Raw genomic sequence first — 112,400 nt, 5'->3', positions numbered from 1 at the left:
CGCGACGGCGGCGGCGGGGCCGCCGCGCAGGCCGCGTTCTGGAGCCTGATCGGGCTCAGCGCCTTCGTGACGCCCTGGGCCTGGCGCGGCGTGCTGGCGCTCGACCGCGGCGGGCTCGCCACCGCCATCATCCTCGGCACCAACGGCCTCGGTGCCGCCCTGCCGATGCTCGGACATTCGCCGGCGTGGCTTGCGGTCTCCGCCGTGGTGTTCGGCGTCGCGTTCTTCGCGGTGGTCGGCTCGACCACCGCCTTCGTCCGCTTCAACTATCCGCCCGAGGTGTGGCCGACCGCGATTGCGGCGATGACGATCTCGTTCGGCGTCGGCCAGACGCTGGGTCCGATCGTGGTCGGTGCGATCACGGATGCGCTGGGCAGCTTGAGTTACGCGTTGAATGTGTCGGCGGCGCTGCTGGCGCTCGGGGCGGTGGCGGCGCTGTGCCAGCGCAAGGTGGGGCCGGCCAGACAATCGGTGCCGTAAGGTGGCAAAGCGAAGCGTGCCCACCAACCCTTTATCCGCCGTGACAATCACGGTGGGCACGGCGCTCTTGCGCCTTTGCCCACCCTACGGCAGCGGGCCTAACTCCCACTAAACGAATTATACCCCTGGTCTTCCCAATAGCCGCCCTTGTAGTCGTTGGTGACTTCCATCGAGACCACGTATTTCGGGTTCTTGAAGCCGAGCTTTGTCGGCACGCGGATCTTCATCGGGAAGCCGTAGGCGCGCGGCAGGATCTCGTTCGCGTATTTGAACGTCATCTGGGTCTGCGGATGCAGTGCGCTGCGCATGTCGAGCGGCGAGTTGTAGCCGTCCTTGTCGGCGCACTGGAACCAGACATATTTCGCGCGCGTGTCGGCGCCGACCAGCTTGAGGAAGTCGCGTAAAGGCGTGCCGGTCCAGCTGCCGATCGCGCTCCAGCCCTCGACGCAGATGAGGCGGGTGATTTGCGTGACCTGAGGAAGTTTGTAGAGCTCGTCCAGCGTCCAGGACTTCTTGTTATCGACGAGACCGCGCACTTCGAGCTTCCAGTCGTTGCCATCGACATCAGGCGCGTCGTCGAGATCGTAATAGGCATTGAACGGGAACGGTTTTGTGATCGCGCTCTCGGAGAAGGTCGGCGCCAGCGCATCGGGATTGAAGATGAAGGCCTGCACCGCGTCGTTGAATTTCGAGACCTGCTTCAGCATCTCCTCGGCCGAGGAGGAATCGACGACGTCGCAGCCGGTGAGCAGCGTCAGCGCACCGAAGCTGGCGCCGCCTGCGATGAAGCGGCGGCGGGTGACGTCAGGCATCGTCTTGATGGAGTCCTTGATCAAGAGCCGCTTGTCGACGCCGGGGATCAGGAATGAACGTTTCGCCATGTTCTCCTCCTCAGCGACCGATGATCATCGCGCGCAGGCTCTTCGGCACCAGCAGCGCGAGCAGAACATGAATGACCAGGAACGCGCAGATCGCGGCCATGCAGAAGAAGTGCACGTAGCGCGCGGTCGGATAGTCGCCGAACAGCATCACTAGGTAATAGAGCTGCACCGGCTTCCACATCGCGAGGCCCGACAGCACGATCAGCACGCCGACCACGATGATGCCGGCATAGAGCAGGCGCTGCACGTAATTGTAGACGGTGAGATCGTCATGGCCGAGCTTGAAGGTCAGCGCCGCCCTGACGTCGTGAAGCACGCCGGACGCCGTGATCGGCGCAGCTTCTTAGCGAAGCGGCCGGTGGCGAAACCGGTGATGAGATAGGCGAGGCCGTTGATCATCAACAGCCACATCGCCGCAAAATGCCAGAGCAGGCCGCCCGCGAGCCAGCCGCCGAGCGTGTACTCGCGCGGGAAGCTGAAGCCGAACAGCGGCGAGGCGTTGTAGATCTGCCAGCCCGACAGAATCATCAGGATCATGGCGAGGGCGTTGACCCAATGCATGATCCGGACCCAGGCCGGCTGGATCACTTTGGCCGGAGTGGCCCTGACCTGCTCGTCGGTGACTGTGAGGCTCGCCATGATGGTTCCGTCCTGAACGTCGTTTGACAGCAATTATACGCCGATGCTTCCGCTTTCGTTACGCCCCGTCCGGCATCAAATCGATACTGGCGGGCTATCACGGTCACAAGAAAGCGAGCCGGGCACCCCCGGCTCGCCGTCTCGAGACCTCCTGTTCGGGGGATGAAACAGGGGTGGGCGGTGTTACGTCGCCGGCATCAGCACGGTGTCGACCACATGGATGACGCCGTTCGACTGGTTGACGTTGGAGATCGTCACCATCGAGGTGCCGCCCTTGGCATCGACGATCCAGGTCTTGCCGTCCATCTTCTTCACCGTCAGTTCCTCGCCCTCGGCGGTCTTCATCTTCTTGCCGTCGGTGAGGTCGGAGGCCGCGAGCTTGCCGGGTACGACGTGATAGGTGAGGATCTTGGTCAGGGTCGCCTTGTTCTCGGGCTTGACCAGGTTGTCGACGGTGCCGGCCGGCAGCTTGCCGAAGGCGGCATTGGTCGGCGCGAACACCGTGAACGGGCCCTTGCTTTCCAGCGTCGGCACCAGGCCCGCCGCCTTCACCGCCGCGACCAGCGTGGTGTGGTCCTTGGAGTTGACCGCGTTCTGGACGATGTTCTTGGACGGGAACATCGCGGCGCCGCCGACCATGACGGTCTTCTCCTCGGCGCTGACAGGCGCGACGACGGTCGCGGTGATGGCGAGGGCGCTGAAGGCGGCAGCAGCGAGATAGACAATGCGCTTCGACATGGAGAATCTCCCGATTGAATTGAGACCGGCGATAGCCGGCGTTTGAGTTGGCAACAACGGCGGCTGTGTCTCCTTGGCTTGAAGCAGCAGCGCCGTCGTTGGCCGAACTACGGGAGGGTTTGCTGGGCGGTTTCGGAGAAAAATTCTTTGTGATGCGTGAAACTATGGGGGAGGGATTTCGTGTGGTGCATCCACGTCGTCATTGCGAGAAGCCCTTGCGACGAAGCAATCCAGACTGTCTCCGCGGCTACATTTCTGGATTGCTTCGCTTCGCTCGCAATGACGGACTCGCGGCTGCGCCCCACCTCAGTCCCTGCTGTGCGGCGTCTGAATAAAACCGCGATTATGCGTCGGGCTGATCAGCACCTCGTTGATGCAGACCCGCGCCGGCATGCTCGCAATGAACGCGATGGTGCGGCCGAGATCTTCGGATTGCAGCATCCTGGCCTGCTCCTCCTCGCTCGGCACCACCGGGCGCAGCTTCAGGATCGGCGTTGCCACCTCGCCCGGCATCAGGCAGCAGGCGCGCAGGCCGTTCACGCATTCGTCCATGTTGAAGGAATGGGTCAGCGCCAGCACCGCATGCTTGGTCGTGGTATAGGCCGGGCCAGGCATCTTCGAGACATGGCGGCCGGCCCAGGACGAGACGTTGATGATCGCGCCGTCCTGCTGCTTGCGCATCGTCGGCAGCACCGCGCGCATGCAATAAAGCACGCCGTTGAGATTGACCTGGACGAGCTTATCCCAGCCTTCCAGTTCCATGTCCTTCCAGCTGCGCTTGGGAACATTGATGCCGGCATTGTTCACCAGCAGATCGATCCGGCCGTGCCTGGCGACGATTCGATCGGCTGCCTTCTGGGCTTCAGTGGCGTTGGACACGTCAAGCACAATGGCCTCGGCCGTCCCGCCTGCGCCATTGATCTTCGCAACCACCGCATCGAGGGCTGACTGGCGCCGGCCCGACACCACCACCGTCCAGCCGTCGGCAGCTAACGCCTCGGCGCCGGCCTCGCCGATTCCGCTGCCGGCGCCCGTGACCCAGGCCACGCGTTTCCCGTTTTTGGTCATGCAAACTGTCTCCGTTGCTTCTGCGGGGCGGTTTTTGCTAATCCAGCCCTCGGTTTTGACCGGCCTTCGCCGGCGAGGAATGTTGCATGAACCAAGCTGCCAACGCCAATCTGTTTTCCCGCCTGTTCGACGGCCTGGACGATCCCAAACGCCTCGCAATCGAAACGCATGACGGCGCCCGTATCAGCTATGGCGATCTGATCGCGCGCGCGGGGCAGATAGCGAATGTGCTGGTCGCGCGCGGCGTGAAGCCCGGCGATCGCGTCGCGGTGCAGGTGGAGAAATCGGTCGCCAACATCGTGCTGTATCTGGCCACCGTGCGGGCCGGCGCGGTCTATCTGCCGCTGAACACCGCCTATACGCTGAACGAGCTCGACTACTTCATCGGCGATGCCGAGCCGTCGCTGGTGGTTTGCGATCCCTCCAAGGCGGAAGGCCTCGCCCCGATCGCCGCCAAGGTAAAAGCCAAGGTCGAGACGCTCGGGCCTGACGGCAAGGGCTCGCTGACGGACGCCGCCGACAAGGCAAGCGGCGAGTTCGCGACGGTGCCGCGCACAAGCGACGACCTCGCCGCGATCCTCTACACATCTGGCACCACGGGCCGCTCCAAGGGCGCGATGCTCACGCACGACAATCTGGCGTCGAACTCGCTCAGCCTCGTCGGCTACTGGCGCTTCACCGACAGGGACGTCCTGATCCACGCGCTGCCGATCTACCACACCCACGGCCTGTTCGTTGCGACCAACGTGACGCTGTTCGCGCGCGCGTCGATGATCTTCCTGCCGAAGCTCGATCCGGATTTGATCATCAAGCTGATGGCGCGAGCCACCGTGCTGATGGGCGTTCCGACCTTCTACACACGGTTGCTGCAGAACCCCGCGCTGTCGCGCGAGACGACGAAGCACATGCGCCTGTTCATCTCGGGCTCGGCGCCGCTGCTGGCCGAGACCCATCGCGAATGGTCGGCGCGCACGGGCCATGCGGTGCTCGAACGCTATGGCATGACCGAGACCAACATGAACACGTCGAACCCCTATGACGGCGAGCGCGTGCCTGGCGCGGTTGGCTTCCCGCTGCCGGGCGTCTCGTTGCGTGTCACCGACCCGGAGACGGCGAAGGAACTGCCGCGCGAAGAAATCGGCATGATCGAGGTGAAGGGCCCGAACGTCTTCAAGGGCTACTGGCGCATGCCGGAGAAGACCAAGGCTGAATTCCGGCCCGACGGCTTCTTCATCACCGGTGATCTCGGCAAGATCGACGCCAAGGGCTACGTCCACATTCTCGGCCGCGGCAAGGACCTCGTGATCTCCGGCGGCTTCAACGTCTATCCGAAGGAAATCGAGAGCGAGATCGACGCCATGCCGGGCGTAGTCGAATCCGCCGTGATCGGCGTGCCGCATGCCGATTTCGGCGAAGGCGTCACCGCCGTTCTCGTCTGCAACAAGGGCGCCGAGGTCAGCGAAGCCTCGGTGCTGAAGGCACTCGACGGACGGCTCGCCAAATTCAAGATGCCCAAACGCGTCTTCGTCGTCGACGAGCTGCCGCGCAACACCATGGGCAAGGTGCAGAAGAACATTTTGCGCGAGACGTATAAGGATATCTACGCGAAGAAATAGACATGTTGCGGCTTCGCGATCGCCGTCAGCTTCCCACTGTCGTCTTGGCGAAAGCCAGGACCCATTACCCCAAGGAGAAGTTTGGCGCGAAGCTGGTGACCACGAGTCATCGCAGAACCACTCGCTGCGCGAGCTTGTCCAGGACGACGATGGATTTGGCGTTGGCGAGCACTCTCAACGCCGTCATTGGAGCTCTTGCGACGAAGCAATCCAGGCTGCCGCCGCGGAAGGATTCCTGGATTGCTTCGCGGAGCCTGTCATCGGGCCGCGCTTCGCGCGGACCCGTTGGCTCGCAATGACGGAGTGTGCGGCTTATTGCCCGGCGACCAAGCTCATCACAAACCTGCTGCCGACAATAAACAGATAGCACCCGAACGCCACCTCCAGCGTCCGCTTCGACATCGCGTGCGCGGCTCTTACGCCGAGCGGCGCCGTGACGAGGCTCATCGGCATCACCAGCACGGCGCCGATCAGGGAGACGTAGCCGAGCGCGAATGGGATTTGCAGGGCCGTGACGGCCGGATAGTTCGCCGCCGCCGGCCAGCCGGCATAGATGTAGCCGAGCGCGCCGGGGATCGAGATCAAGACCGCGAGCGCCGACGAGGTCGCGACCGCCTGATGAATGGGACGGCTGTAGAACGTCATCAGCAGGTTCGAGAACAGGCCGCCGCCGATGCCCATCAATGTCGAGAGGATGCCGACCACGAAGCCGTAGACGCGCATCAATGGGCCCTTCGGCAGATCATCGCCGAGCTTCCAGGTCTCGCGCGCGAAGATGAGCCGGACCGCGGCTGACCAGGCGACGGCGACGAACACGATCTTGAACAGCCGTTCCGGCGCGTAGCGCGCGACCACGCTGCCGGCGATGACGCCGAGCACGATCGGCAGCCACCACACGCGCAGGATCGCCATGTCGACGGCGCCGCGTTTGTAGTGCGCCTGGAATGAACGGATCGAGGTTGGGATGATCACCGCGAGCGAGGTGCCGACGCAGAGCGGCATGCGCACCTCCAGCGGCACGCCGGCGATGCGAAAGCATTCGTAGAACACGGGCACGAGAATCGCGCCGCCGCCGATGCCGAACACCCCGGCCAAAAATCCCGAGAGTGCGCCGGTTGCGATCAGCAACAGCGCAAGCTCCACGATCTCCTTGATGTCCAGCCCTGCAATCACCTGTGACCTGCCCCGGCGACTGGTCGCTGCAGCTCCGAGATGTCGCTTCGGAACGCCACGTAGGGAGCATTAGGCGATCTGATTCTCGCGGTCGACACACCGAACCTCCCGGCTGGGGTGGAATGCAGGGTGCGCATATCCAAGGGGTCGAACGGAAGCGGAATGGGAAGGACCGTTCGCGTGGTCGCACGAGTTTGCGCCACGACTGGACCCACCTCTGGCCGATTTGGACGGGACGGTCCGTTTAGAGGCGTTCCAATAGCAATTTCAACGCACGTCACCCCCCTCAGAAGAAATGAATAGTTATTCTTTACTTGGTTGGCGGACCGACGCTCTGGTATACCAAGCCACTGATTGGCCTTGTTTCATCAACGCTCTAGAGCTGAACCGTCGTTCGATTTATGGCGATTTGGTGATTGCGCCAGCGAAATCGACTCCGTAAATAGAGCCCACCTTTCCGATCCCCGCGCGCCCTTCTGTTGGGCCGCAATACAACATCAAAGCCATGACCGCACGGATCGAACGACCGCTCTCACCACACATGCAAGTGTACCGTTGGACGTTGACGATGGCGCTGTCCATCATCCACCGCGCCACCGGTATCGCCCTCTATGTCGGAACCCTGCTGCTGGTCTGGTGGCTGATCGCGGCGGCCTCCGGCCCCGCCGCCTACGCGCACGTCCAGGCCTTCGCCGGCAGCATCATCGGACGGCTGATCGTGTTCGGCTACACCTGGGCGCTGATGCATCATATGCTCAGCGGCATCCGGCATTTCGTCTGGGATCTCGGCTACGGCTTCAAGGCCAATGAGCGGGAAGCGCTGACCTGGGGCGCCCTGATAGGGGGCATCGCGCTGACAGTGCTGATCTGGATCATCGCCTATGCGATCGGAGGTGGACGATGAGCGCAACCGATACGCCGAAGCGCAGCATGCGCACCCCGCTTGGCCGCGTCCGCAATCTCGGCGCCGCGCATTCGGGCACGTCCGATTTCTGGCGCCAGCGCATCACCGGCGTCGCCATGACGCTGCTGATGATCCCGGTGCTGGTGATCATCATGATGCTGCTCGGCCGCAACCAGATCGGCGCTGCGCAGATTCTCAGCTCCATTCCCGTCGCGGTGATCCTGCTCCTCTTCATCTTCGCCAGCGCATGGCACATGAAAATCGGCATGCAGGTGGTGATCGAGGACTACGTCCATAACGAGAAGCTGAAGCTCATCTCCATCATGCTCAACAACTTCTTCTCGGTCGCCGTGGCGCTCGCCTCGACCTACGCGATCCTGAAACTGTCATCCGGAGTGTAACCCATGGCCACCACAACGAATGGCTCGGGCAACGGCGCTCCCGCCACCAACGGCAAAGCCTATCCGATCGAAGACCACACCTATGACGTCGTCGTGGTCGGCGCCGGCGGCGCGGGCCTGCGCGCCGTGGTCGGCTGCAGCGAAGCGGGCCTGCGCACCGCCTGCATCACAAAAGTGTTCCCGACCCGCTCGCATACGGTTGCAGCGCAGGGCGGCATCTCGGCCGCGCTCGGCAACATGCACCGGGACGACTGGCGCTGGCACATGTACGACACCGTGAAGGGGTCGGACTGGCTCGGCGACCAGGACGCGATCGAATACATGGTGCGGAACGCGCCGGAAGCCGTCTATGAGCTCGAGCATTGGGGCGTGCCGTTCTCGCGCACCGAGGACGGCAAGATCTATCAGCGCCCGTTCGGCGGCATGACCATGGACTTCGGCAAGGGTCAGGCGCAGCGCACCTGCGCGGCCGCCGACCGTACTGGTCACGCGATGCTGCACACGATGTACGGCCAGTCGCTGCGCCACGCGGCCGAGTTCTTCATCGAGTTCTTCGCCATCGACCTGATCATGGACGACCAGGGCGCCTGCCGCGGCGTGATTGCGCTCAAGCTCGACGATGGCACGCTGCATCGCTTCCGCGCCCAGACCACGATCCTGGCCACCGGCGGCTATGGCCGCGCCTATGCCTCCTGCACCTCGGCGCACACCTGCACCGGCGACGGCGGCGGCATGGTGCTTCGCGCCGGCCTGCCACTGCAGGACATGGAATTCGTCCAATTCCACCCGACCGGCATCTATGGCGCGGGCTGCCTGGTCACCGAGGGCGCGCGCGGCGAAGGCGGCTATCTCGTCAACTCCGAGGGCGAGCGCTTCATGGAGCGCTATGCGCCGTCGGCGAAGGACCTCGCCTCGCGCGACGTCGTCTCGCGCGCGATGACGATCGAGATCCGCGAGGGCCGCGGCGTCGGCAAGAAGAAGGACCACATCTTCCTGCATCTCGACCACCTCGATCCCGCGGTGCTGGCCGAGCGGCTGCCCGGTATCTCCGAATCTGCAAAGATCTTCGCCAATGTCGACGTGACGCGGGAGCCGATCCCGATCGTGCCGACCACGCACTACAACATGGGCGGCATTCCCACCAATTATCACGGCGAAGTGCTGACCAAGAAGGACGGCGACGACAATGCTGTGGTCCCCGGCCTGATGGCGCTCGGCGAAGCCGCCTGCGTTTCCGTGCACGGCGCCAACCGCCTTGGCTCCAACTCGCTGATCGACCTCGTGGTGTTCGGCCGCGCTGCGGCGCTGCGCTGCGCCGAGAAGCTGACGCCCAACGCCGAGCAGCCGGAGCTGCCGGCGAACTCGGCCGAGATGGCGCTCGGCCGCCTCGACCATTACCGCTACGCTTCCGGCGGCACGCCGACGGCGAAGCTCCGCGAGGGCATGCAGCACGTGATGCAGAACAACTGCGCGGTGTTCCGCACCGGTGAGGTTTTGAGCGAAGGTCAGAACCTGATCGCGAAGGTCCACAGCGGCATCACCGACATCGCGGTGTCCGACCGCTCGTTGGTGTGGAATTCGGATCTCGTCGAGACGCTCGAATTCGACAATCTGATCTCGCAGGCGGTGGTGACGATGAACTCGGCCGCCAACCGCACCGAGAGCCGCGGCGCCCATGCGCGCGAGGATTTCTCCGAGCGCGACGACAAGAACTGGATGAAGCACACGCTGGCTTGGCTGGACGATTCCGGCAAGGTCAAGATCGACTACCGCCCGGTTCACGACTACACCATGACCAACGACGTGCAGTACATTCCGCCGAAGGCGCGGGTGTATTGATCGAACAGCGAAGGCCCTATCGAAATGGTTGAATTCGCACTTCCGAAGAACTCCAAGATCAGCGGCGGCAAGACCTGGCCGAAGCCTGCGGGCGCGACCGAGCTCCGCGAGTTCAAGGTCTATCGCTGGAATCCGGACGACGGCAAGAATCCGAGCGTCGACACCTATTACGTCGACACCAATGATTGCGGTCCGATGGTGCTGGACGGCCTGATCTGGATCAAGAACCACATCGACCCGTCGCTGACCTTCCGCCGCTCCTGCCGCGAAGGCGTCTGCGGCTCCTGCGCCATGAACATCGATGGCCAGAACACGCTGGCCTGCACCCGCTCGATGCACGACGTGAAGGACGGCGCGGTGAAGATCAATCCGCTGCCGCATCAGCCCGTCGTGAAGGACCTCGTCCCCGATCTCACCAATTTCTACGCGCAGTACGCCTCGGTCGAGCCGTGGCTGAAGACGACCTCGCCGACGCCGCAGAAGGAATGGCGCCAGAGCCACGAGGACCGCGAAAAGCTCGACGGCCTCTACGAATGCATCCTGTGTGCCTGCTGCTCGACCTCCTGCCCGAGCTATTGGTGGAACAGCGAGCGCTATCTCGGCCCCGCCGCGCTGCTGCAGGCCAACCGCTGGGTGTCCGATTCGCGGGATGAAGCGACTGGCGAACGGCTCGACAATCTCGAGGACCCCTTCCGCCTCTACCGCTGCCACACCATCATGAACTGCGCCAAGGCCTGCCCGAAGGGCCTCAACCCGGCCGAAGCCATCGCCGAGCTCAAGCTCAAGATGGTCGAGCGCCAGATCTGAGACGAATGTTCCCGCCCCGGCCGGGCCGGCCGGGGTATTCTGCGATCGCAGTCAATTTGAGCAGAATTTTCTCCAACCCGCTGCGCGCGCAAGTTCTAGGTCCACAACCAGCGGTTTTCGCATAAGCTGCTTCCTTCCCTGCGCGAGATTCAGTTAAGCTCGCGCCAGGGACCGGAGCGACTGTGCAGAGGGCGCAACGCAACTCGCTGAGGCTGTTGCAGTGGATGATGGCGGCATCCCTGGCGCTGCCGGTTGCGCTATTCGTCATTGCGGCCACGATCTCCTACACATCGACGAATGACATCGCCGACCGCGAGATCGAGCGCACCCTCGACGTCGCGCATGAGCATGCGCTGAAGGTGTTCGAGACCATCGACCGCAGCCTTGCCGAGCTCAACGAGGTCGTGCGAAACCTTTCCGACGATACCATCCGCGCGCGCGAGCCGGCTTTGCACCGTCGCCTGAAGCGGCTGACCGATTCGCTGCCGCAGCTCAAATCGGCCTGGATCTTCGATGCGGACGGAAAAGCGCTGGTCAACAGCCTCGCCTCGCCGCCACCGGCGCTGAGCTTTACGGACCGCGATTACTTCTATTCCCACATCGACCAGAGCATCGGCACGTTCATCGGCATGCCGCTGACGCCACGCCCGCCCTATCAGGGCGCGCGCTTCTTCAGCGTCAGTCGCCGCCGCGATTCCGACGACGGCAACTTCATCGGTGTGATCCAGGCCTCCGTCCTGCCCGAATATTTCGAAAGCTTCTATGCCAGGATCGGCTCAGATCCCGGTAGCTTCTTCGCAATGGGGCGTGCCGACGGCGCCGTGCTCGCGCATTTCCCACGGCTCAACCACGACCTGCGGCTCGACCCGGGCGGCCCGGTTGGCCAGCAGATTGCCGGCCAGCCCGAGCGTGGCCTGATGACCATCGCCTGGCCATCGGACGGGATCGAGCGCCGCATTGGCTACCGGCGCATCGCCGAATATCCGATCTATGTCAGCGCCGGGCTCGAAACCTCGGCGATCCGGGCACGCTGGTTCGCCACCATGGGCCAGCATCTGGTGTTCGGCATTCCCGCCACCGCGCTGCTGTTCCTGCTGCTCGCCTTCGCATTCCGCCGCACCCAGCATCTTCAGGCCGAGGCCGCAGCGCGGCGCGAAGCCGAGGACGCGCTCAAGCACAGCCAGCGCCTGGAGGCGCTCGGGCAGCTCACCGGCGGCGTCGCGCACGACTTCAACAATCTGCTGACGGTGATCCGCGCCTCGGTCGACCTGCTGAATCGCCCGCAACTGACGGAGGAGCGGCGGCAGCGCTACATCACGGCCATCGCGGACGCAGTCGCACGCGCCGCAAAGCTGACCTCGCAGCTGCTCGCCTTTGCGCGGCGCCAGACCCTGAAGCCAGAGGTGTTCGACGTCGGCCAGCGCATGCAGTCGCTGCACGACATGCTGGCAACGCTGCTCGGGCCCGCCATCGAGATCGTCACACGGCTGCCGGCCGAGCCCTGTCTCGTCAATGCCGATGCCGGCCAGTTCGAGACCGCACTGATCAATATGGCGACCAACGCGCGCGATGCGATGCAGGGCAAGGGCAGGGTCATCTTCGAGGTCGAGACCGCGACGACCATTCCGGACACGCCGGCTCCTGTCTCCGGCAACCACGGCTTCGTCCGCGTCACTGTCCGCGATACCGGGATCGGCATTCCCGCGGCGCGACTCGGGCGCATCTTCGAGCCGTTCTTCACCACCAAGCAAGTCGGCCACGGCACCGGTCTCGGCCTGTCCCAGGTGTTCGGCTTCGCTCGGCAATCCGGCGGCGAGGTGACGGTCACGAGCGAGGTGGGGCAAGGCAGCACCTTCTCGCTCTATCTGCCGCGCGTGCCGCCGGACCTGCGGTCGCAGCGGCTGGCGCCGAACACGGCGCCGGCGGTGGCCGGCAGCGGCATGTCGGTGCTGGTGGTCGAGGACAACATCGAGCTCGCCAATTTTGCCGCCGACGGCCTCACCGAGCTCGGCTACAGCATCACGCTGGTCGACAATGCGACCGATGCACTTGCTGAGCTCATCGTGGACGCCAATCGTTTCGACGTCGTGTTCTCGGACGTGGTAATGCCCGGGATGACCGGGCTCGATCTGGCGCAGGCGGTCCGCGACCGCGGCATCGGCGTGCCGGTGGTGCTGACCACGGGCTACAGCCAGGCCCTGTCGCAGGATGGCGCTGCCGGCTTCGATCTCGTGCAGAAGCCGTATTCGATCGAAGAGCTGTCGCGCGTTCTGCACCGGGCCGCACGGCTGCGACGTGTGCGAGATGGCGCCGCCGAATGATTCGGCTGGAAACCGAAGGGAACCGGTTGATTTCCTTCGCGTTGTCCGCCCATGCACAAGCCCGCCGTGAAGCGCGAACAGGGCGAGAAGCCGCCCATTGTCGAGATCAAAGGCGAGAACGGCGATGAAGTGGCACCGCCGCCGCCTCCCGAGCTGCTCGAACCCGACCCCGAACTATCGCCCGAGGAAGCCGAACAGGTCCGCAAAGATTATCTGCTGACGCGCTTCTGGATCAGCGCGCGCGACTTCTGGGGCCGTAACGGCGATCGTCTCGCCTGGCCGTTCTCGATCGGCCTCGGCGTGCTGATCGTCCTGACCGTCTGCTTCCAATACGGCATCAACGTCTGGAATCGCGCCATCTTCGACGCCATCGAGCAACGCGATGCGACGAGTGTCTTCCATCTCAGCGCAATGTTCTTCCCGCTCGCGATCGGCAGCATCGCGCTCGGCGTCGCCCAGGTGTTCGCGCGCATGAGCATTCAGCGGCGCTGGCGCGCCTGGCTCACGGCAAGCGTGCTGACACGCTGGCTCGCCAACGGCCGCTATTATCAGCTCAACCTCGTCGGCGGCGACCACAATAATCCCGAATACCGCATCGCCGAGGATTTGCGCATTGCGACCGACTCACCGGTCGATTTCCTCGCTGGCGTGACGTCGGCGCTGCTATCGGCCGTGACCTTCATCATCGTGCTCTGGACCATCGGCGGCGCGCTCACCGTCACGCTCGGCGGCTCAAGCATCACCATTCCCGGATTCCTGGTGATCGCCGCGATCCTCTACGCCGCGATCGCCTCCAGCTCGATCGTGGTGATCGGCCGCCGCTTCGTGCAGATCTCCGAAGACAAGAACCAGGCCGAAGCCGATTTCCGCTACACGCTGACGCGCGTGCGCGAGCACGGCGAGAGCATCGCGCTGCTCGGCGGCGAAGAGGAGGAACGCGATGGCATCGACCGCAATTTCACCAGCGTGCTTCGGCAATGGGCGCGCCTGGCCGGACAACACATGCGCACGACGCTTGTCTCGCAGGGCTCCAGCCTCGTTGCGCCCGTGGTCCCTCTCCTGCTCTGTGCGCCAAAATTCCTCGACGGCAGCATGACGCTGGGACAGGTGATGCAGGCGGCCTCCGCCTTCACCATCGTGCAGAGCGCGTTCGGCTGGCTGGTCGACAATTATCCGCGGCTTGCCGACTGGAACGCCTGCGCGCGCCGCATCGCCTCGTTGATGATGTCGCTCGACGGCCTCGAGCGCGCCGAGCAGGGCGATGGCCTTGGCCGCATCCAGCGCGGCGAGACCGGCAATGACGCCATGCTGGAGTTGAAAGACCTTTCCGTCACGCTCGACGACGGCACCGCGGTGGTCGGCGAGACCGAAGTGGTGATCGAATCGGGCGAGCGGCTTCTGGTCGCGGGCGAATCCGGCACCGGCAAGAGCACGCTGGTGCGCGCCATCGCCGGCCTCTGGCCGTGGGGCGGCGGCAGCATCAATTTCCATCCCGACCGGCGGCTGTTCATGCTGCCGCAGCGGCCCTACGTGCCCTCGGGATCGCTGCGCCGCGCGGTCGCCTATCCCGGCGCCGCCGACGACTGGACGATCGAGGAGATCGGCCAGGTCCTGCGCAAGGTCGGTCTCGCTCACCTCAAGGAGAAGATCGAGGAGGAGGCGCCGTGGGACCAGACCCTATCGGGCGGCGAGAAGCAGCGTCTCGCCTTTGCGCGGCTGTTGCTGCACAGCCCCGACATCGTCGTGCTCGACGAGGCCACATCCGCGCTCGACGAGAAGAGCCAGGACAAGATGATGAAGATGATCACCGACGAGCTGCCGAAGGCGACCATCGTCAGCGTCGCGCATCGCGCCGAGCTGGAGGCCTTCCACAGCCGCAAGATCGTGCTGGAGCGCCGCAAGAGCGGCGCCAAGCTCGTCAGCGACGTCGACCTGATCCCGCGCAAAGGCAAGCGCAAGCTGCTCGGCCGCATCCTGCGCCAGCGCATGGCCCCGCCGAAGAAGGCGGCGTGAGGGCCGTAGCCCGGATGGAGCGCAGCGCAATCCGGGACAGGTCCCCCAGACGCGAGAATCCTGGATTACGCTACGCTCCATCCAGGCTACAACCCGCCGTTGGAGACCTCATCAAAACCGGCTATGCATGCGCCGCCTGCAACAAGGACCTTCTGGCTTGACCGACAACGCCCCTTCGTCCGCGCCGTTCGGCGCGTTTGCGCCGAATGCGGCGCAGGCCGCGCTCATTCGCCTCGCCCAACAGTCTGGGCTGAAGCGCGGCGCATTCCGGCCCTGGATGTCGCGACTGGTCAACCTGCTGCGCGGCGGTCCGATCGACGTGCAGTATCAGGGCGCCTCGTTCCGCTTCTATCACCAGGGCAGTGCGACCGAGCGCGGCGCACTGTTCAATCCCGACTACAATCTCGACGAGCTCGATTTCCTGCGTCAGCACACCCCGGCGGGCGGCACGTTCGTCGACGTCGGCGCCAATGTTGGCACGTTTGCGCTGGTGATGGCGCGGCAGGTCGGCACCAAAGGCAAGGTCGTTGCGATCGAACCGCATCCGACGACATTTGCGCGACTCGCGTTCAATCACGCCGCATCGAAAGCGACGCAGGTGCGCCTGGTGCAAGCCGCGGCAGGCGACAGCGACGGCGAGCTGATGATCGAAAGCGGCGGCGGCAATCTCGGTGCCACCCACGTCGTCACCGGCGCCGTGAGCGCCGAGGCCATCAAGGTCCCATCACTGCGGCTGACGCGCATTCTCGACGAAGCCGGGATCACGCAAGTCGATTCGCTCAAGATCGACGTCGAGGGCTTTGAGGACCGCGTGCTGATCGGCTTCTTCCGCGACGCGACGAAATCGCTGTGGCCGCGCGCGGTCGTCATCGAGCACCTGTCACAAAACGAATGGCAGCAGGATTGTATTGCCGACATGGTCGCGCGCGGCTTTGCCATCGCGCGCAAGACGCGGAGCAATACGTTCCTGTCGCGCTGACAGGGACGAACAGCGGAGGTTGCGATGATTGATCACATGGGATTCTCAGTCTCCGACTATGAGCGCGCCAAGGCGTTCTACGCCAAAGCGCTGGCGCCGCTCGGCTACAGCCTGATCATGGAAGTAACGGCAGAGCAGACCGGGCACGCCGCGGCCGCAGGCTTTGGCGCCGATGGCAAGCCCGATTTCTGGATCGGCGGCGAAGGCGCGATGAACAAGCCGGTGCACGTCGCCATTCACGCCAAGGACCGTGCCACGGTGGACGCGTTCTACAAGGCGGCAATCGCGGCGGGCGGACGCGACAACGGCCCGCCCGGCATCCGCCCGCATTATCATGCGAACTATTACGGAGCGTTCGTGCTCGACCCCGACGGGCACAACATCGAGGCCGTCTGTCACGCACCGGAATAAGCCGCGTTCCACACCACGCGAAAAGGGAACATTGGCACGGCATCATCGTTATCGTCCTCCGGACAATTGATTACGAAGATGCCGATGCCAATCGAGCCGCCCGAGATTCCGCCGACAACACCGGGGACTCCGACCGAGCCGCCTCCTGGAATTCCGCCGGGCAATCCGCAACCCGACATCACGCCGCCGATGCACGAGCCTGGCGAAACACCGCGGCCGGATGAATTGCCGCCGCACGTTCCCGAAGAGATTCCACGACGCGGACCGAACGGACCGCTCACGCCCAATCCTGCGACGGACGCACCTTCGCCGCAGGATCGTACATGAGGCGAGCGATCACATGTTGGGCGATTGCAACCTGCGTCTGAATGCGCAATGAACGTCGTCATAGTGAGGTGATTTGCGTGCAGAAATAAATCGGGCCGCGACTGCTTGGCCCGCCACATTCCGGCCTAACGCGTAGCTGTTCATCCCAACACTTCGTCAAAGAACCTTCCCGGGGAAGTTCACCACCATGACCAACCTTCGTTTCGTGCTGCTTGCAACGACGGCTCTGACCGCGATGCAATTCGCAAGCTCCGCATCGCATGCGCAAAGTGCGCCGCCGCTCGTCGTCGCACAGGCCCAGCCACAAGAGACGGGCCCTGACGGAAAACCGAAGCAGCCGCCGAAGGGACCGCCAGCGGCCGCGCCGCCCGCGCGCCCGACCACACCGCCGCCTGCGGCTGCACCGCCGCATCCGCCCGCCGCGCCTCCGCCGGCGGCCGCACCGCCGCGCCCGGCAACGCCGCCACCGCCGTCGCCTCCACCTGCGGCCCGTCCGGCTCCGCCGCCGCCACCTCCGCCGCCTGCCGCACCGAAGCAGCCTTCACCGCCGCCGGCTGCGGCCCCGCAGCAGCATGCGCCGACGCCGCCTCCTCCGGCACCGCCTGCAGCGCGTCCGTCTCCCACGCCGCCACCCCCGCCGCCTGCCGCGAAGCAGCCTTCGCCGCCGCCGGCCGCGGCTCCGCAGCAACACGCGCCCACACCACCGCCGCCTGCGGCTCGCCCGACTCCGACGCCGCCGCCCCCGGCAGCGGGTCCCGCAGGGCGGCCCGCGCCTGCGCCCACGGCGACGCCCCCTGCACCGGCGGCAGCGCCCACGGCTCGTCCGGGCGCTCCTGCCCCGGCGACCACACCGACACCGACTCCCGCGCCGACTGCGACCCCCGCCCCCGGCAGCACGCCCGCGGCTCCGCCGCCGGGCCGCCCGGGCGCGCCGCCGCCCGGCGGACGTCCCGGCACGCCTCCGGCTGCAGGATCACCGTCGCCGGCTCCAACGGCCACGCCGGCACCAGGTGGCGGCACGCCGACGCCGCCGCCCGGACGTCCCGGTGCAGCACCGACGCCTGCTCCCGGCGCAACCCCGGGCGCGACGCCGACCCCTGGCCCTCAGGGTGGGACGCCGCCTGCGGGCGCGCCCGCTGCCGGAACTCCGGCTGTGCCGCCCCAGGCCGGCGGCCTCCCGCCTCGGCCTCCGGCTCCAGCCGGCGCAGCAGCACCGACCGTCGTGCCCGGCACGCCGGCCGCAGCGCCGCCTCCGAACCGGGCGCAGTACGCTCCGCCCACGGTTGCGCCAGCCTTCCGGGCCGCACCGACGGTCGCAGCACCCTTGCCGCCACCGCCGCGTCCGCCGCAGCGTGACCTGACGCCGCTCGCGGTCGGTGCAGGCGTGGTGGCCGGCGCGGTGATCGGCGCCACCATCGCCGACCTCCACAACCAGCGGCGCGAGGTCGTCGAAGGCGGCCGCACCGTCTACACCGAACCCGACCGCATCATCATCCGCGATCCGGGTGGGCAGGCCTATGTCCGCGGCAACGATCTCTATCGCTTCCGCTACGGCGCCCGCGACATCCGCACCGACACTGTCGGCGGCGAGACCCGCACTGTCGTGGTCCGTCCCGACGGCAGCGAGGTGATCACTGTGGTCGGCGCGGACGGTTCGCTGCTGCGGCGCATCCGCAGGGATCCCGGCGGGCGCGAGATCGTCATCATCGACAACAGCTACCGCGATCCGCGCGCGGTCGGCGGCTTCTATGTCGACGTGCCGCCGCCGGTCGTGAACATTCCCTATGATCGCTACATCGTCGATGCCGAGGAGGCGTCGCCGGACTTGATCTACGCGACCATGCAGGCACCGCCGGTGCAGCGGATCGAACGGCGTTACTCGCTCGACGAGATCCGCTACAGCCCCAATGTTCGCATGCAGATGCCGAGCATCGACGTCAACACGATCAACTTCGAGACGGGATCGTGGACCATCCCGCCGGACCAGGCGGCCCGGCTGCAGGTGATCGCCGACGGCCTCAACCAGGCGATCCAGCGCAACCCGCGCGAGGTGTTCCTGATCGAGGGACACACCGACGCGGTCGGCAACGACGTCGACAATCTGTCGCTGTCGGACCGCCGTGCGCAGTCTGCGGCCGAATTGCTGACGCAGCAGTTCAATGTACCCGCGGAGAACCTGACGTCGCAGGGCTACGGCGAGCAGTACCTGAAGGAGCAGACGCAGGGGCCGAGCCGGATCAACCGGCGCGTCACCGTCCGCCGCATCACGCCGCTGCTCAACGGCGGCCAGGCCTCGCTGCCGCCGCCCCCGCCCGGCACCGCGCCGCCGCGCTGAGACGGGACCACAAACGCAAATGGCCGGGAGCGATCCCGGCCATTTTTTGTTTTGAGTAATCGCGCCCGAGGTTGCGGCACGGCGCGAACTCGTAGGGTGGGCAAAGGCGCACTAGTCTAGCGCCGTGCCCACCACCACGGCAATTGTGGGACGATGGTGGGCACGCTTCGCTTTGCCCACCCTACGGCGTCAACCCTTGTCGCTCTCCAGCCGGAATATCTGCGAGCCTTCGCTGCCCGAGAGCAGGCCGGTGTCGCTGTAGAGCTTCAGCTTGGTGCGCGTGTCGGCGATGTCGAGATTGCGCATGGTGAGCTGGCCGATGCGGTCGGCCGGCGTGAAGGCGGCGTCCTCAACCTTCTCCATGCTGAGCCGCTCCGGCGCATAGGTGAGGTTGGGGCTCTCGGTGTTGAGGATCGAATAGTCGTTGCCGCGGCGCAGCTCCAGCGTGACCTCGCCGGTGACGGCGCGCGCGACCCAGCGCTGCGCGGTCTCGCGTAGCATCAGGGCCTGCGAGTCGAACCAGCGGCCCTGATACAGCAAACGGCCGAGGCGCATACCGCTGATGCGGTACTGCTCGATGGTGTCCTCGTTGTGGATGCCGGTGACGAGGCGCTCATAGGCGATGTGCAGCAGCGCCATGCCGGGTGCCTCATAGATGCCGCGGCTCTTCGCCTCAATGATGCGGTTCTCGATCTGATCGCTCATGCCGAGGCCGTGGCGCCCGCCGATCGCATTGGCTTCGAGGAACAGCGCGACGGGATCAGAGAAGGTCTGGCCGTTGAGCGCAACCGGCTGGCCTTCCTCGAAACGCACCACGACCTTCTCGGCCTTGACGGCACAGTCGTCGCGCCAGAACGGCACGCCCATGATCGGGTTGACGATCTTGATGCCGCTGTCGAGGCTCTCGAGATCCTTGGCTTCGTGCGTGGCGCCGAGCAGATTGCTGTCGGTCGAATACGCCTTCTCGGCACTCATCTTGTAGGCAAAACCCTGAGCCGTCATGAACGCCGACATCTCGGCGCGGCCGCCGAGCTCGTCGATGAACTGCTGGTCGAGCCAGGGCTTGTAGATCTTCAGGCCGGGATTGGTAAGCAGACCGTAACGGTAGAAGCGCTCGATGTCGTTGCCCTTGAAGGTCGAGCCGTCGCCCCAGATGTTGACGCCGTCTTCCTTCATCGCCGCGACCAGCATCGTGCCGGTGACGGCGCGCCCGAGCGGCGTGGTGTTGAAATAGGTGATGCCGCCGGTCGAGATGTGGAAGGCGCCCGACTGGATCGCGGCGATGCCTTCGTGGACGAGCTGCGTGCGGCAATCGACGAGCCGGGCCTTCTCGGCGCCGAATTCCTGCGCCTTGCGCGGGATCTCGTTGTAGTCGGCTTCATCCGGCTGGCCGAGATTGGCGGTGTAGGCGTAGCAGCGCGCGCCCTTCTGCTTCATCCAGAGCAACGCCGCGCTGGTGTCGAGCCCGCCCGAAAAAGCGATGCCGACTTTCTCTCCCTTGGGCAGGCTTTTCAGGATCGTGGTCATGGCGCTTCCAATCGGGTCACAAGGGGCTGATGACAGGGCGAACTCGATCGCGCGAATATCAAATTTCGCACGCCTCGGCACCCATTTAATGGCTCAAATCGTGGCTCAAATCGACGGCTCGGGGACCCGTCTTGCGGCCGAACAGGCGCTGGCGGAGCTGGTAGGCGGGCCAGTTCAGCCGGGTCAGCGCGGCGTCGACCGCCGCGTCGGAAAACCGCGTCCGCGGCCAGCGGTAAATCAGCGCGTATGCAAACCAGATCACCACGAAACTGACGAGCCCGGCAATCGCCACATCGGTGAAGAAATGTCCGCCGAAGGCCATACGCAGCCCGCTGGTCACAGCGCCGAAGATAACCGCTCCGGCATAGGCGAGCGGCCGCCAGGCCGGCGGGGCGAGCGCGGCAGGCGCCAGCGTCCAGAACGCGGTCGCGCCCTCGCCCGAGAAGAACGAGCAGTTGCGCGCGCAGCCGCCGCGCGGATCCCACCACGGCACGAACTGCTGGTCGCCGGCAAATTCCGTCACCACCACCGGCCGCGGACGTCCCCAATAGGTCTTGAAGGTCAGGTTGGTCAGAATGCCGGCCGACATGGTCAGCGTCACCAGCAGGAAAATGATCGCGCGCCCCGACACCATCAGCGGCCGGTCGGGCCGGACCATCTTGACCACGAGCGCGACGAGTGACGGCAATGCGAAGGCCCAGGCGACCCACATCGCCGCGTCACGCGCGAAGCTGGCCCAGCCGTTCAGCTTGAGCGGGAAGGTCTTGGTCTGGGGATCGAAGAACAGCGAGGCGAGCTTGAGATCGAGCTCGGGATAGAGGCCGAAGACGAGGCCGATCACGAGCCACAGCGCCAGGGCGATGAAGAGTCCAGTCCGGTTCATGGCGCGCGGTTTAGCGGAGTGGGGCGAGGATGGAAACCCCACGGGAAGGACCCATCCTCCCCTGGAGGGTCCCCTCCAGGGGAGGGTAAAAACCAATCACCGCGCACCCGGCCTTGAATTCGACGGCAGCGGCGGGGGCGGCCGGCGCGGGGGCGGCGGATCGCGCCAGGCGCCGGCGTTGCGGCCGGCGATCAACCAGTAGACCACGCCGGCGACGATGCCGGCACCGGTCATGATCTCCAGATGCCGCCGCACGATGCCCTCGAACTGCAACGTGTCGGCGTGAAAGGGAACGAGGCCAAGATAGCAGGCGAGTCCGACGAGGCCGCCGCCGACGGCGTAAGCGAGCGCGCTGCGGATGTAGAGCGCTTCGGTGATCGCGACGATCACCGCCGCCGGCACCAAGGCAAAGCCCGAGACGAAGATGAAGCCGAAACCGAGCAGGATGTCGATCGTGCCCTGATCGACAGGACCTGCGCCGAGATCGGCGAATTCCGGAAACAGCAGCGCGACGACGACGATCATGCCGCCGACGAAACAGGCGGCGATGAAGCCGACGAAGATGACGACGAGGCGGCCGATCAGGGACATGACGCCAAAGCCATCGTGACCGTCATTGCGAGCGAAGCGAAGCAATCCAGAGATGCCTCCGGGGAGACAGTCTGGATTGCTTCGTCGCTACGCTCCTCGCAATGACGAGGATGCGAGAGCGCGAGCATGATCCGCTAGTCCGTCATCGCCATGGCGCGCAGCGCCTGGCGTTCCCTGGCCGAGAGCTTTTCCGTCTCCGACTTGAGCTGGCCGCAGGCGGCGAGAATGTCGCGGCCGCGCGGGGTGCGCACCGGCGAGGAATAGCCGGCATTGAAGATGTATTCGGAGAATTTTTCGATCTGATCCCAATCCGAGCACTCATAAGCCGTGCCGGGCCAGGGATTGAACGGGATCAGGTTGATCTTGGCGGGAATGCCCTTGAGCAGCTTCACCAGCAGCTTCGCGTCATCGAGCGAATCATTGACGCCCTTGAGCATCACGTATTCGAAGGTGATGCGGCGCGCGTTCGAGGCACCGGGATAGTCGCGGCAGGCCTGCAGCAGCTCCTTGATCGGATATTTGCGGTTGAGCGGCACGAGCTCGTTGCGCAGCTCGTCGCGCACCGCGTGCAGCGAGATCGCCAGCATCACGCCGATCTCCTCGCCGGCGCGGACGATGTTCGGCACCACGCCCGAGGTCGACAGCGTGATGCGACGGCGGGAGATGCCGATGCCTTCGTTGTCGCCGACGATCAGCAGCGCATCGCGCACCGCGTCGAAATTGTAGAGCGGCTCGCCCATGCCCATCATCACGATGTTGGTGACGCGGCGCATGCCGTCCTCGCGATCGGCCCAATCATTCAGGCGATCCCGCGCGACCATCACCTGTCCGACGATCTCGCCGGCGGTGAGATTGCGGACCAGACGCTGGGTGCCGGTGTGGCAGAAGGCGCAGTTCAGCGTGCAGCCGACCTGCGAGGAGACGCAGAGCGTGCCGCGGTCGGTCTCGGGGATGTAGACGCACTCGACCTCGTGCGCCTTCTCGACATTGTCGCCGCTCGGCAGCCGCAGCAGCCATTTCCGCGTACCGTCGTTGGAGATCTGCTCGGCCACGACCTCGGGCCGGTCGACCGTGAAATGCTGGGCGAGCTCGGCGCGAATGCCCTTCGAGATCGAGGTCATCTCGTCAAAACTCTGGGCGCCGCGGAAATAGAGCCAGTGCCACAGCTGCTGCACGCGCATCTTGCGCTGCGCCGGTGCAACGCCGATCTCGCCGAGGCGATCGGCAAGCTCGGTGCGCGACAGGCCGATCAGCGACGGTTTTGCCGGCGGCACATAGGTTTCGAGCGGAGTCTTCTCCACCAATGTTGCGTTGTGCGGCTCGGTCATCGGTTGCCTGAGATTGCTGCTGTCTCGTCATGGCCGGGCTTGTCCCGGGCATCCACGTTCTTTCCCGCCCGGAGCCAGCGCGTGGATGGCCGGGACAAGCCCGGCCATGACGGCAGCACCTTTGGGATAACCCCTATATAGCAACCGGAACAGCCGATTGCGACCTTATCGCCCGCAGCCTTAACGCCGCCGGCTCACCGCCTGCAGTCCTGGGCGATCTTATCAAGCGCCTGGGCGAGACCCTTCAGCGAAAACGTGTCGGTGGTCTCGGTGCCTTTGGCCGAGACGCCCTTGACCACGAGATCGGCGGATTTGCGCATGGCTTCGACCATCCGCTCCTCCTCAGCCGCGTTCTTGATCCAGAGGCCGTCGCCCTGCGTATACATGGCGAAAGCAGCGCCGCCGACCTCGACCGTCGATTCCGAGCCCGGTTTCAGCGCATAGCCGATCATGACCGAGACTTCGTTATTGACCTTCTCGGCCGGCCGGGTCGACACGAACGCATAGGCGGGATCGCGCGGCCGGTTCGGCGGGTTGGTCTTCGACGACGAGGGCTTGGCCAGCGCGAAGCAGACCTTCTTGCCGTTGGGCGTGGCCGAATAGGCGCCCCAGGTGCCGAACTGGCCGATCAGGGTTGGTTCCGCGCCGCCCGCAACCGCCGCGGTCGGGGCGGCCGGTTTGCTCTCTGGCTTTGCAGCCGTCTTTGCGTGGGTGTTGGCGGTCGTACTGGCCGCCGGCGCGGCCGGTTTCGGTGTCGCCTTCGGCGCCGGTTGCGCCGTCTGCGCCCGCGCGAGACCGGCGATCCCGCACGTCATCATGCCGATCATCAAAACGAAAGCTAGCACCCGCCACATGCTGGAGTGGTTCCCTCAATATTGTGACTGGAAGATGGCCCGGCCGCGTTTTGTCCCCGGGCAGGGATAGCCGGGAAAGTCCAATTTGGGAAGGTAGTTAGCAGGTTTGTCAGCACTAGGCCCTGGATCGCGCGGCGCGCTGCGCAGCCCACTGCGCCTCGCTCCAGCCGAGCAGGTCCTCGGCCCCGGAACTGCGCAAATGCGCGCCGCCGTCGATCACCACCATCTCGCCGTTGATGTAGCCGGCCCGGTCCGAGACCAGGAAGCTGGCGAGATCGGCAAGTTCGCCGAGCTCGCCGGTGCGGCCGAGCGGGTTGCGCGCAGTCCAGCCTTCATCGCGGCCCTCGGGGCGGAGTTGCCCGGAGGCGCCGGCGGTCGGGAACGGTCCGGGCGCGATGGCGACGGTGCGGATGCCCTTAGGCCCCCATTCCACGGCGAGACTTTTGGTCATCGCCAGCACCGCCGACTTCGCCATCGCCGACGGCACGGTGAAGGCGCGGCCGGTGATGGTCGAGGTCGAGAGGATCGACAGCACGACGCCGCCATGCTTGCCCTCGATCCAGCGCCTGCCGGCGGCGAGCGTGCAATACATCGCGCCGTGCAGTGTGGGCGCGAGGATCGCGTCCGCCGCGCGAAAGGAGAGATGCTCGCTCTGCGCGATGAAGGTCGCGGCGGCGTTGTTGACGAGGATATCGAGTGGCGCCTCGCGCCAGATGGTGTCCATCATATTGTCGACGGCGGCACCGTCGCGGATATCGCAGGCGATGGTCGTGACCTTGCCGCCGGTCTCTTCGCGCATCTCACTCGCCGTTGCCTCGAGCCGATCGAGCTTGCGGCCGCAAATCACGAGCTCGGCGCCGAGCGCGAGGAAGCGACGGCCCATCGCAGCGCCGAGGCCCGAGCCGCCGCCAGTGACGAGGATGCGTTTGTCCTTGAGCAGGCTTGTTTCAAACATCGTTTGAATCCTCTTTCCTTCTCGCTCCGTCATTGCGAGCACAGCGAAGCAATCCAGACTATTTCCGCCGCACGGACCCTGGATTGCTTCGCTGCGCTCGCAATGACGTGAGGATAGGCCGGCGCGTCGCTTTGGCAAAGAAACCGGATTGTCGCCCGTGCCTAAATCCGGCAAAACCAGGCCAACTATAATTCCACTCGAAACGCCCAGGTGCCGCCATGAAAGCCATCCTCTGCTCGCAATATTGCCAGCCCGACGATCTCGTTCTGGCCGACGTGCCGGATCCGGTGGCAGGGCCCGGCGAAGCCGTGATCGCGATCAAGGCGGCGGCGTTGAACTTCTTCGACATCCTGATGATCCAGGGCAAGTATCAGATCAAGCCGCCGTTCCCGTTCTCGCCGGCCGCCGAAGTCGCCGGCGTGATCGAGAGCATCGGCGCTGGCGTGACTGATCTGAAGGTCGGCGATCGCGTCGTCGCCTCCTGCGGCCACAACGGCGCACGCGAGAAGATCGCGCTGCCGGCGGCATCGATCGTGAAGATTCCGGACAATCTCGATTATGACCGCGCCGCCGGCATCATCATCATTTACGGCACTGCGCTGCATGCGCTGGAAGATCGCGCGAGCCCGAAGCCCGGCGAAACACTCGCGGTGCTGGGCGCAGCCGGCGGCACGGGCCTTGCTGCCTGCGAGCTCGGCAAGCTGATGGGCCTGAAGGTGATCGCCTGCGCTTCGTCGGACGAGAAGCTCGAATTCGCCAGGGCGCACGGCGCAGAGCTGACGCTCAATTACGCCAAGGAAGATTTGAAGGAAGGCTTGCGCAAGCTCACCGATGGCAAAGGCGTCGACATCATCTTCGATCCCGTGGGCGGCGCCTATGCCGAGCAGGCGCTGCGCTCGATCGCCTGGGAAGGCCGCTTCCTCGTGATCGGCTTTGCCGCCGGCGACATTCCGAAGATGCCGCTGAACCTCGCACTGCTGAAGGGCTGCGACATCCGCGGCGTGTTCTGGGGTGCCTGGACCCGGCTCAACCCGGCCAAGAACCGCGCCAATCTGGAGAAGCTCGTGAAGTGGACGGCCGAAGGCAAGATCTCATCGCATGTCGACCGCACCTTCCCGCTGGCCCAGACCGCGGACGCGTTGAAGGTGCTCGCAGGACGTCAGGCGATGGGAAAGGTGATTTTGCACCCGTGATGACAGTGTCATCACCAGGCTGTTTCGACACACTCAACTGTCATCGCCCGGCTTGACCGGGCGATCCAGGGCGGATTCAACCGCTCGTCGCAACACTCCGTGTATCGCTCACCCGTAACAATTGGTCGAGAGTTTCGGCGGGTGTTTTCCAGCCGAGCGTCTTTCTGGGCCTGGTATTGAGTGCGAGAGCCACGGCCTCGAGGTCCTCGGCATTGTGCATGCTGAGATCGGTCCCTTTTGGAAAGTACTGACGCAGCAACCCATTCGTGTTCTCGTTGGTGCCGCGCTGCCATGGGCTATGAGGGTCGCAGAAGTAGACCTGTACGCCTGCATCGATCCTCAGACGTGCATGCTGTGCCAGCTCGGCTCCTTGATCCCAAGTCAGTGACCGACGCAGTTGCTCTGGCATGGTGACGATTGCGCGGGTGATGGCATCGCGCACGGCCTCAGCGCCATGTCCGGCGAGTGCTTTCTTCACCCCAGCTTCCTGTTCCTGGCCCGTCATGCGCGGTAGATGCAGCAGAATGGTAAAACGGGTCGTGCGCTCCACCAGAGTGCCGATCGCGGAGCTTCCAAGGCCCATAATGAGGTCACCTTCCCAGTGGCCCGGCACAGCTCGATCGGCGGCCTCCGCCGGACGCTGACTGATCATGATCTCGGAAGGAATAAAGCTTCGGCCTTTACGCGCGCGCGCCCTTGGCATCCGCAACGCCCGCCCGGTGCGCAAGCAGGCCGTCAGTTCGCGACGCAAAGCCCCTCGTCCCTGCACATAAAGCGCCTGATAGATCGCCTCGTGACTGATGCGCATCGTCTCATCCTCGGGGAAGTCGAGCCGAAGTCGCCGCGAAATCTGTTCCGGGCTCCATGCCGTCGCCCAGCGCCGGTTTTGCCGATGTACAGCCCGGCGCCCCTTCCACACCACCTTCGGGCCAGGGAGGGGCTTCCCGTCCGGCTTGGCGATCATACCGGCAAGCCGGTCTTGCACATAATCCCGCAGGGCCGGATTGATTGCCAACTTCGCCAATTTGGGTCGTCGGGCGGATCGATCAGCGCGCCATTGTGCCGTGGTCGCGCGGTACTCTGCAGCGCCGTGGCGACGCGCCACATTGCGTCGGAGCTCACGAGAGATCGTGCATGGCGGCCGATCGAGCTGGCGAGCTATGGCTCGCACCCCATGCCCCTGCGCGCGCAAGATGGCGATCTCCTCACGCTCGGCGAACGAGAGGTAGCGCCCTGATGAGGGTTTTGACGACCGCGACAAATGTGTTGGCGGCATACCGCCCGCCCTCCGGAACCAGCGCACTCCGACCGCCGGCGACACCCCGGCCTCAATCGAAGCATCCTCGCTCGATCGCCCCGAGGCAATCGCGACCCAGAACGGTCTGTAATGCTCTCGCAGGGCCTTCTGAGCACGACCCACCCGCACACAGCTCTCCATCGCAACCTCCTTGCTGGAGTGTTGCGACGAGCGGTTGAATCCGCCCAGTGCTCCGAGACGATTGTGATTGATCGATAGGTCTCGATGCCGAGGTCAAGCCTGGGCATGACAGCTGAGTTGATGGCACCCCGCTCGCACGTCGCCACTTGGTAAGGTCTCCTCAACCACCGCTGGCAAAATTGCGGTGCATTCCGCAACCTCGCCCGAATCAAACCCAAATTTTTCCCGATTCGCCCCAATCGCCGTCGCTTTTTGGACTGATTCAAACTGCGATTTACCGGTTCCAGTTTGCTGGGCGCTCCTGGACAACAACAAAAAAACTGAAACCGGTATGCCCCGCGTCGTGTCAGTCTTGGGGAGCATCACCATGGAGACGACGGCCTTCCGTGCGTCCAGGGAATCGAGGGCATTCGATTCCGATCAAGCCGCATCACATCCGTCCACCGCATCCTACATCCGTGCGCGCGCCGCGCGGCTCGATCTGTCGCCGGACGATCCAATACCACTGTTCCTGTCCGATCCGCTCGGTGCCCCGGACCCGGTCGAATATACTCCGCTGGAGTTGCGCCCCCGGGCCAGAATTGTCCCGCGTGTTCTTGCGGGCGTTCTGGCAGCCGTTCTCGTCGCATCCACCCTGGCAGTTCTGGCCGCGCTGTTTCAGTCCGACCTTCGCGGCATCTTCGATGCCGGTGGCTCGGTGGGTGTCGCGCTGGAGCAGGTGGTGGCCTCGGCCAACGCGCTGGCCGTACCGCAGAGCCCGCGCAAGGATCCGGCGCACGTGACCGACGCAAGGCTGGCGAGCGCTGACGCGCAGGATCTCCCTGCACCGTCAACGCCGAGCCGCGAAGCGATCGCGACCGCCTATCAGACCGCGCTGCAAGCCCAGACGCCTGCGCCTCTGCCCGCGCCCGTCGCGCCGCCACCTGCGCCCTCTCAGCCCGCCAAGACGCTCGACGCCGACACCCTGGCCGGGCTAATGACGCGCGCGAAGAGCCTGTTGGGGGTAGGCGACATTTCTGCAGCCCGCCTGCTGCTCGAACGCGCGGCCAATGCACAGGATGCCACGGCGGCGTTCCTGCTGGCTCAAACCTATGACCCGGCCGTGCTGGGCACCAGCGACGCGCGGCGCATCGCCGCCGACGCGACCGCCGCGCGCGAGTGGTACCAGAAGGCCGCGGCACTCGGATCGACGGAGGCGCGGCAGCGCCTTGTCCAGCTTCAGAACTAGTAATTTAATTTTTAGAGGACATCATGCGTAACGCTTTGGGAATGGCGCTTGCCGCCATCATGACGATCTGTGCCTTTGCGGCACGCGCCGACCAGACCGAATACGATCCGGCCAAGGTCTCGGACGGCCTGAAGGCCATCTTCCAGTTCGGCTCGACCTCGACCAAGCAGGCGTTGAACGCCAACACGGTGACGCTGATCACCGGCACGATCGGCGGCACCTATGTGCAATTCGGCGCCGACCTCGCTTCCGTGCTCGACGACGGCAACAAGATCCGCGTGCTGCCGATCGTCGGCCGCGGCTCGGTGCAAAGCGTCGCCGACATCTTGTTCCTGCAAGGTGTCGATCTCGGCATCGTGCGCGCCGACACGCTCGACTATCTCGAGCGCAAGGGTTTTGCCAAGGACATCAAAAAGCAATTCACCTACGTCACGAAGCTCTACAATGAGGAGATGCAGGTGATCGCGCCGAGATCGGTCGCGACACTCAAAGACCTCGAAGGCAAGACGGTGAGCGTGGACCTGCCGAACGGCGGCACCTTCGTCACGGCGCTCACCGTGTTCGAGCGGCTCGGGATCAAGGCGAAATTCGTCTATGTCGAGCAGCGCATCGCGATGGAGAAGCTGAAGGCCGGCGAGATCGACGCCGTCATCGTGGTCGGCGGCAAGCCGTACAAGTCGGTCTCGACCTTCGGCAATGACGGCCGCTTCCATCTCGCGAAGGTCGACTATGAAAAGCCGCTCCAGAGCGACTATCTGCCGGCAACGCTAACCGCCAAGGACTATCCGAACCTGATCAAGGAAGGCGAGAGCGTGGACACCATTGCAGTCCCTGCGGTGCTTGCGGCTTACAATTGGGCACCCAACACCGAGCGCTATCGCAAGCTTGCGTTGTTCGTGGACGCGTTCTTCACGAAATTTCCGTCGCTGCAGAACCCACCGTTCCATCCCAAGTGGAAGGAGGTCTCGCTCGCGGCGCCGCTGTCGGGCTGGAACAGATTGCCGGTGGCGCAGCAATGGCTCGACAAGCACGGCGTCGAGCCGGTGACGCGCCAGCGCTTCGAAGCGTTCCTGAAGCAGAGCCCGGCGGCCGCGCAGGTATCCGATGCGGACAAGGAAGCGCTGTTCAAGCAATTCCAGGCTTGGGACGCAGCGAACGCGCGGGCGGGGGAAAAGAAGTAGTGGCGCCGTCACTCCTCTCGGTGTCGCCGGAGGATATGGCGGCGGCGCGTTGTCAACAACGCTTACTCCTCCGCCTCTTCCACACCGCGCTTCAGTGCGGCACGGGCAGCCTCGCGGTGCTCGTTCGTGATGTGGCCGGCGACCATGCGGATGGCGGTGGCGAGCACGGCGGCATCATCGGCGAAACCGAGGACCGGCATCACATCAGCGACGAAGTCGAATGGCAGGATGAAATAGGCGATCGCGCCGAGCAGCGAGGCCTGAACATGGCGCGGCGTCTGCCGGTCGAAGGCGCAGTAATAGGCGGCGAGCAGGTCTTCGGCGAACGGCAGTTGCGCGGCGACGCGCTTCAGCTTGCGCCAGAAGCGGCGGCGAACGCCCTCCCGGTCTTGCGCGAGCCGATCGGCGGGCTCAAAGCCGACGCTGTGTTCGGCAGCCATGCTTGAAAACTCCCCGTTCAGGCCGAGCGGCGGATCGCCACGTTGCCTGCTGATCACAAGATGGGGATGAGCCTGCAGCCTGCAAGACGTCAGCCAAGTGTCAGTCAAGTGTCAGCCAGCTGTCAGCCGGCGATGGCGTTCATCGCCTTGGCCAGCTCGATGTCGCGCGCGGTGACGCCGCCGGCGTCATGGGTCGACAGCACCACCTCCACCGTCTTGTAGATGTTGCGCCATTCGGGATGGTGATCCATCTTCTCGGCGACCAGCGCCGCACGGGTCATGAAGCCGAACGCCTGGTTGAAATCCTTGAAGACAAAGGTCTTCCCGATGGCGTCGCGGCCGGAAATCTCGCCCCAGCCCGGTATGCCGCCCAGCGCCTGCTTGCGCGCCTCCGCCGATAGCCGCTCTGCCATGATCGCCTCCGTCGTTCAGGGGAACTTTACCCTAACACCGTGCTGGCGGCTCGGTTCATGCGGGATTTCGTCCATCCGCTAACCATGACGGAGATGTAACCCCTCCGGACAAGAAATTTGCTACAATTGCCGGCGTAAATCGCTGGCCAAGATGAAACTGAGCCTGAAGCGCCTGTTTGGGAGATCGATGACCGGGGGATTGAACCTGGCCGAAACGCCCTCTCCGCCTTCGCCGCGATCCGCGGCGCGGAAGACCGCGCTCGTGTCTCTGGCGCTCGTGCTTGCGATCGTCGGTGCGCTCGCCGGCGGCTATTACTTCGCGATGCGGCCGGTCACCCTGAAGATCGCGGTTGGTCCCGCCAACAGCGATGACGTCAAGGTCGTGCAGGCGCTGACCCAGGCTTTCACCCAGAACAAGAGCCAGGTGCGGCTGCGCCCGATCCAGACCGACGGCGCCACCGCCAGCGCCAATGCCCTCGCGGAAGGCAAGGTCGATCTTGCCATCGTGCGCGGCGACCTCGATGTGCCGAAGAACGCACAGGCGGTCGCGACGCTGCGCAAGAACGTCGTGGTGCTGTGGTCCGTCCCGGGCAAGGGCAAGAAGAAGGGCGCCAAGATCACCAAGATCGCACAGCTCGCCGGCCATCGCATTGGCGTCATCGGCCGCACCCAGGCCAATGTCAATCTGCTCAAGGTGATCCTCCAGCAATACGGCGTCGATCCCGCCAAGGTCGAGATCGTGCAATTCCCGGCCAACGAGGTTGCCGAGGCGATCAAGGCGCAGAAAGCCGACATCTATCTCGCGGCCGGTCCCGTCAACAGCAAGATCACGGGGGACGCGATCGCGGCATCGGTCAGGGAGGGCGGCACGCCGACCTTCCTCGCCATCGATTCCGCCGACGCGATCGCGCAGAACCATCCGGTCTACGAATCCTCGGAGATTCCCGCAGGCACTTACGGCGGCTCACCCGATCGCCCGGACGAAGAGGTCAAGACGATCAGCTTCGCGCACCACATCGTGGCGCGCAAAGGTGTGTCCGAAACCACCATCGCGGCGTTCACGCGCCAGCTCTTCGCCGTGCGCCAGCAACTGGTGGCGGAATTCCCGCTGGCAGCGAAGATCGAGACACCCGACACCGACAAGGATGCAGTGATCCCCGTGCATCCCGGCGCCGCCGCCTTCGTCGACGGCGAGGAAAAGACCTTTCTCGACAAATACAGCGATTACATCTGGTGGAGCCTGATGGCGCTCTCCGCCATGGGCTCGATCGGCGCGTGGTTTGCGGGCTACCTGAAGAAGGACGAGCGCGACAACAACAGCCATCTGCGCGACCGCCTGCTCGACATGATCGCAGCAGCACGCAAGAGCGAGACCACCGAGGAGCTCGATCAGATGCAAACCGAGGCCGACGAGATTTTGCGCGATACGCTGCGCTGCTTCGATCACGGCGCGATCGAGGAAGCTGCGCTCACCGCCTTCAACATCGCACTCGACCAGTTCCACGCCGCCGTTGCCGACCGCAAGGCGGTGCTGTTCAGCTTGCCGCAGAACCTGCAACGCGCGGGCGCGCAGTTCAGAGCCGCCGGCAACGCGTAGCGCCTGCACGTTATTGCTGCGTCACATTGTCTCAATATAGATTCACATCATTCAGGGGCGCGCAACGCGCGAGCCCGGAATCCATCGCACCGCAGCCGCGACGGGAAATGGATTCCGGACTCGCGCCTGATGGCGCGCTCCGGAATGACGAGTCTTCCCGTGACCCCAGTTCGAAATCATCCTCTATGAACATCAAATTCTCCCGCCGCCGTTTCCTCACCACCAGCGCCGGCGCGCTTGGCGCGGTCACGATGCCTTACCTGTCGCGCGCGGCCGACCGGCCTCCGGTCACCCATGGCGTGCAATCGGGCGACGTCACCGTCGACGGCGGCGTGGTCTGGGCGCGCACCGACCGACCGGCGCAGATGCTGGTCGAGGTGGCGACGACGGAGTCGTTCAGGGATGCCCGCGCGCTGCCACCGATCGCGGCGCTGCCCGAGAGCGACTTCACCGCAAAAATGCTGATCGAGAACCTGCCGGGCGGCCAGGACATCTTTTATCGCGTCCGCTTCCGCGATCTCTCGCACAGCGCGGTCGAAGGCGAGCCGGTGACCGGCCGCTTCCGCACCGTGCCGGCCGACCGTCGCGACGTCAGTTTCGTCTGGGGTGGCGATGTCGCCGGCCAGGGCTGGGGCATCAACCCCGACGACGGCGGCATGTTCACCTTCGCCGCGATGCGCAAGCACCGCCCGGATTTCTTCCTGCACTCGGGCGACACGATCTACGCCGACAGTCCGATCCAATCCGAGGTGAAGCTCACCGACGGCAAGATCTGGAAGAACGTCACGATCCCCGAAAAGGCCAAGGTCGCGGAAACGCTGGACGAGTTCCGCGCCGCGCACAAATACAATCTGACCGACGACAATCTCCGTGCCTTCAATGCGGAAGTGCCGATCTTCGTGCAGTGGGACGACCACGAAGTGACCAACAACTGGTCGCTCTCGAAGGAGCTGCCGGTGACCTACAAGGAGCGCAACATCGCGCTGCTCGCCGCCCGCGCGGCTCGCGCCTTCCACGAGATGTATCCGATGCGCGAGAGCATCACTGAGCCGGGCCGGGTCTATCGCCAGATCTCCTACGGTCCGCATCTCGACGTGTTCGTGCTCGACGAGCGCAGCTATCGCGGCCCGAACGGCGCCAATCTCGATACCGCTTACGGACCGGCCAGCTACTTCCTCGGACCCGACCAGATCGCCTGGCTCAAGCGCGGTCTGCTCAACTCGCGTGCGACCTGGAAAGTGATCGCCTCCGACATGCCGATCAGCCTCATCGTATCGGACACGCCAAAGGGCGGCTCGGAGGCAGTCGCGCAAGGCGACGGCCCCGTGCGCGGCCGCGAGCTCGAGATCGCGGACATCCTGCGCTTCATCAAGATGGCGCCGATCAGCAACACGGTATGGCTGACCGCGGACGTGCACTACGCCGCCGCGCATTATTACGATCCGAACAAGGCGCAATTCCAGGATTTCGAGCCGTTCTGGGAATTCGTCTCGGGTCCGCTGCACGCGGGCACGTTCGGTCCGAACGCGCTCGACAACACCTTTGGACCCGAAGTCCGCTTCGTCAAGGCACCGGGCAAGGACAACCAGAATCTGCCACCGTCAGCCGGCATGCAGTTCTTCGGTCACGTCAAGATCGACGGCGCTTCCGGCCAGATGACGGTGACACTGCGCGACCGCGCCGACGTCGCGCTGTGGTCGACCACGCTCGATCCGAAACAGGTCTAATGGCTAGAGCAGGATGAATTTGGTTGAATCGATGTTCACCTCTCCCGTAGGGAGAGGACACAAGAATGCACGGCGCACTATTTTGAACGTGATCGTGCTATGCTCTCCCCTGCATGAGCGGGGCTTTCCTTCACACCGTCTTTGACATCGCGGCGTGGCTGGCGGCGGCGGCTGCCGTCTACTGGCTGTCGCGACGACGCCTGGAATTTCCGGCGCAATCTTTCGCGCTGCCCTATGTCGCCGCCCTGGTGTTCGGTGCGGGCCTCGGTGCTTATTTGTTCGGGTCGGTCAATCTGTGGCTGTCGGGCCAGAGCGGCATTGCGCGCTCGGTCGAGGGTGCGCTCGCCGGCGGCATCGTGGCGATCGAGCTCTACAAATGGTCCGCGGGCATCGCTGTACGAACCGGCGCTCGTTTTGCCTTGCCGCTGGCGCTCGGAATCGCGGTCGGGCGGCTCGGCTGCTACTTCGCAGGCCTCGACGATTTCACTTACGGCACGCCGACGGGGCTGCCCTTCGGGCATGATTTCGGCGATGGCATCCTTCGCCATCCGGTGCAGCTCTACGAGAGCGCCGCCATGGGCGTGTTCGCGCTTCTCTATGCGCTGGCGGTCTTGAACCGGAACGGGTTTGTGGTCACCAATGGTTTCTACCTCGTCCTCGTCTATTATGGAGCGCAGCGCTTCCTGTGGGAATTCCTCAAGCCCTATGGCACGCTGATCGGCCCCTTCACGCTGTTTCACCTGCTGTCGCTGTCCATCCTGCTCTACGCCGCCTTCATGCTGGCGACAGCGCCCAAAGCGAGATCCCTGCATGAACGCGCCGTTGCGTAAGTCGCGTCCCTATATCTTCTGGGGCCAGACCCAGTCTCTCTGCGAGACCTGCCTGGAGCTGGTGCCGACCAAGATCCAGATTCTCGGCAACGAGGTCTGGTACGAAAAACGCTGCAAGCAGCATGGCGTGCAATCGACGCTGGTGTCGACGGACGCTGCCTATTGGCGTCTGTGCAAGGACTTCATCAAGCCCGGCGATCGGCCGCTGCAATTCCAGCAGCGCACGGAATTCGGCTGCCCCTATGATTGCGGCCTGTGCGCCGACCACGAACAGCATTCCTGCCTGGCGCTGATCGAGATCACAGAGCACTGCAATCTCACCTGCCCGGTCTGCTTCGCCGACTCCTCGCCCGTGCGGACGAAATTCACGCCGCTCGCAAAGGTCGAGAGGATGCTGGACGCGCTGGTCGCCAGCGAAGGCGAACCCGACCTGGTGCAGATTTCCGGCGGCGAGCCGACGCTGCACCCGGATTTCTTCGAGATCCTGGAGGCCGTCCGCGCCCGCCCGATCCGCCACGTCATGATCAACACCAACGGCCTGCGCATCGCCCGCGAGAACGATTTCGTGGCGCGGCTCGCCGAGAGCAAGCGCGGGCTGGAGGTCTATCTCCAGTTCGATTCACTGCAGCGCGATGCGCTGATCAATCTGCGCGGCGCGGACCTGCGAAAAATCCGCCAACAGGCGCTGGAGAATCTCGAGCATTACGGCATCTCGACCACGCTGGTCGCGACCATCAAGCGCGGCGTCAACGATGCCGAGATCGGCGACATCGTTCGTCACGCGCTCACCTGGACATGCGTGCGCGGCGTCACGCTGCAACCGGTGCAGGACGCCGGTCGCAACGAGAATTTCGACAAGAATACCGATCGCATCATGCTGTCGGAGATCCGCAAGCGCGTCGTCGAGACCGGCGTGTTCGGCGACAAGGACATGATCCCACTGCCCTGCAACCCCGAAAGCATCGCGATCGGCTATGGCCTGCGCAACGGCGAGAAGGTGCTGCCGCTGACCTCGCTGTTACAGCAGGAGCAGCTCGTCGCCGTGATGCCGAACACGATCAGCCCGGAGAAATATCCGATGCTGCGGGAGAAATTCGTCGATCTGTTCTCGCTGTCCTCGGGGCCGCTGAACACCAGCGAGCGGGTCTCCGAACTCTTGTGCTGCCTGCCGAGCTTCGAGGTGCCGCAAGGGCTCTCCTACGAGAACGTCTTCCGCGTCACCATCGTGCAGTTTCTCGATCGCTTCAATTTCTGCGTCGGCAACGTCAAGCGCAGCTGCATCCATTTCGTGACGGAGCAGGGGGCGATCATTCCGTTCGACACCTACAATCTGTTCTACCGCAACGGCGCAATCGGCCGTATCCGCGCCGGGCTCGAAGGGCAGACTTATCGCGAGGCAAGGCAGGGCGAGGAGGCACCACGATGAGCGATACGCCGCCACCGGTTCTGCCGCCCGTCCCGACGCCCGTTGAGCCACGCAGCGGCTGCCTCACCGCGTTCATGGTGATTTCAGGGGTGATCCTGCTGCTTCCGGGTCTCTGCGCCTTGCTCTTCGGCGGAGCTTCGGTGATCGACGGGGGCAAGATCGACTCGGACATCGCGCCGCTGGTCTTCCTGGGACTGGTCGTCGGCATCGGAGGCGTCGTCCTGATCTGGGCAGCCATCAGGGGGCGAAAGGCCCCCGCCCACCCCGGGACCCAGCCCTAACCCCCGGAGATTCCCGGACAAAATTCAGTCAACCAACGGCCAAAGAACACATTGTTTTTTGGCGTTTTTTGCATATATTGCGCCGCAACGCGTAGGGCGCCCGGTCTGATATGGCCGGGCTTCCTTTTTGGGCGGCGAGCGCCCGTTTCCAGTCTTCCAGCGTTGTTTCGAGAAGAGGTCCCGGTCCGACCGGCGAGATCGCGCTTAACCCATTGTTCGAACGCAAAGAAGCTCACTCATGAACCTCCGCAACGTCGCCATCATCGCCCACGTCGACCACGGCAAGACGACCCTGGTCGACCGCCTCCTGCAGCAGTCCGGCACGTTCCGCGAGAACCAGAAGGTGACCGAACGCGCCATGGACTCCAACGATCTGGAGCGCGAGCGCGGCATCACCATCCTGGCCAAGGCGGCCTCGGTGCAGTGGAAGGACACCCGCGTCAACATCGTCGACACCCCCGGCCACGCCGATTTCGGCGGTGAAGTCGAGCGCATCCTGAACATGGTGGACGGCGCGCTGGTGCTGGTGGACGCCGCCGAAGGCCCGCTGCCGCAGACCAAGTTCGTGGTCTCCAAGGCGCTCAAGGTCGGCCTGAAGCCGATCGTCGTCATCAACAAGGTCGACCGTCCCGACGCGCGTCCGACCGAAGTCATCAACGAGGTGTTCGACCTGTTCGCGGCGCTCGATGCCAGCGAGGAGCAGCTCGACTTCCCGATCCTCTACGGCTCGGCCAAGCAGGGCTGGATGGCCGAGAGCCCCGAGGGTCCGAAGGACAAGGGCATGGAGCCGCTGTTCGACCTGATCCTGCGCCACGTCGCGCCGCCGAAGGTCGAGGAAGGTCCGTTCAAGATGATCGGCACCATCCTGGAGGCCAACCCCTATCTCGGCCGCATCATCACCGGCCGCATTTCTTCCGGCGTGCTGAAGCCGAACCAGCAGGTCAAGGTGCTCAACGCCGACGGCAAGCTGGTCGAATCCGGGCGCATCACCAAGATCCTGGCGTTCCGCGGCCTGGAGCGCACGCCGCTCGATGAAGCCGAAGCCGGCGACATCGTCGCGATTGCGGGTCTGACCAAGGGCACCGTTGCCGACACCTTCTGCGATCCGACCGTCGAAGTGCCGCTGCCGGCGCAGCCGATCGATCCGCCGACCGTGTCGATGTCCTTCATCGTCAACAACTCTCCGCTCGCCGGCACCGAAGGCGATAAGGTGACGAGCCGCATGATCCGCGACCGTCTCTTGCGCGAAGCCGAGGGCAATGTCGCGCTGCGCGTCGTCGAATCCGCCGACAAGGACGCCATGGAAGTGTCGGGCCGCGGCGAATTGCAGCTTGCGATCCTGATCGAGACCATGCGCCGCGAGGGCTTTGAGCTCTCGGTGTCGCGCCCGCGCGTCGTGTTCCAGAAGGACGAAGCCACCGGCGCCACCATGGAGCCGATCGAGGAGGTCGTGATCGACGTCGATGAGGAGCATTCCGGCGTCGTCGTGCAGAAGATGAGCGAGCGCAAGGCCGAGCTGATCGAGATGAAGCCGTCCGGCGGCAACCGCCAGCGCCTGGTGTTCTACGCGCCGACCCGCGGCCTGATCGGCTATCAGGGTGAGCTGCTCACCGACACCCGCGGTACCGCGATCATGAACCGCCTGTTCCACGGCTATGCCCCGTACAAGGGCGAGATCCAGGGCCGCCGCAATGGTGTCCTGATCTCCAACGATCAGGGCGATGCCGTGGCCTACGCCATGTTCAAGCTGGAAGACCGCGGCCCGATGATGATCGAGCCGGGCTGGAAGGTCTATCGCGGCATGATCGTCGGCGAGCACACCCGCGACAACGATCTCGAGATCAACGTGCTCAAGGGCAAGCAGCTCACCAACATCCGCACGACATCCAAGGACGAAGCCGTGCGCCTGACCCCGCCGATCCGCATGACCCTGGAAAAGGCGCTCGCCTATATCGAGGACGACGAGCTCGTCGAGGTCACGCCGAAGTCGATCCGCCTGCGCAAGAAGCACCTCGACCCGAACGAGCGCAAGCGCGCGGAGAAGGCCAAGGAAGCGGTGGCGTAAGCTCCCGCACGCCGCAGTGCCGTAGGGTGGGCAAAGCGAAGCGTGCCCACCACTTGAAATCGCGGTCGACAATGGTGGGCACGGCGCAAGAGCGCCTTTGCCCACCCTACGAAACTATCTCTAGAATGCTGAATCACCCGCTCCAGTACGCAATTGCGCAACAAGGCGGGTGATGACGGCCATGCTTGCGGCGGCTTCAGCACACCCGGCGAACGTGCTAGAGCCCGCGCATGACCTCCCTCCCCTCCTCCGTCGACGTCGCGATCATCGGCGCCGGTGCCGCCGGCCTCGGCGCCGCGCACGCGCTGGCGGACTCCGGTCTCGCCGTGATCGTGCTGGAGGCGCGCAACCGGCTCGGCGGCCGCGCCTGGACGGTGCAGGCCTCGCCCGAGGTCATCTTCGACGTCGGCTGCGGCTGGCTGCACTCGGCCGACAAGAACTCCTTCGCTCCAATCGCGAAGCAGCTCGGATTCGAGCTCAACACGGCCCTGCCGCCCTGGCGCGAGCGCGCCTTCGGCAACGCCTTTCCGCAAAGCGAGCGTGACGATTTCATGCGCGCGATGGAGGCGTTCTACGAGCGCCTCTGGCAGGCCGCGCAAAAGAGCAAGGACGAACCCGCGAGCCTGAGCCTCGAGCCGGGCAACCGTTGGAATCCGATGATCGACGCGGTCTCGACCTACGTCAATGGCTGCGAATTGAAGGACATGTCGACGCTGGACTGGGACGCCTATGAGGACAGTGACCTCAACTGGCGCGTCCGCCGCGGCTATGGCGCGCTGATCGCCGCCTATGGCGCGCCGGTCACGGTTGCCCTGAGCTGCAACGTTACATTGGTCGATCATTCCGGTCAGCGCATCCGGCTCGAAACATCGCGGGGCACGCTGACCGCGGACAAGGTGATCGTCACCGTCCCGACCAATCTGATCGCCGACGAGACGATCCGCTTTTCACCACCGTTGCCGACCAAGATCGATGCCGCCGCAGGCCTGCCGCTCGGCGTCGACGACAAGGTGACGCTGGCGCTCGATGGCGCCGAAGCCTTCCCGACCGAAGGTAATCTGCGCGGCGCCACCATGCGCACCGACATGGGCACCTACCACATCCGCCCGTTCGGCCAGCCCTGCATCGAAGGCTTCTTCGGCGGCAGCTTTGCGCGCGAGCTGGAGGACGCGGGCGAAGGCGCCATTGCCGCGCAGAGCATCGACGAGATCGCGGGCCTTCTCGGCAACGACATCAGGCGCAAGCTGAGGCCGCTGTATGAATCGCGCTGGGCGCGCGATCCCTTCGCCAGAGGCGCCTATTCGCATGCGCTGCCGGGGCACGCCGGGGATCGTGCTGTGCTGGCTGCGCCGGTGGAAGGGCGACTGTTCTTCGCGGGAGAAGCGACGTCGCCGAATTTCTTCACGACGGCGCATGGGGCGCGGGACAGCGGGGAGCGCGCGGCCAACGAGGCGCTCGCGGCCCTTCGCAAGCCCTAGCTACGACCTCCGTCATTGCGAGCGCAGCAAGGCAATCCAGACTGCCGCCGCGGCAAAATCCTGGATTGCTTCGCTACGCTCGCAATGACGCGTCACTCGATCACCCTCGCCCGCAAATCGGCATCGGGCACGAAGCAGGTGTCATACTTGCCGAAGATGCGATAGCGGTTGCGTGCGACGAGGCTGTAGACGGGGTCTCTTAAGAGTCTCGGCACGGCGAACAACGCGCGCACCCAGCCCCAGCCGGGGAGCAGCGACAACACGGTCAGCGCGGCGTCCGACTTCATGAACACCTCGCCGCCATGGACTAGGGCGTTGGTATCGGGATCATCGGGGTCGATACCAAACGTTCGCGCGAGCCGGGTCCCGTAGTCCGACTGGATCGGCGTGAAGCGAAACCGCTTCGCCGTATCGCGGGTCGCCACGAAGCGAACCCAGCGCGAGCAGAAGATGCAGACGCCGTCATACAGGATCACGTTGTCGTCGGGCCATTTGCTCATCAGCGATTATCCAGCGTCAAGAGAGCCACAAGCATCAGCACGATCGCCGGCCCGGTCTTCACCAGTGCGCCGAGCGGCTCTATCCAAAGATCGGGCGTGAGGATGGCTGCACCCACCATGTAGCCCAGCGAGGCGACGATGCCTGCAACGAGCCCGATCGCCGTGGTGCGGCGGAAGGCGATCAGCACGCCGATGCTCATATCCATCAGGCTGGTGCCTATGGTGATGGGATCGACCAGCGCAGGCGAGAAGTTGTGCGCGCTCAGGATGCCGGCGGCGGCACGATAGGACACGAACAATGCGATGAAACCCGAGACGAGCCAGAATGCGACCAGGCTTGCGAAGATCAGCGCCTTGGCCAAGAACAGCCGCGCGAACCATTTGTCCTGGATACTTGCCGGATGGCGACCGATCGTCTCAGCCAATGTCTTCGGCGCGATGCCCGTGGCTGCGATCCACGCCGAGGGATCGCCGGTCACGCCACGGCGCAGCTCGGCAATGGCCGTGGAACGCAGCGGTGGCATCCAGCTAAGATGATTGGCAAAATCGCCGATTTTGGCGCCGAGATCGAGCAGGAAGGCCCGCATCACGAGACGCCGCCAGGTGGCCGTGCCGAACGCGTGGCGAAACTGCTTGATGACTCCGGCCATCGTGACCGGCTCTGCCTGCATCAGGTCCCAGCTCACGGCTTTCAAGGAGGTGTCGTCGATGTCCCGCGCGGCGAGCCAGGCGATGGTGGCGGCGATGTCCTCGACCGCGACGGGCTGGAAGAGCGTCGCCATTTCCTTGTCCGGCAGGTCGAGCGGAAGAGCGGCAAGCGCACGCAGCATGGCGCTGCCGCCATAGGCTGACGGCGCAACCACGAAGCCCGGTCGCAGGATGGCATGGGGAATGCCGGAGGCCGCGATCAAACGCTCGGCGTCGCGTTTGGTCGTTGCGAAGGCGGTCCGATCCGCCTCCACCACGCCAGGGATCGAGATGTGCACCAGACGGATCGCACGGCCGCTATCGCCAATTGCCTGAAGCAGGCGCGCGACGAAATCACGATGCACGGCATTTGTGTCGCTGCCGGGCCCGTCCTGGAGCACGCCGAGGCAGTTCACGACGACATCGACGGCATGCTCGCTGAGCACTCGCGCCAGCGCAGCCGCATCCAGGATGAGGATCGGCAGCTCGATGTCCAGCGCGCTCATCTGCTGCGCCGGCGACAGCCTACGTGCCACGCCGACAACGCGAAAGCCACGCGCACGCAGATCGTCGGTGAGGAAGCGGCCGATCAGGCCGGAGGCGCCGAACAGCAAGATGGTTCGCTTACTCATTGCGCCCCTCAAAACGGTTTTGCGATCATCAGCCAGAGGATCAGCATCGTCGCGCCGAAGCCGGGGAAGCCGAATATGAACCAGCGGCGTAACAGAACGAAATAGCGCTCCGGAAGCGCGTTGCACTGTTCGGCCGCCTTGCGCGCGAGGTCGCGCATCTCGATCTGCATGAAGACGACGGGGACCCAGAACAGGCCTGCGACGGCATACAGCCCGAGCGAGGCCAGCAGCCAGCGCTCGGTGAGCGACGTCGCCGAGAGCATCATCAGCAGGCCGCCCGTGATCGGCTGAAGGATCACGGCCGACAGCGTGAAGATCGCATCCGCGATCACGACCACAGCGGCAGTGCGCGCAATGAACTCCGCGTCGTTCGTGCGATGCGCCATCAGCATGAAGAAGGCGATGCCGGTTCCGGTGCCGAGGATGACGATGGCGCCGATCACATGCAGGAATTTGACCAGGAAATACAGCGTCATGGCTTCTTGGTCGCCATTGGCTTGGGCTGGTTCAGCGCGCGCGCGAGATCACCGCTTGCGGCTTTGACGCCGGCCTCGGTTTCGATCATCCAATGACCCTCGCTGCCGACGGCCGGCAGGGTGCGGAAGTCGACCTCGCCGCCAGCGCCGCGAAACGCCTCGACCAGCTTTTGCGAAAACGCCGGCGCGAAGTAACTGTCGTTGGTCGCAACGAGCCACGTGACGGGAATGCGCGCGGCCTTGCCGAATTCGGCTGCGGCCGCAAGCAGCGCGTGCGGCGCGCAGATCCTGTTCGGCTCATCATTGGCATGGCCGCCGCGCCCCGGTGCGAAGGCAATGATGGCGGAGATCGCCTTCGGATCGGCGTTGGCGAGCGCCAGCGCACCCCAGCCGCCGGCGGAATGGCCGAGCACGATCGCGGCGTCTTTGCGGATAAATTCCTGCTTTCGCAAATAGTCCAGCGCGAGCGAGATTTGGTCGGCCGTTGCGCGGGCCGATCGCGCGTAATCCGCCTCGTCGCAGCCGCCCTGGTCCTCGACATAGCGGCCACCGGTCGCGCCATGGCCGAGCCGTTCCGGCACCAGCACGGCAAAGCCGCGCGCGACGAGATACGCCGTGAGCGCGCGATATTCCGGCGGCTGCATCTGCGCGCGACGCAAGCGATTCTGCGTCGAGGCGTGGGCGATGACCGCGAGCCGGAACGGGCCGGCACCGAGGGGGCGAAACAGCAGCGCATGCGCGGCCATGCCGGTCTCCGGCGATGGCACGCGCCACTCTTGCCGGCGAAACGGTTCGCCCTCCTCTCCCAATGGGCCAAACGCGACCTGAGCGCACAGAGGTGACGCAGCCAGCACGGCCAGCAAAGACAAAAGCGCAGGAGTGACGAGGAGCCGCATGAATTGCCAGAGGAGGCGGACACGAACAGCAATGGCCACACTAATAGGAACGAATCACTCCGGGCAGACTTTCTGCGCTGCAATTGCCATTCATTCGTTGCCGCAGCGAGTTTTGCACCGACACATGGCAGGCCACTGCCATTCAGAACGCCGGCTTGTCCTCTTTCGGGACAACGGGGTTGAAATACTGATGCAGAAAGTCCACACGTTAACCGATAATTAACGATAGGTCTTGCCGCCGGCGCGGCGACTTGATTTGATCGCGTCCATGAGCACAACCCTGATCGAGGTCCGGCCGGCCAAAGCCGCAGATGCAACTGCGGTGGCGTCGACCCATGACGAAGCTTGGCGCTCGGCCTATCAGGGCATCATCCCCGGCGCGGAGCTGGAAAAGCTGATCAACCGCCGCGGTCCACAGTGGTGGGACAGCGCGATTCGCAAGGGCAGCCGCGTCAGCGTGCTCGTGTTCGGCGACAAGATCGCAGGCTACGCCAATTACGGCCGCAACCGCGCCCGCAGCCTGCATTTCGACGGCGAGATCTACGAGCTCTATCTGCGCCCGGAATTCCAGGGCCTCGGCTTCGGCCGCCGTCTGTTCGCCGCCGCCCGCCGCGACCTGATGCAGAGCGGCCTGAAGAGCATGGTGGTGTGGGCGCTCTCGGACAACGATCCGGCCACCGAGTTCTACCGTGCCCTGGGCGGCCGGATGGTGGCGCGCTCCTCGGAGCGGTTCGGGCCGAAGTCGCTCGACAAGGTTGCCTTCGCTTGGACCAATTGAGCTGCTGAAACCTGAATCGGCAGCGTTTTCCATCCGTCGATACCGCCCGCCTTTTGCGCCGGTGATCGCCGGATTCATTATTTCACAAAAACGCGATGGATCAGCGGGCCAAGCCCGCGTATGACAGCGCCAAAATCGCTGCCGGGCGCGATTTCACCTCGGCAACAACGGAGCCTTGAATGCGTATCGATGCGGTCTCGATCGGGAAGAACGTACCCCACGACGTCAATGTCATCATCGAAGTCCCCGTGGGCGGCGAACCGATCAAATACGAGATGGATAAGGAGGCCGGCACGCTCGTCGTCGATCGCTTCCTCTATACGCCGATGCGTTACCCCGGGAACTACGGCTTCATCCCGCACACGCTGTCGGATGACGGCGACCCCTGCGACGTGCTGATCATCAACACCCGCGCCATCATTCCCGGTGCCGTCATGAGCGTGCGGCCGGTCGGCGTGCTGTTCATGGAAGACGAAGCCGGCGGCGACGAGAAGATTCTGGCGGTGCCGTCATCGAAGCTGACGCAGCGCTACGACAAGGTGAAGAGCTATTCCGACCTGCCGGACATCACGCTCCAGCAGATCCAGCACTTCTTCGAGCACTACAAGGATCTCGAGAAGGGCAAGTGGGTGAAGATCCTGCGCTGGGGCGGCCCGGAGGAAGCGCACAAGCTGATCCTCGAAGGCATAGATCGCGACAAGAAAAAGGCCTGAGCCTTCGGTATCCCGGACAAAAGGTGTGCTCCCTCGCCCCGTTCTTACAGGGAGAGGGTTGGGGTGAGGAGCTACCTCCACAAAGACGGTCAGAGTTGGACTCGCGGAAAGTCCCGCTCACCCGGAATCCGCGCTTCGCGCGAATTCCGACCTCCCCGCAAACGGGGAGAGGTGAAGAAAAGCTACACCGCCGGCTTCGGCAGCCCTGCGATCGCGCAGGCGGCGCGCAGCGTGTTCACCAGCAGGCAGGCGACCGTCATCTGGCCGACGCCGCCCGGCACCGGCGTGACCGCACCGGCAACCCCAAGCGCCTCCTGATAGGCGACGTCGCCGACGAGGCGCGTCTTGCCGTCTGCTTTGGGGATGCGGTTGATGCCGACGTCGATCACGGTCGCGCCCGGCTTCAGCCAGTCGCCGCGCACCATCTCCGGCTTGCCGACCGCGGCATAGACGAGGTCCGCCTTCTTCACGAGGCCGGGCAGATCGCGCGAGCGCGAATGCGCGATCGTGACCGTGGCGTTCTCGTTCAGCAGCAGCTGCACCAGCGGACGGCCGACCAGGTTGGAGCGGCCGATGACAATGGCATTCATGCCTTCGAGCGAGGCGTGCACGCTCTTGGTCAGGATGATGCAGCCGAGCGGCGTGCAGGGCGACAGCGCCTCAAAGCCGCCGGCGAGCCGGCCGGCATTGTTCGGATGTAGCCCGTCAACGTCCTTGGCGGGGTCGATGGCGTTGATGACGGCTTCGGTGTTCAGCCCCTTCGGCAGCGGCAGCTGCACCAGAATGCCGTGCACGGCGGGATCGCGGTTGAGCTTTGCGACCAGCGCCAGCAGATCTGCTTGCGAGACGTCGGCCGGCAGCTTGTGCTCGAACGAGGCCATGCCGGCCGCCTGGGTCTGGGTATGCTTGGAACGGACATAGACCTCGCTGGCGGGGTCGTTGCCGACCAGGACGACCGCAAGGCCCGGCACCAGATTGTGCTCGCGCTTGACGCGAGCGACATCGTCGGCGACACGGGCGCGGAGGTCCGCGGCGATGACTTTTCCATCGATGATTTTGGCAGTCATGTCAGTTCCTTCAGTCCTTCGATTTAGCCGACACGAGCTGGCGCAGGGTTTCTCCGAGCCGCACGGGGTCGCCGTCGACCGCGATCTGCTTCAACCGCGAGGTAGCTCCCGATAGCAATTTTACGCTGGCCTTGGGCACGCCAAGCGATTTCGCCAGCAGGACCAAGACAGCCTTGTTGGCCTCGCCACCATCGGCAATCGCGCGTACCCGCACCTTGAGCACGCTGCGGCCGTCGGAGAGCTGCTCGATCCCGTCGATGTCGTCGCGGCCGCCGCGCGGCGTCACCCGCAGCGCGATGCTGACGCCTGCGGCAGAGATGCGCCAGGGATCTTTGGCAACCAAGGCGCTCCAGCCCGCTTAGATCACGTTCGGGTAGATGTAATACAGGATCACCCGCTCGATGAACATGATCAGCAGAATCAGGATAATCGGCGAGATGTCGAGGCCGCCGAGACTGGGCAGGAAATTGCGAATCGGTGCCAGCAGGGGCTCGGTGATCCGGTACAGGAACTCCGCCACCGCCGAGACGAACTGGTTGCGGGTATTCACCACGTTGAAGGCGATCAGCCAGGACAGGATCGCGGCGGCGATCAGCAGCCAGACGTACAGATCGAGCACGATGATGACGATGTCGAGAACGGCACGCATGGCTTTTGAAAACTCTGGCTTCGGTCGGGATTGACGGCTGTTGCTAGATATCGGTTCCCTCCGACCCAAACAAGGGAAGTCGGCGCCCGGATGGCCAAAACGGGGCTACACCTGTCCTTGACTTGACCTTGGCGGGGACTTAAATGGCGCCCGGTTGTCGGCCGCGTTCACCAGAGCGGCCTGCAAAGGGGCCATAGCTCAGCTGGGAGAGCGCGTCGTTCGCAATGACGAGGTCGGCGGTTCGATCCCGCCTGGCTCCACCAGCCTTCGCAGGCTGCGCCTGCTTCGGCTCGGCAAGCCCTCGCGTAGCGAAGGCTGTCCCGCCATAGCCCGAAGGGCGACGGCGGACCTCTTTCCAAAGTCCCCTACCTCCCGGTAAACCTCGGCGGCCGCTTCTCCATAAAACTCGCCACGCCCTCCCGGAAATCGCTGCCGTTCAGCGCCACCATCATCTCGCGGTTGGCCTCGATCGTCGCTTCCGCCAGGGTCTGGAACGGCACCTCGTAAAGCTGCCGCTTGATCACGGCCATCGCGCTCGGTGAGACGAAATCGGCGAGATCGCGCGCGTAAGCATAGGTCTCCTCGCGGAGTTTTTCCGGCGAGCAGAGCCGGTTCACCAGCCCGATCCGCAGTGCTTCGTCGCTGCTCACGCGCCTCGCCGAGAGCAACAGATCCAGCGCATGGGCATGGCCGACGATGCGCGGCAGCATCCAGCTGATGCCGTGCTCGGCGATCAGGCCGCGCCGCGCGAAGGCGGTGGTGAACACCGTATTGTCGGCGGCAAAGCGCAGGTCGCAATAGAGCGCGTGGACCAGGCCGATTCCGGCGGTCGCGCCGTTGAGCATGGCGATGACGGGCTTTGCGATCGACGGATAGAAGCCGTAGCGCGTCTGCCAATCCGGGCGGCGGTTCATGTCGAACGGCGGCAGATTCGAGGCGCGCCCGACGTCGTTAGGATCGAGCCCTTTGAGCGCATCCATGTCGGCACCGGCGCAGAAGGCGCGGCCCGCGCCGGTGAGCACGATGACGCGGACATTGTCGTCGGCGCTTGAGGCTTCCATCGCGTGACGCACGTCGCACTCCATCGTCGGCGTCCACGCATTCATGCGGTCCGGGCGATTGAGCGTGATGGTCGCGATCCTGTCGCTCACCTCATAGAGAATGTGTTCATAAGGCATGACGCTCTCCCTTTGCTTGCCGGCGCAATCTCGCGTGCGCGCGTTGCGAACGAGCCTAGCATATAAAGGGATGAGGCAAGGGCTTGCGCGGAGGCGCGATTCACTCGGCGGCTTGCGCCAGCACCGGCCGGCGCGCCAGCCAGCCATTGATGAAGTGATCGAGCCAGGCGCGCTCCGCGAGGTCGTAGACGGCACGATCCGCGAAATGGTGATGCCGCTGCCGCGCGCCGGGCGCGCTGAAGCCGTCATAGCCGCGCGTGGTCCAGCAATGCATCATGGCGTAGGTCACGTCTGGATGAAACTGCACACCGAAGGCGTTGCCGGCACGGAACGCCTGCACCGGAAAATCATCACCTTCCGCGAGCTGCTCGGCACCAACCGGCAGCTCAAATCCCTCGCGATGCCAATGATAGACCTGCGCAGGCCAATCCGGGCAGAGCGCGTGGCCCGCAGCGGTCGGCCTGATCGGGTAATAGCCGATCTGGGTCAGCGCATCGGCATGCGGCGCGACGCGGGCCCCTAGCTGCATCGCGAGCATCTGCGCGCCGAGGCAGATGCCAAGGAACGGACGCTGCTCACGGAGCGGAATTTCGATCCAGTCGATCTCGCGGCGGATGTAGTCGTCGGAATCATTGGCGCTCATCGGACCGCCGAAGAACACGGCGCCGGCATGCTGATCGAGCGTCTCGGGCAGGGGATCGCCGAAGCGGGGACGGCGAATGTCGAGGCGATGGCCGAGCGCGCGCAGCGCATTGCCGACCCGGCCGGGCGTCGAGGATTCCTGGTGCAGGACGATCAGAACCGGTAACCGGGCTTCGGAAGCGGAGGCGGCCGCGCCCGGCGTCCTTCTGGGAAAGGGCACCAATTCTGCGCCACCAAACCTGTCCGTCCGGAACGACATGGCCTCTGCGAGTGCTATCGGTTCAGACCGCCAGCATAGCTAAGCGATGGTTAACATCGTGTGAGTTCGCGCACACATACCGATTGAAGCAAGCTCCGGGCCACTACGGGTGCTTCAAAGTTTTCTCTAGTGCCTGCGCCTCTGAAACCGGCTGGTAGCGGCTAGGATGAAGCCGCGCGGGAAGAAACGCAGCGCCAACGGCACAATCTTGATGCCCAGACCAGGCAGCACTGCCCGTTTGTTGGCCATCAGGCCACGATATGCATCGCGTGCAACTTCGGCGGCGGAGACGTTGAGAACGGCGGTATCATGTTGGGAGCCGACGCCGGCGCGTGCCTGGAATTCGGTGGGCACCGGACCCGGGCAAAGCACGGTGACGCGAACGCCGCGCGGCGCGAGCTCCGCCCGCAAGGCTTCGGTGAACGAAATCACATAGGCCTTGGAGGCGTAGTAGACGGCCATGCCGGGGCCAGGCAGGAAGCCGGCGACCGATCCGACATTGAGAAGTCCGCCCTTGTTCTTGATGAGCTGATCGGCAAAGCGCAGCGACAGATCCGTCAGGGCCCTGATGTTGACATCGACGATGCCGAGCTGCTCGACGCGATCGCGCTCGATCGCATCGCCGAACACGCCGAAGCCCGCATTGTTGACGAGATGATCGAGCTCGACGCCTTCGGCGGCAAGTGCTGCCGCGATGGTCTTGCCGGCATCCGCTTGCTCGAGATCGCAGGCGATCACGATCGGCTTCTTGCCGCCGTTGGCGGCGAGCTCGTTCGCGAGCGCCTCCAGCCGATCCGTCCGGCGCGCCGTCAACGCGAGGCGATGCCCATTGGCAGCAAACACACGCGCCAGCTCCGTGCCGATGCCCGCCGAGGCACCGGTGATCAGCGTCACCCGCTCAGTCACGATCGAAGACTCTTGAATTCAAGTTTTTCGCCCCGCAATGGCGGAACGAGAGCACAGGCCGCGCGCGACATGCAAGCCGCGCCGCCAGCATGGCCGCTTGAGCAGAACGACAGGCCGCGCTGAAAAACCGTTGATTTGCAGGCGGATTCAGCGCAGGCGGCGGATAAATTAAAGTTTCGTCATGTGTCCGGGCAGGCCGCGATCAGTCGTGTCCAGAGCCGTCAGCCGCCGACAGCGCTGTCCTTGACTTGGCCGCCGACGCGGTCCGCGACCGCGTGCTTCAGGTCGATCCGGTCACGCTGCGAAATCCCGAGCAGGTCGGAGGCGCGCCAGACGACGTTGTCCTCGAATTCGCTGACCTGACCGTCGGCATAAACCAACTCCCACATCATCTGCACGATGCGTTTGCGACCCTCTTCGTCGAGCGAGCGCATGATGACGCTGGTGAAATGATAGAGATCGACCGCCTCGCCCTCGACCTGGGTGGCGTCGGCGATCAACCGATCCGCGGTGCCGCGATCGAGCCCAAAATGGCTCTCGATCAGGCTGTGCAGCTTGCGCTGCTCGGCCGCGCTCGGCTGTCCGTCCAGCGAGACCACGTGAATCAGCAGTGCCGTGGCCGCCAGCCGATAGTCGCTGTCGCCAAATGCGCGGTCCTGGTCATGGGGAGCAACAATGTCGGCAATGAATTGGCGCAGGCCGTCGAGCATAAAGTCCTACCGAGATCGATGAAGCCGCGAGAGGCGGCTGTTACCAGCATTATATGAGCAGGAAACTCAACCGGCGCAACGTGCTTCAGTTCCGCGCGCTGCATTACGTTTCGGCAATCTGTTGTCGCCTCGGTGCCAGAGTGAGGCAGGCGGGCCACATCCTTCGACGTCGTCCTGGCGAAAGCCAGGACCCATTACCCCAAGACGTCGTTTCGCGAAGGCTAGCCGTCCGGTACTACGACCTATCGCACTCGATAGATTCCGCGGTATGGGTCCTGGCTTTCGCCAGGACGACGTTGGAGAGGCATAGTGCCACGCTCGCAACGACGGGGATTGCAGCAGCAGGACCGCATCCCTCAGGGTATCTCATACACCACCATCTTGTCGGCGATCCCGCGCAGCGCGGCCTGCTTCTGGATCGGCTTGATCTCGCGCCGCTGAAGGATTTCAGCAACCGCGGGTGCATCGAGCACCGGGCCGGTGATGTGAATTTCCTGCGCGGTCGACAGGCTCTGCACGCGCGAGGCGATGTTGACTGTCTGGCCGAAATAATCCTGACGCTCGTTCAGCATCACCGCAAGACACGGACCTTCATGGATGCCGATCTTGAGAATGAGATCGTTGGCGCCGCGTTCCTTGTTCAATTCATCCATGGCTGCACGCATGCGCAGTCCCGCCGTAATCGCGTGCTCAGGTCTCACGAAGGTCGCCATGACAGCATCGCCGATCGTCTTTACAACCGCCCCCTTCTCGGCGGCAATGATCTCCAGCAGCGCACGGAAATGCGCGCGCACGAGATCGAAGGCGGCGAGATCGCCGACGCGCTCATAAAGCGCGGTCGATCCCTTCAGGTCGGTGAACAGGAACGTCAGCGAGGTGATCTGGAGCCGCTGGTCGAGACCGAGATTGTCCGCCTTGAAGACGTCGCGAAAAGTCTGGTTCGACAGCATCCGCTTGGCGGTGAGGAACGGCTTACGCTTGCCGATGAGATGATGAAGCGCCTCGGCCGCGATAAATACCGACGGCAGCACGCGCACACCGGCCTGGTTTTCCAGCGATAGCCGCAGCGGACCCGGCCGCATGGTCGTCGTCCCCGTCGGGGCCTGCACCTTGTTGTACATGATGGCGAGCTGCTGACGGTCCTTGGTCGGCTCGCCCTGGACATCGATGAAATGAGCGGCGTGCGTCACCGGCTCGAAGATGATGACGAAATCACTCGGCAATTGCAGCGACATCGTCGCCTTCTCGCCGGCCGGCAGCTCCATCGTATCCAGCGTCACCTCGTTGGCCAGCGTCGCAAACGATTCCTTGTTGAAGTCGACCCCGGAGCTCCAGAACACCTGCTTGAAATATTCCCACACCGGAAGCGTATCGGGATCGTGCGCCGCGATGCGCCGGACGCGCGGATTCACGGTGAAAGAGACCTCGACCTGGTCGTCGACGGACGCCTTGTACCCGCAGGCGCAGAGCGCGCAGTGATAGTCGTCCGGCTTGAGCGCCTTGAGCGTCGAGTGAGCGCCCAGCACGCCGCCACAGCCCGGACACAGCACGTTCCAGCCGAGATCGAACAGACCGAGCCTGGCCGAATGCAGGAAAGCCGAGATGACGCGCTCTTCGTCGAGGCCGTGATGCCGGGAGAAATCGAGGACATTGACGCGGTTGAGCTCGTGGTCCTCGCCATCCTGGATGAGGCGCGCAATCGCATCGACCACCTTTGCATCGGCGGTCTGCTTCAGAACGGAAAACTGGGCCTGGATGTCGCTCATGGCGGGGCTCTGTCTAAGCTGGATCACGCCATCGGCCAGACGAGGGTCCGTTACCGACGGGTGATGCGGAACATGGGTGAGTGGTCCGGCTGGGTCGTGACGACGCCATGCGGGATCACGGGAACGGTATCGGCAAGCTCGACGCGGAACGCACCGATCAGTCGGGCCAGCGCCAGCACCGATTCGGCTTGCGCAAACGGCGCGCCGATGCAGACGCGTGGCCCCGCGCCGAACGGCAGATATGCGAAGCGATCGGGCTCCGCCGACATGAAGCGCTTTGGAATGAACGCGTTCGGCTGATCCCACAGTTTCTCGTGCCGGTGCAAAAGCCACGGCGCGATCATGATGATATCGCCCTTGCCGATCTCGATACCGGCCGCGTTGTCCCTATCGCGCGCGGCACGCGCGACCAGGAAGGCGGGCGGATAGAGCCGCATCGTCTCCTCGATCACGGCACGGGTGAACTTCTGGCGATCGATGTCGGCGATGCTGTCGAGATGTTCGCCGCGGGTCTCAGTGGCGACTTCCTCTTGCGTGTCAGGATCGAGCGACAGCAGATAGAGCGCCCAGAACAGCGCCGTCGCGGTGGTCTCGTGACCCGCGAGAATCATGGTCGCGACCTCATCGACGAGCTGTTGGTCGGAAAAGCCCTTGCCCGTTTCAGGATCCCGCGCCTCGTCCATGAGATCGAACAGGTCGCGTGGCGGCGCGCCGTCCTTCTTGCCGGCCGCGCGCCGTTCGGCGATCAGCATGGCAACGAATTCGGTCCAGCGCTTGCGAAACCGCGCCCGTGCGAAATCCATCGGGCTCGGCCAGGACACGGGCAGCACCATGTCGAGGAAATAAGCCCGTCCCAGCCGTGCGGCATATTCCATGATGAAGTTGCGCAAGGTCGCGCCATGCCGGTCCATGCCGAACGAGAACATCGTGCGTCCGGCGATCTCGAGCGTCATGCGCTGCATGACCTCGCGCAGATCGACCGGCTCGCCGGTTCGCGTATCGAGCTTTGTGATGGTCTCGTCGAGCACCGCCGTCATATGCGGGACGAGATTTGCGGTGGCGCGCGGCGTGAAGGCCGGCGCGAGCGTGCGGCGCTGAAACGTCCAGGAATGACCTTCCGCAATCAGGAGGCCGTCGCCGAGCACGGGGCGCAGCATGCGGATGCCCGCCGGCGTGCGCGTATAATTCTCGTAATTGCTGAGCAGGACGTGCCGGATCGCGTCCGGCTGGTTCAGGATGAAACTGTTGCGGAGAAAGAAGCGACCCGGGATGACGTCTTCCTCATAGGCACGCTGTCCCCAGGTCGCGATCATGTTCTGGCGGATCACCGCGAGCTTGCCAAAGAACGACATGTCATCCGGCGCACGCGGCGGCGTCGGAGGGATGAGGGGCCGACGCAGGCTGGCGATGTTCATGGCTCGCTCCCGCAGAAGTGACGCAGGTCAATAGCTAGTAAGTCAGTTCGGCGATCGCAATCCTGTTTTCGGCGGCGGGCCAGGCGCGTGCCACAATCCGTTCTTCGCCAAATTGGGCCACGATGTTACGTCCGACCTCGCTGGCCGGAAGCCGCAGGGTTGCTGCCGCATCCGTGGGCACGCCCGGTTTGACGTCGGCGGGCTCCTTGCCGTCGAGCAGCACCACGTCCCGCGGCAGGCCGAAATAGCCGCGCGGCCGCGACATGATCACGACAGCTCCTGCGTCCTTGTCAGCCGGCCCGAGCGGGCGCGCGGGACGCAGGTGCACGACGTCGGACGAGCGCGGGAAGGGCGAGCGGTAGATGTGCGTCGTCGGCGCGTCGGGCGATGCCAGGACGAATTCGAGTGACCAGGCCGGATTGACCTGCGCCGGTCCCCAGCGGCCGTCGGCACCGGTCTTTGAGCTGTGCAGCGCCCCGCCGTTGCGCTCTCCGGTTTCAGGATCGACGCGGAAGACGTCGACGGTTGCGCCCGCCACCGGACGGTTGGTCGACACGCCGCCCGGCGTGCCCGTGACCAAACCGCTCAGCTTCACGCTTGGCTCCGGCACGATCGCGATGCGCGTGGGCTCGCGGCCGGCGATGAACTTGTAGATCTCCCGGAAAGCGCGCGGATGAAATGCCACCTCGCGATGATCGAGCGCACCAAGCACAAGGTTGGTGGCGCCCTTCAGCTCCGGCCCCTCGGCGGTGACACCGGTCGGAACGCCGGGCTTTCCGATGAATCGGCCATCGGCTTGGGCATATTTGTCCAGGCCGTCACTGCGCAAGGTGAGAAAAGCTGTGCCCGGCGTCACCTCGCTCTCGCCCTCGTTCAAGCCGCGCAGGAATGCGCCGCGGCCGTTGAACTCGTTGTTGGGCGTATCGTCGGTCGCGAACACGCCGTGATTGGGCGTGCCGCACAAGATGGCGTGACTGACATCGCCGGCGCCGCCGTTCTTGATGACGTTGCGGATGGCATAGCCGCCGCGCGAGCTGCCGACCAACGCCACGCGGGACGCGCCGGTGCGGCGCTTCAAGTCAGCAATGGCGGCAGTTAGCTCGCGGCGCTGGTCCTCGGTCGAGGACCGGCCTGCCTGCTCGACCTTGTCGTCGCTCCGCGCCAGCGGATCGGTGAAATTGATCGCCGCCATGCGATCGCGCGCGACGCCGTTCGACTCCATCCGCCACAAGATCGTCACCCAGAGCGCGTCGTAGTCGCCATTGCCGTGGACGAACAGGATCGGCGGCACCTCAGTGCTTGGCGTCACGGCAGGTGCGGTTTGGGCCATCACGCCGGCCCGCAAGCTCGCAACTGCGAAAGGCAAGCTGCTGACCCCTTGCAGGATCGTCCGTCGCGACAGCTTCATCTGTTCCTCCCCCGGCAAACGCCTCTTTGCACTGCTTATAGCGACCTAACCACTGGACAGCGAAGGACTTTCGCAGGCATCACTGAATTTGCCGGAATCGCCAAGACCACTTCTGACACCCGATATGGAAGGGGATATGACCGAGCAGACGAACCGCCAGAGAATTGCCGCCGAGGGCATCACCGCACCTCTGCGGTACACCGTGTTCCGGCGCATCTGGCTCGCTAGCCTGCTCTCCAATCTCGGCCTCCTGATCCAGGGCGTCGGTGCCGCCTGGGCGATGACGCAGATGGCGGCCTCCGCCGACAAGGTGGCGCTGGTGCAGACCGCGCTGATGTTACCGATCATGCTGATTTCGATGCCGGCCGGCGCCATCGCCGACATGTATGACCGCCGCATCGTCACACTGGTCTCACTGTCGATCGCGCTGACCGGCGCCACCGCGCTCACCATCCTGGCCGGGCTCAAGCTGATCACCCCGGAAACGCTGCTCGCGTTCTGCTTCGTCGTCGGCAGCGGCAATGCATTGTTTGGACCTGCCTGGCAGTCCTCGGTCAGCGAGCAGGTGCCGCCCGATGCGCTGCCGTCCGCGGTGGCGCTGAACGGCATCAGCTACAACATCGCGCGCAGCTTCGGTCCTGCGGTCGGCGGCGTCATCGTCGCCGCGGCCGGCGCAGTCGCCGCGTTTGCCTGCAACGCGGTCCTCTATCTGCCATTGCTGGTGGTGCTGCTGCTATGGCGACGCAGTACCGAGCCCTCGCGCCTGCCGCGGGAAAAGCTCAACCGCGCCATGGTCTCCGGCTTCCGCTACATCACCAACTCGCCGCCGATCAAGATCGTGCTGTTGCGCACGCTGGTGATGGGCCTGATCGGTGGCGCCGTGATGGCGCTGATGCCGCTGGTCGCGCGCGACCTCTTGCATGGCGGCGCGCAGACCTACGGCATCATGCTCGGCGCGTTCGGCATGGGCGCGGTGGTCGGCGCGCTCAACATCCATGAACTGCGCAAGCGCATGAGCGGCGAGGCGGCGATCCGCGCCTGCACCATCTCGATGGCGTTTGCGATGGCCGCGCTCGCCTTGAGCACGGAGCCGGTGCTGACGGCAACCGCGCTGGTGCTGGCCGGCGCGGTCTGGATGGCCGCGGTGGCGTTGTTCAACATCGGCGTGCAGCTCTCGGCGCCGCGCTGGGTCGCGGGTCGCTCGCTTGCGGCGTTCCAGGCCTCAATTTCGGGCGGCATCGCGATTGGCGCCTGGGGCTGGGGCCATCTCACCGACTATGCCGGGGTCGAGGTCGCGCTCCTGGTCGCGGCCGGACTGATGCTGATCTCGCCGCTGATCGGCATCTGGCTGGCGATGCCACGCGTGGGCGCGCGCAACGAGGATGCCGAGGTGCTGGCCGATCCCGAGGTGAAGCTGTCGCTGACCGGCCGCAGCGGGCCCTTGGTGGTCGAGATCGAATACCGGGTGAGCCAGGAGAATGCCCGCGCCTTCCACAATGTGATGCAGGACGTGCAGCTCTCCCGGCAGCGCAACGGCGCCTATGGCTGGTCGATCGCGCGCGACATCGCCGATCCGGAATTATGGACCGAGCGCTATCATTGTCCGACCTGGCTCGACTACTTACGCCAGCGCAACCGCTCGACCCAATCCGAACGCGCGCTGCATCAGCAAGCGATCGATTTCCACATCGGCCCCGAACCGGTACGAATCCGGCGCATGCTGGAACGTCCGTTCGGCTCGGTGCGCTGGAAGGAGGAGACGCCGGACCGCGCCAATAGCGAGGTGCTGCCGGTGGTCGCGACTGCGGCGGGGAGCAGCACGTAAGTCTGTCAACCTGTAGCCCGGATGGAGCGAAGCGCAATCCGGGACGGTCTCACCGCGGAAACAGAACCCCGGATTACGCTCCGCTCCATCCGGGCTACGAAAACCACTACTGCCCGTGATCCGACAGCACCTTGTCGCAGCCTTTGCTCAGCCGGGTGCGGTTCTGCTTCAGGCAGGCGAGCACGGCGCCATCGCCATTGTTCATCACGGCGCGGCAGAAGCGGCTGACATCACGCGCGCAGGCATCGTGGCCGGGCTGCTGCTGCGCGAACGCGCTCGATGCGCACAGCAGCAAAGGAATAATGAAAAGAAATCTGGCCATCGCGTAATGCCTCTTACCCGGAAGAAATGTGCGGGCGAAGCTAGTGCGCTGATCCCGAGGCCGCAACGGCTTTGTTGACTGGCTGCAACGTGCCGCCGCACGGCCCCGGCTTGACGCAGGAGCACATCGCGAGGGGAGCTAACCGACGCAACGATCATCGTGTTGCTTACTGCTCGGCCTGCGCGTCAGCGACCTTGCGCGAGGCGCCCTTGGCGAGGTCCTTGTCCATCACCGCGCGGCAGCCGGCGCTTAAGTCAGAACGATGCTTGATCATGCACGCCGTGATCTTCGGGATGTTGGGGATGTCCGCCGAGCAGAGGCGAAATGCATCGCCGGTGCACATCTGCTGCGCCTCCGCAGTGAAGGCGAAGCTCGAGGTCGCCGAGACGATCGACGCGATGGCGGCAAAGCCCAAGGCCAGGCTGGTATCGCGGATCTTGGTGGTCAGGGACTTGCCAGAAAGAGACTTGGCAGAAAAAGACTTGGTCATTTGAAGCTCCCATTGGGGGCCGTCGGAACGGCGCCCGTTGTTGATGGGAACTACGATGCTCCGGCAAAACGGTTTCCACTGTGATGACAGTCACGGCAGGCACAGCCTCTGTGACCTCCATCACTTTGGCGCACCGCGCTGAAATTCCTCCGCAACCGCTGTCGCGTTGGTGTCACGTTAACTGTTCCTTCGCATTAATGGCTCGTCGCGCGGGAAATTCCGCCGGTTTGGTTGCGTAATTGGAAAGAATAGCGATGCGTAATGCGTTGGGCCTGATGCTGGCCAGTGTAGTTGCGGCGGTCGTGATTGCCGCCGGCGGTTGGTTTTATTATTCCGCGCGCGCCGATCAGGGCGCCCCCAAGACAGTTGCCGCCCGTGCCGCCGATCCATTGCCGGCACCGGCGAAGCTCGCTGCCAAGGATGACGTCGAGACCACCGCGGCGATCGCGGCCAAGCCAGCGGCAGGTGCTCCGGCACCTGCGCCCGCTCCCGCCATGCCGGTGCAGCAGAAACAGGCCTGCGCCAATCCGAACGCGCTGGGCGTTGCCCGGGTGGTCGAGATCGACACCACAGGCGGTCCCGGCTTCGGCTTCGAGCACTTCAAGCAGTTCGACTTCCTCACTGAAAAGGAGGTCGTGCTGACCTTCGACGACGGTCCGTGGCCGATCAACACGCCCGCCGTGCTGAAGGCGCTTGCGGATGAATGCACCAAGGGCCTGTTCTTCTCGGTCGGCAAGCACGCGACCTATCATCCGGAGATCCTGCGCCAGGTGCTGGCCCAGGGCCACACGGTCGGCACGCACACCTGGTCGCATGTCAACCTGAACAGCAAGAAGATGACCGAGCAACAGGTCAAGGACGAGGTCGAGAAGGGCTTCAGCGCAGTGAGATTCGCGCTCGGCACCAACCCGGCGCCGTTCTTCCGCTTCCCGCAGCTTCAGCACAATCCGGCGATGGTGACCTATTTCGGCACCCGCAACGTCGCGATGTTCTCGACCGACATCGACTCCTTCGACTTCAGGAAGGGCGCCACGCCGGAGAAGATCGTCGAGACCGTGATGACCAGGCTGGACAAGCTCGGCAAGGGCATCATCCTGATGCACGACTTCCAGAAGCACACCGGCGAAGCCCTGCCGGCCCTGCTCGCGCGGCTCAAGGCCGGCGGTTACAAGGTGGTGCAGATGAAGGCCAAGACGACCTTCCAGACGCTGCCGGAATATGACGAGGCGTTGCTGAAAGACCTGAAGGTGCCGACTTCGAGCGCACGTCCGATCGGAAGCGTGGTGCAGACGGTTTCGCAATAACCGTGATCACCGCTTCAATATGCGCATGGCCGGGCCTTCGCCCGGCCATTTGCTTTGGGCAAGCGGCTTACCAGTAGATACCGTGGCGGTGCAGCTCGCTGATGATGCGGCGCTCGGTCCAGCTGCGCTTGTGCTTCGGCTTGTCCGCTGTTGCCGTGGTCTTGGTGGCAGGCTTGGTCGTCGTGACCGGCACGGAGGTCGTCGTGGGCGTCGTCACGGCCGGAGCGGTCGCCGCAACCGGCGCAGAAAGCGACACTGCCGGCGGACGATCGGAATATTTCGGAGCCTCCGTGGCTGGCGCGACTTCGCTCAGCTGCGTCGCGCGGTGGCGGTCGCCGACGTCGTGGTTTGCGGCGCGGAGGTCTGCTCGCCTGCCGCGGCCAGCGACAGACTGCGGGGCCCGCCTGCCTGGGCAGACGCGGAGGCCAGGAGCATGGCGGCAACCAGAATGATCTTGCGCATGTGAAATCTCCCCGTGTGTGCGTGAGGCGACACTAGGAGAGGCCAGCGGGAGGTTATGTGACGACGATCACATGAGCGCCGCCCCTCGAATCCGCTCGCAATTCGTGGACTCGACGGTGGAGCGGCAAATGTTTTTATACCACTGGTGGTGATACTCTCGACCTGTCGAATGAATAGGACGCGAGGGACATGAACTTCACCAGGGCGGAGCGTATCTCACTTAAGCTGCATCCCGAGCTAAACGAAAAATGGGTGCAAGAGCTGATAGCTACCGATCCGAAGATACTGGGGCTCGGGGACTTGGTGCTTCGGGATAAAGAGCGGATACAGCCTCGCGCTGGTCGGCTCGATCTGCTTCTTCAGCACCCTGAGGGGAAGCTACGCTACGAAGTTGAGGTTCAACTTGGTCCGACAGATGAGACCCACATAATCCGGACAATCGAATATTGGGACATTGAGCGTAAGCGCTATCCTCAATACAAGCATTGCGCCGTCCTAGTCGCCGAAGATATCACGAGCCGTTTTCTTAATGTCGTTTCGCTCTTCAATGGATTCATCCCGCTGATCGCTCTACAAATGCAGGCACTCAAGGTCGGAGAACACATCACACTTGTCTTTACGAAAGTGATGGACGAACTATCGCGAGGTCCAATAGACGAAGACGAGGATGCAGCAGCGACTCCGGCCGACCGTGAATACTGGGAAAAGAAAGGCACAAAGGGAACGGTTCAACTCGCGCACGAACTCCTGGCCATTAGCCGAGAGATCGATTCATCGTTGGAGTTGAAGTATAACAAGTTATACATCGGCGTGACGAGATCTGGTCAGCCATTCAACTTCGTGATCTTTCGCCCCAAAAAGAAGCACATCACAGTAGAACTCCGACTGCCGCGAACAGATGATGTTGATGGGAGGATCGAGCAAGCTGGTATAGAGGCTCTTGATTACGATGAGACATACCAGTCGTATCGACTGGCCCTCGTATCCGACGATATAACGAAACACCGCGATTTGCTTCTGGAGCTGCTGCGAGCAGCTTACCAGAACCGAATGTAACGGAATCTTGTGTCGAGTGTCTGAAATGATTTCGTTCGATCGATTTGCAAACTTGAATCCCGAAGCTCGCCGTATCACCGAAGACTTGTTGCACCAAGCGGACCGCGCTCGCCACGATTATTTCAGCGCCTTCATGTCGCTCTGGATGTCGTTCAACGGCTGGATGGCTTGTGTTACTGGACTAGAGCGCGACTTTGAAATGATAGGTGCTCTCGCAAATGATCGTCGGCTATCAGGGGCCTTTTTAGATGTGAAAGCATCAGATTACGATTTCAGGACAAGCGTGTCAGCGTTCGCTGATTGGTGGCCAATCTTTAGCTCGGCTCACGCTCGAAAGCATCTTGGTGTCGACTTCATCTTTCGGTGCAGAGATCGCGAGGAGTTTATGCAGCGAGCCATAAACAATACAAAAATCAAACGAAGGCCCGACAATTGGGTCGCCGGTCACGAACCTCGCTGGGCAGACCTCGTCTCTGCAATCTACCAGATTAGATGCAATCTATTTCACGGAGTGAAATCCCCGATGAATGAAGGGGACCACGAATTGGTCCGCCTCTCTTATCTTACCCTACGCGGCTTCCTACACGGCTCAGGGTGCTACGATTGGCGCGACGAAGAAGAGGGAGGGAGGATAGCGGGCGTCCGTAGGACCTAGTATCGCTGCCTTAAGGGCCTAATCGTCAGTGTCCGCGTCGGCAGTCAGGTTGGCAGGCCGATCAATCGTGCGGAGCAGTTGAACCGATCGCACCTCGTCCTCGACTTGTTTGATAGCAAGCTCGACCCAAATGACTGATCGCTTCTCTAACGCCTCAAACAGTCTATGGCGACTTTCGCCGGCGAAAAGATCGTCCTTGAAGCGAATTCGATGCTGGCCGTTGGTGATCGGATCCATAAGGACGATTTGAAGGTCCGCGGGATCAGTCGTATTGATATCGACGACCTTCACCTCTTGCTGAATGATTTTCTGTTGAGCCTTCTTCCTACTGGGGGTCCGAAGAATTTCCGCTTCCGTGTTGGTTACTTCGACATCCTTGATGTTGGTTCTTGGATTTGAGGTCGCAGCCTTTAGCAGGGCCTCGTTCGTCTGATTAACCACTTCTAGCGCGCGTTGCCCCGCTTCGCCCTGTTTTTCCAGGACGCCGATAATTCGACGAAATGCCTCGTTCTCCTCCTTGTTTGCGAATTGTAGGGCTTCGAGAGCTGCAAGGTGATCTTTGCTCTTCAATTCTTCTAGCTTGATGTCTCGTGTCTGGTCGAGCCAGGCCTTGAAGGACCATCCGGTGGCAATCAGCGCGCTAAGGCAGACAATAACGATTGCCGCCTGCTTGCCAGTCATTTTCCCCACCATGCGATTTAGTATCCCTGTAAGTGGCTTTTGCAGCTTCGCTAAGTAGTCGGAGCTCCCTCCTGTTACGATAACGCTCAACAGAAGGTCTGTACGATCGCCTTCGCTCAGTTGCCCGATATCCGCGACACCAGACTTGGTGAGGGCGGCGAACTGATAGAGCTGTCTTTGCAGAACTAAGAACGCCTCCATAAAAGGAGGCGTGATAGCAGATTGAACTTCCGTCTTCGGCACGTAGACATGAACCGCAGCCCAATCACCCAGGCCGATTTTTGCAAATTCTTCCCCGAAGCTAGACTTGAGCGCCAGTAGGCGCTCAACTTCCGCCAACACAGCGCCCGGCGACGCGTCACCTAAATCCAGAGCCATCCGCCTCCCTTTCCCCACAGGCGTGCAGGCACGACCGTTGCCCACGTACCACAGTCATCCTACGTCCATCGATAAGATGTAACAACTTTAGCGAGAGAGCACAGCAAGTCCGCGAGTCACCACGTCACGCAGCCTTGCGCCGCGCGTTCATGCGAGCCAGCGGCGATCGGCACACGCGTTCATGGATTCTGATGAAACAGGCGCTGGTGCCGCAAGAGGGATTCGAACCCCCGACCCCGTCATTACGAATGACGTGCTCTACCGACTGAGCTATTGCGGCGAACCCTGCCGGAGCCAGGACGATGCCGGCCCCGATACGCGCGCCCCTGATATCGGGCATGGCCCGAATTGGCAAGGACAAGCGGGGTGCGAAATGCGCCTCACGCGCCCCAGCGGGACCAGAATCCGCGCCAACCGCCGGCCTGGGCCTTGGGCGTGCCGATTTGTTCCGTAAATTCATCGCTCGGGCCCTCGTCGTCGATCCCGGGATCGTCAGGCGCGCGGACGATCGGGATCACGGCAGGGATGGGGGCCGGTCCTGGTTTGCTGAGGTCGGCCCGGCTCCGGAACACCGGCGTTGCCGCGGGCGGCGATGATTCGACGGGCGCGGGCGCCGGATCAGCCGGCTCGGCGGGCGTGACCGTCAGCTCTTCCTTGGCAGCTTCCCTGACAGCTTCCTTGGCAGGTTCCTTGGCAGGTTCCTTGGCCGGAGGCGGCGAATTGTCCTGGGCGGCCGGCGCCGGCACTGGGGCCGCCACCGGCGGTTCCACCGGAGCTTCGCTGGCAGCCGCCGTCACCCGCTTCGGCGGTGGGGCCGCCAGCATGGCCTCCTCGAAGGCCGAAGATTCGATCGTGGCGCCTTTATCCGAAGGCAGGCTCGCGACCGGCGTCTGCCACTGGAACGCATCGAGACGGCCGGTGACCGGGGAGACCGGACGCCAGCGGTCGCTGACATAGCCGTCCGCAGTCCAGGCCGGATCGTGGCGGGCCCGCACCGCGCGCAAGGTCCAGGCGCGGGCACGGCCGCCGTCGCCATGCTCGGTGCGTTCGATCTCGGCCATCAGCAGCGCGACGCGCTGGGTCGGATCGTTGACGTAAGGCGCGAGCGCCTCGCGCGCGCGGGCGAACTCGGAGGCGTCGATCGCGGCGCGCGCGATCGCGAGCTGGCCCTCGATCTGACCTGCCTTGTCGGCAGGCGTCTTGGCCGCGAGCGTCTCGACCCGCTGCAAGCGCTGCCGCGCGGAATCGCCGAGCTTCACATGGGCATAGGCGTCCGCGAGATCGGGATGCGGATTGGCGAGCCAGGCGGCCTCGACCAGCTTCATGGCGCGGCGCACCTGATGCGCCTCGCTCTCGAATTTCGCGGCGAGCACCGCGGCCGGCACCAGGGTCGGTGCGAGCTTGATCGCCTCCATCACGCTCTCGCGCGCGACGTCGCGGTCCATGGTTTCCAATTCCAGCGCGCGCGCGGTAAGCAGGACGCCGCGCTGCCGGCGATAGATCTGCTTGTCGATCAGGCCAGCTGACAGATTCGAATCGAGGATCGCGAGCGCGCCGCTCCAGTCGCCGCGCGCGCAGCGGAAGCCGAGTACCGCCTGCGAGGCCCAGGTCGAGGACGGCGACAGCTTGATGGCTTCCTCCGCGATCATCACGGCGCCGACGGCATCGTCGGCGCGCTGCGCCTCGATGAACAGGCCGCGCAGGCCGAGCAGCCGCGTGTCCTCACGTTCGGCCATGGCGCGGAAGACGCGCCGCGCTTCGTCGCGATTGCCTTCGAGCTGCGCCGACTGCGCGTGCAAGAGCAGCGCAAGCGGATCGTTCGGCGCATGCCGCCGCGCCGCTTCTGCATGCCGACGGGCGAGCGCGGTGTCGCCATGGCCGATCGCGAGCAGGCCGTGGGTGATGGCGTGGCGGCCGCGGGCGTGGCGCTTCTCATGACGACGGCGGCGCAAACGCCCCGGCGTGCGCCAGATCATGGTCAGGATGCTCCAGACCAGCACGATTGCGGCTGCGAAGATGCCGAGCCCGAGCACGAACCCGGGAAACGTCGTCGTGGCACGGAGACCGCCCCAGGTCAGGACCAAATCGCCGGGCTGATCGGCAACCCAGGCTCCGCCGGCCGCCGCCAGTGCGATCAGAATGAGAAAGAGGACGATGCGAAGCATGGTGATCTCTATACGCGCTGATTGTTGCGCGAACCTTATTGAGCAGGCTTGACCGGATCAGATTTGGCGAGATCCGCCATGGCATCGTCGGCGAATTTGCGGGACGCGGCGAGGGCGGCGTCGCGGGCATCGGCCTTGTCGAGCCAGGCTTGCGCCGCGGTGCGATCGGCCTCCGGCAGCGACTTCAGCTCGCGACGTGCCTCCGCAAAATCGTTGCGTAGCGCCGCCGCGGTGACACGCGTCACGATCGCACCGCGATCATTGCCGACGCCGTCGGTGCGTTCGATGCGGACGAGCTTCGACGCGCCCGCCTGGAGGCGCTCGACGATACCGCTGCCGCCGGCCGGGGTTTCCGCCGGCGGCGACAATTTCGGCACGATGTTGAGAAGCTCGCGGCTCAGCGCGACCGGCGTCGGGATGCCGGAGGAAGCAAAGATGTCGAGCGGCTTCAGCATATCGGGCTTGGCCGCCAGTGACCGCGCCGCGGCCAGTTGCTGTTGATAGGGATCGCCATGACGAACGGCGACGTCGAGCAGGGCCGCCGCCACCACATGGCGCAGCGGCTTGTCGTCCATCGTCTTGGCGTCGGCGATCTTCTCGCCCTGCTGCGCGAGCTCGGCCCGCTCGGTCCTGCCGGCGCGTTCGAGCTGCGCGATGCGGTCGTTGAGAGCGCTAAGATCGGGCGCGGCAGCGCTTGGAGCCGACTTCACGTCGTTCAGTGCATTCGCCGCCTTGTCGGACTGCGCGCGCAAATTGGCTATGTCGCTGCGCAGGCTGCCCACGGACTTCTCCAGCGCGTCGATCCGCGCCGCCGTCGCCGGATCGGAGACGGGCTTGCCAGCCTTGGCTTCGACCGCGCTGACCCGCCCGCTGAGCGCATCGACCGTCGCGCTCGTGACTTGCGGTGCGGCAGGCGGCGCCTGCACGGCCGGCCAGCCCAGCATCCAACCGACCGCGATCACGACTGCCGCTGCGACAGCGCCGGAGAGCGGAGCAACGACCCAGGGTGAAATCGGCGGAGGGACGGGCGCAGATGCAACGGTGGCCGGCGCCTCATCGCGCTCCGGCTCAGCATCCGCCGGCTCGGACTTGACCTGCTCGGATTGTGACGACTCGGTCTCGGCGCGCTCCGGCGCCGGCTGAGCCTCGGGCTCGCCCGCCGCCTGCTGCGGCTGGGTCGAGACTTCGGTCGCCTCGAGGTCGATGGTCGGCGGGGTGCGCTTGGCACGACCGCTGTCGGGGGCCAATCCTGCGTCTTCAGGCTTGTCATCGACCATCGTGACGGTTCCTCACATCCATACCTTGCACAGATCCTTCGGATCCGATTGCGTCGGATTCGGCCCGACCTCTTACGCCAAACGGGTGCGCAAAGCACGCTCCAAGGTGTCGAATAGGGCATTTTCGTCCGGCGTCGCCGCCACCAGAACCTGCGACGCGCCGGCTTCGCGCAGCACGCCGGCAACCGTCTCGGACAGGCAGCATTGCGGTATCGCCAGCGCCGAGATTTCGACACCTTCGTCCCGCGCCGCATCCAGAAACGCCCGCGCGCTGCGCCGGGAATAGTGCAGCACCGCCTCAATCCCATGGGCGGCAAAGCCGTCGCAAACCTCGCGCGGCAGCAACTTGACCGGAGCCATGCGATAGGTGGTCTGCGTGACCACATTGAATCCTTCGGCGCCGAGCTCGCTGCCGAGATCACGCGACAGATCCGCACCCGCGAGGTAAAGCAGCGTGCTCTTTTTCTTCAGCACCTTGTCGCGTGCACTCTGCACCACCTTGTCGCGCAAGGCCGCCGCATCGCCACCGGCGACGATCACGTCGGCAAAGCCGGCGTCGCGTGCCGCAGTAGCCGTGTGCTCGCCGACCGCAAACAGCGGCAGCTCCAACAAACCAAGGTCCCGCAATTGCGCTGTGACGCCACGGATTGCATTGGCCGATGTAACGATGACGCCGTTATAGTTCGTCTCGCTCTCGTCATGAAAGGCGACCGGCTCGAACTTGAGCACCGGCGCAAGCAGCACCACATGCCCCCGCGCGCGCAAACTCTCCGCCGTCGCCTCATTGTCGGGATGCGGTCGTGTGACAAGAATGGACATCGCTGGTGTTCCCGAACCACGTGACGGTGGCGCATTTGCGAGGACGGCCGCGCGTGACGATTGCGCAAGCCAGCCCCGGAATGCTACCGGACGTACCAGAACTCTGCTTTACGGATGAGCGCAAGGGCGCAAATTGGATAACAATTCGCCAATGCTGGTATTGGGCATCGAAACCACCTGCGACGAAACCGCCGCGGCCGTGATCGAGCGTGCGCCTGACGGCAGCGGCAAGATCCTGTCCAACATCGTGCGGTCGCAGGTCGAGGAGCACGCCCGCTTCGGTGGCGTGGTGCCGGAGATCGCCGCCCGCGCCCATGTCGATCTGCTCGACGGCATCATCGACCGCGCCATGAGTGAGGCCGGCGTCGGCTTCGCCCAGCTGGGCGGTGTCGCCGCGGCGGCGGGGCCGGGGCTGATCGGCGGCGTCATCGTCGGGCTCACCACCGCCAAGGCGATCGCGATGGTGCACGACACTCCGCTGATCGCGGTGAACCATCTGGAGGCGCATGCGCTGACGCCGCGTCTCACCGACGGGATCGAATTCCCCTATTGCCTGTTCCTCGCCTCGGGCGGACATACCCAGATCGTCGCCGTCACTGGCGTCGGCCAGTATGTGCGGCTCGGCACCACGGTCGACGACGCCATTGGCGAGGCCTTCGACAAGGTCGCGAAGATGCTGGGCCTGCCCTATCCCGGCGGTCCGCAGGTCGAACGCGCTGCGGCCAGCGGCGATGCGATGCGCTTCGCCTTCCCGCGCCCGATGCAGGGGCGCCCCGATGCCAATTTCTCGCTGTCGGGCTTGAAGACGGCGGTCCGCAACGAAGCGAGCCGCATCGCCGAGCTCACGCCGCAGGACATCAGCGACCTCTGCGCGAGCTTTCAAGCCGCCGTGCTGGATTCGACGGCGGACCGGCTGAGCGTCGGCCTAAGACTTTTCCGCGAGCAGTTCGGCGCGCCGCGCGCACTCGTGGCCGCCGGCGGCGTTGCCGCCAATCAGGCGATCCGCGGCGCCCTGCTCGATGTCGCGCAGCAAGCTGGGACCCAGCTGATCATGCCGCCGCCCGCGCTCTGCACCGACAACGGCGCGATGATCGCCTGGGCCGGCGCCGAACGCCTCGCGCTCGGCTTGACCGACACGATGGAAGCGCAGCCCCGCGCACGCTGGCTGCTCGACGCCAACGCGACGGCACCGGCGGGTTACGGCAACACGCGGGCGGGATTCTAGTAATGACCGCGTTCGACTCCGTCACCGTGATCGGGGCAGGCGCCTGGGGCACGGCGCTGGCAACCGTGGCGGCGCGGGCAGGACGGAACGTGACGCTGTGGGCGCGCAATGCCGAACATGCGACGCGGATTGCCGCGACGCGCGACAATCCGCGGCTGCCCGGCGTGCGGATCGCTCCTGAGATCGTTGTGACGAGCGATCTGGCGGTCGCCGCGCGTGCCGATATGCTGCTGATCGCAACGCCTGCGCAGCACTTGCGCGGCGCGGTCAACCTGCTGGCCTCGCGCATTGCAAAGCCGATCCCCGTCGTCGCCTGCGCCAAGGGCATCGAGCACGGCACCCACAAATTCATGACTGAGGTGATCGCCGAAGCCGCACCGGGCGCGCAGCCGGCGATCCTGTCCGGCCCGAGCTTTGCCGACGATGTCGCGCGCCGCCTGCCGACCGCGGTAACGCTGGCCGCGAAGGAAGAAGCGCTGGCCAGCGGCCTGGTGCAGGCGCTCGGCTCGGCGACATTCCGTCCCTATCATTCCACTGATATCAGAGGTGTCGAGATCGGCGGCGCGGCCAAGAACGTGCTGGCGATTGCGGTCGGCATCGCGGTCGGGCGCAAGCTCGGTGCCTCGGCCCAGGCCGCGCTGACGACCCGCGGCTTTGCCGAGCTGACACGCCTCGGTCGCGCGCTTGGTGCGCGCAGCGAGACGCTCACGGGCCTGTCCGGGCTCGGCGATCTCATTCTGACCTGTTCGAGCCCGCAATCACGTAATTTCGCGCTGGGCCTCGCGCTGGGCCGCGGCGAGAACCCGCCCGCGGGCAAGCTTGCCGAGGGCGAGTCCACCGCGCCGGTGCTGATCGAGCTTGCGGCTTCGCAAAACATCGAGATGCCGGTATCAGAAGCGGTCGCTTCGATCCTGAGCGGCCGGAGCACGATTGACGCCGCGATCTCGGGGCTGTTGACGCGCCCCTTCAAGGCAGAGGAATGAACATGGCGTACTGGCTGGTGAAATCCGAACCTTCGGTGTGGTCTTGGGACCAGCAGGTGGCGAAGGGCGCCAAGGGCGAGGCCTGGACCGGCGTGCGCAACTTCACCGCACGCCAGAACCTCGTTGCGATGAAGAAGGGCGACAAGGCGTTCTTCTATCATTCCAACGAGGGCAAGGAGATCGTCGGCATCGCGGAGATCATCAAGGAGGCCTATCCGGACCCGACCGACAAGACGGAGAAATTCGTCTGCGTCGACATCAAGGCCGACAAGCCCTTGAAGACGCCGGTGACGATGGCCGCGATCAAAGCCGAGAAGAAGCTCGCAGACATGGCGCTGGTGAAATATTCGCGCCTGTCGGTGCAGCCGGTGACGGCGGAGGAGTGGAAGCTCGTCTGCAAGATGGGTGGGATCTAGTTGGTGCGTAGCGCGGGTGAGCGAAAGCGACATCCGGGACCGATCGATCCGCGTATCGCTGCGCTGATGCGGCTACGATGTCCGAGCTTGCGTCTCCGGCAGCGCAAAAACCTCGCATGGCGCGGCAATGCCGCGCAGCGAATGCGATCCGAGCGCGATGAGGGGCGTATCCGTCTCTGCGGCGAGCGCGCCCGACACGAGCACGGTCCGCCCCAACGGCTTGCATAGCCCTTCGAGCCGACTGGCGAGATTGACGGCGGGACCGATCGCCGTGAAATCGAGCCGGTTGGCGGCGCCGATATTGCCCCAGAGCATCTCGCCGAGATGGAGGGCGGCACCGAACGCGAGCGGCGGCAAGCCCTGGCCGCGGCGCTCCGCGTTGAGATACACCATCCCGGCTTCGGCCGCGCCTGCCGCGCGCAGAGCGGCATCGCAGGCGCGGCGGGGCGACGCCTCGATCACGGGAAAGATCGCGAGCACGCCGTCGCCGATGAATTTCAGCACCTCGCCGCCGAAGGCGTGAACGGCGCCGGCGATGCGGTCGAACCATGCATCGAGCGCCGCGATGACATCGGCCGGCGGATTGGTCTCCGACAAGCTGGTGAAGTTGCGCAAGTCGGCATAGAGCAATGCGGCTTGAATGGTCTCGCCGAGATCGCGTCGCAGCGGCGCCGCCAGCACCCGCTCCGCACTGCGCTTGCCGAGATAGGCGTCCAGCGTCGCCCGCAGCGTGGCACGCGCGGCGAGCACGGCGAGCGGCGTCGCGGCAAAACGTGCGACTTGGCGCAGCTGCTCGATTTCATCTGCGGTGAACAGGCGCGGCCCGATCCAACCGAGCTGCGGCCCATCGCGCCGTCCGACGATATCTTCATGCACCTCACCGCCCGCAATGTCGCGCAGCCAGCGGCGGCCGGCATCGTTGGGCGGGTCCGGTGCCAGCCCGCCCGGCGCAAAGCCGAGCGCTTCGATCACCCGACGGCTATCGGCGCGCCACAACCAGGTCCGCTTCGCGATCAGCGGGTGCGGCACCTCCAGCGTCAGGGCGCCCGCCGCAAGCGGCACGCCATCAGCAACCAGATGGGCGCCGAGTTCCGCAAGCAGGCGGTCCGCCCCAGGACTATCTGAGGCGGCGTCGACAAGCCAGGCGAGCGTCGGAGAGAGCTGCATGGCGCGATCATGACGAAGGCACGCCGTCTTTGTCACGGGCAATCCTTGACGGACCGCGCTGGCGCCGCCATGTCCGAGTGTCAGCCCAGGGATGATCGCCGATGACCGAACCGTTCATAGTGCGACGCGAGACCCAGATCGCCGCCCCGCGCGCGACTGTTTTCGCCTATCTGACCGACCCTGAGAAGATTTTGAGCTGGATGGGTTCCGACGCGACCACGGAGCCGCATCCCGGCGGGCTCTATCTGCTGAAGGGCGTCGGCCCGCGCGGCGGCGTCGCCCGAGGCGCCTTCCGCGAGGTCGTGCCGGTGCATCGTCTCGCCTACACGTTCGGCTGGGAGGGCGGACAGGAGGTGCCGCCCGGTTCGAGCCTGATCGAGATCGACCTGATTGAGCACAACGGCGGCACTTTGATGCGGATGACCCATAGCGGGCTGCCGACGGAAGAGCAGGCGGCCGCGCATGCAAAGGGCTGGGCGCATTATCTGGTACGGCTCACCACGGCAGCCGCGGGCGGCGATCCCGGTCCGGACAAGGGCGTGTCCGAGAAGTCGTAGGGACTGTAGGTGGGCAAAGGCGCACTTGCGCCGTACCCACCATCTATCCCAACACCGCAGCAGAAATGGTGGGCACGCTCCGCTTTGTTTGCCCATCCTACCGGAAGCGCGACACTAAACCGCCGCGGTCGCCACCACCTGGGCCAGAAGCTGCTCGCGCCTCGCCTGCGAGCGCTGACCCTTCATGGTCGCGGCGAAGCGTTCGAGGATGCCGTCCTCGAAGGCGGTGACGATGGTGTCGTGGACGTAGCTCTTGCGGCAAATCGCCGGCGTGTTGGAGAGCTGGTCGGCGGCGGCGCGGATCGCGTCCAGCACCTGCTTCTTGCGGCCGCGCTGGCTGTTCGCCGGCGTGATCCGCGACAGCGATTCCACGACGACGGCAGACGCCATCAGCGTGCGAAAATCCTTCAGCGAGATCTTGATGCCGGCGATCTCGCGCAGAAACGCATTCACCTGCGTGGTATTGACCGCGCGCACGATGCCGTAGGCGTCGCGATACTGGAACATGCGCTTACCCGGGACGCCCCGCAAAATGCCGATGGCGCGCACCAGCTTGGCCGCGTCGCATTCCTTCCGCACCGCCTTGCCGCCCTTCGCCTTGAAGGTCAGCACGAAGCAATCATCTTCCAGCGTGACGTTGGACTTGAGCAGCGTGGTGGCGCCGCGGGTGCCGTTGAGACGGGCATAGGATTCGTTGCCGGGGCGGATCGCGGTGCGGGCGATCAGCTCGATGACGGCCGAGAGCGCGAATTCACGCGTCGGCTCGTCGCCCGACAGGAACGCCGAGACCTTGCGCCGGATCTTTGGCAGCGCGCCGACAAGCTTCTCCAGACGATGCGCCTTGCGGTGCTCGCGGACCTTCTCCCAGTCGGCGTGATAGCGATATTGCAGCCGGCCCGCGGCATCGCGTCCCACGGCCTGGAGATGCGAGCTCGGATCGGCGGAGTAGCGCACCTCGCGATAGGCCGGCGGCACCGCCATGGCGTGCAGCCGGCGGATGGTGCGGGCGTCGCGAATATGCGCACCGTTCGGGCGGACGAAGGAATAGCCCTTGCCGCGCTTGATGCGCCGGATGGTCAGCTCGTTCTGGTCGCCGAGCCGCAGGCCCAGCCCCTTGGCGAGCGCCTCGACCGTCGCCGCCGGTGTCGTGTCGAAGGTCTTTTTGGGGCTGAGACGCCTGAAACCGGCCGGTTTCGGCCATTGTCCGAGGGCTTTGGCGAGGGCAATGGCCGCAGGATCGGCGGAAGCGGGCTGCATCGCCCCGAGATTCTGCTGATCCATCATAGTCTTACGCCTTAGCCTTGCCTGTTATCGATCAATGCGATTGTTCTGATTTTTGTTCCAGGAGCCCTCGTTGGGATCCCGGGTTGGCCATTTAGGGTGTTCCGAACCGTAATGCGAGTCCCGAATCAGTGAGGAAAGGTTCCCAAATACCTCCGTCGGTTGCGTGGCGCCCTGCGCGGGCCTGTTCCGGAGAGTGGGAGAAAGGCCCGAAAGCCGGTCCCCGGCCTGTTTCAGATCTGCGACAGTCGCCCAAGTGGGCTTGATCCTCCGCATGGCCGGCGGCCCGCCGAAGGTCCAGCTTGTGCTCCTTGTCGGGTCCGGTTAGCCCGACGCATAATCATTCAATGATCAAGTCGGCTCGCCAGGCGCCAGCGTTCGGCCTGCCGTATGTGGAGGGAAAGCATGTCCGAGAAGATCTACGACGTACCGGCAGAGTGGGCAAAGCGCGCCTGGGTCGACCAGGCCAAGTACAAGGACATGTACGCGCGCTCGATCTCGGACCCGAACGGTTTCTGGGCGGAGCAAGCCAAGCGCATCGACTGGATGAAGACGCCGACGAAAATCGAGAACGTCTCGTTCGCGCCCGGCAACATCTCGATCAAATGGTTCGAGGACGGCGTCCTCAACGTCGCCCACAATTGCATCGACCGGCATTTGGCCAAGCGCGCCAATCAGACCGCGATCATCTGGGAAGGCGACGATCCCTCACAGTCGCGGCACATCACCTACAAGGAACTGCACGACGAGGTCTGCCGGATGGCCAACATCCTGCGCACCCGCAACGTCAAGAAGGGCGACCGCGTCACCATCTACCTGCCGATGATCCCTGAGGCCGCCTACGCGATGCTGGCCTGCGCGCGGATCGGCGCGATCCATTCCGTGGTGTTCGCCGGCTTCTCCCCCGACAGCCTCGCCCAGCGCATCAACGACTGCCAATCCAAGGTGATCATCACTGCGGACGAAGGCCTGCGCGGCGGCAAGAAGGTGCCGCTGAAGGCCAATGTCGACGCGGCGCTCGCCAAGACCGACGGCGTCGACTGGGTCGTCGTGGTCAAGCGCACCGGCGGCAAGGTCGACATGAACCCGACGCGCGACCTCTGGTACCACGACGCCGCCAAGATGGTGACGACGGAGTGCCCGGCCGAGCACATGCACGCCGAGGATCCGCTATTCATCCTCTACACCTCGGGCTCGACCGGCCAGCCCAAGGGCGTGCTGCACACCTCCGCCGGCTATCTCGTCTATGCCGCGATGACGCATCAATACGTCTTCGACTATCACGACGGCGACGTCTACTGGTGCACCGCCGACGTCGGCTGGGTCACCGGCCACAGCTACATTCTCTACGGACCGCTCTGTAACGGCGCGACCACGCTGATGTTCGAAGGCGTGCCGAATTATCCCGATAATTCCAGATTCTGGAACGTCATCGACAAGCACAAGGTCAACACCTTCTACACCGCGCCGACCGCGATCCGCGCGCTGATGCAGGGCGGCGACGAACCGGTGAAGAAAACCTCGCGCGCCTCGCTGCGCCTGCTCGGCTCTGTCGGCGAGCCGATCAATCCGGAAGCCTGGGAGTGGTATCACCGCGTCGTCGGCGACGAGCGCTGCCCGATCGTCGACACCTGGTGGCAGACCGAGACTGGCGGCATCCTGATCACGCCGCTGCCGGGCGCGATCAAGCTCAAGCCGGGGTCGGCGACGCTGCCGTTCTTCGGCGTGGTGCCGGAGATCGTCGATGCCGACGGCAAGACGCTCGAAGGCGAGACGACGGGCAACCTCTGTCTCACGCGGTCATGGCCGGGCATGATGCGCACGGTCTATGGCGACCACGCCCGGTTCGAGCAGACTTACTTCTCGACCTACAAGGGCAAATACTTCACCGGCGATGGCTGCCGGCGCGACGCCGACGGCTATTACTGGATCACCGGCCGCGTCGACGACGTCATCAACGTTTCCGGCCATCGCATGGGCACCGCTGAAGTCGAGAGCGCGCTGGTCGCCCACGAGAAGGTGTCGGAGGCTGCCGTGGTCGGCTTCCCGCACGACATCAAGGGCCAGGGCATCTACGCCTATGTCACCCTGATGGCCGGCGTCCAGCCGACCGAGGATCTGCGCAAGGAGCTTGTCACCTGGGTACGCAAGGAGATCGGCCCGATCGCCTCGCCGGACCAGATCCAGTTCGCCCCTAGCCTGCCCAAAACCCGCTCCGGCAAAATCATGCGCCGCATCCTGCGCAAGATCGCCGAGGACGAGCCGGGCAGCCTGGGCGACACCTCGACGCTGGCCGATCCGGCCGTGGTCGACGACCTCGTCAAGAACCGGCAGAACCGGAAGTCGGCGTAGGAAGCGGCTCCGTGCCCCGGACGCAGCGCAGCGTGCTCTTCAGCGGTGCGCTGCAGAGCCGGGGCCCATCCTATCCGCACTAGAACTGGGTCCCGGCTCAGCGTCGCGGCGCTGCGCACCGGGCCTTGTCCGGGACACGAGACCTAGCTGCGCTCGGGTTCGCTAACGCCTCCTGAAATAACAGCCGTTCACATCCTCACGCATTCGTCAGGGTGCGCCCCAGGACCTGCGCGGCTTTCCCGCCGAGTGTTGTTTTCAGGTCATTTACTTTATTTCGAACATTTCCTTTGTTCCCGTGCCGGCTGGCCCTTGGCGGCCGCGCGTGGAAACCATCCGGTTAACGAGCGCGGTTAAGAATATCTGGGCAAGCCGCGATTGCCGGGTTCTGCGTAAATTTCTGGACGATCCGTTTGGGGCAAGGGGGAAGCATCGATGTCGATGAGGATTGCGGTGGCGCTGGCCGCCACCATCGGGGCTGGGGTTTTGATGTCGACCGCGGCCGAGGCGCGGCCGGAAATGGTCGGGACGCACCTCGCCGACTATTCGCCGGGCACCATCGTGGTCAAAACCAGCGAGCGCCGGCTCTATCTCATCCTCGATAACGGCCACGCCGTGCGCTATCCGGTTGGCGTCGGCAAGGCCGGCAAGCAATGGGCCGGCACGACGAAGATCGACGGCAAGTATCTCAATCCAGCCTGGGCACCGCCTGCCGAGGTGAAGCGCGACAAGCCGAACATTCCCGACGTCATTCCGGGCGGCTCGCCGCGCAACCCGATGGGCGTTGCGGCGATGACCTTGGCCGGCGGCGAATATGCGATCCACGGCACCAACGTGCCGGGCTCGATCGGCGGCTTCGTCTCCTATGGCTGCATCCGCATGCTCAACGACGACATCACCGATCTCTACGGCCGCGTCTCCGTGGGCACGACGGTGGTCGTGACGCGCTGATCGAAGAGATCGGGAGAGGATTGCGAAAGCCGCGTCTAAAGCGCGACGAGATCAGGATGAATCGTCATCGTGCTTTAGGCTCTTGTTTGAGCATGATCTTTTCGGAAAACCGCTACACACTTTGCGCGAACGCGGCCCTTCGGGTCCGGATCATGCTTTAGCGACGCGGCTTTTTTATTACCAGAAACGCCAGCTGCGCGCACACCAGCCGTCGCGATGGCCGCCATTGTAACTGCGCACGTAACCGCCCGCGAGCAGCGTGGCCGAGACGTTGGCGGTGCGCCGGGTCGCGACATCAGCAAGAATGCGTCCGTATTTGTCGGGCCCGAGATTGGAGATCGTCACATCCCCCTGGCCGAGCAGATTGCGCAGCGCGTCGGTGGCGGCTTCAGCCTTGTTCAGCTCATCCTGGCAGGATGCCTTCAGTTCAGGTGCATCGATGCCGCGCAGGCGAACCCGCACGACGAGATGACCGCCATTGCGCTGATGCACGCGCGCAAGAAAAGTGTCGCCATCGACAGTGCGGAGAACCTCGACCGGTTGGCGAGCGCCGGCATCTCCGGCCTGCTGGAGGACGATGTCGGTCGCCTGCGACTGGCCCTCGGCCCCATGCGGGACCGGCCAGTTCGTGCCGTGTCGGAAGGCAAGCACGACAGCCGTCACGACGCCGACCACGAACATCCAGGGCAACAGCCCGGAGAATCGGCGGTGGAACGGAGAGCCGCTGAACGATGACCGATACGGATTGAGACGATCGCGGGAATGCATTGTCTGACGCTAGAGCTGAGTCGGCAGAACCGGCAAGCCGCGTTCCAAACGCTTTCTAGGGGTTACTGCCTGTAGTTGCACGGAGAGCGATCTTCACAATCCGTTTAGCGCCTGCGTGGTCGCATTGAGTCCCGGCCCGGACCTGTTTCCGGGCCGGTGGTCCTCGCACGATCATAGCGCGGTCTGCATCCCGAGATACCGCCACTTCATGGTTCTGCCGGGCGGGCGCCTGCGGCGCATCGGCCGTACTTCTACGGCCATCGGTGAATATTACCCAAATCTCAATCTTTGGTTGCGCATACCTGATGCGGGACGGAATTGAGGAGAGAGCGGTGGGATTATTCAAGCTTCGCATTGGAACAAAGCTCGGCATCGTCACGGGCATCAACGTTCTTCTGGTCGGCGGTATCCTGACCAACCAGATGCTCGGCAACCAGTCGATCGCGGAGTCCAACCGGCTGGTCATCATCAATTACCTCAACAAAGGCAATGCGCAGGCGGCACAGACGGCGATGGCGCGCGCGCAGCTCGCCGCCCTCGAGCTCGGTTCCGCGCCGTCGGTCGGTGAGGTCGACAAGCTCCTCGAAACTCTCCGCAACCATGCAACCGAGGCCGGTACGGAAATCGACGCCGCAAGGGAGCGGGCGACGCGGAAGGTCACGCAGGATGCCTATCGCGAGGCGAGGAAGTTCGTGGATACTTATCTTGCCAGTGCCGTCGAGCTGGCGGCGGCGCAGAAGGCCGTCATCAATGCTCCCGCCGGCGGCGCCAAGTCCATAGCGGAGACAGCAAAGGCGGGCATTCTCGCAGAACAGATGCGCCCGGCAGCCAAGGAGGTCGGCAAACGCGTCGACGATCTGGTGGGCGTCGCCAACGAATTCGCCGCGCGACGCAAAGGCGAATTGCTGGTCGAACTGGAGCGCGTCGCCAACTTCGCGATCATCGTCGGCGTGTTCGTGATGCTGATGCTGATCGGCTCCGCGGTCTTTTCGGTGTCGAGCATCGCCCGCCCGATCCGGCGCATCGGCGATGTGCTCCTGCAACTCGCCGGCGGCAACAAGGCCGTCGAGATCCCCTATACGGCGCGCGGCGACGAAGTGGGCGACAACGCGCGCGCGGCGCAGACCTTCAAGGACAACCTGATCCGCATCGAGCAGATGGAAGCCGAGCAGAAGCAGCAGGAAGCCGCTGCGGCCGCGCAGCGCAAGGAAGAGATGATCCGGCTCGCCGGCGCATTCGAAGCAGCGGTCGGCGGCATCATCAATTCGGTGTCCGCCGCTTCCCAGCAGCTCGAATCCGCCGCCGGCACGTTGTCGGGCACCGCGGAAGAGACCCAGCAGCTCTCCGGAATGGTGGCAGCGGCCTCCGAGGAGGCATCCACCAATGTCGGCGCCGTGGCGTCGGCCGCCGAAGAAATGAGCACGTCGGTGGTCGAGATCAGCCGTCAGGTCCACGATTCCAGCCGTATCGCCGGCGAAGCGGTGAAGCAGGCCGAGCGCACCGACATCCGCATCAATGAACTGCTCAAGGCCGCGGGCCGGATCGGCGACGTCGTCAAGCTGATCACTGCGATTGCCGAACAGACCAACCTCCTGGCGCTGAACGCCACGATCGAAGCGGCCCGCGCCGGTGAATCCGGCCGCGGATTTGCCGTGGTAGCGAGCGAGGTCAAGGCGCTCGCCGCCCAGACCGCGCGAGCGACCGAGGAAATCGGCACGCAGATCGCCGGCATGCAGGCAGCGACGGAAGATTCCGTCGGCGCGATCAAAGAGATCGGCGCGACCATCGCCAGGATCTCGGACATCTCGACGACCATCGCGGCCACCATCGAGGAGCAGGGAGCCGCGACGTCGGAGATCGCACGCAACGTCAGCGAAGCCGCCAAGGGCACGGTCGAGGTCGCCGACAAGATCGCGCAGGTCAGTCACGGTGCGAGCGCCACCGGCGCGGCATCCGGACAGGTGCTCGCATCGGCGCGCTCGCTGTCCACCGAAAGCGGTCTGTTGAAGGCAGAGGTCGAGAAATTCCTCAATACTGTGCGCGCCGCCTAGATCGGCAACGAAAGCGGCGAGCACAGTTTCTTTGCTCGCCGGACATTCATGACACCCCCGGGATTTCCCGGGTTTGACCGACATCGGGAGCAACGATAGGTTGAACATAAAACCGTAAGCAACTCGCTTGCGGAACCTGTTCAGCGGGTCCCCCAACATGAACATCGACGTGACTTCACACGATTCGCTCGAACGAATCGCCGATCTGGTGCGCCAGCAACATAATTCCCTCGACACCACGCTGCTTTCGCCGGTGGATGGATTCCAGACCCGGACAGTCACGCTCGAAACGCTGATGCGCGAAGTGACGGAATGTCTTGCCGAGAGCGTTCGGCATCGCCCGGCGCAGGATTTTCCCATGCTTTATTTTGCATGCGGCAAGGCGCGGGTCGGATCGACGGCCCTGAGCAATTTGTTCGGCATGACCGGGATGCCCTCGTATTATCAACCGCTGAAGGCCATGCTGCGCGATGCGCTCGTCGGCAATGCGCTGACACCGTGGATCGTGCCGTCGGCGGCCGATGAGCCGAATATCTTCAGCAAGGAGACGATCGGGCCCTACGTGCTCGCCGAGAGCCTGTTCAATCCGCTCAAGCTGCTGATCGAGGCAGGCTATCCGCGGCACCGGCTGCACCTCATCGCGCTCGACCGCGAGCCGGCTAGCGCGCTGGCATCATGGCTCGAGAAGCTGATCTCGCGCGCTCCTGAAAGTACGCTGCTGGCGCACTATGTCGTCGCCGCACTCAGCGCAGTCCGGGTCGCTGGCTACGCCAGGCAACAGGGCGTTCCGGTCACGCATTACGTCTACGAGGTGAGCAAGGAGGCGGTATCGTCGGTTCGAGTCCTGTTCGACCGCCTCGGCATTTCGGGCAGCTTTACCGAAAATGCCGTGACCTCATGGCGGGAGCCGGGTCAGGAGCAGGCGAACAACGCGCGCGTCATCTTCCCGAGCGAAGCGGCGATCTACAAGGTGCCCAATCTGCACACCTCGGATAGCGCCTATCGCTACCAGCGCCGCGTAACAACCTCGCTGAGCCAGGCCCAGCTGGACGTCTTGGAGCGCTGCGGCGTCAACGATGCCTATCGCGCCTCGGTTGCGGCATGCGTTCGCGATCTCGACCTGAATGCAGCGACGTCGGCGCACCTGTTCGGCGAATGGCTCGCTACGGCCGCGTGATCACCATGCTCGACGTTCCCGCGACCGCCGAGCCAGCCTTTCCTGGAACGGTTGACGACAAGCCGAGCCGCGCGACTGCCAGCCACCTGCGGCGCCTGGAGGCGGAAAGCATACACATCCTGCGGGAGACGGTGGCCGAGTTCCGCAAGCCGGTCATGCTGTATTCGATCGGGAAAGACTCTTCGGTGCTGTTGCATCTGGCGATGAAGGCGTTTCATCCCGGCAGGCCGCCGTTTCCCATGCTGCATGTCGACACGACGTGGAAGTTCCGCGAGATGATCGCATTTCGCGATATGCGCGCGCGCGAGCTTGACCTCGATCTGATCGTCCACACCAACAATGACGGATTGAGCCAGGGCATTGGCCCCTTCACCCACGGCTCGGCCCGTTACACCGACGTCATGAAGACGCAGGCGCTCCGACAGGCGCTGGACCTCCACGGTTTCGACGCCGCGATTGGAGGAGCGCGGCGCGACGAGGAAAAGTCGCGCGCCAAGGAGCGCATCTTCTCGCATCGCAGTGCGGCGCATCGCTGGGACCCGAAGAACCAGCGGCCAGAGCTGTGGAGCCTGTACAACACGATGCTCGCGCCGGGCGAGAGCATGCGGGTGTTTCCGCTGTCGAACTGGACCGAGCTCGACGTCTGGGACTACATCCTGCTCGAGGACATCCCGATCGTTCCGCTCTATCTGGCGGCGCCGCGTCCGGTGGTCGAGCGCGACGGTGCGCTGATCATGGTGGATGACGAACGGATGCCGCTGCGTTCGAACGAGGAGCCGCGCTGGCGCTCCGTCAGGTTTCGCACGCTCGGCTGCTATCCCCTCACCGGCGCGACGACCTCGACGGCGGCGACCCTGCCGGAGATCGTTCGTGAGATGATGGTCTCGCGCACCTCCGAGCGGCAGGGACGCATGATCGACCGGGACAGTCCCGCATCGATGGAGCGCAAGAAAGCGGAAGGCTACTTCTGATGTCCTATCACGAGGCCCCCGCGATCGCCGCCTCCGATGCGCCGCGGCTGGATCAGGACGACCGCCCGACGCTGCGCTTCGTCACCTGTGGCAGCGTCGATGACGGCAAGAGCACGCTGGTCGGCCGCCTGCTTTACGATTCCAAGACGCTGCTCGACGATCAGCTCGACGCGCTCGCCACCGAGAGCCGGACCGTTGGCACCACCGGCGGTGATCTCGATTTCGCGCTGCTGGTCGACGGCTTGCAGGCCGAGCGCGAGCAGGGCATCACGATCGACGTCGCCTACCGGTTCTTCGCCACGCCGTTGCGCCGCTTCATCGTCGCCGACACGCCGGGACATGCGCAATATACCCGCAACATGGCGACCGGAGCCTCCAACGCCGATCTCGCCGTGGTTCTGGTCGACGCGCGCAAGGGCGTGATCTCGCAGACGCGGCGTCATAGCCACATCCTGTCGCTGCTCGGCGTCCGCCACGTCGTCCTCGCCGTGAACAAGATGGATCTGATCGGATTCGACGGCGGTCGCTTCGCGGCCATCACCGCCGAATATCTGACGCTGGCCGGGCAGCTCGGCATTTCCCAGGTCCAATGCATCCCGGTGGTGGCGCCCGACGGCGACAACGTCGTCGCCGCGAGCACGCGGATGCCCTGGTACAGCGGGCCGACCGTCACGGCCTATCTGGAATCGGCGGACGTGTCCGGCGACGTCTCGCAGCGGCCGTTCCGGCTGCCGGTGCAATGGGTCAACCGGCCGCATGCGGATTTTCGCGGCTTCTGCGGCCGAATCGCCAGCGGAACGATCCGGGCCGGCGACGCCGTTGCCGTGCAGCCCTCGGGCCGTCAAACCCAGGTCGCGCGCATTCTCACGCCCGGCGGCGAGCGCGATCGGGCTGCGGCGGGCGAATCGGTGACGCTCACATTGACGGACGAGATCGACGTCAGTCGCGGTGACGTGCTGACGGCGGGGTCCACACCACAGATCTCGGACCAACTGGCGGCCCATCTCGTCTGGTTCGATGACCAGGCCATGGTCGCGAGCCGGCGCTACGTTCTCAAATGCGGCACGGCTTCGATCGGCGCGGTGATCACGTCGCTCGAGCACCGCATCTCAATCGACACCATGGCGCAGGAAAGCGGCACGACGCTCGATGCCAACCAGATCGGCCAGGTCCATCTCCGCCTCGACCGCCCGCTGGTATTCGAGGCCTATCGCGACGACCGCGACATGGGCAGCTTCATCCTCATCGATCCGATCAGCCATCGCACGGCTGCCGCCGGGATGATCGATCTCTCGCTGAGCCGCGCAACCAACATTCACCGCCATCGACTCGCAGTCGACAAGTCGGTGCGTGCGCGGCTCAAGCAGCAGCGGCCCTGCGTGCTCTGGTTCACGGGCTTCAGTGGAGCCGGCAAATCGACGATCGCAGATCTCGTCGACCGGCGCCTTGCCGAGCTCGGACGCCACGCCGCGCTGCTCGACGGCGACAATCTCCGCCACGGCATCAATCGCGATCTCGGCTTTTCCAGCGCGGAGAGAATGGAAAACGTCCGGCGTGTCGCGGAGATCGCGGCGCTGTTCGTCGATGCCGGCATGATCGCGCTGGTCGCGCTGATTTCGCCGTTCCGTAGCGAGCGCGCACTGGCGCGGCAGCGGGTCGAGACGAGCGAGTTCATCGAAATCCATGTCGCGACCCCGCTTGCCGAATGCGAGCGTCGCGACCCCAAGGGCCTCTATCGCAAAGCGCGCGCGGGCGAGCTGACAGGCTTCACCGGGATCGATGATCCCTACGAGGCACCACAAGCGCCGGAGATCAGCATCGACACCTCGGAACTGTCCAGCGAGGCGGCCTGCGAACGCATCATCCGCTATCTCCGAGACAATCACTATCTATAGCGGCGTGCACCAGCGCGGGGCTTCGCAGGCATCAGAAGTCGGAGGCGATGCCCTTGCTTTCCCAATCGCCATAGCGGGTGGGCTCCGGTCCCTTCGGTCCCTGAAGCTCCTTCGGCCGCGCCTTGGCTTCGGCCGCCGCGGCTTGCCGCCGCATCTCGGCTTCAGCCAGCGCACGCTGGGCTGCGGGCGGCAGCGGCTTACGATCGGGAACGGGAGGCTGGTCACTCATGGTCCGGCTTATTAGCGCAGGACGGCCCGCGGCGCGACGTCCAATAACGCATTCCTGAAATCGGGCCCAAAGGGCTGAAAAAGCCGGAAGCGATTCTTACATTTGGCATATTCGCGTGCCAAAGATGAGCTGGTTAAGGCATGCGCCCATCGCGGCGGAACTGCCGCTCGCTCAGAACCTTGCTTCCGCATGCCATCTCAACGTTTCGTTCCTCCGTCCGAAGTGCCCGGTCTTGCGGCGCGGCGGATTGCCGCCGACATCGTCGACGGCGTCCTGCACAAGCACCGCACGCTTGACGACCAGCTCGACGGCGGCGGCGCCCATCCCGGACTGAAGACGCTGGCCGACCGCGACCGCGCGCTGATGCGGCGCCTGGTCGCCACCGTGCTGCGCCGGCTCGGCACGCTCGGTCATGTGCTGTCCCGGCTGCTCGACAAGGGCATTCCCTCCGATGCACCGCGTGCGCAGAGCGCGCTGTTGATCGGCGCCGCGCAGATCCTCTGGATGGACGTGCCCGATCACGCCGCCGTCGATCTCTCCGTTCGCCTCGTGCAATCCGACCGGCGCGCTGCGCGCTATGCCGGCCTCGTCAATGCCGTGCTGCGCCGCTGCGCGCGCGAGGGCAAGGGCCTGGTCGAGGAAGTTGCCACGCAATCGCTGGATCTGCCGCCTTGGCTGCTGGCGCGCTGGAGCGCACATTATGGTGAGGCGACCGCAAGAGACATGGCGCTCGCGCTCGGCCACGAACCGTCGCTCGATCTGACCGTGAAGTCGGATGCCGCGCAATGGGCAAGCCGCCTGCATGGCGAGACGCTGCCGACCGGGACGGTGCGGATGCTGCTGCATGGCTCGGTGACCATGCTGCCAGGCTTTGCCGAGGGACAATGGTGGGTGCAGGACGCCGCCGCTGCGCTGCCGGCCCGGCTGTTCGGCGACATCAAGGGCAAGTCCATCGCCGATCTCTGCGCCGCCCCGGGCGGCAAGACCGCGCAGCTGGCACTTGCCGGCGCCCATGTCACGGCCATCGACCGCTCGCCCGCCCGCGTGGCGCGGCTGCGCGAAAACCTCGGGCGGTTGTCGCTGCAGGCCGAGACTGTCGTCGCTGACGCCGTGGAATGGGCCGGCCCCACCGAGACCTTCGACGGCATTTTGATCGATGCGCCCTGCACCTCGACTGGCACGATCCGCCGTCATCCCGATGTGGCATGGCTCCGGCAGGAATCCGACATCGCCGCCCTGACCGCGCTCCAGCAGCGGCTGCTGCGCAAATCGCTGTCGCTGCTCAAATCCGGCGGGACGCTGATCTACTGCACCTGTTCGTTGGAACCCGAAGAGGGCGAGCAGGCCATCGCCGCGCTGCTGGCCGCAGAGCCCGCGCTTCGCCGTGTCCCGATCGAGGCGTCGGAGGTCGCAGGTCTCGACGAAATCCTCACCGCGGAAGGCGATCTGCGCACCCTGCCGAGCCATCTGCCGAATGCCGATCCCAAGCTTGGTGGGCTCGACGGATTTTACGCGGCCCGGCTTGTTAAATCCTGATTTTGCACTGGATTTTGCAACCTCGATGCTGATTCGCGCCGTTCAAGGTGGTGTCAGCCGTCCGATTTTGGGATTAATAAGGATTCGTCGGAATCCTCCTCTCCCCTTCAAGGCAAGGCGTGTCGGTCGCTCAACGCAGACGCATCTCGACGCTGGTGATGAACCGCTTCGCGCGGAACATGCTCGCGCGCGCGAGCGGCGGGCCGGTGGCGGTGTCGCGGGTCTGGCCCAGCCGGACCGACCGGCTCATCATCGCGCCGCATGACCTGCGCACCGCGGATGCGACCCGCGCCGCCGAGATCTATGCCGGCCGCTTCGTCTTCGCCGGCAAGATCGTCAATTGCCACGGACGCTCGATCTTCGATCTCGAACCGCCGTCCGAGGATTGGGAGGTCGCGCTGCTTGGCTTCGGCTGGCTGCGGCACTTACGTGCCGCCGACACCGCGCTGACGCGGGCGAATGCGCGCGCGCTGGTCGAGGACTGGATCTCGAATCCAGCCAACAAGCGCCGCCAGGTCGCGCGGCGCGCCGACGTGCTGGCACGGCGCGTGATCTCCCTGTTGTCGCAGGCGCCGCTGGTGCTCAATGACACCGACAACAAGTTCTACCGCCGCTACCTGCGCGCCCTCGCACGCGAGATCCGCTTGCTGCGCTACACCATGCTCGACATTCCCGACGGGGTGCCGAAGCTCCAGGTGCTGATCGCACTATGCTATGCGGCGCTGTGCCTCGCCAACCAGGCGCGCCACATCCGCAGCACCTCGAAAAAGCTCTCCGACGAATTGCAGCGGCAGATCCTGCCCGATGGTGGACACATCTCCCGCAACCCGGGCGCCCTGATCGACCTCCTGATCGACCTGTTGCCGCTACGGCAGACCTTCGCGGCGCGCAACATCGCGCCGCCGCCGGCGCTGCTCAACGCGATCGACCGTATGATGCCGATGCTGCGCTTCTTCCGTCACGGTGACGGCAATTTTGCGCTGTTCAACGGCATGAGCGCGACGCCATCCGACCTACTTGCGACGCTACTCGCCTATGACGACACCCATGGCGCACCGATGGCGAACATGCCGCATACCGGCTTCCAGCGTCTCGATGCCGGCCAGACCACGCTGATCATCGACACCGGCCCGCCGCCGCCGGCCGGCGTCAGCCACGACGCCCATGCCGGCTGCCTGTCGTTCGAACTGTCCTCCGGCATCAGCCGCATCGTCACCAATTGCGGCATGCCGACCACGGGCCGCGACAATTGGCGGCCGTTCGCCCGCGGCACCGTGGCACATTCGACACTGGCCTATCACGACATCTCCTCATGCCAGTTCGTGGAGATGTCGGCGATGAAGCGGCTGTTGCACGGCGCGCCCGTGACCAGCGGCCCGGTGGAGGTCGAGAGCTATCGTGAAATCGTGCCGAACGGCACGCTGCTGACGACCTCGCATGACGGCTATCTCTCTAAATTCGGCGCGATCCACCGCCGTGTGCTGATGATCGCCAATGACGGCTCGCGCATCGACGGCGAGGACACGCTGTCGCCGCCGCAGGGCGGACGCTTCAAGGGCGCGGATGCCGATTTCGCGCTGCGCTTCCATCTGCATCCGGCGGTGAAGGCGAGCCGCCTGTCGGATGCCCGCGGCGTCATGCTGGTGCTGCCGAACCGCGACGTCTGGACCTTTGAAGCATTGGACGACAAGGTCGATCTCGAAGACAGCGTGTTCCTGGCCGGCAATGACGGGCCGCGCCGTACCGCGCAGATCGTGATCCGGCAGGATGCGCGGCAGGCACCCTCGATCCGCTGGAGTTTTGTCCGTTCCACCGCCTCACCCGCAGTCACCAATGCACGGAGAAATGCGCGGCGGGAGCCGGAACTACCGCTATAGATGCCCGTATTTCAGCCCTATCTGATCGTTGTGAAGGGCGTCGAAAACTGCTAACCAGCACGCGCTCGCGCGACTGGCGACCTTGGATGGAGCACCATCGGGAAGCGCGAGATACACCTGCCGCGCGCCTGGGCATAGACACTCCTTAAGACAGAGGATCTTGCTCATGACTGACCATCCCCGCCGCGTCACCCGCGCCCTGCTTTCCGTTTCCGACAAGACCGGCCTGATCGAGTTCGCAAAGGCGCTTGCCGCGCACGATGTCGAGCTGGTCTCGACCGGCGGCACCGCCAAGGCGATCGCCGCCGCTGGCCTCAAGGTGAAGGACGTCTCCGACCTCACCGGCTTCCCCGAGATGATGGATGGCCGGGTCAAGACGCTGCATCCGAAAGTGCATGGCGGCCTGCTCGCGATCCGCGACAACGCCGAGCACGCGTCTGCGATGAAGACCCACGGCATCGCGCCGATCGATCTCCTCGTCGTCAATCTCTATCCGTTCGAAGCAACTGTCGAGAAAGGCGCCGGTTTCGAGGATTGCATCGAGAACATCGACATCGGCGGCCCCGCAATGATCCGCGCCGCCGCGAAAAACCATGACGACGTCGCCGTCGTGGTCGAGGCCGACGACTACAAGGCCGTGCTCGACGAGCTCGCCGCCAACAACGGCTCAACCACGCTGAAGCTGCGCCGGCGCCTTGCGGCAAAGGCCTATGCCCGCACTGCGGCCTATGACGCTGCGATCTCGAACTGGTTCAACCGGCAGCTCGAGATCGACGCGCCGGATTTCCGCGCCCTCGGGGGCAGACTGATCCAGTCGCTGCGCTATGGCGAGAACCCGCACCAGACCGCTGCGTTCTACGCGACGCCCGACAAGCGCCCGGGCGTCTCAACCGCACGGCAGCTGCAGGGCAAGGAGCTCTCCTACAACAACATCAACGACACCGATGCGGCCTATGAGTGCATCGGCGAGTTCGACGCCAAGCGCACCGCGGCCTGCGTCATCGTCAAGCACGCCAATCCCTGCGGCGTCGCGGAGGGCGCGAACCTCGTCGAGGCCTATCGCAGGGCGCTGGCCTGCGATTCGACCTCGGCGTTCGGCGGCATCATCGCGATGAACCGTCCGCTCGACGCCGACACCGCGCGCGAGATCACAAAAATCTTCACCGAGGTGATCATCGCTCCCGACGCCAGCGGAGAGGCGATCTCCATCATCGGCGGCAAGAAGAACCTCCGCCTGCTGCTGGCCGGCAGCCTGCCCGACCCGCGCGCGCCGGGCCTCACCGCCAAGACCGTGGCCGGCGGTCTGCTCGTACAGAGCCGCGACAATGCCGTGGTCGACGACATGACCTTCAAGGTCGTGACCAAGCGTGCGCCGACCGAGGCCGAAATGCGCGACCTGAAATTCGCGTTCCGGGTGGCAAAACACGTCAAGTCCAACACCATCATCTACGCCAAGGATCTCGCCACCGTCGGCATCGGCGCGGGCCAGATGAGCCGGGTGGACTCGGCCCGGATCGCGGCGCGCAAGGCGCAGGATGCCGCCAATGAGCTGAAGCTTGCCGAGCCGCTCACCAAGGGCTCGGTGGTGGCGTCGGATGCGTTCTTCCCGTTCGCCGACGGCATGCTCGCCTGCATCGAAGCCGGCGCCACCGCGGTGGTGCAGCCCGGCGGCTCGATGCGAGACGACGAGGTCATCAAGGCCGCCGACGAGCACGGCATCGCCATGGTGTTCACGGGAACGCGGCACTTCAGGCATTAAGGTCGCCGTCATTCCGGGGCGCGCCACTTGGCGCGAGCCCGGAATCCATTTCTCCGCATGACACGCTGCACGATAGATTCCGGGCTCGCGCTCCGCGCGCCCCGGAATGACGGCGAGCTGCGGCTACTTCCGCACCCGCATCAACAGCGCTAGTCCCGCGACGAAAAACACCACCAACACCGCCATGCCGGCTTTCTGGCTTGCCGTCGCGGCCGTGATCATGCCGATCAATAGCGGGCCGATGAAGGACGTCACCTTCCCGGTCAATGCGAACAGGCCGAAGTACTGCGCGATGCGATCCTTCGGCGCGAGGCGGATCAGCAGCGTGCGCGAAGCGGCTTGCAGCGGGCCGCCAGCGGCGCCGATGAGACAGCCCAGCACCAGATAGGCGCGCTCCGCGGCGCTCGAGAACAGGGCCGCACCCGGCTCGGGCGGCGCGACCTTGACGAACAACACACTGTCCTTGTCGACCAGCAGGATCGCCGCCACCGACAGCAGCAGGATCAGCAGGCTGCCGGCGATCACGCGCTTCGGCCCGAGATGATCGTCGAGCTTGCCGCCAAACCATGCGCCGAACGCACCGGCGATCGCGAGCATGATGCCGAACGTGCCGATCTGAATCGTGTGCCAGCCGAAGGTGCCGGCGGCATAGATGCCGCCGAACGCAAACAGCGACACCAGACCATCGGTATAGATCATGTTGGCGAGCAGGAACGCCGCAAGAGATTTCTGGTGCGGCAGACTCTTGATCGACTGCTTCAGTTCCGACAATCCTTCGCGCAGCGCCTCGCCCACCGGAAGCTTCGCGGGATAATCCGGCGTGAACAGGAACATTGGCGTCACGAAGATGATGAACCAAAGCCCTGTCAACGGCCCGGCAGCACGGTCGCCCTGATGAGTGACGGGATCGAGCCCGAATAGCGGCGTGAAGCCGAGCAGCGTGCGGCCGGTCTCGGGATTGGCGGCGAGCAGGCCGAGCACGATGATCAGGCTGACGATGCCGCCAATGTAACCTGTTGCCCAGCCGGTGCCGGACAGCCGCCCGATGCGCTCTGGCGGCACCAGGGTCGGCATCATCGCGTTGTTGAAGACAGTGGCGAATTCCGCACCGACGCTGGCGAGCGCGACGGCGGTGAGCAGCGGCGGAATGATGGCGTATTCACCGGGCTTGCCGATCCACAGCGTGCAGGACGCCAACACCAGCACTGTGCCGAAACCTGCGATCCATGGTTTCCTGCGGCCCGAAGCATCCGCGATCGCCCCGAGCACAGGCGACAACAACGCGATCGCAAGACCCGCGGCCGCCATCGCAAAGCCCCACAGCGATTGGCCGGTAGCCGGATTTGGCGCGATGGCGGTCGCGAAATAGGGCGCGAATACGAAGGTCGTGATCAACGTGAAATAGGGTTGCGCGGCCCAATCGAAGAAGATCCAGCTGACGACGGCGGCACGCGGCGGATAGGTCCGCGGCACACCGGCCATGCGCACATCCGGGGCGATCGTCGTCATCACGCGGTCCTCATCACGAACAGTTTTGCCTCTCTCGGGGCAAACCGTATAGCATTGCCGTGACGCGTGTGAACTGGCCCGGGGGCGCAACGGGAATTTTGATGATGTCGTCATATTCGACGCGGCGGACATTTTTCGCCGTCATAGCCGCTTTGGCGCTCGGTCTCGCCCCCGCGACGGCTCAGGATGCGCGGCGGGGCTATGTCCCGCCCGCGCGCGATACAATGCGTGCCGTCGCTGCCGAGCACGGCATGGTGGTGGCGCAGGAGAGGATATCCGCGCAGGTCGGCGCCGACATCCTGCGACGTGGCGGCAATGCCGTCGATGCCGCGGTCGCCACCGGCTTTGCGATGGCCGTGACCTATCCGCGCGCCGGCAATGTCGGCGGAGGCGGCTTCATGGTGATCCATTCCGCCGACCGCAATGAAGATATCACGATCGACTATCGCGAGACCGCCCCGGCCGCGACCACGCCGCAGATCTTTCTCGGACCGGATGGCAAGCCTGACGCGACCAAGTCACGCGATTCCGCGCTCGGCGTCGGCGTGCCCGGCACCGTCGCAGGTCTCACGCTCGCATTGGAAAAATACGGCTCCGGCCAGTTCACGCTGGCGCAACTGCTCGAGCCGGCGATCGCGCTCGCCCGCGACGGCTTTGTCGTCAGCGACGATATCGCCGATACGCTGCCGAGTTGGCACCGGCGGCTGGCGCGCTGGCCTTCCTCGGCCAAAATCTTCTCGCGTCCCGACGGCGCGCCGCTTGGCGAGGGCGACAGGCTGGTGCAAGCCGATCTCGCCGCAACGCTGTCGGCCGTCGCCGCACAGGGGCCGCGCGGCTTCTATGAAGGGCTAGTTGCGGAAAATCTCGCCAAGGCCGTGACTGAAGCCGGCGGCATCATGACGCCAGCCGACCTGAAGGCCTATCAGGCGGTGATCCGTGCGCCAGTGCGCGGCAGCTATCGCGGCTACGACATCGTCTCGATGCCGCTGCCCTCGTCCGGCGGCGTGGTGCTGGTGGAGACGCTCAACATCCTCGAAGGCTTTCAGCTCGCCGATCTGAAGCAGGGATCGCCGGCATCGCTGCATCTCTTGATCGAGGCCATGAAGCGCGCCTATGCGGACCGTGCGCGCTATCTCGGCGATCCCGCCTTCGTCAACGCACCGATCGAAACGCTGACCGCGAAGGACTACGCCGCCAAGCTGCGCGCAGGCATCTCCGCCGATCGCGCCACGCCTTCGAAAGAGCTCGTTTCCGCCGCTGCCGCGCCGCGCGAAGGCAGCAACACCACGCACTTTTCCGTCGTCGACGGCCGCGGCAACGCCGTCAGCAACACCTATACGCTGAACTTCAGCTATGGCGTCGGTCTCGTTGCCGACGGCACCGGCGTGCTGCTCAACAACGAGCTCGACGACTTCACCGCGGCGGTGGGCGCTTCCAATGCCTATGGCCTCGTCGGCTTCGAGGCCAATCTGCCTGGGCCTGGAAAACGCCCGCTGTCGTCGATGTCGCCGACCATCGTGCTGCGAGGCGCCAAGCCGGTGTTGGTGACGGGCTCGCCTGGTGGCAGCCGCATCATCTCGACCGTGCTCCAGGTCATCGTGAACGTTCTCGACTACAAGATGGATGTGGCTGCTGCCGTTGCTACACCGCGGCTGCATCACCAATGGCTACCGGACGAGGTGCGCGTCGAGAGCGGCTTTCCCGGCGATGTCCTGTCCGAGCTGAAGGCGATGGGCCATCTCATCGTCGAGCCCATGGGACAGACATCGGCCAATTCAATTCTCGTGACTCGGAACGGGCCGCTCGGCGCGCCAGACCCACGCACGCGAGGCGCAGAAGCAGCGGGCCAGTAACCACGTCGTTTGCATGGCACGGCAGCGCGGGCTGGGCGGCTCGCAGAGCCGAACCCGGGATCTCGCTGAAAGTACCCTATCGCCCGACCTGATAAGGCCCGCCCTTTTCGAGCGCGCGCGCATACGCTGGCCGCGCGTGGATGCGCTCCAGGAACGCCATCGCCTTGGGGTGGCCCTGCTCCAGCCCGCCGCGCGCTTGGGCTGCTTCCAGCGGAAAGCTCATCTGGATGTCGGCGGCGGTGAACTCGCTGCCCGCGAACCACTCGCTCTTGCCGAGCTCGCCTTCCCAGTAATCCATGTGCTGCTTGAGCTGCGGATTGACCAGCGCGGTCAGCGCCTGGTTGCAGACCTTGCGCACCAGCGGGCGGAGCAGCGCCGGCGCGCGCTTCGGCATCAGCGTGAACAGCAGCTTCAAGAGCAGCGGCTGCATCGCCGACCCTTCCGCATAGTGCAGCCAATAGGTGTAGCGCAGACGTTCCGGCGTGTTCGGCGGCGGGATCAGCCGACCATTGCCGTAGGTGGCGATGAGATACTCGATGATCGCGCCAGACTCGGCGATGGTGTTGCCGTTGTCGGTGATGACCGGCGACTTGCCGAGCGGATGGATGGCGCGCAGCTCCTTCGGCGCGCGCATATCCGGCTGGCGCTGATAGCGCACGATCTCGTAGGGCACGCCCAACTCCTCGAGCAGCCACAGCACGCGCTGCGAGCGGGAATTGTTGAGGTGGTGAACGGTCAGCATCGCGCAGGTCCTCAGCTTGGCTTGGTCGGTTGCGCCGTTGGTGCCAGCCCGGGGACGCAATGTCGAGCCATCGGTGCGGATATTTTCACCCGGGTATATTGACGCCAGAAATTTACCCGGGTATTAAACTGCCAACGCGATCAATCTGGCAATGATTCCAATGCAAACGACCTTCACAGCCTTCATCGGCCAGCGCCGGCTGGCCTCGGGAGCGGCGGGCGACGTCGCACTCGCGGTCAAGCGGGCGGGGTCGCAGCCGGACCAGCCGATCATCATTTTCGACGACGGGACGGGGCGGTCGATTGATTTCGACCTGCGCGGCGAGGATCACGAGGTACTGGCGCGGCTGGCCAAGCTCATGCCGCCGCCACCGACGGAAATCAGCGAACCGCCGAGCGAGCCGCGCGGCCGTGGCCGTCCGAAGCTCGGCGTGATCGCGCGCGAGGTGACTTTGCTGCCGCGGCACTGGGAGTGGCTCAACGCGCAAGCCGGCGGCGCCTCGGTCGCGCTACGCAAGCTGGTCGACGAGGCCAGACGCGCCAGCGGCGACAAGGACCGCGAGCGGAAGGCGCGCGATGCAGCTTATCACTTCATGTCGACCATGGCCGGCAACCTGCCGCAGTTCGAGGAAGCCTCGCGCGCGCTGTTCGCGGATGACCGGCGGCGCTTCACCGGGCTGATCGCCGACTGGCCGACTGACATCCGCGATCACATCGTCAAGCTCGCCTACAGCGACCGCGCTTAAGGCGCGCGCAGCATTCACCCCATCAACGGCCGAGCCGCGCATCGCGCGGCAACGGCTTCGCACGCCCTGATGAAAGGCAAATCCATGTCCGCACCCGCGCCTCTCTCGACGACGTTTCTTCGCTTCCTCGCACCCTTGATGCTGAGCAACGCGCTGCAATCGCTATTCGGCACCGTCAGCAACGTCTATCTCGGCCAGATGATCGGCATCGACGCGCTCGCCGCGGTCTCGGCCTTCTTCCCGGTGATGTTCTTCCTGTTCGCCTTCGTCATGGGCATCAGCACCGGGGCCACCGTGCTGATCGGCCAGGCCTTTGGCGCGTGCGAGCACGGCCGGATCAAGCTCGTCGTCGGCACGACGCTCGCGATCGGTCTAATGCTCTCGGCAACGGTTGCACTCGCTGGCGGGATCTTCAGCCGGCAATTGATGGTCATGCTTGCGACGCCCGCTGATATACGCGACCAAGCCAGCGCCTATGCCCGCATCATGCTGCTGACCATGCCGCTCGGCTTCGTCTTCCTGTTGATGACGGCGATGATCCGCGGTGTCGGCGACACCGTGACGCCGCTCCTCGCGCTGGCGCTGTCGACCGCGATCGGCCTGATCCTGACGCCGCTGCTGATCCGCGGCGCCTTCGGATTGCCGGCGGCGGGCATCACCAGTCCGGCATGGTCAGCTGCGATTGCCAACGCGCTGACGCTGAACGTGCTGGCCGTCTATCTGCTCCGGAAAAAGCACGCGCTGGCACCGGACGCGGCACTGCTGCGTCATCTGCGGCTCAACGGCGCCGTGCTCGGAAAAATCCTCGGCATTGGACTGCCGAGCGCGATTGGCATGGTGGTGATGGCGATTGCCGAGCTGGTGCTGCTTGGGCTCGTCAACGGCTTCGGCTCAAACGCCACGGCCGCGTACGGCGCTGTCAATCAGGTGATGGGCTACACACAGTTCACGGCGATGTCGATTTCGATCGCGGTCTCGATCCTCGGTGCGCAGGCGATCGGCGGCGGCGACAGGGCGCGGCTCGACGGCATCGTGCGCACCGGCCTTGCGTTCAACCTCGTGCTGACCGGCGGGCTGGTGGCGCTGATTTACCTGGTGCCGCGCGCCGTGCTCGGCATCTTCATCACCGACGGCGCCGTGCTCGATCTGGCGAAGGAACTGCTTTACATCGCCTTGTGGAGCTCGGTGCCGTTTGGCCTCGCCACGGTGTTTTCGGGCGCCATGCGCGCCGCCGGTGTCGCCTTGACGCCGATGCTGCTGGCGATCTTCGCCATCGTCGCGATCGAGCTGCCGTCTGCAGTGATCCTGAGCCGCACGATCGGCCTTAAGGGCGTATGGGCCGCCTATCCGATCGTGTTCTGCGCCATGTTCGTTTTGCAGATGGGCTATTACCTTCTGGTGTGGCGCAAGCAGACGATCCGGCGTCTGATCTGATGGGAGCCATCAAGGTATTATGACCATCATTAAACGGTGGACCTGCGGCGCGGCCTACGCCAAAATGGATGAAAAGCGCCGCCAGGGAGATCGAATTTGACCCGCACAGCCCCGCAATTCCTGTTCGATTTCGGCAGCCCGAACGCCTATCTCAGCCATCTGGCGATCCCGGCGATCGAGCAACGCATCGGCGTCAAGTTCGAATATGTGCCGATCCTGCTCGGCGGCATCTTTAAGGCGACCAACAACAAGTCGCCGGCCGAGACGCTCGCCGGCATCAAGAACAAGCGTGAATTCCACGCGATCGAGACCGAGCGCTTCATCAAGCGCTTTAAGGTGCAGCCCTACGTCATGAATCCGTTCTTCCCCGTCAACACGCTGAACCTGATGCGCGCGGCGATCGCGGCGCAGCTCGAGGGCGTGTTCGAGGCCTATGTCGAAGCGGCCTTCCACCACATGTGGCGCGAGCCGAAGAAGATGGACGATCCCGAGATCGCCGCGAAGGCGCTGGCGTCATCCGGCCTCGATGCGCAAAAGCTGTTCGCCCGCGCGCAGGAACCCGAGGTGAAAGGCAGACTGATCAAAAACACCGAAGAGGCGGTGGCGCGCGGCGCGTTCGGCTCGCCGACCTTCTTCGTCGGCAATGAGATGTTCTTCGGCAAGGAGCAGCTGCGCGAGGTCGAGGAGATGGTGCTGGGGAAGTGATTTCCGTATTGCTTTGAAAGCTGGCAAGCTCCTGGCGTCGTCCTGGCGTTCGCCAGGACGACGGCAAAGAAGAAACAACAAGGACAATCCTCATGCGTATCCTCGTGGTCGGCGCCGGCGCCATCGGCGGCTATTTTGGTGGCAGGCTGTTGCAGGCCGGCCGCGACGTCACCTTCCTGGTCCGGCCGCGCCGCGCCAGCGAGCTCGCAAGCGCCGGTCTCGTCATCAAAAGCCCGAACGGCGATGTGACGCTGAAAGATCCGAAGACGGTGCAAGCGGACAAGCTCGCGGAAAAATTCGACGTCGTTCTGCTCAGCTGCAAGGCGTTCGACCTCGACGACGCCATCAAGTCGTTCGCGGCCGCCGTCGGGCCGAACACCGCGATCATCCCCATGCTCAACGGCATGAAGCATCTCGACGTCCTCGACCAGAAATTCGGCGCCGGGCGCGTGCTGGGCGGGCTCTGCGCCATCGCCGCGACGCTGAACGAGAAGCGCGAGGTGGTGCAGCTGCAGCCGATGCAATCGATCAATTACGGCGAGCGCGACGGCAAGCTGTCGGACCGCGTCAAGGCGATCGACGAGGCCTTCAGGAGCGGCATCAATGGCGCCTCCGCCAGCCAGAACATCATGCAGGACATGTGGGAGAAGTGGGTGTTCCTCTCGACGCTCGCGGCGTCCACCAGCCTGATGCGCACCTCCGTCGGCAACATTCTCGCCGCCCCCGGCGGCAGGGATTTTCTGCTCGGCATGCTGGACGAGACCAGCGCGATCGCCGCTGCGTCGGGCTACGCACCTGGCGGACCATTCTTCGAGCGGGTGAAGGGCAATCTGACCACCGAGGGCTCGCCGATGACGGCATCCATGTTCCGCGACATCAAGGCGGGCCTGCCGGTCGAAGCCGATCACGTCATCGGCGATCTCATCGCGCGCGGAGATGCTGCCAAGGTGCCGGTGCCGAAGCTGCGCATCGCCTATACGCATCTGAAGGCGTATGAGAAGCAGCGGGCGGGGTAGGGCAGCTACACTCTCAGCTGTCGTCCCGGACAAGCGAGCGACAGCGAGCGCTGATCCGGGACCCATAACCACAGGACGTGGTTATTGCGCGAGACGGAAGCTACGAGTCTTCGCAAAACGCGATCCTGTGGCTATGAGTCCCGGATCGGCGCGCGCTTGAGGCGCGCTTGTCCGGGACGACGGCAGAGTTTGCCGCAACAGCCCCAGCTATTTCAGATGCGCAAGATAGTGCGAGACGGCGGTGATTTCCTCATCGCTCATGTGATAGGCGACATCGGCCATCGCGGCGACGCCGCCGCCGACGCGCTGGCCCGCTTTATAGTCGTGCAGCGCCTTGACCAGATATTCCTCGCGTTGACCCGCGAGCCGCGCAACCGCCTTGGTGCCGGCATAGCTGTCCGTGTGGCATGAGGCGCAGCGGCGGCCGGCAGCTACCTGTGCGCCCTTTTTCGACAGGTCCGGATCCCCGTCCTCCGGTCCCTTCGGCGGCGTCAGCTGCGAGAAATAGGCGCCGAAATTGCGGATGTCCTCGTTGTTGATCTCCTCGACGATCGGCTGCATCTGATCGTTCTTGCGCGAGCCGGCACGGAAGAACACCAGCTGCCATTGCAGGAACTGATCGGGCTGGCCGGCGAGCGAGGGAATGTTCTCGGTCTGCGAGATACCGTTCTCGCCGTGACAGCCGGCGCAGGCCGCCGCCTTCTCCTTGATCGCGGAATTATCGGCGGCGCCGACTGGAAGGGCGCCGGGCGTCAGGAGCGCAACCGCGCTGATTGCGTGCGAGATGAACTTCCGGCGCATGATGGGAATTCCGTTCTGTCGAGTTCGTCATTCGGGGGCACGAGCTATGATGCGCAATTGCGCATCGGACAGTCCATAACCCCCGCGCGCGGGTATGGGTTCCGGACTTGCGCGCAAGTCGCGTACAATCCGGAACGACGCATGAGACTTTGAGAATGAAAGAGGCTGCGACCGTCGCCCGGTCGCAGCCTTCCGTTACGTCGCTCTACTTCTTGCTGTAGCTGATGCGATAGATCGCGCCGGCCCAGTCATCGGCGACGAGGATCGAGCCGTCCTTGGCGAGAACGATGTCGGCGGGACGGCCGAGATAGCCCTGGTCACCCTCGAGCCAGCCGGAGGCGAAGATCTCCTGCTTGGGGTTCTTGCCGTCAGGCCCGACGATCACGCGTACGATGCGCGCGCCCTGATACTTGTGACGATTCCAGGAGCCGTGTTCGGCGATCAGGATGTTGTTCTTGTACTCGGCGGGGAATTGGTCGCCGGTGTAGAACTTCATGCCGAGCGGAGCGACATGCGCGCCGAGATTCAGCACCGGCGGCGTGAACTCGGAGCACTTGTGGCCCATCGCGAACTTGTCGTCGGGCAAATTACCCTGGTGGCAATAGGGATAGCCGAAATGCTCGCCGATCTTGTTGATCATGTTCAGCTTGTCTGAGGGCAGATCGTCGCTGATCCAGTCGCGGGCATTCTCGGTGAACCAGTATTTGCCGGTGCGCGGATCGACGTCGCCGCCGACGGAGTTGCGGACGCCGAGCGCCCAGATCTCGGCATTGCCGGTCTTGGGATCGACGCGCCGGATCTGCGCGACGCTGGTCGGCGGCATGCCGATATTGAAGGGCGGCCCGAACGGCAGGAAGAACCAGCCATCCTTGTCGACCGAGATGTATTTCCAGCCATGCGCGGCATAGGACGGCATGTCGTCGTAGACGACCTTGCCGTCGCCGAGCTTGTCGAGATTGGCTTCGGCGTCGTCGTAGCGGATCAGCTTGTCGACGGCGATGACGTAGAGCGCGCCGTCCTTGAAGGCGAGGCCGGTGGGCATGTTCAGCCCCTTGAGGACGGTCTTGACCTCCTTCTTTCCGTTGTTGTCCTTGATGGCATAGACGTTGCCGAGGCCGAACGAGCCGACGAACAGCGTGCCCTTGTCACCCCAGGCCATTTGCCGCGCGGCAAGCACGCCGGGGGCGTAAACCTCGATCTTGAAGCCCGGCGGCAGCTTGATCTTCTTCATCATCGCCGCGAGCTCGGCCTCCGACGCACCGGTCGGCGGACCCGAAGGCGGTGCCAAGCCCTTCTGTGCCTCGGTCTCGTCGCCGAGGAACCAGTCGTCCGGCGGATGGGTCCAGAACTCCTTGGTGCCGGATTCGTATTTCTTCAGCGCCCTGTTCTTGTCCTGCTGTTGCGCATTGCCAGCGCTGGTCCCCGCGAGAAGGGCAACCGCTGCAAGCGCCACGACGGATCGAAAGACGGATTGATGGAATTTCATCGCGTCACTCCCCTAAGGCAGCCGTCAGGGCTGCACGTTATTTTATTTTGCTAGTCGAGAGGCGAAGTTTTGGGTCCGTCAGGACGACAGACGCAAAAAGGTTAGCACATCTGCGAACGGTGAGAAGCGCGCCGCGTGCACCACGATTGCGCTCCGAGAAAATTGAGACGGAACGTCAATGCGCAGCGAACGGCGCGACGACAACGCTCTCGCTGCAGCGCAGAATCAAGTTGGCGCGCGGATCGTTTGCAGGCGGCTCGCGGGGTGGGACCAACAAAAAATGCGAAAACAACCCCATGCACAGTAGAACGGCTCAGGCCGGGTTGTTCTCGGTGGCACCGGACAGGCATTTGAAGCGTCGAGCAAAATAGCAATCGCGGCGCTTACGAGACGACGGGGTAGGGCCCGTCGTCGAACACCGTGTCATGATAGCCTTTCGATCCGATCTCGCGTGCCAGCGGGCTGCGAAAATCGCGGTCACCATGCAGGCTGCGCAGCACATGCGCGAAGTCGAATTCGGGCCGCCAGCCCAGCTCGCGCCGCGCCCGTTCGTTGACATAGACGCGGTCGATCGCAGGGAAGAGGCGCCAGCCGCGCGCCGCATAGAGCTGCGCACACTCCGGATAGAGCTCGCGCACGACATTGGCGGCATCGCGCGCGAGCGCCGCGAGATGGCGTTGCTCAAACGGGCTCGTGGCCGAGACGATGTAGCGGGCAAACCCGATTCTGGGCGCGCGCTCGGCGGCGAGCAGGTGGGCGCTCACCGCATCCGCGATATCCAGCCGGCGATAGAGCAGCTCGTTGGCCTGCGCGTTATCGGTCGTGTAAGCCGACCGCATCGCAGGATCGTCATCGGCTTCCGGAAAGAAGCGCGAGGTCCGCAAGATGACGACCGGCAGGGCACGCTCGCGAAAGAACAGCTCGCAGAGGTTCTCGGCCATCAGCTTGGTCGTGCCGTAGATGTTCTTCGGCACCGGCGGCAGATCCTCGGTAACCCACACGGCGGCCTGTCCCGCCTCCGGCCTGAGCTGCGAGCCGAACGCGCTGGTGGTGCTGGTGAAGACGAAGCTCCTCACACCGGCGGCCGCGGCCGCCTCGAGCAGATTGAGCGTGCCGGTGACGTTGGTGTCGACGAAATCCTGCTTGCCGTGAGTCGCCACATGCGGCTTGTGCAGCGTCGCGGTGTGGATCACGGCAGTGACGCCGTCCATCTGGCGCCGGACGAAGGCTGGGTCGACGATCGAGCCGACGGCATCGGTGAAGGGCGATGGCTTCAGATCAATGCCGCGCGCAGGCGAGCCGCGCGCCCGGAGTGTCCGCAAGATGGCCTCCCCGAGGTGACCGGCGCTGCCCGTGACCAGAATTGTCATGCAAAACCCAATACAGCCGCCAGCGGCGCGGAAAACCACGACCCGACCCGGTTTGGCTGGATGCTCTGGGAAAAATTGGAGCGGGCGAAGGGGCTCGAACCCTCGACCCCGACCTTGGCAAGGTCGTGCTCTACCACTGAGCTACACCCGCATCCTGTGTCGGTCGCGTGACGCGCCGGCAACGGCTGTCGTATGCCAAAAGCGGGAGGGGAATGCAACAGCTACCGGCGGCATAGATTCGCAATCGGAGGCCCGATATGGACCCTGAATGCGACCAAATCGCCCGAAACTGCTCCGGAACCGGCGAATCGGCCGCAATGGATTGAAATTCGGCCGTCCCGGCCCAATTTAGGAGCCGACGACGCGCATCTACATCGACGACGTGCTAAACAGCCGCCATTCCAGACATGACGAGGGGATCCCGTGACGATCATCGACCAGGGTAACGGAGCGGCGGGCCCGGCCGCCGCCGATCTGATCAAGGACACCACCACCCAGACCTTCGTGAAGGACGTCATCGAGGAATCGAAGCGCCAGCCGGTGCTGATCGATTTCTGGGCGGAGTGGTGCGGCCCGTGCAAGCAGCTCACCCCGGTCCTGGAAAAGGCGGTCAAGGCGGCCAAGGGTAAGGTCAAGCTGGTCAAGATGAACATCGACCAGCACCCGGCGATTCCGGGCCAGATGGGCATCCAGTCGATCCCGGCCGTGATCGCCTTCGTCAACGGCCAGCCGGCCGACGGATTCATGGGCGCGGTACCGGAGAGCCAGCTCAACGCCTTCATCGAAAAGCTGACCAAGGGCGTGACCGCGCCGGGCGAGGTCAACGTCGCCGAGATCGTGCAGGAGGCCGAGGCCGTGCTCGCCGAGGGCGACACGGCTGCGGCCGCGCAGATCTATGCCGAGGCGCTCCAGCATGATTCGACCAACATCGCGGCGCTTGCGGGCCTTGCGAAGTGCTACGCGGTCTCCGGCGCGATGGAGCAGGCCAAGCAGACGCTGGCCATGGTGCCGGAATCCAAGCGCAACGATCCCGCTGTGAAAGCCGTGCAGACCACGATCGACCTCGCCGAGCAGGCGGAAGCGCTGGGGCCGGTGGCCGAGCTGGAACAGAAAGTCGCCGCAAACCCGCTCGATCATCAGGCACGATTCGATCTCGCCACCGCGCTCAATGCGCAAGGCAACCGCGCGGCCGCCACCGAGCAGTTGCTCGAGATCATCAAGCGCGACCGCAAGTGGAACGACGACGGCGCCCGCAAGCAGCTGGTGCAGTTCTTCGAGGCCTGGGGCGGCACGGATGATGCAACCGTCGAGGGACGCAAGCGTTTGTCGACGATCCTATTTTCGTAGGGCGTGCTGGCAACGCCAGGGGGACCGGGCAGATGCCGATCAACATCGAATATCGCGGGCCCGCCGACCTTCCGGAGATCATTCCGGTATTTCCGCTGCCCGGCGCGCTGCTGCTGCCCCGCGGCCAGATGCCGCTGAACATCTTCGAGCCGCGTTACCTTTCGATGGTCGACGATGCCTTCCGTGACGGCCATCGCCTGATCGGCATGATCCAGCCCGATGTGGCGCACTCGCCGAAGGATTCCGACAAGCCGGCGCTGTTCCGCGTCGGCTGCGTCGGCCGCATCACCCAGCTCGCAGAATCCGGCGATGGCCGCTACATCCTCGAGCTCACCGGCGTCTCGCGCTTCAAGGTGGTCGAGGAGCTCGACGTGCTGACCGCCTACCGGCAGTGCAAGGTGGATTTCTTCGCCTTCGTCGACGATTTCACCGCGCGCATGGGCGAGGACCAGGTCGATCGCGAAGCGCTGCTGGCGGTGCTGGCGGACTTCCTGAAGGCCAACAACCTCAAGGTCGATTGGGAGGGCGTCGAGAGCGCCCCCAACGAGGCACTGGTCAACGCGCTGGCAATGATGTCGCCCTATGGACCCGCTGAGAAGCAGGCCATGCTGGAGGCGCCCGACTTGAAGACCCGCGCCGAGATCCTGATCGCTGTCACCGAGATGGACCTCGCCAAGAAGCGCACCAGCGGCGATCCACCGCTGCAGTGACGGCCTGAATCCTCACGCAGCGCGGATGGCCGCTCCGGAACCTTCCCGCAGCATTGTGGCGACGTCGGATGCAGGCATCGGCCGGCTGAAATAGTAGCCTTGCGTTTCGGCGCACCCCTCTTCGCGGAGGATATCCAGCTGCGCCTTCGTTTCGACGCCTTCGGCGGTCGTCGTCTTGCCGAGGCTGACCGCGAAACGAACCACTGCTCGCGCGAGATGGTGCGCCTCTGCCCTCGCGCTGGATAGTTCGCCCACGAAACTGCGGTCGATCTTGACCTTGTCGAACGGGAATCTTTGCAGAAAGCTCAACGATGAATAGCCAGTGCCGAAATCGTCCAGGGCGATTCGCACGCCGAGCTCGCGCAGCTGAGCGAGGACCGCAAAAACAGCGTCGCTGTCATGCATGATTACGGTCTCGGTGACCTCGAGCTCGAGCCTATGCGGCGCAATTCCTGAACTCGCCAGCGCGCCGACAACGACCGGAACAAGCTCCGTGCTCCTGAATTGAGCGGGAGACAGGTTGATTGCGATCCTGACATAGGCAGGCCATTTGGCAGCTTCCGCGCAGGCGGTCCGCAAGACCCATTCTCCCAGCGGCACGATCAAGCCGGTTTCCTCCGCAAGCGGAATGAATTCGCTCGGCAGGACCAGGCCTCGCTGCGGGTGATGCCAGCGTAGCAAGGCCTCGAAGCCGATGGTCTTGCCGGTGGCAGCGCTGACGAACGGCTGGTAGTGAAGCTCGAATTGACGGCCGGCAAGCGCATCCCGCATGTCGCGCTCCAGATTGCGTCGCGCATGCATGAGCTCGTCGAGTTCCGGCTCGAAGAAACGAAATGCTCCGCGTCCGCCACTCTTGGCCGAGTAGAGCGCGAGATCCGCGCTCTTCATGATCACGTCGGAATCGTTGCCATCGCGCGGCGCGATGGCAATGCCGATGCTGGTGCCCACCGTGACCCGGTGATCGCCGAGATCGAAGGGTTCGCAAAGCGCCTTTCTGATGTTCTCGGCAAGGGCGGCGGCCTCCACGGCCGGGTTGGTCACGTAATCGATCACCGCGAATTCGTCGCCGCCCAGTCGGGCAATCAACGCGGTTTCCGTGGTGCATTCGCGCAGACGCGCAGCGACGGCGCGCAGCAGGGAATCGCCCGCCGGATGTCCCAGCGTGTCGTTGACTTCCTTGAAGCGATCGAGGTCGAGCATGAGCACGGCCAGATCGAGGCCGCCGTTGCGCGTAACCGCAATGGCATGCTCCATCCGTTCCCTGAGCAATACGCGATTTGGCAGATCGGTCAGCGCGTCGTGTTGCGCCATATGAGTGATCTTGGCCTCGGACCGGCGTTGCTCGGTCACATCGAGATGCGTGGCCACCCATCCGCCACCGGTCATCGGCTGTCGCGTCACGCGGATCAGCCGACCATCCGCAAACTCGTCGATCCTGCTCGAGACTGCATCGAACGGCAGGGCCGCCAATTTCGAGATGAATTGCTCGGCAGCACCCTCGCTGGAATCGCCCTTGAGGATTCCCTTCACAATACGATGCCTGATGATGTCGGTGTGCGAGGTCCCCGTCCGCAGCAGTTCCGGCGGCAGCCGATACAGTCGGGCATAGCGCTCGTTGCAGACGACAAGCCGCTTCTCGGCATCGAACATGCAAAGGCCCTCGACCATGTGGTTGATCGCCGTGTCCAGCCTGACCGTCTGGTCCTGCAGTTCCTGCTGGGAGTCTTCAAGCTGCTGCCGGGCGTCCGAAAGCTGGCTGATGATCTCCTCGAATTTGGCGGTTCTGCTTGCCAGGCGACGATCGGCCAGCACGCCGATCAGGCTCATGCCCAGCACAGATAGCGCGACACCGGCGATAGCAAGCGCGAGCACGGCCGGAGAAAGCGACAGGGCGCCCGTCGCACGCGTTGGATCCGGCGTGATCTGCACGGCGCCCATGGCCGTGAAGTGGTGCGATACGATGGCGAGTGTCAGCAGGACCGCCGCGGCGAGCGTGCCCCGGTAATTCTGATACCTGATCGCGACGGCCAGAGCGGCATGGCCGAGGCACATGGCCAGAATGATCGAGACGAATACGAGGTCCAGCGACCAGGCGACGCGGCCCGGCACTTCAAGCGCCCACATTCCAAGATAGTGCATGCTGGCAATGCCGCCGCCGATGATGACGCCGCCGGCCGCCGCGCGCCACCGGCCGGAATCGCCGACCGCAACGCCGAAGCCGCCCGAGGTCAGAAGCATTGCCGTCGCAAGCGAAAGTGCCGTCAGCACGATTCCGTAGCCGGTGGTAACGCCGGGCTCGTAGGCGAGCATGGCGACGAAATGCGTCGCCCAGATTCCGTATCCGATGGCGGCGCCGGCAATCGCGATCCAGATCAGCCGCGTCCTTGCGCGCGCCGCGATCGCACGATGGAAGATGCTGACTGCAACAATACTCGCGACGAAGCAGACCAGGCCGGCGAGCACGACGAGCCGGAAATCATGCTCGACGGTAAGGCAGGAAAAAACGCGGAACATCCAATATCGCTCCATCGTCAATAGTGTCGATGGTGGACGGGCTAAACGTCGTTCGCGTTAATTTCGTGCAACGTCTGATTGCATGCTTACTGGCTCGTTAATGCTCCCCGCGCAATTCGATTTTGCCGAGCATCGCGAATGTCTTACCGCAATCGCGCCCAAGCTGAGGGAACAACACGTGCGACGATGGCAAGGTAATCCTAGAGGCGGTTGCGGATGTGCTTGCGTCCGGTGAACATCGCGCGGATCAGGTTCTCGCGCTGGAGAATCCCCATCAGCACCACGCCGAGCACGTGCAGCACGACCAGCACGATGACCGCGTCCGATGAGTAATGGTGGGTATCCTCGACCCACCAGACGCCGAAAAAGGTGACGGTCACCGACATCGCGCCCGTGATCGTCGACACCGCCAGCGAGACCAGCAGCGCCACCAGCATCAAGGTACCGGCGGGGTTGAGCCCGATATAGCGGCCGGTGATGCCGCGGCGCAGATTCCAGAGATAGTGTGGTGCGGCGCGCAGCCTGACGCCGACCATCCGGAAGCGCGAATAGCGGCTTCCCATCAAGCCCCAGATCAGGCGGAAGGCGAGGAGGCCGATGACCGCATAGCCAACGATGCGGTGAAGGCCGTCATAGACGGTCGGCGTGAACCACGCCATCAGAACTGAGATCGCAAGAAGCCAATGCCAGAGGCGCAGCGGGAGGTCCCAGACCGCGACCGTCCGCGAAACGATTCGATTCGCGGGGGTCCTGTCGGACGCCCCGCGCGTTTGTCGCGCCGCTTCTTCCATCAAGCCCGTTTCGCTTTGGGGCTCACTTGCCGCAGTTTACTTGCGCAGCTTACTTGGCAATCGTGTGCTTCAAGCTGAGGTCTTCGGGGCTGTAGAACAGCTCATAGAGCTTGCCTTCCTTGACGCCGTAGACCTCATAGCACGAGCCTTCGATCTTGGAGCGCCGCACCTCGTAGCCCAGCGCCTTGGCCTTGGCTTCGGCTTCGCTGGCCGGCTTCCACGACGCCTTGTCGAGCTTGGTGCAGTCCTTGAAACCGTCGGCCATGGCCGCCGATCCCATACCAATCCCGATCGTCAGCGCAATGGCAACAACACGAATGACCTTCACGAACGTCTCCTTCTCTGTGCGCTGTGTGCTCAGCGCGAAGCGCAGCCGAAGGAAGCAAAGGTGAAGGTGAAGTCAATCCGGTTCGGGGGTGACCAATCTTAGATTCATTCTAACGGTCGTCAAAAGATCAGCGCTCTCCGTATGCAGCGCGCATTTGAAGCGCCGCTGCGGCCTTACGCCTCACGGGCCAAAACGCGGGTGTCGCTAGTAGCCGGCAACCGCAAGCGCCACGACAGCACCCATGCCGACCCAGCCAAAGTGGCGGCCGCGCGTCGCCAAGGCATTGGCGAGTGCCGCGAAGCCGAACACGACGGCGAGCGTGACGATGATCCAGTGCCGGGCGAGGTTGGATTGCATCCAGGGTGCCGCGAGCAGCAGTACGCCGCCGCCGATCCACGCCACCGTGCCGGCCTGCCACACCAAGCGGATCAGCGTACGAAGGCGCGGCGGTTCGATCGTGGCCCGCGCGAACACCTTGGTCTCGCCGAGCATGCCGTGGATCAGCGCCAGCACGACCGCGGCGGCGCCGGAGCATTGCAACAGGAGGTCGCGCATGACGGAAACTCCCGATCCATCCAGTTGTCCATGCAGTCGTGTATGGTATGGACCCACGCGCGGTGATCTGTCAATACACTCGTGTATGGTCCTGATCATCGGGAACCCGCCATGACCGAACAGCTCTCCGCCGACGACTGGATCAAGGAGGGGCTCAAGGCGCTCGCCAGAAGCGGTTTTACGGCGCTGAAAGCCGATCCGCTCGCCAAGGCCATGGGCGTGTCGCGCGGCAGCTTCTACTGGCATTTTGCCGATCTCGGCGCCTTCCACGCCGCCTTGCTGAAACGCTGGCGCGAGATCGCGGCCGAGCAGATCATCGCCGACGTCGAGGCCGGCAGTGACGAGCCGCTGAATGCCCTGTTGCGAAGATCCTTCGGCGCGCGGCTCGACCTCGAGCGCGCCGTGCGCAACTGGGCGGCGTTCGATGCGGCCGCGCAAGGCGCAGTCCGCGCGATCGACCGCCGCAGGCTCGATTATATCGAGGCGCTGCTGAAGCAGCGGGGGCTCGACCCGGCGATGGCGCAGGCGCGCTCGCAGATCCTGTACTGGACCTTTCTCGGCTTTGCCTTGTCCGGCACGCCGGTGCCGCCGGCGCGGCTCCAGGCCCTGCTCGACGAGCTCTTGCGGATGGTGTCCGCTTAGATTCTTATTTTGACGCGTTTTCTTTCCGCGAACCGGTACCCATTTCGCTGGAAAACGCTTTGGCAGCCGCGATGGGCGGATGCGAATTTCTGTGCTAGAGGCAGCCGACTGCCGGAGACCACCAATGAACGCCCCCACCGATCGCCCCGAAGCCAGCGTCGATCCGAAATTGCTGGAGATTCTGGTCTGCCCGCTGACCAAGGGCCCGCTGGAGTTCGACGCCGCACGGCAGGAGCTGATCTCGCGCAGCGCCAAGCTCGCTTATCCGATCCGCGACGGCATCCCGATCATGCTGCCGGAAGAGGCGCGCAAGATCGATTGAGATAAGCGAGAGTTGCACGCGATGGCCGCGCAGCACTCTCGGGGTCGTCCTGGCGAAAGCCAGGATCCATGACCACGGAATTGCATGGTTGCGTGAGCTGGCAACTCCGAGTCTTCGCAAAACGATTGCTGCGGCGTATGGATCCCGGATCTGCGCGCTTGAGAGCGCGCTTGTCCGGGATGACGGCGGAGAGTTAAGGCAGCAGCGAGACCTATAGCGCCTCGCCCTTCAACAAGCGCGGCACTTCACCAGTCAAACCAGCCGCCTGGCGGATGAAGAGATTCTTCAGCGGCGGGGCGCGGTCGACGAGGCCGAGGCCGATGTCGCGCACCGTGCGCAGCAGCGTCGACTGGTTGGAGAACAGGAAGTTCAGCGAGTTGGTGGCAACGCCCATCGCCATGGTATCGAACCGGCGCCAGCGCTGGTAACGGTCCAGCACGTCGGCGCCGCCGAGATCCATGCCGAGCCGCGCGGCATCGACGACCACCTCGGCCAGCGCGGCGACATCCTTCAGCCCCATGTTGAGGCCCTGGCCCGCGATCGGATGGATGACATGGGCGGCATCGCCGACCAGCGCCAGGCGCTCGGCGATGAAGGAGCGCGCGACGAAATAGAACAGAGGGAATGCGCGCGGCTTGTCAAGCGCCTTGACCTCGCCGAGATGCAGGCCAAAGCGCTGCTCGAGTTCAGCGTGGAACTCCTCGTCACTGAGCGCGATGATGCGCGCGGCCTCGCTGCGGCGCTCGGTCCACACCAGCGATGACCGCCTGCCGGATAGCGGCAGGATCGCGAACGGGCCGGCGGGCAGAAAGTGCTCTTCGGCGCGGCCCTCGTGATCGCGCTCGTGGCCGACGGTAACGACGATGCCGGACTGGTCATACTCCCAGCCGTGGGTGGCGATGCCGGCGCGCTCACGCAGCTTGGATCTGGCGCCATCGGCAGCGACCAGCAGGCTCGCCGCGATCACGCTGCCATCGCCGAGCGTCACGTCGATGCCCTCGGAACGCGCGTCGTAGGACGCGACAGTGGTGGCGCGCAGATCGATGCCCTCGGCCTCGGCGCGCGCCACCAGCGCATCGATCAGGCGGCGGTTCTCGACCATATGGGCGAAGGGCTCGCCCGGCGCGACATCGCCGGCGAAATTCAGGAACACCGGGCGCGTAGCGTCCTCCAGCTTGGAATCGGTGACGACCATGTCGAGGATCGGCTGCGCCTCGCCCCGGACATCGTCCCAGGCGCCGATCGCCTCGAACAGGCGGCGGCAGGCGGCCACGATCGCGGTGGCGCGCGGGTCGCGGCTCGGACGCATGCTGAGCGCGGGATCGGCCACGATGACGGGAATCTCGGGCCCGAGCCCCTGGCGCAGCGCCAGCGCCAGCGCCAGCCCTGCAAACGCGCCGCCGCCAATGACAATGCTACCCTGTACCGACATACCCGACTTTCCCGGCCAATTCCTGGTCTTGCTAGCAGACTTGAGGTGGGCGAAACAGTGCGGTGAAACAAGGGCGGAACGGCCCGTATGTCATTTCGGAGCTTCAATCCGGAAATGACGGCAAGAAAGCTCACGCATGTCCAAAAGCCTGATCGACCTCATTTCGATCCTCGACCTCGAACAGCTCGAGGTGAACCTGTTCCGCGGCAACAGCCCGAAGACGAGCTGGCAGCGGGTGTTCGGCGGCCAGGTGATCGGGCAGGCGATGGTGGCGGCCTGCCGCACCGTCGAGGGCCGGCTGCCGCATTCGCTGCATTGCTATTTCATCCTGCCGGGCGACCCGCAGATCCCGATCATCTACCAGGTCGAGCGCCTGCGCGACGGCAAGAGCTATTCGACGCGCCGGGTCACCGCGATCCAGCACGGCAACGCGATCTTCTCGATCATGGTGTCGTTCCATGCCGAGGAGGAGAGCGCGTTCGACCATCAGGACAAGATGCCGGACGTCCCGCCACCGGAAAAGCTCACGGCGGAGGAGGTGGCGAAGCAGCCGATGTTCAAGGAGATGCCGGAGTTCATCCGCCGCTACTACGAATCCGATCGTCCGATCGAGCTGCGTCCGGTCGAGCTCGGCCGCTATTTCGGCCAGAAGATCGAGGACGGCCGCATTCACGTCTGGATCAGGACCGCTGCGAAACTGCCGGACGATCCGGCGCTGCACATGTGCGCGCTCGCCTATGCCTCGGACTTCTCGCTGCTGGACGCGATCATGGCGCGCTATGGCCGCACGCTGTTCGACAAGCGCATGATGCCGGCGAGCCTCGACCACGCGATGTGGTTTCACCGCCCGTTCCGCGCCGACGAATGGCTGCTCTACGCCCAGGATTCGCCGAGCGCACAATCGGGCCGCGGACTGACCCGCGGCTCGATCTTCAAGCCCGACGGCACGCTGGTCGCCTCCGTCGCGCAGGAAGGCTCCGTGCGCGAGCGGAGGGCGTGATCGCTTAGAGCGAGCCGCGCGGAGCGAGTTCGGTCTGCGACGCAAACCAGTTCACGATCCAGCGATACACCCACGGGATCGGGATGATGAAGCTGCACAGGATCGCGGCCACGATTCCGCGCCACAAGATCTCAAGTCCGCTGCCCTTGAACACGATTTCGCGCCGTGTGCCTTCGACGCTGCGGCAGAACCAGCGCATCTGCGCCGCGGCGACCCAGGCCCAGCCGATGATGGTGATGATCGAGATCGCGAACAGCAGGCTCCAGCCGATATAGGCCCAGATCGAGCCGGTTAAGCTCAGGCCCAGCGGCTGGCCGTTGGAGGCGAGGTTTGCGACCATCCATTTGATCAGCAGCCAGTAGAGGACGATCTGCACGATGAACAGCAGGTTGCTGAGCAGCTGGCTTCCGATGAAGGAGATGGCGATCGCCAGGACGATGAAGCCGAAATACCAGGGCACCAGCGCCATCGCATTGCCGGTGAAGCTGAGATTCGGACGACCCGGGACCTTCACGCAGGACACGATCCATTGCGTGTACCAGACGAACACCCACGGCGCCGGCAGAACGAAAATCATTCCGATCAGCAAGACGATGCTGCGCCAGGTGAACTCGAGGATGCCAAAATCGACCGCCAGCGATCCTCCACCTGCGCCACCATAGCCGCCGGCGCTGGCATACCCACCGGCGCCCATCATCGGCGGTCCGCCGACCGGCATCATCGGCGGCGCGCCGCCGCCTCCGATCAAGCCGGGGATTTCGGCGGCCTTCTGCCAGCCGGCCATGCCCTCGGTCCAGACCAGCGTATCCGGGCGCACGACGCCTTGGGCGATGAGGTCGCGAAACTGCCCCTCCGGAAAGGGCCCCTGCTGCTTGCCCTCGGATGCGTAGAACCAACTCGCCATGATGCGTCCCCCAAAATACTTATGTACCGCCCGGGACCGGCAGGTTCACCCAATCCATGCCGAAAATGCATTGTGAAGGATGGACGGCTGCCCTGTACAGAGGCGGCCGTTCACATGGCCAAACGTTTTTCCGCTTCAATCTGCAACTTTTTTGTGCCATTTGCCCGGAAAGATGCCAGATTGACGCAGCGCCGGGGACATACGGCGCGGCGCATCCCGGGGAATAGGCCTGCCATGAAACTCGTCGTCGCGATCATCAAACCCTTCAAGCTCGATGAGGTCCGCCAGGCCCTGACGGCGATCGGCGTCCACGGCATGACCGTGACCGAGGTGAAGGGCTATGGCCGCCAGAAGGGCCACACCGAGATTTATCGCGGCGCCGAATATGTCGTGAACTTCCTGCCGAAGCTGCGCATCGAGATCGCGGTCGCGTCCGACGTTGCCGACAAGGCGGTCAGCGTGATCACTGCGACCGCGCGCACCGGCCAGATCGGTGACGGCAAGATCTTCGTCACGCCGATCGACCACGCGCTGCGTATCCGCACCGGCGAAACCGACAGCGACGCGCTCTGATCTAATCTAATACATCTTCTTCGATCGCACCGGGCAACGACGCCACAGCGTGCGACGCCAGTTAATGCCGGGGGGAACGACATGGCGGGATATTTGCGCCGCGCAGCCGCTATGGCTGCGCCGATCGGATTTGCGTCTGCCATTGCCTCGCCGGCGCACGCCGCAGGCTCCGAGATCAACACTGCCGATACCGCCTGGATGATCGTCGCCACCGCGCTGGTGCTGATGATGACGATCCCCGGACTTGCGCTGTTCTACTCCGGCATGGTGCGCAAGAAGAACGTGCTTGCCACCATGGCGCAGAGCCTCGCCGCGGTGACGCTGATTTCGATTCTCTGGGTCGCGTTCGGTTATTCGCTGTGCTTCGTCGGCGACGGCCCGTGGATCGGCACGCTCGACCGCTGGTTCCTGGCGGGCATGACCATGGACAGCGTCAACCCGGCGGCCAAGACGATCCCGGAATCGCTGTTCATGCTGTACCAGATGACGTTTGCGATCATCACGGTGGCGCTGGTCGCGGGCTCGGTCGCCGATCGCATGCGGTTCTCCGCCTATCTCCTGTTCTCCGTCGCCTGGTTCATCTTCGTCTATATTCCGCTGGCGCATTGGGTGTGGGGTGGCGGCTTCCTCGCCAGCATGGGCGTTTTGGATTTCGCTGGCGGCCTCGTGGTGCATTTGTCCGCCGGCACCGGCGGCCTCGTCGCCGCGAAGGTGATGGGGCGCCGTCACGGCTACGGCACCGAGAATCTTTCGCCGTTCGATCTCTCGCTGGCGGTGATGGGCACCGGCCTGTTGTGGGTCGGCTGGTTCGGCTTCAATGGCGGCTCGGCCGGCGCGGCCAATTCGCGCGCGGTGATGGCGATCATTGCAACGCATCTCGCCGCTTGCGCCGGCGCCCTGACATGGGGCGCGATCGAATGGTCGACGCGGCGCAAGCCCTCGGTGCTCGGCATGATCTCCGGCGCGGTCGCAGGCCTCGGCACCATCACACCGGCCTCCGGATTCGTGGCGCCCTGGCACGGCATCGTCATCGGCATCATTGCCGGTGCGGTTTGCTACTGGGCCTGCACGTGGCTGAAGCACCGCTTCAACTATGACGATTCGCTCGACGTGTTCGGCGTCCACGGCATCGGCGGCCTGACCGGCACCCTGCTTGGCGGCGTGTTCGCAACCAGCGCCATCGGCGGCACCGCCGGCCTGATCGAGGGCCACCCGCAGCAAGTGTTGATCCAGCTCTATGGCGTCGCCGTCACCTTCGTATGGTCGGCAGGGGTGAGCTTCATCCTGCTCAAGCTGGTCGGCCTGTTCGTGCCCTTGCGCGTATCCCGTGAGCACGAGCTCGAGGGGCTGGATATTTCGCAGCACGGCGAGGCGCTTCAGTAACAGGGGCTTGCGCAACACATAAGTACGTGCTTATGTGTTGTCATGATCGAAGCCGACATCTTCAAGGCGCTGGCCGACCCGACGCGCCGCAAGGTCTTTGAAAAGCTCGCTGGCGGAAGCCTGAATGCCAGCGCCTTGCGCGACGGATTGGAGATCAGCCAACCCGCGATGTCGCAGCATCTTTCGGTGCTGCGCGCGGCAGGCCTCGTGCGCGAACAGCGGCAGGGCCGCTTTGTGAATTACGAAGTCGACCCGGACGGAATTGTCGCCATCGGGGCATGGCTTGCGCGCTACCGCGCCTATTGGCCGAAGCGCATGGAAGCACTCGCTGACCTCCTGAAGGACATGGATCAATGAGCGACACCGTGAAGCCTGATCGTCCCGACGAAGCCCTCGTGCTCGAATATGATTTCGATGCACCGCCGGCAAAAGTCTGGCGCGCCGTGACCATTCCTGCATTGCGCGAGCGCTGGCTGCCGGATTGCGACCTTGCCGGCGCCGAGCCGGAATCAACGATCGCAGGTGAAGAGGTGCGCTACCGGCTTCGCGATTCCAAACCGCCA

At 64.5% G+C, this 112,400-nt stretch carries 102 protein-coding genes, 3 tRNA genes, 2 pseudogenes and 1 riboswitch (2 of these 108 running past the window's edge); of the genes and pseudogenes, 55 read left to right on the top strand and 52 right to left on the bottom strand.

Annotated elements, in window-relative coordinates; translation table 11 throughout:
* On the top strand, positions 1-480 hold the final stretch of the coding sequence (locus ACNJX8_RS01595; protein WP_439359348.1) for a YbfB/YjiJ family MFS transporter. The gene continues 720 nt to the left of window position 1, outside the view; 480 of the gene's 1,200 nt are visible here — the last part of the coding sequence; its start codon lies off the left edge, out of view; the stop codon is at positions 478-480.
* Positions 481-578: 98 nt separating this feature from the next.
* Here the strand turns inward: ACNJX8_RS01595 and ACNJX8_RS01590 are convergent, their stop codons facing one another.
* From ACNJX8_RS01590 to ACNJX8_RS01575, 4 genes and pseudogenes are all read right to left on the bottom strand, one after another.
* Positions 579-1,361 carry a molybdopterin-binding protein gene (locus ACNJX8_RS01590; protein WP_439359347.1) on the bottom strand — a complete coding sequence of 261 codons (783 nt, stop codon included), beginning with the start codon at positions 1,359-1,361 and terminating at the stop codon, positions 579-581.
* A gap of 10 nt (positions 1,362-1,371) precedes the next feature.
* Positions 1,372-2,000 (bottom strand): annotated as a pseudogene (locus ACNJX8_RS01585) (cytochrome b/b6 domain-containing protein).
* 183 nt (positions 2,001-2,183) lie between these two features.
* A complete protein-coding gene (locus ACNJX8_RS01580; RefSeq protein ID WP_439359346.1) occupies positions 2,184-2,738 on the bottom strand; it encodes a fasciclin domain-containing protein in 555 nt (184 codons plus the stop codon).
* A gap of 306 nt (positions 2,739-3,044) precedes the next feature.
* Positions 3,045-3,806, bottom strand: coding sequence for an SDR family oxidoreductase (locus ACNJX8_RS01575; RefSeq protein WP_439359345.1), 762 nt, complete (start codon positions 3,804-3,806; stop codon positions 3,045-3,047).
* Between the two features lie 86 nt (positions 3,807-3,892).
* On the opposite strand from ACNJX8_RS01575, the gene ACNJX8_RS01570 reads away from it, so the two are divergent.
* The gene (locus ACNJX8_RS01570; protein WP_439359344.1) at positions 3,893-5,422 is read left to right on the top strand and encodes a malonate--CoA ligase; all 1,530 of its coding nucleotides are present in this window, start codon (positions 3,893-3,895) and stop codon (positions 5,420-5,422) included.
* Positions 5,423-5,734: 312 nt separating this feature from the next.
* Here the strand turns inward: ACNJX8_RS01570 and ACNJX8_RS01565 are convergent, their stop codons facing one another.
* Complete coding sequence (locus ACNJX8_RS01565) at positions 5,735-6,595, bottom strand: sulfite exporter TauE/SafE family protein (protein ID WP_439359343.1); 861 nt, start codon at positions 6,593-6,595, stop codon at positions 5,735-5,737.
* 505 nt (positions 6,596-7,100) lie between these two features.
* Here ACNJX8_RS01565 and sdhC point away from each other — a divergent pair.
* The 10 genes from sdhC (at position 7,101) to ACNJX8_RS01515 (ending at position 18,932) form a co-directional block, all read left to right on the top strand.
* Positions 7,101-7,499, top strand: coding sequence for a succinate dehydrogenase, cytochrome b556 subunit (sdhC, locus tag ACNJX8_RS01560; protein WP_128930604.1), 399 nt, complete (start codon positions 7,101-7,103; stop codon positions 7,497-7,499).
* On the top strand, positions 7,496-7,900 hold the full coding sequence (sdhD, locus tag ACNJX8_RS01555; RefSeq protein WP_128930603.1) for a succinate dehydrogenase, hydrophobic membrane anchor protein: 405 nt from the start codon (positions 7,496-7,498) through the stop codon (positions 7,898-7,900). Before sdhC ends, sdhD begins: the two co-directional genes overlap by 4 nt.
* 3 nt (positions 7,901-7,903) lie before the next feature.
* Positions 7,904-9,739 carry a succinate dehydrogenase flavoprotein subunit gene (sdhA, locus tag ACNJX8_RS01550; protein ID WP_091882929.1) on the top strand — a complete coding sequence of 612 codons (1,836 nt, stop codon included), beginning with the start codon at positions 7,904-7,906 and terminating at the stop codon, positions 9,737-9,739.
* A gap of 24 nt (positions 9,740-9,763) precedes the next feature.
* Positions 9,764-10,546, top strand: coding sequence for a succinate dehydrogenase iron-sulfur subunit (locus ACNJX8_RS01545; protein WP_060734471.1), 783 nt, complete (start codon positions 9,764-9,766; stop codon positions 10,544-10,546).
* Positions 10,547-10,728: 182 nt separating this feature from the next.
* Positions 10,729-12,867 (top strand): ATP-binding protein, encoded by a 2,139-nt coding sequence (locus ACNJX8_RS01540; protein WP_439359342.1) that lies wholly within the window; start codon positions 10,729-10,731, stop codon positions 12,865-12,867.
* A 51-nt stretch (positions 12,868-12,918) separates the two neighbouring features.
* Positions 12,919-14,880: an ABC transporter ATP-binding protein/permease gene (locus ACNJX8_RS01535; RefSeq protein ID WP_439359341.1), complete on the top strand. Its 1,962-nt coding sequence runs from the start codon at positions 12,919-12,921 to the stop codon at positions 14,878-14,880.
* A 157-nt stretch (positions 14,881-15,037) separates the two neighbouring features.
* On the top strand, positions 15,038-15,859 hold the full coding sequence (locus tag ACNJX8_RS01530) for an FkbM family methyltransferase (protein WP_439359340.1): 822 nt from the start codon (positions 15,038-15,040) through the stop codon (positions 15,857-15,859).
* Positions 15,860-15,883: 24 nt separating this feature from the next.
* On the top strand, positions 15,884-16,270 hold the full coding sequence (locus tag ACNJX8_RS01525) for a VOC family protein (protein ID WP_249759020.1): 387 nt from the start codon (positions 15,884-15,886) through the stop codon (positions 16,268-16,270).
* Between the two features lie 84 nt (positions 16,271-16,354).
* Complete coding sequence (locus ACNJX8_RS01520; protein ID WP_439359339.1) at positions 16,355-16,597, top strand: hypothetical protein; 243 nt, start codon at positions 16,355-16,357, stop codon at positions 16,595-16,597.
* 187 nt (positions 16,598-16,784) lie between these two features.
* Positions 16,785-18,932 carry an OmpA family protein gene (locus ACNJX8_RS01515; protein WP_439359338.1) on the top strand — a complete coding sequence of 716 codons (2,148 nt, stop codon included), beginning with the start codon at positions 16,785-16,787 and terminating at the stop codon, positions 18,930-18,932.
* A 189-nt stretch (positions 18,933-19,121) separates the two neighbouring features.
* Here ACNJX8_RS01515 and argG read toward each other — a convergent pair whose 3' ends face one another.
* The 6 genes from argG to ACNJX8_RS01485 all read right to left on the bottom strand — a co-directional run bounded on the left by argG (position 19,122) and on the right by ACNJX8_RS01485 (position 25,070).
* Positions 19,122-20,459: an argininosuccinate synthase gene (gene argG / locus ACNJX8_RS01510; RefSeq protein ID WP_091882904.1), complete on the bottom strand. Its 1,338-nt coding sequence runs from the start codon at positions 20,457-20,459 to the stop codon at positions 19,122-19,124.
* A gap of 85 nt (positions 20,460-20,544) precedes the next feature.
* A complete protein-coding gene (locus ACNJX8_RS01505; protein WP_439359337.1) occupies positions 20,545-21,342 on the bottom strand; it encodes a phosphatase PAP2 family protein in 798 nt (265 codons plus the stop codon).
* Positions 21,343-21,438: 96 nt separating this feature from the next.
* Positions 21,439-21,933, bottom strand: coding sequence for a hypothetical protein (locus ACNJX8_RS01500; RefSeq protein WP_128937068.1), 495 nt, complete (start codon positions 21,931-21,933; stop codon positions 21,439-21,441).
* Positions 21,934-22,067: 134 nt separating this feature from the next.
* Positions 22,068-23,261, bottom strand: a complete 1,194-nt coding sequence (gene rlmN / locus ACNJX8_RS01495; RefSeq protein ID WP_439359336.1) for a 23S rRNA (adenine(2503)-C(2))-methyltransferase RlmN — start codon at positions 23,259-23,261, stop codon at positions 22,068-22,070.
* A 194-nt stretch (positions 23,262-23,455) separates the two neighbouring features.
* Positions 23,456-24,115: an invasion associated locus B family protein gene (locus ACNJX8_RS01490; protein WP_439359335.1), complete on the bottom strand. Its 660-nt coding sequence runs from the start codon at positions 24,113-24,115 to the stop codon at positions 23,456-23,458.
* Positions 24,116-24,230: 115 nt separating this feature from the next.
* Positions 24,231-25,070: an SDR family oxidoreductase gene (locus tag ACNJX8_RS01485; RefSeq protein WP_439359334.1), complete on the bottom strand. Its 840-nt coding sequence runs from the start codon at positions 25,068-25,070 to the stop codon at positions 24,231-24,233.
* 218 nt (positions 25,071-25,288) lie between these two features.
* On the opposite strand from ACNJX8_RS01485, the gene ACNJX8_RS01480 reads away from it, so the two are divergent.
* Positions 25,289-26,263: an NADPH:quinone oxidoreductase family protein gene (locus ACNJX8_RS01480; RefSeq protein ID WP_091882886.1), complete on the top strand. Its 975-nt coding sequence runs from the start codon at positions 25,289-25,291 to the stop codon at positions 26,261-26,263.
* A 76-nt stretch (positions 26,264-26,339) separates the two neighbouring features.
* On the opposite strand, the gene ACNJX8_RS01475 is transcribed toward ACNJX8_RS01480, so the two are convergent.
* On the bottom strand, positions 26,340-27,701 hold the full coding sequence (locus ACNJX8_RS01475) for an IS30 family transposase (RefSeq protein ID WP_439359333.1): 1,362 nt from the start codon (positions 27,699-27,701) through the stop codon (positions 26,340-26,342).
* A 367-nt stretch (positions 27,702-28,068) separates the two neighbouring features.
* On the opposite strand from ACNJX8_RS01475, the gene ACNJX8_RS01470 reads away from it, so the two are divergent.
* Together ACNJX8_RS01470 and ACNJX8_RS01465 are read left to right on the top strand one after the other, a co-directional pair.
* Entirely contained in the window at positions 28,069-28,929 is an 861-nt protein-coding gene (locus ACNJX8_RS01470) for a hypothetical protein (RefSeq protein WP_439359332.1), read from the top strand.
* A gap of 23 nt (positions 28,930-28,952) precedes the next feature.
* Complete coding sequence (locus ACNJX8_RS01465; RefSeq protein ID WP_439359331.1) at positions 28,953-30,110, top strand: TAXI family TRAP transporter solute-binding subunit; 1,158 nt, start codon at positions 28,953-28,955, stop codon at positions 30,108-30,110.
* 62 nt (positions 30,111-30,172) lie between these two features.
* Here ACNJX8_RS01465 and ACNJX8_RS01460 read toward each other — a convergent pair whose 3' ends face one another.
* Together ACNJX8_RS01460 and ACNJX8_RS01455 are read right to left on the bottom strand one after the other, a co-directional pair.
* Entirely contained in the window at positions 30,173-30,550 is a 378-nt protein-coding gene (locus ACNJX8_RS01460) for a YkvA family protein (protein ID WP_164940047.1), read from the bottom strand.
* A gap of 122 nt (positions 30,551-30,672) precedes the next feature.
* Positions 30,673-30,963 carry a 4a-hydroxytetrahydrobiopterin dehydratase gene (locus ACNJX8_RS01455; RefSeq protein WP_439359330.1) on the bottom strand — a complete coding sequence of 97 codons (291 nt, stop codon included), beginning with the start codon at positions 30,961-30,963 and terminating at the stop codon, positions 30,673-30,675.
* 151 nt (positions 30,964-31,114) lie between these two features.
* Here ACNJX8_RS01455 and ACNJX8_RS01450 point away from each other — a divergent pair, with 151 nt between their 5' ends.
* The 7 genes from ACNJX8_RS01450 to ACNJX8_RS01420 all read left to right on the top strand — a co-directional run bounded on the left by ACNJX8_RS01450 (position 31,115) and on the right by ACNJX8_RS01420 (position 40,367).
* Positions 31,115-32,560 (top strand): TAXI family TRAP transporter solute-binding subunit, encoded by a 1,446-nt coding sequence (locus ACNJX8_RS01450; RefSeq protein WP_439359329.1) that lies wholly within the window; start codon positions 31,115-31,117, stop codon positions 32,558-32,560.
* A 185-nt stretch (positions 32,561-32,745) separates the two neighbouring features.
* Positions 32,746-34,287: an alkaline phosphatase D family protein gene (locus ACNJX8_RS01445; RefSeq protein WP_439359328.1), complete on the top strand. Its 1,542-nt coding sequence runs from the start codon at positions 32,746-32,748 to the stop codon at positions 34,285-34,287.
* A 113-nt stretch (positions 34,288-34,400) separates the two neighbouring features.
* Positions 34,401-35,117, top strand: coding sequence for a prolipoprotein diacylglyceryl transferase family protein (locus ACNJX8_RS01440; protein WP_128944621.1), 717 nt, complete (start codon positions 34,401-34,403; stop codon positions 35,115-35,117).
* The gene (locus ACNJX8_RS01435) at positions 35,098-36,543 is read left to right on the top strand and encodes a radical SAM protein (protein WP_439359327.1); all 1,446 of its coding nucleotides are present in this window, start codon (positions 35,098-35,100) and stop codon (positions 36,541-36,543) included. Before ACNJX8_RS01440 ends, ACNJX8_RS01435 begins: the two co-directional genes overlap by 20 nt.
* Complete coding sequence (locus ACNJX8_RS01430) at positions 36,540-36,824, top strand: hypothetical protein (protein ID WP_128930583.1); 285 nt, start codon at positions 36,540-36,542, stop codon at positions 36,822-36,824. Before ACNJX8_RS01435 ends, ACNJX8_RS01430 begins: the two co-directional genes overlap by 4 nt.
* Positions 36,825-37,062: 238 nt before the next feature.
* Positions 37,063-38,889, top strand: a complete 1,827-nt coding sequence (gene typA / locus ACNJX8_RS01425) for a translational GTPase TypA (protein WP_128930582.1) — start codon at positions 37,063-37,065, stop codon at positions 38,887-38,889.
* Between the two features lie 230 nt (positions 38,890-39,119).
* Positions 39,120-40,367: a flavin monoamine oxidase family protein gene (locus tag ACNJX8_RS01420; protein WP_439359326.1), complete on the top strand. Its 1,248-nt coding sequence runs from the start codon at positions 39,120-39,122 to the stop codon at positions 40,365-40,367.
* A 92-nt stretch (positions 40,368-40,459) separates the two neighbouring features.
* Here ACNJX8_RS01420 and ACNJX8_RS01415 read toward each other — a convergent pair whose 3' ends face one another.
* The 4 genes from ACNJX8_RS01415 to ACNJX8_RS01400 are packed head-to-tail and all read right to left on the bottom strand — an operon-like array spanning position 40,460 to position 43,558.
* Positions 40,460-40,867, bottom strand: coding sequence for a thiol-disulfide oxidoreductase DCC family protein (locus tag ACNJX8_RS01415; RefSeq protein WP_439359325.1), 408 nt, complete (start codon positions 40,865-40,867; stop codon positions 40,460-40,462).
* On the bottom strand, positions 40,867-42,186 hold the full coding sequence (locus ACNJX8_RS01410; RefSeq protein ID WP_439359324.1) for an SDR family oxidoreductase: 1,320 nt from the start codon (positions 42,184-42,186) through the stop codon (positions 40,867-40,869). The genes ACNJX8_RS01415 and ACNJX8_RS01410 overlap by 1 nt, the downstream gene beginning before the upstream one ends.
* Positions 42,187-42,194: 8 nt before the next feature.
* The gene (locus ACNJX8_RS01405; RefSeq protein WP_439359323.1) at positions 42,195-42,662 is read right to left on the bottom strand and encodes a DUF2269 family protein; all 468 of its coding nucleotides are present in this window, start codon (positions 42,660-42,662) and stop codon (positions 42,195-42,197) included.
* Positions 42,659-43,558, bottom strand: a complete 900-nt coding sequence (locus ACNJX8_RS01400; RefSeq protein WP_439359322.1) for an alpha/beta hydrolase family protein — start codon at positions 43,556-43,558, stop codon at positions 42,659-42,661. Before ACNJX8_RS01400 ends, ACNJX8_RS01405 begins: the two co-directional genes overlap by 4 nt.
* A gap of 268 nt (positions 43,559-43,826) precedes the next feature.
* Here ACNJX8_RS01400 and ACNJX8_RS01395 point away from each other — a divergent pair, with 268 nt between their 5' ends.
* Both ACNJX8_RS01395 and ppa read left to right on the top strand, forming a co-directional pair.
* Entirely contained in the window at positions 43,827-44,336 is a 510-nt protein-coding gene (locus ACNJX8_RS01395; RefSeq protein WP_008136728.1) for a GNAT family N-acetyltransferase, read from the top strand.
* 179 nt (positions 44,337-44,515) lie between these two features.
* The gene (ppa, locus tag ACNJX8_RS01390) at positions 44,516-45,049 is read left to right on the top strand and encodes an inorganic diphosphatase (RefSeq protein ID WP_439359321.1); all 534 of its coding nucleotides are present in this window, start codon (positions 44,516-44,518) and stop codon (positions 45,047-45,049) included.
* A 182-nt stretch (positions 45,050-45,231) separates the two neighbouring features.
* Here the strand turns inward: ppa and folD are convergent, their stop codons facing one another.
* Genes folD through ACNJX8_RS01375 form a run of 3 tightly spaced genes read right to left on the bottom strand, consistent with a single transcriptional unit; the run spans position 45,232 to position 46,765 of the window.
* Positions 45,232-46,116, bottom strand: coding sequence for a bifunctional methylenetetrahydrofolate dehydrogenase/methenyltetrahydrofolate cyclohydrolase FolD (folD, locus tag ACNJX8_RS01385; protein WP_439359320.1), 885 nt, complete (start codon positions 46,114-46,116; stop codon positions 45,232-45,234).
* Between the two features lie 10 nt (positions 46,117-46,126).
* On the bottom strand, positions 46,127-46,459 hold the full coding sequence (locus ACNJX8_RS01380) for a DUF167 domain-containing protein (RefSeq protein WP_128930574.1): 333 nt from the start codon (positions 46,457-46,459) through the stop codon (positions 46,127-46,129).
* 15 nt (positions 46,460-46,474) lie between these two features.
* Positions 46,475-46,765, bottom strand: a complete 291-nt coding sequence (locus tag ACNJX8_RS01375) for a YggT family protein (RefSeq protein ID WP_091882830.1) — start codon at positions 46,763-46,765, stop codon at positions 46,475-46,477.
* A 187-nt stretch (positions 46,766-46,952) separates the two neighbouring features.
* Between ACNJX8_RS01375 and ACNJX8_RS01370 the strand changes: the two genes are divergently transcribed.
* Positions 46,953-47,028: transfer RNA gene (locus ACNJX8_RS01370), tRNA-Ala, on the top strand.
* A 102-nt stretch (positions 47,029-47,130) separates the two neighbouring features.
* Here ACNJX8_RS01370 and ACNJX8_RS01365 read toward each other — a convergent pair.
* The 7 genes from ACNJX8_RS01365 to ACNJX8_RS01335 all read right to left on the bottom strand — a co-directional run bounded on the left by ACNJX8_RS01365 (position 47,131) and on the right by ACNJX8_RS01335 (position 55,049).
* Positions 47,131-47,943 carry an enoyl-CoA hydratase gene (locus ACNJX8_RS01365; RefSeq protein ID WP_128930573.1) on the bottom strand — a complete coding sequence of 271 codons (813 nt, stop codon included), beginning with the start codon at positions 47,941-47,943 and terminating at the stop codon, positions 47,131-47,133.
* 100 nt (positions 47,944-48,043) lie between these two features.
* Entirely contained in the window at positions 48,044-48,844 is an 801-nt protein-coding gene (locus ACNJX8_RS01360; RefSeq protein WP_091882824.1) for a glutamine amidotransferase, read from the bottom strand.
* A 126-nt stretch (positions 48,845-48,970) separates the two neighbouring features.
* Positions 48,971-49,750 carry an SDR family NAD(P)-dependent oxidoreductase gene (locus ACNJX8_RS01355; protein WP_439359319.1) on the bottom strand — a complete coding sequence of 260 codons (780 nt, stop codon included), beginning with the start codon at positions 49,748-49,750 and terminating at the stop codon, positions 48,971-48,973.
* Positions 49,751-49,971: 221 nt separating this feature from the next.
* Positions 49,972-50,460 carry a TerB family tellurite resistance protein gene (locus tag ACNJX8_RS01350; RefSeq protein ID WP_091882818.1) on the bottom strand — a complete coding sequence of 163 codons (489 nt, stop codon included), beginning with the start codon at positions 50,458-50,460 and terminating at the stop codon, positions 49,972-49,974.
* Positions 50,461-50,816: 356 nt separating this feature from the next.
* Positions 50,817-52,226, bottom strand: coding sequence for an adenylate/guanylate cyclase domain-containing protein (locus ACNJX8_RS01345; RefSeq protein ID WP_128930569.1), 1,410 nt, complete (start codon positions 52,224-52,226; stop codon positions 50,817-50,819).
* Positions 52,227-52,276: 50 nt separating this feature from the next.
* Positions 52,277-53,641: a cytochrome P450 gene (locus ACNJX8_RS01340; RefSeq protein ID WP_439359318.1), complete on the bottom strand. Its 1,365-nt coding sequence runs from the start codon at positions 53,639-53,641 to the stop codon at positions 52,277-52,279.
* Between the two features lie 34 nt (positions 53,642-53,675).
* Complete coding sequence (locus ACNJX8_RS01335) at positions 53,676-55,049, bottom strand: hydrolase (protein ID WP_439359317.1); 1,374 nt, start codon at positions 55,047-55,049, stop codon at positions 53,676-53,678.
* Between the two features lie 136 nt (positions 55,050-55,185).
* Between ACNJX8_RS01335 and ACNJX8_RS01330 the strand changes: the two genes are divergently transcribed.
* Positions 55,186-56,874: an MFS transporter gene (locus tag ACNJX8_RS01330; protein ID WP_128942147.1), complete on the top strand. Its 1,689-nt coding sequence runs from the start codon at positions 55,186-55,188 to the stop codon at positions 56,872-56,874.
* Positions 56,875-56,980: 106 nt separating this feature from the next.
* Here the strand turns inward: ACNJX8_RS01330 and ACNJX8_RS01325 are convergent, their stop codons facing one another.
* Positions 56,981-57,196 carry a cysteine rich repeat-containing protein gene (locus ACNJX8_RS01325; protein WP_128930565.1) on the bottom strand — a complete coding sequence of 72 codons (216 nt, stop codon included), beginning with the start codon at positions 57,194-57,196 and terminating at the stop codon, positions 56,981-56,983.
* A 166-nt stretch (positions 57,197-57,362) separates the two neighbouring features.
* On the bottom strand, positions 57,363-57,686 hold the full coding sequence (locus ACNJX8_RS01320; RefSeq protein WP_128944606.1) for a hypothetical protein: 324 nt from the start codon (positions 57,684-57,686) through the stop codon (positions 57,363-57,365).
* Between the two features lie 254 nt (positions 57,687-57,940).
* On the opposite strand from ACNJX8_RS01320, the gene ACNJX8_RS01315 reads away from it, so the two are divergent.
* Positions 57,941-58,990 carry a polysaccharide deacetylase family protein gene (locus ACNJX8_RS01315; RefSeq protein WP_439359316.1) on the top strand — a complete coding sequence of 350 codons (1,050 nt, stop codon included), beginning with the start codon at positions 57,941-57,943 and terminating at the stop codon, positions 58,988-58,990.
* A 67-nt stretch (positions 58,991-59,057) separates the two neighbouring features.
* Here ACNJX8_RS01315 and ACNJX8_RS01310 read toward each other — a convergent pair.
* Positions 59,058-59,452 (bottom strand): annotated as a pseudogene (locus ACNJX8_RS01310) (hypothetical protein).
* A gap of 189 nt (positions 59,453-59,641) precedes the next feature.
* Between ACNJX8_RS01310 and ACNJX8_RS01305 the strand changes: the two are divergent.
* Positions 59,642-60,508 carry a hypothetical protein gene (locus ACNJX8_RS01305; RefSeq protein WP_439359315.1) on the top strand — a complete coding sequence of 289 codons (867 nt, stop codon included), beginning with the start codon at positions 59,642-59,644 and terminating at the stop codon, positions 60,506-60,508.
* Between the two features lie 673 nt (positions 60,509-61,181).
* Here ACNJX8_RS01305 and ACNJX8_RS01300 read toward each other — a convergent pair.
* From ACNJX8_RS01300 to ACNJX8_RS01280, 5 genes are all read right to left on the bottom strand, one after another.
* Positions 61,182-62,222 carry a hypothetical protein gene (locus ACNJX8_RS01300; RefSeq protein WP_439359314.1) on the bottom strand — a complete coding sequence of 347 codons (1,041 nt, stop codon included), beginning with the start codon at positions 62,220-62,222 and terminating at the stop codon, positions 61,182-61,184.
* A gap of 204 nt (positions 62,223-62,426) precedes the next feature.
* Positions 62,427-62,502 (bottom strand) — tRNA-Thr (locus ACNJX8_RS01295).
* A gap of 100 nt (positions 62,503-62,602) precedes the next feature.
* The gene (locus tag ACNJX8_RS01290; protein ID WP_439359313.1) at positions 62,603-64,387 is read right to left on the bottom strand and encodes a heme biosynthesis protein HemY; all 1,785 of its coding nucleotides are present in this window, start codon (positions 64,385-64,387) and stop codon (positions 62,603-62,605) included.
* 35 nt (positions 64,388-64,422) lie between these two features.
* The gene (locus ACNJX8_RS01285) at positions 64,423-65,664 is read right to left on the bottom strand and encodes a COG4223 family protein (RefSeq protein WP_439359312.1); all 1,242 of its coding nucleotides are present in this window, start codon (positions 65,662-65,664) and stop codon (positions 64,423-64,425) included.
* A 72-nt stretch (positions 65,665-65,736) separates the two neighbouring features.
* Positions 65,737-66,483 carry a uroporphyrinogen-III synthase gene (locus tag ACNJX8_RS01280; RefSeq protein ID WP_439359311.1) on the bottom strand — a complete coding sequence of 249 codons (747 nt, stop codon included), beginning with the start codon at positions 66,481-66,483 and terminating at the stop codon, positions 65,737-65,739.
* Between the two features lie 151 nt (positions 66,484-66,634).
* Here ACNJX8_RS01280 and tsaD point away from each other — a divergent pair, with 151 nt between their 5' ends.
* The 3 genes from tsaD to ACNJX8_RS01265 are packed head-to-tail and all read left to right on the top strand — an operon-like array spanning position 66,635 to position 69,107.
* Positions 66,635-67,708, top strand: a complete 1,074-nt coding sequence (tsaD, locus tag ACNJX8_RS01275) for a tRNA (adenosine(37)-N6)-threonylcarbamoyltransferase complex transferase subunit TsaD (RefSeq protein WP_439359310.1) — start codon at positions 66,635-66,637, stop codon at positions 67,706-67,708.
* A gap of 2 nt (positions 67,709-67,710) precedes the next feature.
* Complete coding sequence (locus ACNJX8_RS01270) at positions 67,711-68,691, top strand: NAD(P)H-dependent glycerol-3-phosphate dehydrogenase (RefSeq protein ID WP_439359309.1); 981 nt, start codon at positions 67,711-67,713, stop codon at positions 68,689-68,691.
* 2 nt (positions 68,692-68,693) lie between these two features.
* Positions 68,694-69,107: an EVE domain-containing protein gene (locus tag ACNJX8_RS01265; RefSeq protein WP_091882779.1), complete on the top strand. Its 414-nt coding sequence runs from the start codon at positions 68,694-68,696 to the stop codon at positions 69,105-69,107.
* Between the two features lie 72 nt (positions 69,108-69,179).
* Here ACNJX8_RS01265 and ACNJX8_RS01260 read toward each other — a convergent pair whose 3' ends face one another.
* Positions 69,180-70,274 carry an adenylate/guanylate cyclase domain-containing protein gene (locus ACNJX8_RS01260; RefSeq protein WP_439362050.1) on the bottom strand — a complete coding sequence of 365 codons (1,095 nt, stop codon included), beginning with the start codon at positions 70,272-70,274 and terminating at the stop codon, positions 69,180-69,182.
* 101 nt (positions 70,275-70,375) lie between these two features.
* Between ACNJX8_RS01260 and ACNJX8_RS01255 the strand changes: the two genes are divergently transcribed.
* Positions 70,376-70,831, top strand: coding sequence for an SRPBCC family protein (locus ACNJX8_RS01255; protein WP_128942137.1), 456 nt, complete (start codon positions 70,376-70,378; stop codon positions 70,829-70,831).
* Between the two features lie 114 nt (positions 70,832-70,945).
* Here the strand turns inward: ACNJX8_RS01255 and ACNJX8_RS01250 are convergent, their stop codons facing one another.
* Positions 70,946-72,115, bottom strand: coding sequence for a DNA topoisomerase IB (locus ACNJX8_RS01250; protein ID WP_439359308.1), 1,170 nt, complete (start codon positions 72,113-72,115; stop codon positions 70,946-70,948).
* A gap of 402 nt (positions 72,116-72,517) precedes the next feature.
* Here ACNJX8_RS01250 and acs point away from each other — a divergent pair, with 402 nt between their 5' ends.
* Both acs and ACNJX8_RS01240 read left to right on the top strand, forming a co-directional pair.
* Positions 72,518-74,464: an acetate--CoA ligase gene (acs, locus tag ACNJX8_RS01245; protein ID WP_439359307.1), complete on the top strand. Its 1,947-nt coding sequence runs from the start codon at positions 72,518-72,520 to the stop codon at positions 74,462-74,464.
* Positions 74,465-74,896: 432 nt separating this feature from the next.
* On the top strand, positions 74,897-75,412 hold the full coding sequence (locus ACNJX8_RS01240; RefSeq protein ID WP_128930552.1) for a L,D-transpeptidase: 516 nt from the start codon (positions 74,897-74,899) through the stop codon (positions 75,410-75,412).
* Between the two features lie 177 nt (positions 75,413-75,589).
* Here the strand turns inward: ACNJX8_RS01240 and ACNJX8_RS01235 are convergent, their stop codons facing one another.
* A complete protein-coding gene (locus ACNJX8_RS01235; protein ID WP_439359306.1) occupies positions 75,590-76,180 on the bottom strand; it encodes a thermonuclease family protein in 591 nt (196 codons plus the stop codon).
* Positions 76,181-76,485: 305 nt separating this feature from the next.
* Here ACNJX8_RS01235 and ACNJX8_RS01230 point away from each other — a divergent pair, with 305 nt between their 5' ends.
* The 4 genes from ACNJX8_RS01230 to cysN all read left to right on the top strand — a co-directional run bounded on the left by ACNJX8_RS01230 (position 76,486) and on the right by cysN (position 82,274).
* Positions 76,486-78,231, top strand: a complete 1,746-nt coding sequence (locus ACNJX8_RS01230) for a methyl-accepting chemotaxis protein (RefSeq protein WP_249758984.1) — start codon at positions 76,486-76,488, stop codon at positions 78,229-78,231.
* 157 nt (positions 78,232-78,388) lie between these two features.
* Positions 78,389-79,408, top strand: coding sequence for a sulfotransferase family protein (locus tag ACNJX8_RS01225; RefSeq protein WP_439359305.1), 1,020 nt, complete (start codon positions 78,389-78,391; stop codon positions 79,406-79,408).
* The gene (cysD, locus tag ACNJX8_RS01220; protein ID WP_439359304.1) at positions 79,387-80,379 is read left to right on the top strand and encodes a sulfate adenylyltransferase subunit CysD; all 993 of its coding nucleotides are present in this window, start codon (positions 79,387-79,389) and stop codon (positions 80,377-80,379) included. The genes ACNJX8_RS01225 and cysD overlap by 22 nt, the downstream gene beginning before the upstream one ends.
* On the top strand, positions 80,379-82,274 hold the full coding sequence (cysN, locus tag ACNJX8_RS01215) for a sulfate adenylyltransferase subunit CysN (protein ID WP_439359303.1): 1,896 nt from the start codon (positions 80,379-80,381) through the stop codon (positions 82,272-82,274). The genes cysD and cysN overlap by 1 nt, the downstream gene beginning before the upstream one ends.
* Positions 82,275-82,305: 31 nt before the next feature.
* Here cysN and ACNJX8_RS01210 read toward each other — a convergent pair whose 3' ends face one another.
* Entirely contained in the window at positions 82,306-82,503 is a 198-nt protein-coding gene (locus ACNJX8_RS01210; RefSeq protein ID WP_439359302.1) for a DUF1674 domain-containing protein, read from the bottom strand.
* A 189-nt stretch (positions 82,504-82,692) separates the two neighbouring features.
* Here ACNJX8_RS01210 and ACNJX8_RS01205 point away from each other — a divergent pair, with 189 nt between their 5' ends.
* The 3 genes from ACNJX8_RS01205 to purH all read left to right on the top strand — a co-directional run bounded on the left by ACNJX8_RS01205 (position 82,693) and on the right by purH (position 87,675).
* The gene (locus ACNJX8_RS01205) at positions 82,693-84,039 is read left to right on the top strand and encodes an RsmB/NOP family class I SAM-dependent RNA methyltransferase (RefSeq protein WP_439359301.1); all 1,347 of its coding nucleotides are present in this window, start codon (positions 82,693-82,695) and stop codon (positions 84,037-84,039) included.
* A gap of 158 nt (positions 84,040-84,197) precedes the next feature.
* Entirely contained in the window at positions 84,198-85,916 is a 1,719-nt protein-coding gene (locus tag ACNJX8_RS01200; RefSeq protein WP_439362049.1) for a heparinase II/III family protein, read from the top strand.
* A 59-nt stretch (positions 85,917-85,975) separates the two neighbouring features.
* Positions 85,976-86,057, top strand: a riboswitch (ZMP/ZTP riboswitch).
* A 25-nt stretch (positions 86,058-86,082) separates the two neighbouring features.
* Positions 86,083-87,675: a bifunctional phosphoribosylaminoimidazolecarboxamide formyltransferase/IMP cyclohydrolase gene (gene purH, locus ACNJX8_RS01195; protein WP_439359300.1), complete on the top strand. Its 1,593-nt coding sequence runs from the start codon at positions 86,083-86,085 to the stop codon at positions 87,673-87,675.
* 123 nt (positions 87,676-87,798) lie between these two features.
* On the opposite strand, the gene ACNJX8_RS01190 is transcribed toward purH, so the two are convergent.
* Positions 87,799-89,184 (bottom strand): MFS transporter, encoded by a 1,386-nt coding sequence (locus ACNJX8_RS01190; protein ID WP_128944589.1) that lies wholly within the window; start codon positions 89,182-89,184, stop codon positions 87,799-87,801.
* Positions 89,185-89,285: 101 nt separating this feature from the next.
* Between ACNJX8_RS01190 and ggt the strand changes: the two genes are divergently transcribed.
* Entirely contained in the window at positions 89,286-91,037 is a 1,752-nt protein-coding gene (gene ggt, locus ACNJX8_RS01185) for a gamma-glutamyltransferase (RefSeq protein ID WP_439359299.1), read from the top strand.
* A 76-nt stretch (positions 91,038-91,113) separates the two neighbouring features.
* Here the strand turns inward: ggt and ACNJX8_RS01180 are convergent, their stop codons facing one another.
* Positions 91,114-91,779, bottom strand: coding sequence for a glutathione S-transferase family protein (locus ACNJX8_RS01180; protein ID WP_036038860.1), 666 nt, complete (start codon positions 91,777-91,779; stop codon positions 91,114-91,116).
* Positions 91,780-91,939: 160 nt separating this feature from the next.
* Between ACNJX8_RS01180 and ACNJX8_RS01175 the strand changes: the two genes are divergently transcribed.
* From ACNJX8_RS01175 to panE, 4 genes are all read left to right on the top strand, one after another.
* Positions 91,940-92,524: a DUF2239 family protein gene (locus ACNJX8_RS01175; protein WP_439359298.1), complete on the top strand. Its 585-nt coding sequence runs from the start codon at positions 91,940-91,942 to the stop codon at positions 92,522-92,524.
* 84 nt (positions 92,525-92,608) lie between these two features.
* Positions 92,609-93,958, top strand: a complete 1,350-nt coding sequence (locus ACNJX8_RS01170) for an MATE family efflux transporter (RefSeq protein ID WP_439359297.1) — start codon at positions 92,609-92,611, stop codon at positions 93,956-93,958.
* A gap of 96 nt (positions 93,959-94,054) precedes the next feature.
* Positions 94,055-94,663, top strand: a complete 609-nt coding sequence (locus ACNJX8_RS01165) for a 2-hydroxychromene-2-carboxylate isomerase (RefSeq protein WP_091883062.1) — start codon at positions 94,055-94,057, stop codon at positions 94,661-94,663.
* Between the two features lie 92 nt (positions 94,664-94,755).
* On the top strand, positions 94,756-95,679 hold the full coding sequence (gene panE / locus ACNJX8_RS01160) for a 2-dehydropantoate 2-reductase (protein WP_439359296.1): 924 nt from the start codon (positions 94,756-94,758) through the stop codon (positions 95,677-95,679).
* Between the two features lie 207 nt (positions 95,680-95,886).
* Here panE and ACNJX8_RS01155 read toward each other — a convergent pair whose 3' ends face one another.
* The 4 genes from ACNJX8_RS01155 to ACNJX8_RS01140 form a co-directional block, all read right to left on the bottom strand.
* Complete coding sequence (locus ACNJX8_RS01155) at positions 95,887-96,480, bottom strand: c-type cytochrome (RefSeq protein ID WP_439359295.1); 594 nt, start codon at positions 96,478-96,480, stop codon at positions 95,887-95,889.
* Between the two features lie 205 nt (positions 96,481-96,685).
* Positions 96,686-97,966, bottom strand: coding sequence for a PQQ-dependent sugar dehydrogenase (locus ACNJX8_RS01150; RefSeq protein WP_128930536.1), 1,281 nt, complete (start codon positions 97,964-97,966; stop codon positions 96,686-96,688).
* A 383-nt stretch (positions 97,967-98,349) separates the two neighbouring features.
* Complete coding sequence (locus tag ACNJX8_RS01145) at positions 98,350-99,336, bottom strand: NAD-dependent epimerase/dehydratase family protein (protein ID WP_164935115.1); 987 nt, start codon at positions 99,334-99,336, stop codon at positions 98,350-98,352.
* A gap of 76 nt (positions 99,337-99,412) precedes the next feature.
* Positions 99,413-99,487 (bottom strand) — tRNA-Gly (locus ACNJX8_RS01140).
* A 272-nt stretch (positions 99,488-99,759) separates the two neighbouring features.
* Here ACNJX8_RS01140 and trxA point away from each other — a divergent pair.
* On the top strand, positions 99,760-100,683 hold the full coding sequence (trxA, locus tag ACNJX8_RS01135; RefSeq protein WP_128944581.1) for a thioredoxin: 924 nt from the start codon (positions 99,760-99,762) through the stop codon (positions 100,681-100,683).
* 32 nt (positions 100,684-100,715) lie between these two features.
* Positions 100,716-101,393, top strand: coding sequence for an LON peptidase substrate-binding domain-containing protein (locus ACNJX8_RS01130; protein ID WP_091882705.1), 678 nt, complete (start codon positions 100,716-100,718; stop codon positions 101,391-101,393).
* Between the two features lie 12 nt (positions 101,394-101,405).
* Here the strand turns inward: ACNJX8_RS01130 and ACNJX8_RS01125 are convergent, their stop codons facing one another.
* The 4 genes from ACNJX8_RS01125 to ACNJX8_RS01110 all read right to left on the bottom strand — a co-directional run bounded on the left by ACNJX8_RS01125 (position 101,406) and on the right by ACNJX8_RS01110 (position 105,581).
* A complete protein-coding gene (locus ACNJX8_RS01125; RefSeq protein WP_439359294.1) occupies positions 101,406-103,907 on the bottom strand; it encodes an EAL domain-containing protein in 2,502 nt (833 codons plus the stop codon).
* A gap of 200 nt (positions 103,908-104,107) precedes the next feature.
* Positions 104,108-104,698, bottom strand: a complete 591-nt coding sequence (locus ACNJX8_RS01120; protein ID WP_439362048.1) for a cytochrome b/b6 domain-containing protein — start codon at positions 104,696-104,698, stop codon at positions 104,108-104,110.
* A 49-nt stretch (positions 104,699-104,747) separates the two neighbouring features.
* Positions 104,748-105,026 carry a PepSY domain-containing protein gene (locus ACNJX8_RS01115; RefSeq protein ID WP_091882699.1) on the bottom strand — a complete coding sequence of 93 codons (279 nt, stop codon included), beginning with the start codon at positions 105,024-105,026 and terminating at the stop codon, positions 104,748-104,750.
* A gap of 204 nt (positions 105,027-105,230) precedes the next feature.
* Positions 105,231-105,581, bottom strand: a complete 351-nt coding sequence (locus ACNJX8_RS01110) for a hypothetical protein (RefSeq protein ID WP_128930531.1) — start codon at positions 105,579-105,581, stop codon at positions 105,231-105,233.
* A 111-nt stretch (positions 105,582-105,692) separates the two neighbouring features.
* Here ACNJX8_RS01110 and ACNJX8_RS01105 point away from each other — a divergent pair, with 111 nt between their 5' ends.
* Both ACNJX8_RS01105 and ACNJX8_RS01100 read left to right on the top strand, forming a co-directional pair.
* Positions 105,693-106,223 (top strand): TetR/AcrR family transcriptional regulator, encoded by a 531-nt coding sequence (locus tag ACNJX8_RS01105; protein ID WP_439359293.1) that lies wholly within the window; start codon positions 105,693-105,695, stop codon positions 106,221-106,223.
* Positions 106,224-106,347: 124 nt separating this feature from the next.
* Complete coding sequence (locus tag ACNJX8_RS01100; RefSeq protein WP_247970042.1) at positions 106,348-106,545, top strand: Trm112 family protein; 198 nt, start codon at positions 106,348-106,350, stop codon at positions 106,543-106,545.
* A gap of 211 nt (positions 106,546-106,756) precedes the next feature.
* Here the strand turns inward: ACNJX8_RS01100 and ACNJX8_RS01095 are convergent, their stop codons facing one another.
* Positions 106,757-107,977 (bottom strand): ubiquinone biosynthesis hydroxylase, encoded by a 1,221-nt coding sequence (locus ACNJX8_RS01095; RefSeq protein WP_439359292.1) that lies wholly within the window; start codon positions 107,975-107,977, stop codon positions 106,757-106,759.
* 136 nt (positions 107,978-108,113) lie between these two features.
* On the opposite strand from ACNJX8_RS01095, the gene tesB reads away from it, so the two are divergent.
* Complete coding sequence (gene tesB / locus ACNJX8_RS01090; protein ID WP_128930528.1) at positions 108,114-108,977, top strand: acyl-CoA thioesterase II; 864 nt, start codon at positions 108,114-108,116, stop codon at positions 108,975-108,977.
* A 4-nt stretch (positions 108,978-108,981) separates the two neighbouring features.
* Here tesB and ACNJX8_RS01085 read toward each other — a convergent pair whose 3' ends face one another.
* On the bottom strand, positions 108,982-109,881 hold the full coding sequence (locus tag ACNJX8_RS01085; RefSeq protein ID WP_439359291.1) for a DUF4339 domain-containing protein: 900 nt from the start codon (positions 109,879-109,881) through the stop codon (positions 108,982-108,984).
* Between the two features lie 234 nt (positions 109,882-110,115).
* On the opposite strand from ACNJX8_RS01085, the gene ACNJX8_RS01080 reads away from it, so the two are divergent.
* The 4 genes from ACNJX8_RS01080 to ACNJX8_RS01065 all read left to right on the top strand — a co-directional run.
* Positions 110,116-110,454 carry a P-II family nitrogen regulator gene (locus ACNJX8_RS01080; protein WP_028176997.1) on the top strand — a complete coding sequence of 113 codons (339 nt, stop codon included), beginning with the start codon at positions 110,116-110,118 and terminating at the stop codon, positions 110,452-110,454.
* Between the two features lie 81 nt (positions 110,455-110,535).
* On the top strand, positions 110,536-111,837 hold the full coding sequence (locus ACNJX8_RS01075; RefSeq protein ID WP_439359290.1) for an ammonium transporter: 1,302 nt from the start codon (positions 110,536-110,538) through the stop codon (positions 111,835-111,837).
* Positions 111,838-111,879: 42 nt separating this feature from the next.
* On the top strand, positions 111,880-112,194 hold the full coding sequence (locus ACNJX8_RS01070) for an ArsR/SmtB family transcription factor (RefSeq protein WP_018646000.1): 315 nt from the start codon (positions 111,880-111,882) through the stop codon (positions 112,192-112,194).
* Positions 112,191-112,400, top strand: the 5' portion of a protein-coding gene (locus tag ACNJX8_RS01065; RefSeq protein WP_128944575.1) for an SRPBCC family protein. Its footprint extends 147 nt past the window's final position; the window shows 210 of its 357 coding nt (coding positions 1-210); the start codon lies at positions 112,191-112,193; its stop codon lies off the right edge, out of view. Before ACNJX8_RS01070 ends, ACNJX8_RS01065 begins: the two co-directional genes overlap by 4 nt.

The sequence above is a fragment of the Bradyrhizobium sp. SPXBL-04 genome (genome assembly GCF_051853035.1).
In the GTDB taxonomy this organism is placed as follows: domain Bacteria; phylum Pseudomonadota; class Alphaproteobacteria; order Rhizobiales; family Xanthobacteraceae; genus Bradyrhizobium; species Bradyrhizobium zhanjiangense.
Note: the sequence above shows the minus strand (reverse complement) of the source record. Positions and strands in the feature narration are given on the sequence as shown.

Excerpts from the sequence above, each read along its gene's own strand:
- ACNJX8_RS01375 (WP_091882830.1), bottom strand. The coding sequence starts at position 46,765 with ATGCGTGCCGTTCTCGACATCGTCATCATCGTGCTCGATCTGTACGTC.
- ACNJX8_RS01175 (WP_439359298.1), top strand. The coding sequence starts at position 91,940 with ATGCAAACGACCTTCACAGCCTTCATCGGCCAGCGCCGGCTGGCCTCG.
- tsaD (WP_439359310.1), top strand. The coding sequence starts at position 66,635 with ATGCTGGTATTGGGCATCGAAACCACCTGCGACGAAACCGCCGCGGCC.
- ACNJX8_RS01155 (WP_439359295.1), bottom strand. The coding sequence starts at position 96,480 with ATGCGCCGGAAGTTCATCTCGCACGCAATCAGCGCGGTTGCGCTCCTG.
- ACNJX8_RS01335 (WP_439359317.1), bottom strand. The coding sequence starts at position 55,049 with ATGAAGCTGTCGCGACGGACGATCCTGCAAGGGGTCAGCAGCTTGCCT.
- rlmN (WP_439359336.1), bottom strand. The coding sequence starts at position 23,261 with ATGACCGAGCCGCACAACGCAACATTGGTGGAGAAGACTCCGCTCGAA.
- ACNJX8_RS01180 (WP_036038860.1), bottom strand. The coding sequence starts at position 91,779 with ATGCTGACCGTTCACCACCTCAACAATTCCCGCTCGCAGCGCGTGCTG.
- ACNJX8_RS01205 (WP_439359301.1), top strand. The coding sequence starts at position 82,693 with ATGCCATCTCAACGTTTCGTTCCTCCGTCCGAAGTGCCCGGTCTTGCG.
- ACNJX8_RS01580 (WP_439359346.1), bottom strand. The coding sequence starts at position 2,738 with ATGTCGAAGCGCATTGTCTATCTCGCTGCTGCCGCCTTCAGCGCCCTC.
- ACNJX8_RS01440 (WP_128944621.1), top strand. The coding sequence starts at position 34,401 with ATGAGCGGGGCTTTCCTTCACACCGTCTTTGACATCGCGGCGTGGCTG.
- ACNJX8_RS01210 (WP_439359302.1), bottom strand. The coding sequence starts at position 82,503 with ATGAGTGACCAGCCTCCCGTTCCCGATCGTAAGCCGCTGCCGCCCGCA.
- sdhD (WP_128930603.1), top strand. The coding sequence starts at position 7,496 with ATGAGCGCAACCGATACGCCGAAGCGCAGCATGCGCACCCCGCTTGGC.
- ACNJX8_RS01290 (WP_439359313.1), bottom strand. The coding sequence starts at position 64,387 with ATGCTTCGCATCGTCCTCTTTCTCATTCTGATCGCACTGGCGGCGGCC.
- ACNJX8_RS01105 (WP_439359293.1), top strand. The coding sequence starts at position 105,693 with ATGACCGAACAGCTCTCCGCCGACGACTGGATCAAGGAGGGGCTCAAG.
- ACNJX8_RS01405 (WP_439359323.1), bottom strand. The coding sequence starts at position 42,662 with ATGACGCTGTATTTCCTGGTCAAATTCCTGCATGTGATCGGCGCCATC.
- folD (WP_439359320.1), bottom strand. The coding sequence starts at position 46,116 with ATGACTGCCAAAATCATCGATGGAAAAGTCATCGCCGCGGACCTCCGC.
- ACNJX8_RS01325 (WP_128930565.1), bottom strand. The coding sequence starts at position 57,196 with ATGGCCAGATTTCTTTTCATTATTCCTTTGCTGCTGTGCGCATCGAGC.
- ACNJX8_RS01285 (WP_439359312.1), bottom strand. The coding sequence starts at position 65,664 with ATGGTCGATGACAAGCCTGAAGACGCAGGATTGGCCCCCGACAGCGGT.
- cysN (WP_439359303.1), top strand. The coding sequence starts at position 80,379 with ATGTCCTATCACGAGGCCCCCGCGATCGCCGCCTCCGATGCGCCGCGG.
- ACNJX8_RS01480 (WP_091882886.1), top strand. The coding sequence starts at position 25,289 with ATGAAAGCCATCCTCTGCTCGCAATATTGCCAGCCCGACGATCTCGTT.
- ACNJX8_RS01225 (WP_439359305.1), top strand. The coding sequence starts at position 78,389 with ATGAACATCGACGTGACTTCACACGATTCGCTCGAACGAATCGCCGAT.
- ACNJX8_RS01470 (WP_439359332.1), top strand. The coding sequence starts at position 28,069 with ATGGAGACGACGGCCTTCCGTGCGTCCAGGGAATCGAGGGCATTCGAT.
- ppa (WP_439359321.1), top strand. The coding sequence starts at position 44,516 with ATGCGTATCGATGCGGTCTCGATCGGGAAGAACGTACCCCACGACGTC.
- purH (WP_439359300.1), top strand. The coding sequence starts at position 86,083 with ATGACTGACCATCCCCGCCGCGTCACCCGCGCCCTGCTTTCCGTTTCC.
- ACNJX8_RS01590 (WP_439359347.1), bottom strand. The coding sequence starts at position 1,361 with ATGGCGAAACGTTCATTCCTGATCCCCGGCGTCGACAAGCGGCTCTTG.
- cysD (WP_439359304.1), top strand. The coding sequence starts at position 79,387 with ATGGCTCGCTACGGCCGCGTGATCACCATGCTCGACGTTCCCGCGACC.
- ACNJX8_RS01100 (WP_247970042.1), top strand. The coding sequence starts at position 106,348 with ATGAACGCCCCCACCGATCGCCCCGAAGCCAGCGTCGATCCGAAATTG.
- ACNJX8_RS01455 (WP_439359330.1), bottom strand. The coding sequence starts at position 30,963 with ATGGCAGAGCGGCTATCGGCGGAGGCGCGCAAGCAGGCGCTGGGCGGC.
- ACNJX8_RS01490 (WP_439359335.1), bottom strand. The coding sequence starts at position 24,115 with ATGTGGCGGGTGCTAGCTTTCGTTTTGATGATCGGCATGATGACGTGC.
- ACNJX8_RS01080 (WP_028176997.1), top strand. The coding sequence starts at position 110,116 with ATGAAACTCGTCGTCGCGATCATCAAACCCTTCAAGCTCGATGAGGTC.
- ACNJX8_RS01130 (WP_091882705.1), top strand. The coding sequence starts at position 100,716 with ATGCCGATCAACATCGAATATCGCGGGCCCGCCGACCTTCCGGAGATC.
- ACNJX8_RS01085 (WP_439359291.1), bottom strand. The coding sequence starts at position 109,881 with ATGGCGAGTTGGTTCTACGCATCCGAGGGCAAGCAGCAGGGGCCCTTT.
- ACNJX8_RS01300 (WP_439359314.1), bottom strand. The coding sequence starts at position 62,222 with ATGGCTCTGGATTTAGGTGACGCGTCGCCGGGCGCTGTGTTGGCGGAA.
- ACNJX8_RS01450 (WP_439359329.1), top strand. The coding sequence starts at position 31,115 with ATGAAACTGAGCCTGAAGCGCCTGTTTGGGAGATCGATGACCGGGGGA.
- ACNJX8_RS01570 (WP_439359344.1), top strand. The coding sequence starts at position 3,893 with ATGAACCAAGCTGCCAACGCCAATCTGTTTTCCCGCCTGTTCGACGGC.
- ACNJX8_RS01350 (WP_091882818.1), bottom strand. The coding sequence starts at position 50,460 with ATGCTCGACGGCCTGCGCCAATTCATTGCCGACATTGTTGCTCCCCAT.
- ACNJX8_RS01200 (WP_439362049.1), top strand. The coding sequence starts at position 84,198 with ATGAACCGCTTCGCGCGGAACATGCTCGCGCGCGCGAGCGGCGGGCCG.
- ACNJX8_RS01250 (WP_439359308.1), bottom strand. The coding sequence starts at position 72,115 with ATGATGGATCAGCAGAATCTCGGGGCGATGCAGCCCGCTTCCGCCGAT.
- ACNJX8_RS01475 (WP_439359333.1), bottom strand. The coding sequence starts at position 27,701 with ATGGAGAGCTGTGTGCGGGTGGGTCGTGCTCAGAAGGCCCTGCGAGAG.
- ACNJX8_RS01320 (WP_128944606.1), bottom strand. The coding sequence starts at position 57,686 with ATGACCAAGTCTTTTTCTGCCAAGTCTCTTTCTGGCAAGTCCCTGACC.
- ACNJX8_RS01365 (WP_128930573.1), bottom strand. The coding sequence starts at position 47,943 with ATGCCTTATGAACACATTCTCTATGAGGTGAGCGACAGGATCGCGACC.
- ACNJX8_RS01445 (WP_439359328.1), top strand. The coding sequence starts at position 32,746 with ATGAACATCAAATTCTCCCGCCGCCGTTTCCTCACCACCAGCGCCGGC.
- ACNJX8_RS01305 (WP_439359315.1), top strand. The coding sequence starts at position 59,642 with ATGAACTTCACCAGGGCGGAGCGTATCTCACTTAAGCTGCATCCCGAG.
- ACNJX8_RS01265 (WP_091882779.1), top strand. The coding sequence starts at position 68,694 with ATGGCGTACTGGCTGGTGAAATCCGAACCTTCGGTGTGGTCTTGGGAC.
- ACNJX8_RS01070 (WP_018646000.1), top strand. The coding sequence starts at position 111,880 with ATGATCGAAGCCGACATCTTCAAGGCGCTGGCCGACCCGACGCGCCGC.
- ACNJX8_RS01280 (WP_439359311.1), bottom strand. The coding sequence starts at position 66,483 with ATGTCCATTCTTGTCACACGACCGCATCCCGACAATGAGGCGACGGCG.
- ACNJX8_RS01230 (WP_249758984.1), top strand. The coding sequence starts at position 76,486 with ATGCGGGACGGAATTGAGGAGAGAGCGGTGGGATTATTCAAGCTTCGC.
- acs (WP_439359307.1), top strand. The coding sequence starts at position 72,518 with ATGTCCGAGAAGATCTACGACGTACCGGCAGAGTGGGCAAAGCGCGCC.
- ACNJX8_RS01460 (WP_164940047.1), bottom strand. The coding sequence starts at position 30,550 with ATGGCTGCCGAACACAGCGTCGGCTTTGAGCCCGCCGATCGGCTCGCG.
- ACNJX8_RS01485 (WP_439359334.1), bottom strand. The coding sequence starts at position 25,070 with ATGTTTGAAACAAGCCTGCTCAAGGACAAACGCATCCTCGTCACTGGC.
- ACNJX8_RS01125 (WP_439359294.1), bottom strand. The coding sequence starts at position 103,907 with ATGTTCCGCGTTTTTTCCTGCCTTACCGTCGAGCATGATTTCCGGCTC.
- ACNJX8_RS01145 (WP_164935115.1), bottom strand. The coding sequence starts at position 99,336 with ATGACAATTCTGGTCACGGGCAGCGCCGGTCACCTCGGGGAGGCCATC.
- ACNJX8_RS01395 (WP_008136728.1), top strand. The coding sequence starts at position 43,827 with ATGAGCACAACCCTGATCGAGGTCCGGCCGGCCAAAGCCGCAGATGCA.
- ACNJX8_RS01545 (WP_060734471.1), top strand. The coding sequence starts at position 9,764 with ATGGTTGAATTCGCACTTCCGAAGAACTCCAAGATCAGCGGCGGCAAG.
- ACNJX8_RS01110 (WP_128930531.1), bottom strand. The coding sequence starts at position 105,581 with ATGCGCGACCTCCTGTTGCAATGCTCCGGCGCCGCCGCGGTCGTGCTG.
- ACNJX8_RS01260 (WP_439362050.1), bottom strand. The coding sequence starts at position 70,274 with ATGCAGCTCTCTCCGACGCTCGCCTGGCTTGTCGACGCCGCCTCAGAT.
- ACNJX8_RS01150 (WP_128930536.1), bottom strand. The coding sequence starts at position 97,966 with ATGAAATTCCATCAATCCGTCTTTCGATCCGTCGTGGCGCTTGCAGCG.
- ACNJX8_RS01420 (WP_439359326.1), top strand. The coding sequence starts at position 39,120 with ATGACCTCCCTCCCCTCCTCCGTCGACGTCGCGATCATCGGCGCCGGT.
- ACNJX8_RS01360 (WP_091882824.1), bottom strand. The coding sequence starts at position 48,844 with ATGTCGTTCCGGACGGACAGGTTTGGTGGCGCAGAATTGGTGCCCTTT.
- ACNJX8_RS01465 (WP_439359331.1), top strand. The coding sequence starts at position 28,953 with ATGCGTAACGCTTTGGGAATGGCGCTTGCCGCCATCATGACGATCTGT.
- tesB (WP_128930528.1), top strand. The coding sequence starts at position 108,114 with ATGTCCAAAAGCCTGATCGACCTCATTTCGATCCTCGACCTCGAACAG.
- ACNJX8_RS01525 (WP_249759020.1), top strand. The coding sequence starts at position 15,884 with ATGATTGATCACATGGGATTCTCAGTCTCCGACTATGAGCGCGCCAAG.
- ACNJX8_RS01095 (WP_439359292.1), bottom strand. The coding sequence starts at position 107,977 with ATGTCGGTACAGGGTAGCATTGTCATTGGCGGCGGCGCGTTTGCAGGG.
- ACNJX8_RS01515 (WP_439359338.1), top strand. The coding sequence starts at position 16,785 with ATGACCAACCTTCGTTTCGTGCTGCTTGCAACGACGGCTCTGACCGCG.
- ACNJX8_RS01400 (WP_439359322.1), bottom strand. The coding sequence starts at position 43,558 with ATGCGGCTCCTCGTCACTCCTGCGCTTTTGTCTTTGCTGGCCGTGCTG.
- typA (WP_128930582.1), top strand. The coding sequence starts at position 37,063 with ATGAACCTCCGCAACGTCGCCATCATCGCCCACGTCGACCACGGCAAG.
- sdhC (WP_128930604.1), top strand. The coding sequence starts at position 7,101 with ATGACCGCACGGATCGAACGACCGCTCTCACCACACATGCAAGTGTAC.
- ACNJX8_RS01120 (WP_439362048.1), bottom strand. The coding sequence starts at position 104,698 with ATGGAAGAAGCGGCGCGACAAACGCGCGGGGCGTCCGACAGGACCCCC.
- panE (WP_439359296.1), top strand. The coding sequence starts at position 94,756 with ATGCGTATCCTCGTGGTCGGCGCCGGCGCCATCGGCGGCTATTTTGGT.
- ACNJX8_RS01270 (WP_439359309.1), top strand. The coding sequence starts at position 67,711 with ATGACCGCGTTCGACTCCGTCACCGTGATCGGGGCAGGCGCCTGGGGC.
- ACNJX8_RS01415 (WP_439359325.1), bottom strand. The coding sequence starts at position 40,867 with ATGAGCAAATGGCCCGACGACAACGTGATCCTGTATGACGGCGTCTGC.
- ACNJX8_RS01575 (WP_439359345.1), bottom strand. The coding sequence starts at position 3,806 with ATGACCAAAAACGGGAAACGCGTGGCCTGGGTCACGGGCGCCGGCAGC.
- ACNJX8_RS01535 (WP_439359341.1), top strand. The coding sequence starts at position 12,919 with ATGCACAAGCCCGCCGTGAAGCGCGAACAGGGCGAGAAGCCGCCCATT.
- ACNJX8_RS01170 (WP_439359297.1), top strand. The coding sequence starts at position 92,609 with ATGTCCGCACCCGCGCCTCTCTCGACGACGTTTCTTCGCTTCCTCGCA.
- ACNJX8_RS01235 (WP_439359306.1), bottom strand. The coding sequence starts at position 76,180 with ATGCATTCCCGCGATCGTCTCAATCCGTATCGGTCATCGTTCAGCGGC.
- ACNJX8_RS01315 (WP_439359316.1), top strand. The coding sequence starts at position 57,941 with ATGCGTAATGCGTTGGGCCTGATGCTGGCCAGTGTAGTTGCGGCGGTC.
- ACNJX8_RS01345 (WP_128930569.1), bottom strand. The coding sequence starts at position 52,226 with ATGAGCGACATCCAGGCCCAGTTTTCCGTTCTGAAGCAGACCGCCGAT.
- argG (WP_091882904.1), bottom strand. The coding sequence starts at position 20,459 with ATGACCACGATCCTGAAAAGCCTGCCCAAGGGAGAGAAAGTCGGCATC.
- ACNJX8_RS01505 (WP_439359337.1), bottom strand. The coding sequence starts at position 21,342 with ATGAACCGGACTGGACTCTTCATCGCCCTGGCGCTGTGGCTCGTGATC.
- ACNJX8_RS01340 (WP_439359318.1), bottom strand. The coding sequence starts at position 53,641 with ATGAACATCGCCAGCCTGCGTCGGCCCCTCATCCCTCCGACGCCGCCG.
- ACNJX8_RS01500 (WP_128937068.1), bottom strand. The coding sequence starts at position 21,933 with ATGTCCCTGATCGGCCGCCTCGTCGTCATCTTCGTCGGCTTCATCGCC.
- ACNJX8_RS01330 (WP_128942147.1), top strand. The coding sequence starts at position 55,186 with ATGACCGAGCAGACGAACCGCCAGAGAATTGCCGCCGAGGGCATCACC.
- ACNJX8_RS01410 (WP_439359324.1), bottom strand. The coding sequence starts at position 42,186 with ATGAGTAAGCGAACCATCTTGCTGTTCGGCGCCTCCGGCCTGATCGGC.
- ACNJX8_RS01430 (WP_128930583.1), top strand. The coding sequence starts at position 36,540 with ATGAGCGATACGCCGCCACCGGTTCTGCCGCCCGTCCCGACGCCCGTT.
- ACNJX8_RS01240 (WP_128930552.1), top strand. The coding sequence starts at position 74,897 with ATGTCGATGAGGATTGCGGTGGCGCTGGCCGCCACCATCGGGGCTGGG.
- ACNJX8_RS01255 (WP_128942137.1), top strand. The coding sequence starts at position 70,376 with ATGACCGAACCGTTCATAGTGCGACGCGAGACCCAGATCGCCGCCCCG.
- ACNJX8_RS01075 (WP_439359290.1), top strand. The coding sequence starts at position 110,536 with ATGGCGGGATATTTGCGCCGCGCAGCCGCTATGGCTGCGCCGATCGGA.
- ACNJX8_RS01520 (WP_439359339.1), top strand. The coding sequence starts at position 16,355 with ATGCCAATCGAGCCGCCCGAGATTCCGCCGACAACACCGGGGACTCCG.
- sdhA (WP_091882929.1), top strand. The coding sequence starts at position 7,904 with ATGGCCACCACAACGAATGGCTCGGGCAACGGCGCTCCCGCCACCAAC.
- ggt (WP_439359299.1), top strand. The coding sequence starts at position 89,286 with ATGATGTCGTCATATTCGACGCGGCGGACATTTTTCGCCGTCATAGCC.
- ACNJX8_RS01190 (WP_128944589.1), bottom strand. The coding sequence starts at position 89,184 with ATGACGACGATCGCCCCGGATGTGCGCATGGCCGGTGTGCCGCGGACC.
- ACNJX8_RS01435 (WP_439359327.1), top strand. The coding sequence starts at position 35,098 with ATGAACGCGCCGTTGCGTAAGTCGCGTCCCTATATCTTCTGGGGCCAG.